102 protein-coding genes, 1 tRNA gene, 1 other RNA gene and 2 riboswitches (2 of these 106 cut by a window edge) are annotated in these 113,679 nt (G+C 64.5%); of the genes, 35 read left to right on the top strand and 69 right to left on the bottom strand.

Features of this window, described 5'->3' with window-relative positions; translation table 11 throughout:
• The 4 genes in view from ACSYDV_RS00495 to ACSYDV_RS00510 are tightly spaced (at most 35 nt apart) and all read left to right on the top strand, a layout consistent with a single transcriptional unit that may run on beyond the window.
• Positions 1–997, top strand: the 3' portion of a protein-coding gene (locus tag ACSYDV_RS00495) for a hypothetical protein (protein WP_438321780.1). The gene continues 806 nt to the left of window position 1, outside the view; the window shows 997 of its 1,803 coding nt (coding positions 807–1,803); its start codon lies off the left edge, out of view; its stop codon occupies positions 995–997.
• Positions 997–2,271, top strand: coding sequence for a tetratricopeptide repeat protein (locus ACSYDV_RS00500; RefSeq protein WP_438321781.1), 1,275 nt, complete (start codon positions 997–999; stop codon positions 2,269–2,271). Before ACSYDV_RS00495 ends, ACSYDV_RS00500 begins: the two co-directional genes overlap by 1 nt.
• Positions 2,268–3,725 (top strand): formylglycine-generating enzyme family protein, encoded by a 1,458-nt coding sequence (locus ACSYDV_RS00505; protein ID WP_438321782.1) that lies wholly within the window; start codon positions 2,268–2,270, stop codon positions 3,723–3,725. Before ACSYDV_RS00500 ends, ACSYDV_RS00505 begins: the two co-directional genes overlap by 4 nt.
• A 35-nt stretch (positions 3,726–3,760) precedes the next feature.
• Positions 3,761–4,186, top strand: coding sequence for a TlpA family protein disulfide reductase (locus ACSYDV_RS00510; protein ID WP_438322814.1), 426 nt, complete (start codon positions 3,761–3,763; stop codon positions 4,184–4,186).
• A gap of 140 nt (positions 4,187–4,326) precedes the next feature.
• Here the strand turns inward: ACSYDV_RS00510 and ACSYDV_RS00515 are convergent, their stop codons facing one another.
• The 3 genes from ACSYDV_RS00515 to ACSYDV_RS00525 form a co-directional block, all read right to left on the bottom strand.
• Positions 4,327–4,686 carry a GFA family protein gene (locus ACSYDV_RS00515; protein ID WP_438321783.1) on the bottom strand — a complete coding sequence of 120 codons (360 nt, stop codon included), beginning with the start codon at positions 4,684–4,686 and terminating at the stop codon, positions 4,327–4,329.
• Positions 4,683–6,779, bottom strand: a complete 2,097-nt coding sequence (locus ACSYDV_RS00520) for a malate synthase G (protein WP_438321784.1) — start codon at positions 6,777–6,779, stop codon at positions 4,683–4,685. Before ACSYDV_RS00520 ends, ACSYDV_RS00515 begins: the two co-directional genes overlap by 4 nt.
• A gap of 101 nt (positions 6,780–6,880) precedes the next feature.
• Positions 6,881–8,068 carry a GGDEF domain-containing protein gene (locus ACSYDV_RS00525; protein WP_438321785.1) on the bottom strand — a complete coding sequence of 396 codons (1,188 nt, stop codon included), beginning with the start codon at positions 8,066–8,068 and terminating at the stop codon, positions 6,881–6,883.
• A 208-nt stretch (positions 8,069–8,276) separates the two neighbouring features.
• Between ACSYDV_RS00525 and ACSYDV_RS00530 the strand changes: the two genes are divergently transcribed.
• From ACSYDV_RS00530 to ACSYDV_RS00550, 5 genes are all read left to right on the top strand, one after another.
• Positions 8,277–9,485, top strand: coding sequence for a hydrolase (locus ACSYDV_RS00530; protein ID WP_438321786.1), 1,209 nt, complete (start codon positions 8,277–8,279; stop codon positions 9,483–9,485).
• The gene (locus ACSYDV_RS00535) at positions 9,482–10,483 is read left to right on the top strand and encodes an arginine N-succinyltransferase (RefSeq protein WP_438321787.1); all 1,002 of its coding nucleotides are present in this window, start codon (positions 9,482–9,484) and stop codon (positions 10,481–10,483) included. The genes ACSYDV_RS00530 and ACSYDV_RS00535 overlap by 4 nt, the downstream gene beginning before the upstream one ends.
• A gap of 1 nt (position 10,484) precedes the next feature.
• Positions 10,485–11,735 (top strand): N-succinylarginine dihydrolase, encoded by a 1,251-nt coding sequence (locus tag ACSYDV_RS00540; protein ID WP_438321788.1) that lies wholly within the window; start codon positions 10,485–10,487, stop codon positions 11,733–11,735.
• 115 nt (positions 11,736–11,850) lie between these two features.
• Entirely contained in the window at positions 11,851–12,102 is a 252-nt protein-coding gene (locus ACSYDV_RS00545; RefSeq protein WP_438321789.1) for a hypothetical protein, read from the top strand.
• A 56-nt stretch (positions 12,103–12,158) separates the two neighbouring features.
• A complete protein-coding gene (locus tag ACSYDV_RS00550) occupies positions 12,159–12,917 on the top strand; it encodes an alpha/beta fold hydrolase (protein ID WP_438321790.1) in 759 nt (252 codons plus the stop codon).
• On the opposite strand, the gene ACSYDV_RS00555 is transcribed toward ACSYDV_RS00550, so the two are convergent.
• The 3 genes from ACSYDV_RS00555 to ACSYDV_RS00565 form a co-directional block, all read right to left on the bottom strand.
• Positions 12,865–13,905: an alpha/beta fold hydrolase gene (locus ACSYDV_RS00555; protein WP_438321791.1), complete on the bottom strand. Its 1,041-nt coding sequence runs from the start codon at positions 13,903–13,905 to the stop codon at positions 12,865–12,867. The genes ACSYDV_RS00550 and ACSYDV_RS00555 overlap by 53 nt on opposite strands.
• A 64-nt stretch (positions 13,906–13,969) precedes the next feature.
• Positions 13,970–15,637, bottom strand: a complete 1,668-nt coding sequence (locus tag ACSYDV_RS00560; protein WP_438321792.1) for an MFS transporter — start codon at positions 15,635–15,637, stop codon at positions 13,970–13,972.
• 119 nt (positions 15,638–15,756) lie between these two features.
• A complete protein-coding gene (locus ACSYDV_RS00565) occupies positions 15,757–17,145 on the bottom strand; it encodes a DEAD/DEAH box helicase (RefSeq protein ID WP_438321793.1) in 1,389 nt (462 codons plus the stop codon).
• Between the two features lie 526 nt (positions 17,146–17,671).
• Between ACSYDV_RS00565 and ACSYDV_RS00570 the strand changes: the two genes are divergently transcribed.
• Complete coding sequence (locus tag ACSYDV_RS00570; protein ID WP_438321794.1) at positions 17,672–19,144, top strand: glycerol kinase; 1,473 nt, start codon at positions 17,672–17,674, stop codon at positions 19,142–19,144.
• 98 nt (positions 19,145–19,242) lie between these two features.
• Here the strand turns inward: ACSYDV_RS00570 and rpmE are convergent, their stop codons facing one another.
• The 12 genes from rpmE to rpsB all read right to left on the bottom strand — a co-directional run bounded on the left by rpmE (position 19,243) and on the right by rpsB (position 30,676).
• Positions 19,243–19,470 carry a 50S ribosomal protein L31 gene (gene rpmE / locus ACSYDV_RS00575; RefSeq protein WP_088439403.1) on the bottom strand — a complete coding sequence of 76 codons (228 nt, stop codon included), beginning with the start codon at positions 19,468–19,470 and terminating at the stop codon, positions 19,243–19,245.
• 139 nt (positions 19,471–19,609) lie between these two features.
• Positions 19,610–20,089, bottom strand: a complete 480-nt coding sequence (gene fabZ / locus ACSYDV_RS00580) for a 3-hydroxyacyl-ACP dehydratase FabZ (RefSeq protein ID WP_438321796.1) — start codon at positions 20,087–20,089, stop codon at positions 19,610–19,612.
• A gap of 5 nt (positions 20,090–20,094) precedes the next feature.
• Positions 20,095–20,781: an OmpH/Skp family outer membrane protein gene (locus ACSYDV_RS00585; protein WP_438321798.1), complete on the bottom strand. Its 687-nt coding sequence runs from the start codon at positions 20,779–20,781 to the stop codon at positions 20,095–20,097.
• Positions 20,781–23,453, bottom strand: coding sequence for an outer membrane protein assembly factor BamA (gene bamA, locus ACSYDV_RS00590; protein ID WP_438321799.1), 2,673 nt, complete (start codon positions 23,451–23,453; stop codon positions 20,781–20,783). Before bamA ends, ACSYDV_RS00585 begins: the two co-directional genes overlap by 1 nt.
• 70 nt (positions 23,454–23,523) lie before the next feature.
• The gene (rseP, locus tag ACSYDV_RS00595; RefSeq protein ID WP_438321800.1) at positions 23,524–24,654 is read right to left on the bottom strand and encodes an RIP metalloprotease RseP; all 1,131 of its coding nucleotides are present in this window, start codon (positions 24,652–24,654) and stop codon (positions 23,524–23,526) included.
• On the bottom strand, positions 24,647–25,810 hold the full coding sequence (locus tag ACSYDV_RS00600) for a 1-deoxy-D-xylulose-5-phosphate reductoisomerase (protein WP_438321801.1): 1,164 nt from the start codon (positions 25,808–25,810) through the stop codon (positions 24,647–24,649). The genes rseP and ACSYDV_RS00600 overlap by 8 nt, the downstream gene beginning before the upstream one ends.
• A gap of 1 nt (position 25,811) precedes the next feature.
• Positions 25,812–26,489, bottom strand: a complete 678-nt coding sequence (locus ACSYDV_RS00605; protein WP_438321802.1) for a phosphatidate cytidylyltransferase — start codon at positions 26,487–26,489, stop codon at positions 25,812–25,814.
• Between the two features lie 2 nt (positions 26,490–26,491).
• On the bottom strand, positions 26,492–27,178 hold the full coding sequence (gene uppS / locus ACSYDV_RS00610) for a polyprenyl diphosphate synthase (RefSeq protein ID WP_438321803.1): 687 nt from the start codon (positions 27,176–27,178) through the stop codon (positions 26,492–26,494).
• A gap of 121 nt (positions 27,179–27,299) precedes the next feature.
• Entirely contained in the window at positions 27,300–27,854 is a 555-nt protein-coding gene (gene frr, locus ACSYDV_RS00615; protein ID WP_438321804.1) for a ribosome recycling factor, read from the bottom strand.
• 80 nt (positions 27,855–27,934) lie between these two features.
• Positions 27,935–28,657 carry a UMP kinase gene (pyrH, locus tag ACSYDV_RS00620; RefSeq protein ID WP_438321805.1) on the bottom strand — a complete coding sequence of 241 codons (723 nt, stop codon included), beginning with the start codon at positions 28,655–28,657 and terminating at the stop codon, positions 27,935–27,937.
• A 117-nt stretch (positions 28,658–28,774) separates the two neighbouring features.
• Complete coding sequence (tsf, locus tag ACSYDV_RS00625) at positions 28,775–29,701, bottom strand: translation elongation factor Ts (protein ID WP_438321806.1); 927 nt, start codon at positions 29,699–29,701, stop codon at positions 28,775–28,777.
• A gap of 141 nt (positions 29,702–29,842) precedes the next feature.
• Positions 29,843–30,676, bottom strand: coding sequence for a 30S ribosomal protein S2 (gene rpsB, locus ACSYDV_RS00630; RefSeq protein WP_438321807.1), 834 nt, complete (start codon positions 30,674–30,676; stop codon positions 29,843–29,845).
• Positions 30,677–31,000: 324 nt separating this feature from the next.
• Between rpsB and ACSYDV_RS00635 the strand changes: the two genes are divergently transcribed.
• Positions 31,001–31,246 (top strand): hypothetical protein, encoded by a 246-nt coding sequence (locus ACSYDV_RS00635; RefSeq protein ID WP_438321808.1) that lies wholly within the window; start codon positions 31,001–31,003, stop codon positions 31,244–31,246.
• Here the strand turns inward: ACSYDV_RS00635 and ACSYDV_RS00640 are convergent.
• Entirely contained in the window at positions 31,230–32,018 is a 789-nt protein-coding gene (locus ACSYDV_RS00640; RefSeq protein WP_438321809.1) for a CDP-alcohol phosphatidyltransferase family protein, read from the bottom strand. The genes ACSYDV_RS00635 and ACSYDV_RS00640 overlap by 17 nt on opposite strands.
• Position 32,019: 1 nt before the next feature.
• Complete coding sequence (locus tag ACSYDV_RS00645; RefSeq protein WP_438321811.1) at positions 32,020–32,754, bottom strand: phosphatidylserine decarboxylase; 735 nt, start codon at positions 32,752–32,754, stop codon at positions 32,020–32,022.
• 155 nt (positions 32,755–32,909) lie between these two features.
• Between ACSYDV_RS00645 and ACSYDV_RS00650 the strand changes: the two genes are divergently transcribed.
• Together ACSYDV_RS00650 and ACSYDV_RS00655 are read left to right on the top strand one after the other, a co-directional pair.
• A complete protein-coding gene (locus ACSYDV_RS00650) occupies positions 32,910–34,124 on the top strand; it encodes an NADP-dependent isocitrate dehydrogenase (protein ID WP_438321812.1) in 1,215 nt (404 codons plus the stop codon).
• Between the two features lie 64 nt (positions 34,125–34,188).
• A complete protein-coding gene (locus ACSYDV_RS00655; RefSeq protein WP_438321813.1) occupies positions 34,189–35,976 on the top strand; it encodes a cation:proton antiporter domain-containing protein in 1,788 nt (595 codons plus the stop codon).
• Here the strand turns inward: ACSYDV_RS00655 and ACSYDV_RS00660 are convergent.
• Positions 35,973–38,906, bottom strand: coding sequence for a M16 family metallopeptidase (locus ACSYDV_RS00660; RefSeq protein ID WP_438321814.1), 2,934 nt, complete (start codon positions 38,904–38,906; stop codon positions 35,973–35,975). The two genes, ACSYDV_RS00655 and ACSYDV_RS00660, sit on opposite strands and share 4 nt — an antisense overlap.
• An 87-nt stretch (positions 38,907–38,993) precedes the next feature.
• Between ACSYDV_RS00660 and ACSYDV_RS00665 the strand changes: the two genes are divergently transcribed.
• Complete coding sequence (locus tag ACSYDV_RS00665; RefSeq protein ID WP_438321815.1) at positions 38,994–39,842, top strand: carbon-nitrogen hydrolase family protein; 849 nt, start codon at positions 38,994–38,996, stop codon at positions 39,840–39,842.
• A gap of 110 nt (positions 39,843–39,952) precedes the next feature.
• Here the strand turns inward: ACSYDV_RS00665 and ACSYDV_RS00670 are convergent, their stop codons facing one another.
• Complete coding sequence (locus ACSYDV_RS00670; protein WP_438321816.1) at positions 39,953–40,180, bottom strand: hypothetical protein; 228 nt, start codon at positions 40,178–40,180, stop codon at positions 39,953–39,955.
• Positions 40,181–40,355: 175 nt separating this feature from the next.
• Positions 40,356–41,141, bottom strand: coding sequence for an NUDIX hydrolase (locus ACSYDV_RS00675; protein ID WP_438321817.1), 786 nt, complete (start codon positions 41,139–41,141; stop codon positions 40,356–40,358).
• 101 nt (positions 41,142–41,242) lie between these two features.
• Between ACSYDV_RS00675 and ACSYDV_RS00680 the strand changes: the two genes are divergently transcribed.
• Positions 41,243–41,878, top strand: a complete 636-nt coding sequence (locus tag ACSYDV_RS00680) for a DUF4126 domain-containing protein (protein WP_438321818.1) — start codon at positions 41,243–41,245, stop codon at positions 41,876–41,878.
• A gap of 148 nt (positions 41,879–42,026) precedes the next feature.
• Positions 42,027–44,837: an autotransporter family protein gene (locus tag ACSYDV_RS00685; protein WP_438321819.1), complete on the top strand. Its 2,811-nt coding sequence runs from the start codon at positions 42,027–42,029 to the stop codon at positions 44,835–44,837.
• A 34-nt stretch (positions 44,838–44,871) separates the two neighbouring features.
• Here the strand turns inward: ACSYDV_RS00685 and ACSYDV_RS00690 are convergent, their stop codons facing one another.
• Both ACSYDV_RS00690 and ACSYDV_RS00695 read right to left on the bottom strand, forming a co-directional pair.
• Positions 44,872–46,095 (bottom strand): NAD(P)/FAD-dependent oxidoreductase, encoded by a 1,224-nt coding sequence (locus tag ACSYDV_RS00690; protein WP_438321820.1) that lies wholly within the window; start codon positions 46,093–46,095, stop codon positions 44,872–44,874.
• Positions 46,096–46,278: 183 nt separating this feature from the next.
• On the bottom strand, positions 46,279–48,828 hold the full coding sequence (locus tag ACSYDV_RS00695; protein WP_438321821.1) for a beta-N-acetylhexosaminidase: 2,550 nt from the start codon (positions 48,826–48,828) through the stop codon (positions 46,279–46,281).
• 421 nt (positions 48,829–49,249) lie between these two features.
• Between ACSYDV_RS00695 and ACSYDV_RS00700 the strand changes: the two genes are divergently transcribed.
• From ACSYDV_RS00700 to nagE, 5 genes are all read left to right on the top strand, one after another.
• Positions 49,250–49,987 carry a GntR family transcriptional regulator gene (locus tag ACSYDV_RS00700; RefSeq protein WP_438321822.1) on the top strand — a complete coding sequence of 246 codons (738 nt, stop codon included), beginning with the start codon at positions 49,250–49,252 and terminating at the stop codon, positions 49,985–49,987.
• Between the two features lie 211 nt (positions 49,988–50,198).
• A complete protein-coding gene (locus ACSYDV_RS00705) occupies positions 50,199–51,242 on the top strand; it encodes an SIS domain-containing protein (RefSeq protein WP_438321823.1) in 1,044 nt (347 codons plus the stop codon).
• The gene (gene nagA / locus ACSYDV_RS00710) at positions 51,239–52,393 is read left to right on the top strand and encodes an N-acetylglucosamine-6-phosphate deacetylase (RefSeq protein ID WP_438321824.1); all 1,155 of its coding nucleotides are present in this window, start codon (positions 51,239–51,241) and stop codon (positions 52,391–52,393) included. The genes ACSYDV_RS00705 and nagA overlap by 4 nt, the downstream gene beginning before the upstream one ends.
• A 47-nt stretch (positions 52,394–52,440) precedes the next feature.
• Positions 52,441–54,948 carry a phosphoenolpyruvate--protein phosphotransferase gene (gene ptsP, locus ACSYDV_RS00715; RefSeq protein ID WP_438321825.1) on the top strand — a complete coding sequence of 836 codons (2,508 nt, stop codon included), beginning with the start codon at positions 52,441–52,443 and terminating at the stop codon, positions 54,946–54,948.
• The gene (nagE, locus tag ACSYDV_RS00720) at positions 54,945–56,630 is read left to right on the top strand and encodes an N-acetylglucosamine-specific PTS transporter subunit IIBC (protein WP_438321826.1); all 1,686 of its coding nucleotides are present in this window, start codon (positions 54,945–54,947) and stop codon (positions 56,628–56,630) included. Before ptsP ends, nagE begins: the two co-directional genes overlap by 4 nt.
• Here the strand turns inward: nagE and ACSYDV_RS00725 are convergent.
• On the bottom strand, positions 56,627–57,358 hold the full coding sequence (locus ACSYDV_RS00725) for an IclR family transcriptional regulator (RefSeq protein ID WP_438321827.1): 732 nt from the start codon (positions 57,356–57,358) through the stop codon (positions 56,627–56,629). The two genes, nagE and ACSYDV_RS00725, sit on opposite strands and share 4 nt — an antisense overlap.
• Positions 57,359–57,464: 106 nt before the next feature.
• On the opposite strand from ACSYDV_RS00725, the gene ACSYDV_RS00730 reads away from it, so the two are divergent.
• The 6 genes from ACSYDV_RS00730 (at position 57,465) to ACSYDV_RS00755 (ending at position 64,510) form a co-directional block, all read left to right on the top strand.
• Positions 57,465–58,382, top strand: a complete 918-nt coding sequence (locus ACSYDV_RS00730) for an SDR family NAD(P)-dependent oxidoreductase (protein WP_438321828.1) — start codon at positions 57,465–57,467, stop codon at positions 58,380–58,382.
• Positions 58,383–58,392: 10 nt separating this feature from the next.
• Positions 58,393–59,568, top strand: a complete 1,176-nt coding sequence (locus ACSYDV_RS00735) for an acyl-CoA dehydrogenase family protein (RefSeq protein ID WP_438321829.1) — start codon at positions 58,393–58,395, stop codon at positions 59,566–59,568.
• Positions 59,569–60,765 (top strand): CoA transferase, encoded by a 1,197-nt coding sequence (locus ACSYDV_RS00740; RefSeq protein WP_438321830.1) that lies wholly within the window; start codon positions 59,569–59,571, stop codon positions 60,763–60,765.
• A 72-nt stretch (positions 60,766–60,837) separates the two neighbouring features.
• Complete coding sequence (locus ACSYDV_RS00745) at positions 60,838–62,052, top strand: acetyl-CoA C-acetyltransferase (protein ID WP_438321831.1); 1,215 nt, start codon at positions 60,838–60,840, stop codon at positions 62,050–62,052.
• 2 nt (positions 62,053–62,054) lie between these two features.
• Entirely contained in the window at positions 62,055–63,650 is a 1,596-nt protein-coding gene (locus tag ACSYDV_RS00750; protein WP_438321832.1) for an acyl-CoA dehydrogenase family protein, read from the top strand.
• Positions 63,650–64,510, top strand: a complete 861-nt coding sequence (locus ACSYDV_RS00755; RefSeq protein ID WP_438321833.1) for an HTD2 family dehydratase — start codon at positions 63,650–63,652, stop codon at positions 64,508–64,510. The genes ACSYDV_RS00750 and ACSYDV_RS00755 overlap by 1 nt, the downstream gene beginning before the upstream one ends.
• On the opposite strand, the gene ACSYDV_RS00760 is transcribed toward ACSYDV_RS00755, so the two are convergent.
• Together ACSYDV_RS00760 and ACSYDV_RS00765 are read right to left on the bottom strand one after the other, a co-directional pair.
• On the bottom strand, positions 64,507–65,346 hold the full coding sequence (locus ACSYDV_RS00760; RefSeq protein WP_438321834.1) for a helix-turn-helix domain-containing protein: 840 nt from the start codon (positions 65,344–65,346) through the stop codon (positions 64,507–64,509). The genes ACSYDV_RS00755 and ACSYDV_RS00760 overlap by 4 nt on opposite strands.
• Positions 65,347–65,394: 48 nt before the next feature.
• On the bottom strand, positions 65,395–66,030 hold the full coding sequence (locus tag ACSYDV_RS00765) for a cation efflux transmembrane domain-containing protein (RefSeq protein WP_438321835.1): 636 nt from the start codon (positions 66,028–66,030) through the stop codon (positions 65,395–65,397).
• A gap of 104 nt (positions 66,031–66,134) precedes the next feature.
• Between ACSYDV_RS00765 and ACSYDV_RS00770 the strand changes: the two genes are divergently transcribed.
• Positions 66,135–66,545, top strand: a complete 411-nt coding sequence (locus tag ACSYDV_RS00770) for a MerR family transcriptional regulator (RefSeq protein ID WP_438321836.1) — start codon at positions 66,135–66,137, stop codon at positions 66,543–66,545.
• Positions 66,546–66,700: 155 nt separating this feature from the next.
• Here the strand turns inward: ACSYDV_RS00770 and ssrA are convergent.
• Positions 66,701–67,058: a transfer-messenger RNA gene (gene ssrA / locus ACSYDV_RS00775) on the bottom strand.
• Positions 67,059–67,088: 30 nt separating this feature from the next.
• Entirely contained in the window at positions 67,089–67,505 is a 417-nt protein-coding gene (gene mscL / locus ACSYDV_RS00780) for a large conductance mechanosensitive channel protein MscL (protein ID WP_438321837.1), read from the bottom strand.
• A gap of 121 nt (positions 67,506–67,626) precedes the next feature.
• Here mscL and ACSYDV_RS00785 point away from each other — a divergent pair, with 121 nt between their 5' ends.
• The 5 genes from ACSYDV_RS00785 to ACSYDV_RS00805 are packed head-to-tail and all read left to right on the top strand — an operon-like array spanning position 67,627 to position 70,798.
• Positions 67,627–68,223, top strand: coding sequence for a LemA family protein (locus ACSYDV_RS00785; protein WP_438321838.1), 597 nt, complete (start codon positions 67,627–67,629; stop codon positions 68,221–68,223).
• 40 nt (positions 68,224–68,263) lie between these two features.
• Entirely contained in the window at positions 68,264–68,737 is a 474-nt protein-coding gene (locus ACSYDV_RS00790; protein WP_438321839.1) for a TPM domain-containing protein, read from the top strand.
• Positions 68,734–69,552 carry a TPM domain-containing protein gene (locus ACSYDV_RS00795; protein WP_438321840.1) on the top strand — a complete coding sequence of 273 codons (819 nt, stop codon included), beginning with the start codon at positions 68,734–68,736 and terminating at the stop codon, positions 69,550–69,552. Before ACSYDV_RS00790 ends, ACSYDV_RS00795 begins: the two co-directional genes overlap by 4 nt.
• An 11-nt stretch (positions 69,553–69,563) precedes the next feature.
• Positions 69,564–70,244: a TPM domain-containing protein gene (locus ACSYDV_RS00800; protein WP_438321841.1), complete on the top strand. Its 681-nt coding sequence runs from the start codon at positions 69,564–69,566 to the stop codon at positions 70,242–70,244.
• An 8-nt stretch (positions 70,245–70,252) separates the two neighbouring features.
• The gene (locus ACSYDV_RS00805; protein ID WP_438321842.1) at positions 70,253–70,798 is read left to right on the top strand and encodes an NUDIX hydrolase; all 546 of its coding nucleotides are present in this window, start codon (positions 70,253–70,255) and stop codon (positions 70,796–70,798) included.
• A gap of 266 nt (positions 70,799–71,064) precedes the next feature.
• On the opposite strand, the gene rplA is transcribed toward ACSYDV_RS00805, so the two are convergent.
• The 9 genes from rplA to ACSYDV_RS00850 all read right to left on the bottom strand — a co-directional run bounded on the left by rplA (position 71,065) and on the right by ACSYDV_RS00850 (position 76,755).
• Complete coding sequence (rplA, locus tag ACSYDV_RS00810; RefSeq protein ID WP_438321843.1) at positions 71,065–71,763, bottom strand: 50S ribosomal protein L1; 699 nt, start codon at positions 71,761–71,763, stop codon at positions 71,065–71,067.
• Positions 71,764–71,767: 4 nt separating this feature from the next.
• On the bottom strand, positions 71,768–72,199 hold the full coding sequence (gene rplK, locus ACSYDV_RS00815; RefSeq protein WP_438321844.1) for a 50S ribosomal protein L11: 432 nt from the start codon (positions 72,197–72,199) through the stop codon (positions 71,768–71,770).
• Between the two features lie 165 nt (positions 72,200–72,364).
• Entirely contained in the window at positions 72,365–73,294 is a 930-nt protein-coding gene (locus ACSYDV_RS00820) for an acyl-CoA thioesterase (protein WP_438321845.1), read from the bottom strand.
• Positions 73,295–73,394: 100 nt separating this feature from the next.
• Complete coding sequence (gene nusG / locus ACSYDV_RS00825) at positions 73,395–73,931, bottom strand: transcription termination/antitermination protein NusG (protein ID WP_088471585.1); 537 nt, start codon at positions 73,929–73,931, stop codon at positions 73,395–73,397.
• A 34-nt stretch (positions 73,932–73,965) separates the two neighbouring features.
• The gene (secE, locus tag ACSYDV_RS00830; RefSeq protein ID WP_438321846.1) at positions 73,966–74,163 is read right to left on the bottom strand and encodes a preprotein translocase subunit SecE; all 198 of its coding nucleotides are present in this window, start codon (positions 74,161–74,163) and stop codon (positions 73,966–73,968) included.
• A 183-nt stretch (positions 74,164–74,346) separates the two neighbouring features.
• Complete coding sequence (locus tag ACSYDV_RS00835) at positions 74,347–75,675, bottom strand: MFS transporter (protein ID WP_438321847.1); 1,329 nt, start codon at positions 75,673–75,675, stop codon at positions 74,347–74,349.
• A gap of 70 nt (positions 75,676–75,745) precedes the next feature.
• A complete protein-coding gene (gene ndhC / locus ACSYDV_RS00840; protein ID WP_438321848.1) occupies positions 75,746–76,171 on the bottom strand; it encodes an NADH-quinone oxidoreductase subunit A in 426 nt (141 codons plus the stop codon).
• A gap of 96 nt (positions 76,172–76,267) precedes the next feature.
• A complete protein-coding gene (locus ACSYDV_RS00845) occupies positions 76,268–76,588 on the bottom strand; it encodes a DMT family transporter (protein ID WP_438321849.1) in 321 nt (106 codons plus the stop codon).
• A 91-nt stretch (positions 76,589–76,679) separates the two neighbouring features.
• Positions 76,680–76,755: transfer RNA gene (locus ACSYDV_RS00850), tRNA-Trp, on the bottom strand.
• Between the two features lie 91 nt (positions 76,756–76,846).
• Between ACSYDV_RS00850 and ACSYDV_RS00855 the strand changes: the two genes are divergently transcribed.
• Positions 76,847–77,791 (top strand): DMT family transporter, encoded by a 945-nt coding sequence (locus ACSYDV_RS00855; protein ID WP_438321850.1) that lies wholly within the window; start codon positions 76,847–76,849, stop codon positions 77,789–77,791.
• Positions 77,788–78,414, top strand: coding sequence for a glutathione S-transferase family protein (locus tag ACSYDV_RS00860; protein ID WP_438321851.1), 627 nt, complete (start codon positions 77,788–77,790; stop codon positions 78,412–78,414). The genes ACSYDV_RS00855 and ACSYDV_RS00860 overlap by 4 nt, the downstream gene beginning before the upstream one ends.
• A gap of 6 nt (positions 78,415–78,420) precedes the next feature.
• Here ACSYDV_RS00860 and ACSYDV_RS00865 read toward each other — a convergent pair whose 3' ends face one another.
• From ACSYDV_RS00865 to ACSYDV_RS01010, 30 genes are all read right to left on the bottom strand, one after another.
• Complete coding sequence (locus ACSYDV_RS00865; RefSeq protein ID WP_438321852.1) at positions 78,421–81,423, bottom strand: DUF2339 domain-containing protein; 3,003 nt, start codon at positions 81,421–81,423, stop codon at positions 78,421–78,423.
• Positions 81,424–81,527: 104 nt separating this feature from the next.
• A complete protein-coding gene (locus ACSYDV_RS00870) occupies positions 81,528–82,199 on the bottom strand; it encodes a spermidine synthase (protein ID WP_438322815.1) in 672 nt (223 codons plus the stop codon).
• A 181-nt stretch (positions 82,200–82,380) separates the two neighbouring features.
• Positions 82,381–83,940, bottom strand: a complete 1,560-nt coding sequence (locus tag ACSYDV_RS00875; RefSeq protein WP_438321853.1) for a fatty acid--CoA ligase — start codon at positions 83,938–83,940, stop codon at positions 82,381–82,383.
• Positions 83,941–84,040: 100 nt separating this feature from the next.
• Complete coding sequence (locus ACSYDV_RS00880; RefSeq protein ID WP_438321854.1) at positions 84,041–84,676, bottom strand: DUF938 domain-containing protein; 636 nt, start codon at positions 84,674–84,676, stop codon at positions 84,041–84,043.
• Positions 84,673–85,134: an ABA4-like family protein gene (locus ACSYDV_RS00885; protein ID WP_438321855.1), complete on the bottom strand. Its 462-nt coding sequence runs from the start codon at positions 85,132–85,134 to the stop codon at positions 84,673–84,675. Before ACSYDV_RS00885 ends, ACSYDV_RS00880 begins: the two co-directional genes overlap by 4 nt.
• Before the next feature lie 12 nt (positions 85,135–85,146).
• Positions 85,147–85,500, bottom strand: a complete 354-nt coding sequence (locus ACSYDV_RS00890; RefSeq protein ID WP_438321856.1) for a hypothetical protein — start codon at positions 85,498–85,500, stop codon at positions 85,147–85,149.
• On the bottom strand, positions 85,500–87,047 hold the full coding sequence (gcvPB, locus tag ACSYDV_RS00895; RefSeq protein ID WP_438321857.1) for an aminomethyl-transferring glycine dehydrogenase subunit GcvPB: 1,548 nt from the start codon (positions 87,045–87,047) through the stop codon (positions 85,500–85,502). Before gcvPB ends, ACSYDV_RS00890 begins: the two co-directional genes overlap by 1 nt.
• Positions 87,044–88,402, bottom strand: coding sequence for an aminomethyl-transferring glycine dehydrogenase subunit GcvPA (gene gcvPA, locus ACSYDV_RS00900; RefSeq protein ID WP_438321858.1), 1,359 nt, complete (start codon positions 88,400–88,402; stop codon positions 87,044–87,046). The genes gcvPB and gcvPA overlap by 4 nt, the downstream gene beginning before the upstream one ends.
• Positions 88,403–88,510: 108 nt before the next feature.
• The gene (gene gcvH / locus ACSYDV_RS00905) at positions 88,511–88,882 is read right to left on the bottom strand and encodes a glycine cleavage system protein GcvH (RefSeq protein ID WP_438321859.1); all 372 of its coding nucleotides are present in this window, start codon (positions 88,880–88,882) and stop codon (positions 88,511–88,513) included.
• Positions 88,883–88,885: 3 nt separating this feature from the next.
• Entirely contained in the window at positions 88,886–90,022 is a 1,137-nt protein-coding gene (gene gcvT, locus ACSYDV_RS00910) for a glycine cleavage system aminomethyltransferase GcvT (RefSeq protein WP_438321860.1), read from the bottom strand.
• A 53-nt stretch (positions 90,023–90,075) separates the two neighbouring features.
• Positions 90,076–90,193, bottom strand: a riboswitch (glycine riboswitch).
• Positions 90,194–90,295, bottom strand: a riboswitch (glycine riboswitch).
• Positions 90,296–90,354: 59 nt separating this feature from the next.
• A complete protein-coding gene (locus ACSYDV_RS00915; protein ID WP_438321861.1) occupies positions 90,355–90,990 on the bottom strand; it encodes a Rossmann-fold NAD(P)-binding domain-containing protein in 636 nt (211 codons plus the stop codon).
• On the bottom strand, positions 90,983–92,155 hold the full coding sequence (locus ACSYDV_RS00920) for a deoxyguanosinetriphosphate triphosphohydrolase (RefSeq protein ID WP_438321862.1): 1,173 nt from the start codon (positions 92,153–92,155) through the stop codon (positions 90,983–90,985). The genes ACSYDV_RS00915 and ACSYDV_RS00920 overlap by 8 nt, the downstream gene beginning before the upstream one ends.
• Positions 92,152–94,071 (bottom strand): tetratricopeptide repeat protein, encoded by a 1,920-nt coding sequence (locus ACSYDV_RS00925; RefSeq protein ID WP_438321863.1) that lies wholly within the window; start codon positions 94,069–94,071, stop codon positions 92,152–92,154. The genes ACSYDV_RS00920 and ACSYDV_RS00925 overlap by 4 nt, the downstream gene beginning before the upstream one ends.
• A 104-nt stretch (positions 94,072–94,175) precedes the next feature.
• Complete coding sequence (ftsZ, locus tag ACSYDV_RS00930) at positions 94,176–95,621, bottom strand: cell division protein FtsZ (RefSeq protein WP_438321864.1); 1,446 nt, start codon at positions 95,619–95,621, stop codon at positions 94,176–94,178.
• A 153-nt stretch (positions 95,622–95,774) separates the two neighbouring features.
• A complete protein-coding gene (ftsA, locus tag ACSYDV_RS00935) occupies positions 95,775–97,031 on the bottom strand; it encodes a cell division protein FtsA (protein ID WP_438321865.1) in 1,257 nt (418 codons plus the stop codon).
• Positions 97,032–97,035: 4 nt separating this feature from the next.
• Positions 97,036–97,977, bottom strand: a complete 942-nt coding sequence (locus ACSYDV_RS00940; protein WP_438321866.1) for a cell division protein FtsQ/DivIB — start codon at positions 97,975–97,977, stop codon at positions 97,036–97,038.
• Complete coding sequence (locus ACSYDV_RS00945) at positions 97,974–98,900, bottom strand: D-alanine--D-alanine ligase (protein WP_438321867.1); 927 nt, start codon at positions 98,898–98,900, stop codon at positions 97,974–97,976. Before ACSYDV_RS00945 ends, ACSYDV_RS00940 begins: the two co-directional genes overlap by 4 nt.
• Positions 98,897–99,796, bottom strand: coding sequence for a UDP-N-acetylmuramate dehydrogenase (gene murB / locus ACSYDV_RS00950; protein WP_438321868.1), 900 nt, complete (start codon positions 99,794–99,796; stop codon positions 98,897–98,899). Before murB ends, ACSYDV_RS00945 begins: the two co-directional genes overlap by 4 nt.
• Positions 99,793–101,223 (bottom strand): UDP-N-acetylmuramate--L-alanine ligase, encoded by a 1,431-nt coding sequence (murC, locus tag ACSYDV_RS00955; protein ID WP_438321869.1) that lies wholly within the window; start codon positions 101,221–101,223, stop codon positions 99,793–99,795. The genes murB and murC overlap by 4 nt, the downstream gene beginning before the upstream one ends.
• Positions 101,223–102,404, bottom strand: a complete 1,182-nt coding sequence (gene murG, locus ACSYDV_RS00960) for an undecaprenyldiphospho-muramoylpentapeptide beta-N-acetylglucosaminyltransferase (RefSeq protein ID WP_438321870.1) — start codon at positions 102,402–102,404, stop codon at positions 101,223–101,225. The genes murC and murG overlap by 1 nt, the downstream gene beginning before the upstream one ends.
• The gene (locus ACSYDV_RS00965; RefSeq protein ID WP_438321871.1) at positions 102,401–103,639 is read right to left on the bottom strand and encodes an FtsW/RodA/SpoVE family cell cycle protein; all 1,239 of its coding nucleotides are present in this window, start codon (positions 103,637–103,639) and stop codon (positions 102,401–102,403) included. Before ACSYDV_RS00965 ends, murG begins: the two co-directional genes overlap by 4 nt.
• On the bottom strand, positions 103,636–104,940 hold the full coding sequence (gene murD, locus ACSYDV_RS00970; protein ID WP_438321872.1) for a UDP-N-acetylmuramoyl-L-alanine--D-glutamate ligase: 1,305 nt from the start codon (positions 104,938–104,940) through the stop codon (positions 103,636–103,638). Before murD ends, ACSYDV_RS00965 begins: the two co-directional genes overlap by 4 nt.
• A complete protein-coding gene (gene mraY, locus ACSYDV_RS00975; protein WP_438321873.1) occupies positions 104,937–106,007 on the bottom strand; it encodes a phospho-N-acetylmuramoyl-pentapeptide-transferase in 1,071 nt (356 codons plus the stop codon). Before mraY ends, murD begins: the two co-directional genes overlap by 4 nt.
• The gene (locus ACSYDV_RS00980) at positions 106,007–107,383 is read right to left on the bottom strand and encodes a UDP-N-acetylmuramoyl-tripeptide--D-alanyl-D-alanine ligase (protein WP_438321874.1); all 1,377 of its coding nucleotides are present in this window, start codon (positions 107,381–107,383) and stop codon (positions 106,007–106,009) included. Before ACSYDV_RS00980 ends, mraY begins: the two co-directional genes overlap by 1 nt.
• The gene (locus ACSYDV_RS00985; RefSeq protein WP_438321875.1) at positions 107,380–108,819 is read right to left on the bottom strand and encodes a UDP-N-acetylmuramoyl-L-alanyl-D-glutamate--2,6-diaminopimelate ligase; all 1,440 of its coding nucleotides are present in this window, start codon (positions 108,817–108,819) and stop codon (positions 107,380–107,382) included. The genes ACSYDV_RS00980 and ACSYDV_RS00985 overlap by 4 nt, the downstream gene beginning before the upstream one ends.
• Positions 108,819–110,513 (bottom strand): peptidoglycan D,D-transpeptidase FtsI family protein, encoded by a 1,695-nt coding sequence (locus ACSYDV_RS00990; RefSeq protein ID WP_438321876.1) that lies wholly within the window; start codon positions 110,511–110,513, stop codon positions 108,819–108,821. The genes ACSYDV_RS00985 and ACSYDV_RS00990 overlap by 1 nt, the downstream gene beginning before the upstream one ends.
• The gene (locus tag ACSYDV_RS00995) at positions 110,510–111,103 is read right to left on the bottom strand and encodes a hypothetical protein (protein WP_438321877.1); all 594 of its coding nucleotides are present in this window, start codon (positions 111,101–111,103) and stop codon (positions 110,510–110,512) included. The genes ACSYDV_RS00990 and ACSYDV_RS00995 overlap by 4 nt, the downstream gene beginning before the upstream one ends.
• The gene (gene rsmH / locus ACSYDV_RS01000) at positions 111,097–112,101 is read right to left on the bottom strand and encodes a 16S rRNA (cytosine(1402)-N(4))-methyltransferase RsmH (protein ID WP_438321878.1); all 1,005 of its coding nucleotides are present in this window, start codon (positions 112,099–112,101) and stop codon (positions 111,097–111,099) included. Before rsmH ends, ACSYDV_RS00995 begins: the two co-directional genes overlap by 7 nt.
• Complete coding sequence (locus ACSYDV_RS01005; protein ID WP_438321879.1) at positions 112,098–112,598, bottom strand: division/cell wall cluster transcriptional repressor MraZ; 501 nt, start codon at positions 112,596–112,598, stop codon at positions 112,098–112,100. The genes rsmH and ACSYDV_RS01005 overlap by 4 nt, the downstream gene beginning before the upstream one ends.
• A gap of 276 nt (positions 112,599–112,874) precedes the next feature.
• Positions 112,875–113,679, bottom strand: the 3' portion of a protein-coding gene (locus ACSYDV_RS01010; RefSeq protein ID WP_438321880.1) for a motility-associated ABC transporter substrate-binding family protein. Its footprint extends 359 nt past the window's final position; the window shows 805 of its 1,164 coding nt (coding positions 360–1,164); its start codon lies off the right edge, out of view — the gene reads right to left on this strand; the stop codon is at positions 112,875–112,877.

The raw sequence follows: 113,679 nt of genomic DNA on the forward strand, positions 1-113,679 counted from the left end.
TCAGGCCGCCGTGGCAAACAGCGACATTGCACTGGCCGGGGTCGAGAGTGAGCTCAACGCGGGTATCGACCGTTTCACCAAGATGGAAGCCGATAGGGCGGCGGAAGAGCGCAACCTCAAGGCGGAGATAGCCGACCGCAGCACGACGCACGAGGCGAAACTGGGCGACCTTCGCGAGGCACTCCGTCTGGTCGAGGCAGAGGAGGCACCTCTTAAAGCAGCCTTTCTTCAGGCGGCGGGTCAATGTCGCGCGGTGGTGATCGAAGCTCAGCAACAATCGGCGAGCCAGGACTATAGCTGGAGACAGGCTTACCAGACGGCGCGACAAAAATTTGCGGACACATCCTATGAGGAAACCTTCCAGCGTGAGTCCGCGCGTCGGAGCAACCTTGATACTGGCGCTGCACCACCCTCCTATCGCCCGAGTTCGGCAATGGCACAGGCTGAAAGCGCTGTGCTCAAGGCGGGAGGCATGCTTCAGTCGGCACGGCGAAGCTGGAAGAGCGGTCTTGGCCTCCGCGAAACCGACTACTACCGCAATCTTGACGTCGGCGTCCGCCAGAAGATCGACGCCAATATCGACACATTCACGAGTGGCCGAAATACCGCACGAGAAGTGTTGCGCGATTCGATCGGCCGCCTGCGTAGCGGCTCCACTATGGCATTGCTTCGCAACGCTTTCGGCCAAGGCAATAGCGTAGCGCCCGATTTGGCCACGGCAGTGGACAATGCGGCGCCCAGCCTCACGGGCACGATTCGCCACCGACTCATGCCAACGGTCGAGGCCATGGCAATCGAAGTGGCGGTGGATTCCCGCGAGCGCCAGGCCGGACGAAGCTTCGATCCCCAGGAGCGCGTGGCCGAGCGCGGATATGTGCGCGCGATGGCCTATATTCTCGATCGGAAGAAGGCTGGCGAGGAAATGTTGAACACCTACAGCGAAGCGATGGACACGTTCATGGTCGAGATCAAGAAGAGCCTGGGAGACGGGAACTGATGCGCAGCGCATTCATCGCAACCGCCGCGCTCATGATGGGGTGCATCGCATCTCCCGCAATCGCGCAGAGCGCAGCCGATCAGGTGACAGCGGGTATCGCCGCCTATAGCCGTGACGGCGATCGATCCTCCGCGCGTACGGCGTTTCTGAGGGCCATCGAACTCGATCCGAACCAGGCGGCCGCACGCTTCAATCTTGCGATGATAAATGAGGATGAAGAGAAATGGGCGGAGGCCATCCGCTATTACCACGAATATGCGGGACTGGTGTCGGCCGACGATCTGTATCTGGGCGTCGCCCGGCGCAAGATCGAGGCACTTGGCAAGTTCGAGGCCCTCGACCGTACACCGGACGGAAAAATCGAGCGCATTTATTTGCAACTTGTCCAGCGTGCACAGGCCAAGCTGACAGGCGGAGATCAGGGGGCTGCGCTGGCGCTGGGTGAAATTGCTGTCCAACAGCGCGCTGATCGCTTCGAGGGGCATCTCGTCAAGGGCGTCGCCCTGATGGAGCTGGAGCGCTATCCAGAAGCCCAGGCGGCGCTCGATAAGGCAAAGACCCTCGCTGGCGCCGACAATCAGGCTGGTATCGACGCTCTCGTGCAGCGCGCCCGAAAACTGACGGCGGCAAAGGCGAAAGTGACTGTAGGGGATGCGGCGTTTGAGGCCAAGAATTACGCCGCGGCTGCAGACGCATACGGTCAGGCTTGGACGATCGCGGATCAGCCCGAGTTCGGAATGCAGGCCGCCCGTGCATGGTCGATCGCAGGAGAGCCCGCCAAGGCCTTGAAGATTTATGATGTCATGGTCCGTTCCTCCGACCCGGGCACGGCTGCCCTCGCGCGGCAGGAAAGAGGCCAGGTGTCGCTACTGGCGCTCGATGCGGGCTCGGCCGAACCGCTGAAGCGGCCCGAGTATGCGCGCGCGCGCGAATATATTGGCGCCGGAAAATTCTACGAGGCCGACGCACAGCTCACACTGGTGCTCGATGGGCTGATGCCCGATCGCGGTTATGCGGCGCTCTATGAAGCGCGCGGCGTCGCACGGGCCGGATTGAAAGAGCATCAAGGTGCGGTCGCGGACTTCACGGTGGCGCTCTTGCTGGATCCCTCTCGAGCGGCCATTTATGAACGCCGCGCTGCCTCCAATGCGGCGCTTGGCCTGTATCGCGAAGCGGCGAACGACATCGGTGCGACCATGGAGCGTTCACAGCCTGCCGACCTTGAGCGGCTCCGCAGATTACGCTCCGACTATGCTTCAAAGACCGCAGGATGAAACGGTCGATCCTGTTTTCGGGCGCTTTCTTCGGATTGATCGCGAGCGCCGCACTCGCGCAGGACCGCTATGTGGTCGGCTATGCCACGCGCCTCAGCGAAGGTCCGGCACTAACCGTCATTTCCGACGTCGCGATCGATCCTGACCAATCGAGCGACGAGAGCCTCCGCAACCATTTCATTACGCGGCTGGGTGGACGTGATAAAGATTTTAGCGCCGACATCGCCATATTCGATCGGCGCGACGATGCGGACCAGTTCAAGCGCGAATTGCTCGACCGGGCAGGCGCGACCGGCGCGGTCGAGGAACTGCCCATGTCGATCTCGGAGAAAAGCGTCGGGCTATGGCGGCAACATGCGGCCTCGTTCGATACTTGGCCTTTTTCGGCGGCAGATGCGAAGCGTCGTCAGCTGCTGGCTTCCGAGGTCTGGAATCTGCCGGTAACAATGACCGCAGCCGGCCGCGATTTCGTGCTGATCCCGCCCGGAGAATTCGTCATGGGCAGCCCCGAAAGCGAGGCTGGAAGGGATGCCGACGAGGTTCAACATCGGGTGCGGATTACCGCACCCTATTACCTCGCACGAGTCGATGAGCGGTTTGAGGTAGAGGGATGGGGCGACACGCTCGGCGAAATTTTCGCATCAGCGCCGGAAGGATATCGTTTTCGTTTTCCGACCGAGGCGGAATGGGAATATGCCGCCCGGGCCGGCATTGAAGGGGCAAATTATTCTGCCGACGGCACGATTCCGGGAGAATATGGCGACCCGGTTTCTTCGCTCAGTTGGAACGCGCGAAAATTCCATCGCTGGGAGAGCGAAATCAAGACGCGTGCGCTCGCCAAAGGCGGAACCTTCCTCCGCTTTTATGCCAGCTGCGTTATCGGTACTGCGTTGCGAAACGACGATCCACCGGTGCCGGCCAACCCTATGCAATGCAGGGGGTTTTCGATGTCCCTGGATGACGTCTTGGGCGAAGGTCTGGAACAATTGGTCGAGCTCGATCACAAACCCGGTCCAAAGCCAGGACGACGTTTCGCACCGAATGCATGGGGTCTCTATGACATGCTGGGACGCTACGACGAGGTGGTTGCCGATAGCTACCTGCCCTATTCAACCGATGAGATTACGGTGAACCCGAGGCAGCAGAAGGATTTGACTTACGCAATAGGAACATTGGATCTCGACCTTCCCGGCAAGGGCTTCATCATGCGCGGTGGTCATTTCGCAGATGGCGCGCGCGAGATGCGCATCGCTCGGCGGCGGCAGGTCGGCTACACCTTCCTGAACTATCCTTATATCCACCCGCACGGCCTTCGCCTTGTGCTCGAGAAGGCGACCGGAGAAGCGAAGCGCACTGAATACGGCGATCCGCTCCGCAACGCGTTGCGCGATTATCAGAAGAGCCTCGGCCCGCAGGAAAAGACCGGGCCGGACGCACTGCCTGAACCCCAATGAGACCCAGTTTAAAGCTCGCGCTTGTCTTGTTCCTGATGACGCCCTTTCCGGGTGTAGCAAAACCTGCGCCTCCGCCGCAATTCTCCGCCCTGACCGCGCAGGGGGAGCCGCTGAGCTCTAAAAGCACAAGGCGCAAAGTCGTCATCCTTACGTGGTGGGCCCATTGGTGTGCGCCATGCAAAGAGGAACTGCAGGACTTCGATCGTTTGCATCGCGCTTATCGAAGTCGGGGCGTTGTCGTCATCGCTTTAGATGCGGACATGCGCGATCCTGACTATCGCTTCCGGTCGCCGGACCCAAGCAGTAGCCTGCTATTTGCTGACCGCTTCAACGGAAGCGCATTCCCGCTCCAAGGCGTGCCGACAACCTATGTAATCGATCGGACCGGGAGGATTGCCGGGACCTTTCACGGCAAAATGACGCTGAGCGAAATGGAAACCACCATCACGCCCTTGCTGTAGTCGGCAATCACCCGGACCAGCCCGCGAAACCGATAGCCCGTTGTGGGGTGGGTAGCGCTTGACGCCCTCCGTTCTGGAGCGGAGCATATACGTCGTCGAGAGTCCGAAATCGGGCGCTAGCGGACGTCCCCGCCGCCGGGTCAGCTTACCCAGTCCCAACCGTCGTCACGATGGCTCATGATCAAATTGCCCGGCGCTGGCAGGCCGTCGATCAGCCCGCCTCGCAGTCGCAGAACATCGGGCAGATCGTCGCGGCGGCTGTAGACAGGAGCACCGCAGCCCGAACAGAAAGCCCGATATTTTCCGGGCGAACTTTCATATTCGCGCACATTGTCCCGCGCGTCGAAGCGGACGTCGGCGACATCGGCCAAGACCGCCACGTTGAACGCGCCACCGTTCGCGCGGCGGCACTGGCTGCAATAGCACAGCACCACCTCGTCGACCGGTCCCGACAATCGATATCGCGTCGCGCCGCAAAGGCACGAAGCGGACAGCGTCATGCGGCCGCCTTTTTCGCCTGCCGGAACTTATGGAGCAGCGGTTCGGTGTAGCCCGACGGCTGGGTCACGCCTTCGAAGATCAGCGCGCGCGCCGCCTGATAAGCGATGCCCTCCGGGGTCAGCTTTTCGTAGAGCGCGTCGCCCGCATTTTGCGCGTCGACCTTGGTCGCCATGCGCGCCAGTGCGGCGTCGACCTGCGCCTCGGTGCAGACGCCATGGAGCAGCCAGTTGGCGAGCGCCTGACTGGCGATGCGCAGCGTCGCGCGGTCTTCCATCAGGCCGACATCGTCGATGTCGGGGACCTTCGAGCAGCCGACGCCCTGATCGATCCAGCGCACGACATAGCCCAAGATACCCTGACAATTATTGTCGAGCTCACGGGTGATTTCGGCATCGCTCCAGTTGCGGCCGGTCGCGACCGGGATGTTGAGCAGGCGGTCCAGCGACGGGACGGCTTCGCCCGCGATTTCGCGCTGGCGGGCGAACACATCGACCTGATGATAGTGGAGCGCATGAAGCGTCGCGGCGGTCGGCGACGGCACCCAGGCGGTGTTCGCACCCGATTTCGGGTGGCCGATCTTGGCCTCGAGCATCCCCTTCATCAGGTCGGGCATCGCCCACATGCCCTTGCCGATCTGCGCCTTGCCGCTGAGACCGCAGGCGAGGCCGATGCGGACGTTGCGGTCCTCATAGCTCGCGATCCAGTCGCTGGCTTTCATCTCGCCCTTCGGGATCATCGGACCCGCGCGCATCGAGGTATGAATCTCGTCGCCGGTGCGGTCGAGGAAGCCGGTGTTGATGAAGACGATACGGTCCTTCACGGCGTGGATGCATGCGGCAAGGTTCGCGCTGGTGCGGCGTTCCTCGTCCATCACGCCGACCTTCATCGTGTGGCGCGCGAGACCGAGCATATCTTCGACCGCATCGAACAGCCGGTCGGTGAAGCCGCATTCCTCCGGCCCATGCTGCTTGGGCTTGACGATATAGATGCTGCCGGCACGGCTGTTGTTGAGGGTGCCCAGCCCCTTGAGGTCGTGGAGCGAGCAGAGGCTGGTGAACACCGCGTCGCACAGACCTTCGGGCGCTTCGCTGCCGTCAGCGAGCTGGACCATCGGGTTCGTCATCAGATGGCCGACGTTGCGCACGAACATCACGCTGCGCCCCGGCAGGGTGAAGGCGGCGCCACCCTGCGCGGTCCATGCGCGGTCGGGTTCCATCGCGCGGGTGACCGTCTGCCCGCCCTTGGCAAAGCTTTCGGTCAAATCGCCGCGCATCAGGCCGAGCCAGTTGGTGTAGCCGAGCGTCTTGTCCTCGCCATCGACCGCCGCGACGCTGTCCTCCAGATCGATAATCGTCGTCAGCGCGGCTTCGAGCAGCACGTCGGCGATGCCCGCGGGGTCGGTCTGACCGATCGCGCTCGCGGGATCGATCACCAGTTCGATGTGCAGGCCGTTGTGCTTGAGCAAAATGCCGCCGGGCTTGGTGCCGACGCATTGCGCGGGGTCGGCGAGGACCGGCTCTCCGCCCTGCCAGTCGGCCCAGCTTCCCGACGCCAGCGGTACGGTTTCGTCGAGAAACGCCTTGGCGCGCGCGATGACCGCTGCGCCGCGCGCCGCGTCATAGCCACCGGGCCTGGCGGGCGGCGCGTCAAGCGCGTCGGTGCCGTAGAAGGCGTCATAGAGGCTGCCCCAGCGCGCATTGGCCGCGTTGAGCGCGAAGCGCGCATTGAGCGCGGGGACGACGAGCTGCGGCCCGGCCATCGTCGCGATTTCGGGGTCGACATTTTGCGTACCGACCTGAAACGCCGCGGGTTCGGGGACGAGATAGCCGATCTCGTTGAGGAAGGCCTGATAGGCGGCCGCGTCGTGCGCCTGCCCTTCCCGGCCTTGATGCCAGGCGTCAATCTGTGCCTGCAAATCTTCACGCTTGGCGAGCAGCGCCGCATTTTCAGGGGCGAACTTGCCGAGCAGCGCGGCGAAATCGGACCAGAATTTATCGGTGTCGAGGCCCGTTCCGGCGAGCGCCTTCGCTTCGACGAAATCGACCAGACGCGAATCGATGGACAGGCCGTGGCGATCGAGGAAATCAGTCATGTTGCACCCTTTGGTCGGCGCGGCTGCGCCAGTGGACCCGGGGAGGAAAGGGCCGCTGCCCTATGCCGCGATTGATCGGCCTTGGCAACCGGGGGCAGACCCTAACGCGAAATCTCGATCGCCGGCGGCGGGACCGGCGGCATCTCGTTCAGCGCGACGCGCACCTGATTGCGGCCGCCCGCCTTCGCACGATAGAGAGCGGTGTCGGCACGGCGCGCCAGTTCGAACAATTTGTCGCCGGGCATCATCTGCGCCACCCCGAACGATGCCGACACGATATGGCTGATGCCCGGCACCGTGCTTGCGGCAAAGGCAGCGCGCACAGCTTCGGCACAGACGCGCCCGTCGGCGAGGTTGGCGCCGACGATGAACACCGCAAACTCCTCGCCCCCCAGCCGGCCGACCAGCGCCTTGTCGGGCGCCGTCTCGCGCAGCAGGCGTGCAAATTCGACAATCACGCTGTCGCCTGCGGCATGGCCGAAACTGTCGTTGATCATCTTGAAATGGTCGAGGTCGGCGGTGACCATCACGGCGGGGCCGCCCGATCGCAACACCTGCGCCAGCGCGGGTTCGGCGCGGTCCTCGAAACCGCGACGGTTGAGCAGGCCCGACAGCGCATCGGTTTCCGACCGCGCCATCATTTCGGCCGCCGTGTCGCGCATCATCACCAGCAACAGCACGAGCCCGAGCATGACAAGGCTCACCGCCGCCAGGCTTTGCGAGATCGCCGCATAGGTCGTCGCCATATAGTCCTGCGGCGCGACGGCCGTACCGGCCAGAACGCCGATCAGCGGCTTGGAGAGATAGGTCAGCGCCGTGAACAGGAGCAGGACGAGCAACAGCAGGTCGAGCGCCTGTCGGCGTCCCGAGCGCAGAACGACAAGCGCGAACAGGGCTTGCGCCGCAAAATAGGGGAATTGGTAAAGGAAGGACCGCAGCGGCGTGCCATAGGCCAGCGTGAAGATAACCGGCGTCGTAAAGAGGGTGAAGCCCCAGATCGCCGCCATCGCGAACCATGGCGGCTCCACGCGATAATGATGCGCCACGCCGACCAGGCTGAAGGACATGGCGAGCAGGACGATCAGGAAAATGCCGATGCCGACAATGGTCGGATCCGACTGTCCCCTGAGCAGGAACTCCAGCGCGACATTGCCGATGGCGAAGACATAGCCCAGCGCCACCCATTTGGCGCCGCGCGCAGTGGGATTCGTCGCCGCCACCACGCCAAAGGCGACGGCGAAAATACCCGCGATGAACATGTTGATGCCAAGGATAAAAGCTGCTGTCATCGCCCCACTCGATCGATGTTTCGCCTCATTCTAGGGAGGCGGGTAAGAAATTTCGGTTAATCCGCTGCGATTCGGATGCATTTGATCGCCTGTTGCCCCAAGCGGGCGGCCCTTCCAGTGATTTGCGGCACAATGAAGACGAATAATGTATCGACAATAATGTCGCGCGGGGGTGCCAAAGCCCCTCGCCGCTCGCTATACGGTGTCGATGACCACCCTCTCCGCAACCGAAAGTGCGACGCTCGAACGCGCGGCCGATGCGCCGATGCTGCGTCAGGTCGAGCAATGGGCCGCAGTCAACAGCGGAACCGGCAATCTGGCGGGGCTCAAAACCGTCGCGGGGCTGCTCGCCGACGCCTTTGCGGTGCTGCCCGGAACGATCCGCCTCCTCGCGCCCGAACCGGTCGAAAGCGTCGATGTCGCCGGTCAGGTCCGGACGAGCCAGCGCGGCGACCATCTCCACCTCTCGGTACGTCCCGAAGCGCCGGTGCAATTGCTGCTGACCGGCCATATGGACACGGTTTTCGCCGCCGATCACCCGTTCCAGACGCTGCAATGGCGCGAGCCGGGCGTACTCAACGGCCCCGGCACCGCGGACATGAAGGGCGGGATCGCGGTGATCCTCGCCGCCCTGCAAGCGCTAGAGGCGTCGCCGCTCGCCGGCCGTGTCGGCTATGACGTGATGATCAACAGCGACGAGGAGACGGGAAGCCACGCCTCCGCTGCGCTGATCGCCCAGCTTGCCAGGAGCAAGACCGCTGCGCTGACCTATGAGCCCGCCTTGCCCGACGGCACGCTGGCGGGGGCGCGGCCGGGCAGCGGCAATTTTTCGGTCCTGATCCATGGCCGCTCGGCCCATGCCGGGCGCAATCCGGAGGAAGGCCGTAACGCGCTTGTCGCGGCGGCCGATCTCGCACTGCGGCTCAATGCGCTCAAATCGCCCGCGCTCAAGGTAAACCCCGCGAAGATCGACGGCGGCGGCCCGAACAATGTCGTGCCCGATCAGGCGATTTTGCGCGTGAACATGCGCCCGTCCACCCCGGAGGCGATGATCGCGGCCGAAGCGGCGCTGCGCGATGCGATCGCCGGCATATCGCGCGACCATGATGTGCATTGCCATCTTCACGGCGGTTTCAACCGCCCGCCCAAGCCGCTGGATGCCGCCGCGACGCGCCTGTTCGAACTGGTGCGCGATTGCGGCGCCGCGCTCGGCCTGACGATCGGATGGAACGCGACCGGCGGCGTGTGCGACGGCAATAATATCGCAGCCTGCGGCATTCCGGTGGTGGACACGATGGGTCCGCGCGGCGGCGCGATCCATTCGGCAGACGAATTTCTGATCACCGACAGCCTGCCCGAACGGGCGCAGCTGTCGGCGCTGACCATATTGAGAATAGCGGAACGGGGGACTGTGTGAACTATGTGATCCGGGCGGCCAAGCCGGGCGATTTGCAGAGCATTTACGAAATGGCGAAACTGACGGGAGGCGGTTTCACCAACCTGCCTCCCGACAAAAAGGCCCTGCGTACCAAGCTCGATCGCACCGAGGCGAGTTTCGCCAGCGACAAGGAATATCCGTCGGACGAGCTGTATCTGCTCGTGCTCGAGGATCTCGACAGCGGGGAAGTGCGCGGCACCTGCCAGATTTTCGGACAGGTCGGGCAGCGCTGGCCCTTTTATTCCTATCGTATCGGCACCGACAGCAAGCATAGCGAACAGCTCGACCGGACCTTTCACGCGCAGGTGCTGATGCTCAGCAACGACCTCAACGGCGCGAGCGAGGTTGGCGGATTGTTCCTGCATCCCGCGGCACGCGCGGGGGGGCTCGGCCTGCTGCTCGCGCGCTCGCGCTATTTGTTCATCGCCCGCCACCGTGCGCGCTTTGGCGATCGCATTCTTGCCGAACTGCGCGGCGTGATCGACGAGGCGGGCGGATCGCCCTTCTGGGACGGGGTCGCGGGCAAATTCTTCGGGATGAGCTTTCAGGAAGCCGACCAGTTCAACGCGGTCCACGGCAACCAGTTCATCGCCGACCTGATGCCCAAGCATCCGGTCTATATCGCGATGCTGAACGACCATGCCCGCAGCGTGATCGGCGTCCCGCACCCCAGCGGCCGCGCCGCGATGCGGATGCTGGAAAATGAAGGCTTCGCTTACGAAAATTATGTCGACATCTTCGACGGCGGCCCGACGATGACCGCGCGCACCGATCAGGTGGCCAGCATTCGCGACGCCCGGCATGTCGCGGTGTCGGCGATTGCGGATGGCAGTGATGACGCGCTGGTCGCGACCGGCCACCTCGCCGATTTCCGCTGCTGTTTCGGACAGATCGGCAATGGCGGGACGCTCGACAGCCATGCCGCGAAGCTGCTGAAGATCGCTGCGGGCGACGAGATCAGCTGGATCGGTCGCTGACATGCTCACCGAAATCAATTTCGACGGCATCATCGGCCCGACCCATAATTATGCGGGCCTCAGCCAGGGCAATATCGCTTCGGCCACCCACAAAGGCGATGCGTCGGAGCCGCGCGCCGCAGCGCTGCAGGGCATCGACAAGATGCGCCACAATGTCGCGCTCGGCCTCCCCCAGGGCTTTTTCATGCCGCTCGACCGGCCCGATGCGCGGTGGCTCGAAACGCTGGGCACGACGCCCGCCGCCGCCGAGCCGCATTTGCGCGCGCAGGCATGGTCGGCGTCTTCGATGTGGGCGGCCAATGCCGCGACCGTATCCCCCGCCCCTGACAGCGCCGACGGCAAATGCCATCTGACCGTCGCCAATCTCGTTACCATGCCGCATCGCAGCCACGAATGGCCGGGAACGCTGGCGCAGCTTCGCCTGGCCTTCGCCGATCCCGCCTTCGCGGTCCACGCCCCCGTCCCCGCGCCCTTCGGCGACGAGGGGGCGGCGAACCATATGCGGCTGTGCAGCGGGCATGACGGCCCGGGGGTCGAGATTTTCGTCTATGGTGTTGGCGGCGGCCGCTTTCCCGCGCGCCAGCATCTCGACGCGTCGAAAGCGATTGCGCGCCACCACCGGCTCGATCCCGCCCGCACGCTCTTCATCCGTCAGTCGGACACCGCGATTCAGGGCGGCGCCTTCCACAATGACGTCGTCGCCGTCGCGAACGAGCATGTGCTGTTCACGCACGAAACCGCATTCGAGGACCGCGAGGACGCGCATGCCCGGATCCGTGCCGCCTTCCCTGCGGTCGAGATTGTCGAGGTGCCTGCAAGCGCGGTGAGCCTTCCCGACGCGATCAAATCCTATTTGTTCAATGCCCAGCTCGTGAGCCTGCCCGATGGCGGCGGCATGGGCCTTGTCCTGCCGTCGGAGGCACGCGAAACGCCGTCGGTGTGGCAATGGCTGGAGGCGCATGTCGCCGGCAATGGCCCGATCCGGCGCCTGCTGCCCGTCAATGTCCGCCAGTCGATGGCGAACGGCGGCGGCCCCGCCTGCCTGCGGCTGCGCGTCGTCGCCGACCCCGCCACGGTCGATCCGCGCTTCATGGCGGATGATGCCAGGCTCGACCGGATCGCCGACGTGGTGGCAAAGCATTGGCCCGAAGCGATTGCGCCTGGCGACCTCGCCTCCACCGCCCTGCTGACCGACGTAAAGCGCGCGCGCGCGGCGTTGCTGGACGTGCTGAACCTTTCCGAACTCACCTGAAGCGTCGGCGGCGCCCCTTCCCTCACCTGTCGGATTAACTTACAGTTTACCATAAGCCCGGCGCGCCGAATCGCGGATTTGCGCCACTGGCACGGCTCTTGCGTGGACGATGGTGATGCTGAAGAAAATCGGACGGCTGTTCATCATCAAGACGCGCTTTGAGGCGTGCCTGATCATTTATGCGCTGGGGGTCGGCGCAATCGCCCGCGGCATGGCCTATCTCGATCAATATCCCGGCGTCGGCGGCAAGCTGTTGCTCGCCGCCTGCACCGGATCGGTCTTTCTGGCGGGGGCCAAGATTTTCGACTGCCTGCGCTATGAGCAGGCGGAGGCCGCAGCCAAGGCCAGCCAGCAACCCGCCCAATAGCCCAAGCCATTCCGCCGGACTTTCGCGCGTCACCGAAACCTGCCAAAGGCGAAAGCATGACACGGATCGGCGGCAATCCCGCTCTCAGCACCGAACATGCCTATGGCCTGACGCTGCGCGTTGCGCGCTGGCGTGCGGGTGCGGGCGGCGTGCCCTTGCTGTTCCTCAACGGCATCGGCGCCGACATCGCCGCCGCGGCGCCGTTGCTCGCCCAGATCGACGGGCGCGAGGTGTGGACGCTCGACATGCCCGGCGTTGGCGGTTCGCCCGACACATTGCTCCCCTATACCGTACCGGCAATGGCGTCGGTGGTGATGGAGATCGCCGACCGGCTGGGCCATGCCCGGATCGACCTTGCCGGCTTTAGCTGGGGCGGCGCGCTGGCGCAGCAGATCGCGGTACAGTTTCCGGAGCGCGTCCGCCGCCTGGTCCTGATGGCGACGACGCCTGCCGTGTCCGCACCCGGCATTGGCTGGGCGGCGTTGCTCGACGCCGATATGCTGGCGAGCGGGCTGAAGCTGCCGACCGCAACCGCGCTTGGCCTGGCCTGGCAGAGCATGGCGATGGCCGGGTGGACCAGCGCCGCCTTGCTGCCGCAGCTGAAAACAATGCCGGTGCTGATCCTGATGGGCCGGAACGACGGCGTCGTCCCCGCCAGCCATGGTCAGATGATCGCCGACCTGATCGACGGCGCCGTGCTGGAAGTGGTGGAGGGATCGCACCTTTTCCCCTTCACCCACGCCGCCGACATTTCGTTACGGATCAGCGCGTTTCTGGACCAGCCGCAGGCGGCGGAGCGGCAAGCCGCCGCATAAGGAAATCGGCGATCGCTCTGGCGGTCGCGTCCGGCGCCTCCTCCATCGGCAGATGCCCGATGCCATCGAACAGCACGACCTCCGATCCCGCGATACGGTCATGGAAGGTCTGCGCCGCCGTCGCGTTGATCAGCCGGTCTTCCTTGCCGAACAGGATCAGCGTCGGCGCCGTGATCGCACCGATACGGTCCGCCATCGCGGGTTCGCGGTCCATCCGCGCGCGCAGCACCGTCGCCTCGCGATTGCCGGGAAAGTGCAGCAATTCCCAATAGCGGTCGATCATCGCATCATCGACGATCGCCTGTTTGGCGACCGATCCGCGCAGCGATTGTTCGACCAGCATGCGCGGGGTGATCTGCGTCGCGAGCCAGCGGCCGAACGGATATTCGAGGACGCGAAAGCCGATGTTCGATTCGGGACGCTTCTCCCCCTTGCGCAGCGGCATGCCGGCGGCGTCGAGCAACAGCAGCGCGTCGACCCGTGCAGGCTCCGCCAGCGCATAACGCCACGCAACCCAGCCGCCCATCGAATTGCCGCCAAGAACGAAATGGTCGAGACCGAGCTTCGCAGCGACGACGTCGATCGCGGCGATCATCCCGTCCGCGCTATAATCCTTGTCGGGCGTGCCCCCGGTCAGCCCATGCCCCGGCAGGTCGAGCGTGACGATGCGCCAGGTGCCGCCGAGCCGCTTCACCAGCGGTTCCCAGGTGTGGAGGCTGGCGTTCGAGCCATGAAGCAGAATGATCGCCGGAGCGCCGCGCTTGCCCTGATCGCGATAATGGATGCGTTGCCCCGCCGGGCCGTCGGCGAAGGTCGCGTTCGGGCCGCCATATTTGGCGATCATCTCGTCGCGGTCGGTATCGGCGGTGCGCAGAAGCAGAAAAATGGCGAGGATCGCGACGATCAGGCCAAGCGGGATCATCACCCGCTTGCGGCGGATCATCGGCCGCCTTGGCGGTTGCGGTTCAAATTCATCGTCGTCGATCATCACGCCCCCCTCAAGGACGGCGCGACCCTAGCGCGTAGGCGCGCGCCGTCAATGCACGGAAAAACTATTCGTCGATCCGGCGACGAAAAGTTTCGGGCAAAAACAGCACGCCAACAACAAGTGTGATCACCGCAACGACCACCGGATACCAAAGGCCGTAATAAATATTTCCCGTCGCGGCGACCATTGCGAACGCCGTCGTCGGCAAAAAGCCCCCGAACCAGCCGTTTCCGATATGATAGGGCAGCGACATTGCCGAATAACGGATGCGACTGGGAAAAAGTTCGACCAAAAGCGCCGCGATCGGGCCATAGACCATCGTCACCAGCAGCACGAGGTAGAAGAGGATTGCGACGACGAGCGGCTTGTTGATCGCCGCCGGATCGGCCTTGGCCGGATAGCCCGCCGCCGCGGTCGCGGCCGCCAGTTCCTTGCGAAACGCCTCCGCTGCATCGGCGCGCTCATTCTCGGCGATCCGCCACGGTTCGGGGGCGGTGAGTACGCGCTCGCCGATGCGCACTTCGGCGGGCAGGATGGCGACGACGGGGCGCGTGACATTGGTGTAACTGACGCCCGCCTTGGCCAGCGCGGCCTTGGCGATATCGCAGCCGCTGCCTTCGAACTTGTTCTTGCCGACGGGGTCGAACTGAAAAGAACAGGCGCCGGGGTTCGCGGTGACGATCACCGCCGCGCTGTCCTGCGCCCTTGCCATCGCCGGGTTGGCGGCGGCGGTGAGCATGTGGAACGCCGGAAAATAGGTCAGCGCCGCGAGCGCGCAGCCCAAAAGGATGATCGGCTTGCGCCCGATCCGGTCGCTGAGCCAGCCGAAGAAGATGAAAAAGGGCGTGCCGAGCGCCAGCGCGACGGCGATCAATATATTGGCGGTCGCGCCATCAACCTTCAGCGTCTTTTCAAGAAAGAAGAGCGCATAGAATTGGCCGGTGTACCAGACCACCGCCTGTCCCGCGACCGCGCCCATCAACACGATCAGCACCAGCTTGAGATTGGCCCAGCGTCCGAACGCCTCGGTCAGCGGCGCCTTCGACGTCGTGCCTTCGTCCTTCATCTTCTGGAAGACCGGGCTCTCCTCAAGCTGGAGGCGAATCCACAAGGAAACGCCGAGCAGGATCACCGAAATCAGGAACGGAACGCGCCAGCCCCAGCTGGCGAACGCCTCTTCGCCGACCAGATAGCGCGTCGCGATGACGACGAGCAGCGCCGCGAACAGCCCAAGGGTCGCGGTGGTCTGAATGAAGCTGGTGAAAAGGCCGCGCTTTCCCTCGGGCGCATGTTCGGCGACATAAGTGGCCGCGCCGCCATATTCACCGCCAAGCGCAAGCCCCTGAAGCAGGCGCAGCACGACGAGAAGGATCGGCGCCGCGACGCCGATCGAAGCATAGCCGGGCAGCACCCCGACGAGGAAGGTCGAAGCGCCCATCAGGCCCATGGTGACGAGGAACGTATTCTTGCGCCCGACCAGATCGCCGATGCGCCCGAATACCAGCGCGCCGAAGGGTCTTACCGCAAAGCCCGCGGCGAAGGCCGCGAGAGCGAAGATGAAACCGGTGGTTTCGTTGACGCCCGAGAAAAACTGCGCCGAAATGATCGTCGCGAGCAGGCCGTAAAGATAGAAATCATACCATTCGAAGACCGTGCCGAGCGAGGAGGCCAGGATGACCTTGCGCTCGCTCTGACGGGCTTCTCCGGGCGCTATCGCGCGATATTCGCTCATCCTCTTCCCCGTTCGCCCTGAGCCTGTCGAAGGCCGTTCTTTTTCCAGCGCAATGCTAGAGGAAAGACCGGTACTTCGACAAGCTCAGCACGAACGGAATGAGAGAAAGGCGTTTAGCGTCAGCCGACGCGCTTCACCGCGCCCTTGTGCGCGCCGACGCTTTTGTTGCGCGGGCGGAAGAAACGCTTGCGCTGGCCTTCGGCGCCCTCGCCTGCCGCGCCAGCCGCACCTTCACGGCGCGGACCACGGTCGCCGCCCGGCTTGCCGCCGCTACGCTGGCGATGGGCATCCTGACGCTGGCGGTTCGGGTCGCGCCCCTGGCTGCCGGTGTCGCGCGGACCCGCAACGGGTTTCGGCAGGTTGCGTACCAGTTCGTTGAAATTCTCGGGCAGCGGCATCGGTTCGGACTTGGTCCGCGTGACGCGCTCGATATCCTTCATATAGGGACGCTCATCGGGGGCGATGAAGCTGATCGCCATGCCCTCGGCACCTGCGCGCGCGGTGCGGCCGATGCGGTGGACATATTGTTCGGGGACGTTCGGGATTTCGAAGTTGATGACGTGCGACACGCCCGACACGTCGATACCGCGCGCGGCAATGTCGGTCGCGACGAGCAGCTTGATCTCGCCCGAGCGGAACTGCTGCAGCGCGTTGGTGCGCTGCGCCTGGCTCTTGTTGCCATGAATCGCCATCGCCTTGATCCCGGCGCCCGCGAGGTGGCGCACGACGCGGTCGGCGCCATGCTTGGTGCGGGTGAAGATCAATGCGCGGTCGATATTCTCACGCTCGACGACAGCATGGAGCAGCGCCTGCTTTTCCTTCTGTTCGACGAAGGTCGAGAATTGGCGGATCTTTTCGGCAGTCGTCGCCTGCGGCGCCACCGATACGGTGACGGGATCGTTCAGGAACTGGTCGGCAAGGCCGGCAATTTCCTTGGGCATCGTCGCCGAGAAGAAGAGGTTCTGACGGCGCGAGGGCAGCAGCTTGGCGATGCGGCGCAGCGAGTGGATGAAGCCCATGTCCATCATCTGGTCGGCTTCGTCGAGGACGAAGATTTCGACATCGTCGAGGCGCAGTGCGCGCTGGTCGATCAGATCGAGCAGGCGGCCGGGGGTGGCGACGAGGATATCGACGCCGCTCGACAGGTCGCGGATTTGCTTGTTGATCGGCACGCCGCCAAAGACCGTCGTCACGCTGAGCTTGGTAAAGCGGCCATAGTCGCGGCAGCTCTGCGCAATCTGCGCCGCAAGTTCGCGCGTCGGGGCGAGAACGAGCATCCGGCAGCTGCGCGGGTTGGCGCGGTGCGGATAGGTCAGAAGATGGTGGATGGAGGGGAGCGAAAAGCCAGCGGTCTTGCCGGTGCCGGTCTGCGCGATGCCGCACAGGTCGCGGCCCTTCATCAGCGGCGGGATCGCCTGCTCCTGAATGGGGGTCGGCTGGGTGTAATCCTTGGCGGCGAGCGCGCGATTAATGTCGGCGTGCAGGCCAAAGTCGTTAAAAGTCGTCATAAAATACTCACATAGGGCGACGCGCAGGCGCATCCGTTCGCATCGAACGGACGGCGCACGGCCGCGGGTTCGAAACGACCCGCGTGAAAGGGTGCCTCTGGGGACAAAGCGCATTTCCGGCTCGCCCGCGCCTGAAATCGGTCGGGAAAATCACGCTGCCGGTGGTTGCGGCGGATTGGTCCGCCATGTTGCGCTGCAGCATATATGGCACGGGTTGCGTTCTTTTGCAAGATAATTGCTTTTCATCTCTCGCACTTCGATCGGCAACGGAAAGAATATTCGCGCAGACGCCCAGAGAGCGAAGAGAGCGCAGAGATTTTTGTTCACGCGGAGACGCGGAGCCGCGGAGGAAAAAGATTGGTGGCTTTGCCGCCTTTCACTCTCTCTTTCTCTGCGGCCTCTGCGCCTCTGCGCGAACATTCTTCTTCTCCGCGCCTCCGCGTCTCCGCGTGAACCCCATTCCTGCCCCTTGTTCCGACCCACAGCATTTGGCAGGTTCACCCTCGAAGATTGGGAGGAAAACGCGTTGACCAAAAAGATCATCGTCATCGACGAAGGCACAACCTCGACCCGGACGATGCTCTTTGCCGCCGACGGGACCCCGCTCGGCAGCGCGCAGCGCGAGTTCAACCAATATTATCCCGCCCCCGGACTGGTCGAGCATGACGCCGCCGAAATCTGGACCGCCACCCTCGCCTGTACCCGCGCGATGATCGACAAGGCGGGCGGCGCCGATAAAATTGCTGCGATCGGGATCACCAACCAGCGCGAGACGGTCGTGTTCTGGGACCGCACAACGGGCGCACCGCTGGCGCGCGCGATCGTGTGGCAGGACCGGCGCACCGCCGCCGATTGCGCCGCGCTGAAAGAGGCGGGGCATGAAACTGCGGTGCAGCAAAAAAGCGGGCTGCTGCTCGACCCCTATTTTTCGGGAAGCAAGATCGGCTGGGCGCTCAAAAACTGGCCGCAGCTGCGCGAAGCGGGTGACCGGCTCGCGGTCGGAACGATCGAATCCTATCTCGCTTTCCGCCTGACCGGCGGCGCCCATGTCAGCGATGCGACCAACGCGTCGCGCACCTTGCTGATGGATATCAACGGAGCGGGCGGCTGGGACGCGGAGATGTGCGACCTGCTCGGCGTGCCAATGGGGCTGTTGCCCGAGATTGCCGGCTGTACCGAGCAGGTCGGGACGACCGATCCGGCGCTGTTCGGCGGCGCCATTCCGATCTGCGGCATGGCCGGCGATCAACAGGCGGCGACGATCGGTCAGGCGTGCCTGTCGCCCGGACAAACCAAGGCGACCTTCGGCACAGGCGCCTTCATCCTGTCGGCCAGCGGCACGGCGCGGCCGCAGTCGGCGAACCGCCTGCTCGCCACGATATTGGTGCAGGAAGGCGATACGCGCAGCTATGCGCTTGAGGGATCGGTGTTCGTCGCGGGGAGCCTGATCAAATGGCTGCGCGACGGGCTTGGCCTGCTCGCCAATGCGGGCGAGAGCGAGGGGCTGGCGCGGTCGGTTGCCGACAATGGCGGGGTCTATCTGGTCCCGGCCCTCACTGGCCTCGGCGCGCCGCACTGGCGACCCGATGCCCTAGCGGCGATCTCCGGCCTCAGCTTCGCCAGCAGCAAGGCGCATGTCGCGCGCGCGGCGCTCGAGGCGCAGGCCTATCAGGCCCACGACCTCAAATCGGCCTTCGCCGCCGACGGGGTCGATTGGGCCGATTTGCGGATCGACGGCGGCATGGCCGCGAACGACTGGATGGCGCAGGATCTGGCAGATATGCTGAACCTGACCGTCGAGCGCCCCGAATTCGTCGAAAGCACCGCGCTGGGGGCCGCCATGCTCGCCGCGACCGGGGCCGGCCTTTATCCCGACCTTGCGAGCGCAGCCAGGGCGATGCGCGGCCGCGCCACACGCTTCACCCCCGCGCTCAGTGCCCCAAAACGCGAAACGCGCCTTGCCGGGTGGCAAAGCGCGCTTGCGAAGGTTTTGGCGTAATCGTCGCCCCCCCCCGAAGGCGGGGGCCGCAGTCGTCTTACGCAGTGAAGCCGAAAAAGGCCTCCAGCGGCCCCCGCCTTCGCGGGGGCGACGCTCTATCAACGCTTGAGGGTGAGACCACCGAAACGCTTGTTGAACTTGGCAACCTGGCCCGCAGCGTCGAGCATGCGGCCGTTGCCGCCGGTCCATGCCGGGTGCGCCGTCGGGTCGATTTCGAGCGTCATCGTATCGCCCTCTTTGCCCCAGGTCGAGCGCGTCTGATATTCGGTGCCATCGGTCATCTTGACCGTGATCATGTGATAAGCGGGGTGAATGTCTTGTTTCATATCTGGGCTCCTGTGCAGCTGGTTACCGACCAGCCGCGTTGAGTCGGTGCGTCCGGGGACGCGAAGTCGCGGCCTTTAGTGGCCAATCGGGGAAAATGCAACATCTCTCCCCGGGTTGACGAGGAGCACGAAGGCTTGCTCAATCCGTCGGCGGATCGGCGATCATCGCGGTGAACTGGCATTCGGCGGCCAAAGCGCCATCCAGCATCGCCTTGCCCTCGAACTTGCAAATGTTGCGCTTCGCCTGAACGATCGTGACGTGAAGGTCGAGCAGGCAGCCGGGTTCGACCGGCTTGCGGAATTTCACGCCATCGATCGCCATGAAATAGACGAGCTTGCCGGTGCCGGCGAGGCCCAGCGATTCGATCGCCAGCACGCCGCCAGCCTGCGCCAGCGCCTCGACGATGAGGACGCCGGGCATGATCGGCCGGCCGGGGAAATGCCCTTGAAAAAAGGGCTCGTTGATCGTCACCGCCTTGACCGCGTGGATCGAGGTGTCCTTCACCATCGAAACCACCCGGTCGACGAGCAGCATCGGATAACGATGCGGAAGCAGGCTCAGGATCCGGCGCGTATCGACCGGCCCCAAAGCCCCCGCTGCATTTTCCCCGTCCGTCATGATGTTTAGCGCGTCGTCGGCGGGGTGCCGGCGGCGGGTGCTGCGGCTGCGGCAGGCTGCGCGGCACGGGCGGCGTCCATCAGCTGCTGGTTGCGCTGCTGGACCAGCTGGCCCGGCTGGTAACCCGCGGGAACCGCGATCGAGACGTTGGGCAGAATCTTGTTGAGTTCGGCGACCACCGCATCGGTGATGTCGACGTTGTTTTCGCGCGCCAGCACCGCTTCGGGGTTGATCAACAGGTCAACCTTGCGTGCGGTCATCGCCGCCTTGATTGCCTCGTTCATGCGAACGCTGATCTGGTCTTCGACATAAGCGACAGCGAGATCGACGGGCCCGCCGATACGGCCGAGTTCGGCCTGAGCCGCCTGACGCTTGTCCTGCACGGCCTTGGCAGCAGCCTGAAGCGCGGTCTGGTTCTGCGGGGTCTTTTTCGATTCTTCGTTATATTTCGCGATCAGGACGTTGATTTCGGCTTGAAGCGTCTGGCCGCGCGACTGCTGCTGATCGATCTGCGCCTTATAGGTCGTTTCGATCTGCTGCGACGCGGTGCTGAAAGCGTTGGAGCGCGCGGCCGCCATGCGGACGTCGGCGACCGCGACGGCTTTCGCCTGCGCGATGGCCGGGGCCGACAGGATCGGCGAAACCGACAGGGTGGCGACGGCGAGTGCCGAAGCGGCAAGAATTTTCTTCATCAGAATTGGGTTCCTACGTTGAATGAGAAGCGTTTGGTGTCGTCGCCCTCTTCTTTACGAAGGGCGTAAGCGAAATCGATCCGGAAAGGACCAAAGGGAGAGTTCCAGTTAACCCCGGCACCGATCGCAACGCGGGGCATCCAGGTGTCGCCGAAAAAGCGTTCTTCGAACGGGTCCATGCGCGAAAAGCCGGTCGGACAGGTCGTATACTGGCCGGTCGGGGTCGTGCCGTTCAACGTTTCCGTCGCAAACTGGCTGCCCCCCGTGTCCTTGTTACGGCAAAGCGACTTGGTCAGATTGTCGGTCGGATCCATGAAATTCGCCAGCGTCGTCAACTCCGGACGCTTCACGCTGAACACCGAACCCACGTCGAGGAAGATCGACGGCCGCAGCCCGAGTTCCTTCGCGCCGGTGCCGAGCGGAATATCCATCTCGATCCGGCCCTGATAATAGGCACGTCCGCCGAGAGCATCGTCGATCTGGCCGCGATTTCCGCTGGTGTCCGTGATAACAACCGGGCTGGCGGGGTTGGTATTGTCGACCGCATAGCGGATGACGCGCGGGCCGACGCCGCGAATGTCGAAGCCGCGCATCTGCGGTTCGCCAAGGAAGAAGCGGTCGGTCAGGCGAACCTTGTCGCTGCCCGCGCTCGGCGCGCTGCCAAAGGGATAGATATAGCCGCCCTCGGCCGAGACGTTGAGGATGAAGCGGCTACCCATATTGAAATGCTTGCTGCCCGACAAACGGGTACGGACATATTTCACGCTGCCGCCGAGGCCGGCGAAATCCTGGCTGAGCGACAGCGACTGTCCGCGCGTCGGACGCACGCGGTTGTCACGGTCGTCATAGGCCAGCGTAAAGCCGACGAGCGAGGTCGTGCGCTTGCCGATCGCGTCGCACAAATAGCGGCCGGCGATCAGCGGATCGCAATTGTCGCCGAAATAATAGAGCGACTTGTCGAGCGACACATCGTCGAAGTTCAGGCTGTAGCGGCCAAAGAGCGACATGAATTCGGTCAGCGGAACGCCGGTGTTGAGCTGGAAGCCCGTCGTGACCTGTTCGAAGGTCGTGCGGCGATCATTGTTGATCCCGAAACCGAAGGAGTTGAGGTCGCGGCGATAGACGCTGCCGCCGATCGAGATGTTGCGATCGAACAAATAGGGTTCGGTGAAACCGAGTTCGATCGACTTCGAATAGCTCGAATAATTGACCGACGCCTGAAGCTGCTGACCCAGGCCGCGGAAGTTGCGCTGGCGGATCGAACCCTGGAGCAGGAAATTCTCGATCGACGAGAAACCGGCCGACAGCGACAATTCACCGGTCGGCTTTTCCTCGACATTGGTTTCGAGAATGATGCGGTCGGGGGCGCTGCCCTCCTTGCGCTCGATCGCCAGATTTTCCTGGAAATAGCCCAGGCTGTTGAGGCGGTTCTCGGTGCGCTTGATGCCAAAACTGTTGAAGGCGTCGCCTTCGTTCAGGCGGAATTCGCGGCGCACGACCTTGTCGTGGGTCAGCGTGTTGCCGTTGACGTCGATCCGCTCCACATAAGTACGCGGGCTTTCGGCGACGTTGAAGGTGATCGCCATCGTCCGGGTTTCGGCATCGCGGCGGAATTCGGGATTGATGTCGGCAAAGGCGTAACCGAACAGGCCGGCGGTTTCGCTCAGGCTTTCGACAGTGTCCTCGACCAGCTTGGCATCATACCAGTCGTCCTTTTTCATCGGAAGCATGGCCTTCAGCGTTTCCGGACGGAAATCGCGCAATTCGCTTTCGACTTCGACGTCGCCGAACTTATAGCGTTCGCCTTCCTCGACGACATAGGTGATGATGAAGTCCTGCTTGTTGCTCGTCAGCTCGGCCACCGCCGAAATGACGCGAAAATCGGCATAGCCATTTTTCAGATAGAACAGGCGGACCTTCTGCTGGTCATAGGCAAGGCGGTCGGGGTCATAGCTGGTGTTCGACGACAGGATCGTGAGCAGCCCCGATTCCTTGGTCGCCATCTCGCCCTTCAACTCGCCATCCTTGAACTTCTCGTTCCCGATGATGTTGATCTGGCGGACCTTGGACTTTGGACCTTCGTTGATTTCGAACACGACATCGACGCGATTCTGATCGAGCGAGACCATCTTCGGCTCTACGGTCGCGGCGAAGCGGCCCTGACGCTTATAGAGTTCGATAATGCGCGCGACGTCGGCGCGGACTTTCGACCGGGTGAAGATCTGACGCGGCGACAGCTTGATCTCCGGCCGGATCTTGTCTTCCTTCAGGCGCTTGTTGCCCTCCAGGATCACGCGGTTGATCACCGGGTTTTCGACGACCTGGATCGTCAGCGCGCCATTGTTGTCGCTGATCTGATAATCCTTGAACAGCTCGGTCGCCGCAAGGTCCTTCAGTGCCTGATCGAGAACCGAGCGGTCATATGCCTGACCGACGCGCAAACGCAGGTACGACAGGATCGTCTGCGCCTCGAGCCGCTGGTTGCCGGTGACCGTGATCGACTGGACCGTGGCGGCCGACGGAGCGGCCTCCGGTGCCGGAGCCGGGACGGTCGGCGGCGCAACCTCTTGCGCGAACAGCGGCGCGGCGGGCCATGCCAGCATCGTTCCTGCCAAAAGAACTGCCGACAGCTGCGTCCGCGCTGAATATTTGTGTGATGCCACGCTGTTCATCCCGAAAAAACAAAATCCCTGCGCAAGGCCCCGCTCCGGCCAAGTGCGCGCTCTCCCTGCCCCAGACTCGCTAGCCAATCAAGCGGGCGATCCCGTCCCAGACCCCGATTGAGCCCAAATCGTTGAAAGTCACGACCAGCATCAGCGTGACGATCGCCGCAAAGCCAACACGAAAGGCCCATTCCTGGGCCTGTGGCGGTGCCGGGCGCCGCCGCACCGCTTCATAGCCGTAAAAGAGCAAATGGCCACCATCCAGCATCGGCAATGGCAACAAGTTTATGAACCCCAGATTGATGGAAATGAAGGCAGCAAAGAAGATCAGTTGCTCGATCCCGAGCGACGCCATCTCCCCCGATGTCTTGGCGATCTTGACCGGACCGCCCATCTCCTTGATCGACCGATCGCCCGTCACGAACTGGACGAGTACCGACGCGGTCATCCGGACGATCGCGACCGTCTGATCGACGCCGTGACCGATCGCCGCGATCGGCCCCACCGAGGTATAGACCGGTTTGCCAGAGCGGATGCCCAGGATCGCCCGTTCCGATTTGTTTCCGAACCGATCGGTTTCGGTGATCATTTCGGGCTTCAGCGTCAGCGCGAACCGCGCATCGCCGCGCTCGACCAGCAAATTGGCCGACTTTCCAAGATTATAGCCGATGGCCGGCAGAATATCGCTGAACGCGTGCATCGGCCGGCCGTCGATTTCGACAATGCGATCACCGGCTTGCAACCCCGCGACCGCAGCGGGGCGCCCGGGTTCCACCTGCCCCACCACCGCCGGCGTCTGCGCCAGTCCATAGGCAAAGGCGAATGCCGCCAGAATCCCGATCGCGAACAGGAAATTGGTGACCGGTCCCGCAAGGACGATCAGCGCGCGTTTCCACACGGGCTGGGCAGGAAAGCTCTGCGAGCGTTCGCCCTCGGGCAGCGCCTGCCATTCGGCGTCGGGCCGGCTCGCCGCGTCGCGGTCGCCCGCGAACTGGACATAACCGCCGAGCGGCAGCCAGCAAATCCGCCATTCGGTGCCGCGCTTGTCGGTCCAGCCGAAAATCTTGCGCCCGAAACCGATCGAAAAAGCGTCCGCCTTCACCCCGCACCAGCGGCCGACGATATAATGCCCATATTCATGCACGAAGACGAGCGGGCCGAGAACCCCCAGAAAAGCGACGAAATAGAGCCAAAGCGGAACGTTAGACATGTTCGTACTGGTCCACAAAATGCTGCGCGGCCGCGCGGGATGCGGCATCGACGCTGAATATGTCGTGAAGCGATGCCGGCACCGCGGGCGCATCGGCATCCATCACCCGGCGCACCGTATCGACGATCGCCGGAAAGGAAATGCGGCCGGCAAGGAAAGCGGCGACCGCCACCTCATTCGCGGCGTTGAGCTGCGCCGGGCGTGCGCCGCCCTCGGCGATCGCGGCGCGGCAAAGCGCGGTCGCCGGAAAACGCACCTCGTCGGGCGCCTCGAAATCGAGCCGCGCGATCGTCGTGAGGTCGAGCGGCGCGCAGGGCGTCGCCATCCGCTGCGGCCAGGCAAGCGCCGATGCGATCGGGATCCGCATATCGGGCGACCCGAGCTGCGCGAGTGTCGAGCAGTCGATATATTCGACAAGGCTGTGGATCACCGACTGCGGGTGGACGAGGATTTCGATGCGCTCAAGCCCGATCGGGAACAGATGATGCGCCTCGATCAGTTCGAGCCCCTTGTTCATCATCGTTGCCGAATCGACGCTGATCTTGGCGCCCATCGACCAGTTCGGATGCGCGACCGCCTGTGCCGGGGTGACGCGCGCCATGTCGGCGGCGCTCATCGTGCGGAACGGTCCGCCGCTGGCCGTCAGGATGATCCGGCGCACCTGATCGATGCGCCCGCCCGCGAGGCACTGGAAAATGGCATTATGTTCGCTGTCGACCGGCAGGATAGTCGAGCCCGACGCCCGCGCCGCGGCCATCATCAGCGCGCCCGCCGACACCAGCGATTCCTTGTTGGCCAGCCCGACATCATGCCCGGCGGCCAGCGCAGCCATCGTCGGCGCGAGCCCGGCGGTGCCGACGATCGCCGCCATGACCAGATCGGTCGGCCGCCGGGCCGCTTCGACCAGTGCATCGGCGCCCGCCGCGGCTTCGATCCCCGTGCCCGCCAGCACCTCGCGCAGCGCGCCCAGATGCGCCTCGTCGGCGATCACCGCGACATCGGGACGAAATTCGCGCGCCAGCCGCGCCAGTTCGGCGACATCGCTGTTCGCGGTCAGCACCGCGACCGCCCAGCCCTCGCCATCGCGGCGAACAAGATCGAGGGTCGATTGCCCCACCGATCCCGTGGCGCCGAACAGCGAAAGGCGGCGCGTCATCTCAGCCACCCGCCTGCACGGCGATCTGTCCGGCAAAGGCCAGTCCGCCCAGGATCAACGCGACCGGCAGCAACCCGTCGACGCGGTCGAAGACGCCGCCATGTCCCGGAATGAGCTTCCCCGAATCCTTGACCCCGGCGCGGCGCTTCATCCAGCTTTGCGCAAGATCGCCGAGTTGGGCGAGCAGGCCCATGATCAGGCCGATCCAGAGCGGAACCCCGACGATCTCGCCGCGATCGCCCAGCGTCGCGCCGACGATCAGCGCCGCGATCATCCCGCCGATCAGCCCCGACCAGGTTTTGGATGGGCTGATCTTCGGCGCGAGCCGCGCACCGCCAAAGGCACGGCCGGCAAAATAGGCGCCGATGTCTGTCGCCCAGACCATCGCAAACACCCACAGGGCTGCGGTGACGCCCAACTGGTCGCGGATGAACCACAATCCCGCGATCGCACCGACCACGATCAGCAGACCGAGCAGTTGAAGGGCGATGCGGCCGCCACCGCCCAGCCCCATCGCGCGGACGAGCCCGACCCATTCAACCAGAAGCAGCGCGCCGCCGACGAACAGCAGCAGCGCAAAAGCGAGGCCGCCGAACCACAGCGCGGTGCCCGCGATCGCCAACATGACGATCGCCGATCCCAACCGCACCCACAGATCCGACTTCACCGCCGTTGCCATCCCTATAATCCCCCGTAACGGCGTTCGCGCCGCGCAAAATGGTCGAGCGCCGCCGCCAGATCGGCGGGCTTGAAATCCGGCCACAGCCGGTCGGTAAAATAGAGCTCGGCATAGGCCGATTGCCACAGCAGGAAATTCGACAGCCGCACTTCGCCGGAGGTCCGGATCAGCAGGTCGAGCGGCGGCAAGTCCGCGGTGTCGAGGTTTGCCTCGATCGCCTCGGCGGTGATCTCTCCCGCCGCAGCGGCCGCCTTTGCCGCGCGCACCAGTTCGTCCTGCGCGCCATAGTTGAGTGCGACCGCCAGCGTCGTGCGCGTGTTGCCCTCGGTGCGTTCGAGCGCATTTTCGATGAGCGCGACGACGTCGGGAGCCAGCCCGTGCCAGTCGCCGATCACTTTCAGCCGCACATCATTGGCGGCGAATTCGTCGAGATCGCTGATGATGAAACGCTTCATCAGCCCCATCAGGTCGCTGACCTCTTCCTCGGGCCGTTTCCAGTTTTCGGACGAAAAGGCATAAAGCGTCAGCGCCTCGATGCCCAGGTCGCCCGCCGCGCGGACGATGTTGCGCACGGCTTCGACACCCGCCTTGTGACCCGCGACGCGCGGCAAAAAGCGCTTCTTCGCCCAACGGCCGTTGCCGTCCATGATGATGGCGACATGGCGCGCACCGTGATTTCTCGTTGACATCGGCTAACTCAAAAACCGTTCGTCCCGAGCTTGTCGAAGGGCCGTTCCGTCTCCGGGCAAGAGAAGGACGGGGCTTCGGCAGGCTCAGTCCGAACGACTGAAAGGAAAGTGCCCAAAAGCACTAGCCCAGAATTTCCTTTTCCTTGGCCGACGCAGCCGCATCGATTTCGGCGATCGTCGCGTCGGTCAGTTTCTGCACCTCGGCTTCGTGGCGCTTGCGATCGTCCTCGCTGATTTCCTTTTTATTCTCGTCCACCTTCAGATTGTCCATGCCATCGCGGCGGACGTTGCGCACGGCGACGCGCGCGGCTTCGGCATATTTGCCGGCCAGCTTGGACAGTTCCTTGCGGCGCTCCTGCGTCATTTCGGGGATCGGCAGGCGCAGCGTCTGGCCATCGACGATCGGATTGAGGCCGAGGCCTGCCGACCGGATCGCCTTGTCGACCGGACCGACGTTCGACTTGTCCCACACCTGCACCGACAGCATGCGCGGCTCGGGCGCGCTGACCGATGCGACCTGGTTCAGCGGCATGTGGCTGCCATAAACCTCGACCGTGACCGGATCGAGCAGCGCGGTATGCGCGCGGCCGGTGCGGAGGCCCGAAAGGTCGCTCTTCAGCGATTCGACCGCACCGTGCATCCGGCGTTCCAGGTCGGCCTTGTCATATTTCGCCATCGTCTTTTCCTCTATTCCAAGCTTTGCCGGCGTCGCTGCCGGACATGATCTCTTCAGTCGGCGTCGCCGACGTCATTTCGTCAGTCGGCGTCGCCGACGATGGTGGAAACACCCTCGCCCGTCAGAACGCGCGCCAGATTGCCGGGTTCACGGATATTGAACACCACAATCGGAATATGATTGTCGCGGCAAAGCGCGACCGCACTGGCATCCATCACCTTCAGATTGTCGGCAAGGACGCGGTCATAGCTGAGCCGGTCGTAACGGACCGCGTTCGCGTCCTTCTTGGGGTCGGCATTATAGACGCCATCGACGCTGGTGCCCTTGAGCAGCGCGTCGCACTTCATCTCGGCAGCGCGCAGCGCGGCGCCGCTGTCGGTGGTGAAATAAGGCGCGCCAACGCCCGCAGCAAAAATCACCACCCGGCCCTTTTCCATATGACGCTCGGCGCGGCGGCGGATGACGGGTTCGCACACCTTGTCCATCTCGATCGCCGACTGGACGCGGGTTTCCACCCCCAGCTGCTCGAGCGCATTCTGCATCGCCAGCGCGTTCATCACGGTGGCGAGCATGCCCATATAGTCGGCTTGCGCGCGGTCCATGCCCTTGGCGGCGCCCGCCATACCGCGAAAGATATTGCCGCCGCCGATCACCAGACAGATTTCGAGCCCGCGCTCCTTCGCTGCCTTCACTTCGGCGGCCATGCTGGCGACGGTGTCGGGGTCGATGCCGAAGGCGCTTGAGCCCATCAGCGCCTCACCCGACAGTTTCAACAATATGCGTTTCAGGCCGGGCAATGCCATATTGCGATAATACCTTTAGCTGGGGGAAATATGCGAATGGCGCGCACCCTAGTCAGAGTACGCGCCATTGCCAAGCGGAGTGCCGCGCCGCAGCGCAGCAATTCCACGTTTATTGTGTCAAACGCCAGAGACCTTCGCGACTTCTGCCGCGAAATCGCTTTCTTCCTTCTCGATGCCTTCGCCGAGCTGGAAGCGGGTGAAGCCCTTGAGCGTGATCGTCGCGCCGACATCCTTGCCGGCAGCCGCGACGACTTCGGCGACCGGGGTCTTGCCGTCCATCACAAAGAGCTGCGACAGCAGCGCATTTTCCTTGCGATACTTCGCGATCGAGCCGTCAACCATCTTCGAGACGATTTCGGCGGGCTTGCCCGACTGGGCAGCCTTTTCTTCGGCGATCGCGCGTTCGCGTGCGACCAGATCGGCGTCGAGGTCGTCACCGTTCAGCGCCAGCGGGTTCGCGGCGGCGACGTGCATCGCCAGCTGCTTGCCCAGCGGTTCGAGAACGTCGGCACCGGCGGTCGATTCGAGCGCGATGAGCACGCCGATCTTGCCCATGCCGGGAGCGGCAGCGTTGTGGACATAGGCGGTGACGACGCCCGAGTTCACGGTCATGATGACCGAACGGCGCAGCGACTGGTTTTCACCGATCGTCGCGACATTCTGCGTCAGCGCCTCGGCAACGGTGCCGCCGGCGGGGTAAGCCGCAGCGCCCAGCGCGTCGATATCGGTGATGCTGCCGGCGAGCGCGACCTGGGTCACGTCACGGACAAAGTCCTGGAACTGTTCGTTCTTCGCAACGAAGTCGGTTTCGCTGTTGACCTCGACCATCGCACCGCGATTGCCGTCGGTGGCAACGCCAACCAGACCTTCAGCAGCGACGCGGCCAGCCTTTTTGGCAGCGGCGGCGAGACCCTTGGTGCGCAGCCAGTCGATCGACGCTTCGATGTCGCCGCCATTTTCGGCAAGCGCCTTTTTGCAGTCCATCATGCCGGCGCCGGTGCGGTCGCGCAGTTCCTTGACGAGAGCGGCCGTAATTTCAGCCATGGGTGATCCTTTCCAAAAAAGGGCGGGCCGTGAAATTCGGCCCGCTGCTGCGCCGCGCACATGGCGGCGCGATAAGTCAATGCGATGACCGGGGCGGCGGCCGCACGAATGCAGCCGCCGCCGGGGTCACGTCAGGCGCGCTTATGCGTCGCTCTGGCGCTCGGTTTCTGCGGCCGCTTCGGCCGGAACCTGTTCGTCTTCGGTCACGGCCGGTGCGGCTTCTTCGACCAGCACGGGTTCGACAACCGGGTTCACTGCGGCGCCAAGGTCTTCGCCGCGATCGGCGCGAGCCTGCTGGCCGCCACGGGTCGCCGCCTGGGCCACCGCGTCGCAATACATGCGGATCGCACGGGCGGCGTCATCGTTCGCCGGAACCGGGAACGCGATGCCGTCGGGCGAGACGTTCGAATCGAGGATCGCAACGACGGGAATGCCAAGGACGTTGGCTTCCTTGATCGCCAGCTCTTCCTTGTTCGCGTCGATCACGAACATCACGTCGGGAATGCCGCCCATGTCGCGGATGCCGCCCAGGCTGAGTTCCAGCTTGTCGCGTTCGCGCGTCTTGTTGAGCACTTCCTTCTTGGTCAGGCCCGAGGTGTCGCCCGACAGCTGCTCTTCGAGCATCTTGAGGCGCTTGATCGAACCCGAGATCGTCTTCCAGTTGGTGAGCATGCCGCCCAGCCAGCGATGGTTGACGAAGTGCTGACCCGAAGCGCGAGCCGCATCGGCGATCGGGCCCTGTGCCTGGCGCTTGGTGCCGACGAACAGGACCTTGCCGCCCGACGCTGCCGACGAGGCAACGAATTCGAGAGCGCGCGCGAAAAGCGGCACGGTCTGCGACAGGTCAAGAATGTGGATGCCGTTGCGCGCGCCGAAGATATACGGCTTCATGCGCGGGTTCCAACGGTGGGTCTGGTGGCCGAAGTGGGCGCCAGCTTCGATAAGATTCTGCATCGTGACGACAGGGGCCGCCATAGTCTTTCTCCTTCCGGTTGGTCCTCTGGAAAGCAAGAACCGAGGCATCCGCGAGGGATGGTCCCGGCACCGGTTTATGTGCGCCTTCCATGTGGAATGGGCGGGCCGTTAAACGCCCTCGCCGCGAAAAGCAAGGGGGAAGCGGCCTTTTTGCGCCCGTCCGTGCCCTCGATTTCGGCGCGCGCGAAATGGCGGCACGACGACAATCGCACTCGGTTCGTCGCAAAAAGCTTGAGAACAAAAAGGGAACATGGAACAAAAGCTCAGCGGAGCCGTCCCATCGACATCAGGGTTTTCGCACGAAAAAACCGGAAGGACAAGATCATGGTTCAGGTCGCAGCCGCTCTCCTTTTCGCCATCGCCGCCGGGCTTGGCATCACCGTGATCGTCGCAATGCTGAAATCCAATGAAGATGCGATCCTGTCGGCGCTGCTCGGCGAAGGCGCCTTCCCCGTCGCGGCAACACCGAAATCGGGTCCTGCGCCGCGCGTCCTGCCGCTGCGCCGGACCGGGGCGCGCGCGATTCGCAACGCCGCCCGCGCCCGGCCGCAGCTCAGCCGCGCCGCCTGACCTTCGCATAGCTGGCGAGCCCAAAGGGCAGCGCAAGCACATAGAGCGCGCACACCGCGAGCAGGGTCCACCAGGGCGCCGTCACCAGCGCCGCGCCGAACAGGCCGACCCCCGCCAGCGCAAAAATCCGCCACGAACGGCGCAGGCGGATCGACGACCAGCTATAGGTCGGGATGGCAGAGATCATCAGCATCGCGACGCCCAGCGCCCACGGCATGACGATATACCATTGGCGGAACAGGTCGTTGTCGGTCACCAGCCACAGATAGACGGGAACGAACGACAGCCCTGCCCCGGCCGGCGCCGGAATTCCGGTCATGAAACCGGCCGATTTATGCGGCTGAAAATCGGCATCCATGCGCGAATTGAAGCGCGCGAGACGCAGTGCGCAGCAGACCGCGAGCGCAAGCGCGGCGGTCCATCCGAATTTGGGCGCCTCGTCGAGCGACCAGAAGAAAAGGATCATCGCCGGCGCCACGCCAAAGGCGATCACGTCGGACAGCGAATCGAGTTCGGCGCCAAATTTGCTTTGCGCGCGAAGCAGCCGCGCAATGCGGCCGTCCATTCCGTCGAGCACGCCGGCCACGATGATCATCGTGATCGCCGCCGCCCAATCCCCGTCGATCGCAAAACGAACCCCGGTCAGGCCCGAGCAAAGCGCCAGAATGGTGATGGCATTGGGCGCAAAGGCGCGCAGGGGGATGCCGCCGATCCGGCGACGCTCGATGTCGGGCACCGCGCGCCCGTCGTCGGTCAGCTTGGCATCCGACACATTATTGCCCAACGCCGTCGATCGTTTCGGCCTTGCCGATCCGCGCGACGATGGTTTCGCCGGCGAGCGTGCGCTGGCCCAGCAGCACCTGCGGGGTCGTCCCCGCAGGCAGATAGACGTCGACGCGGCTGCCGAAACGGATCAGCCCGACGCGCTGACCGGTCGAAAGCTCGGCCCCCATGCTGACGAAGGGCATGATGCGCCGGGCGACGAGCCCCGCAATCTGGGTAAAGCCGATGCGGACGCCATCGGCGCGCTCGACGACGAAATGCTGACGCTCATTTTCCTCGCTCGCCTTGTCGAGGTCGGCGTTCACGAACTTGCCCGGAATATAGACGAGCTTGCGAAGCGTTCCGGCGACCGCGGTGCGGTTGATATGGACGTCGAACACGCTCATGAAAATCGACACGCGCAGCATCGGCGCGTCGCCCAGCCCGTCGAGGCCGGCAATTTCCGGCGGCGGCGCGACTTCGGCAATCTGCGTCACCAGCCCGTCGGCGGGGGCGATCACCAGATCGCTGCCCGTCGGCGTAATCCGCACCGGATCGCGAAAGAAGGCGCCGACCCAAGCCGTCACGCCGGCCATCAGCCAGCCGAGGATTTCCCAGCCGAGCAGCCAGAAACACAGGGTGATGATCGCCGCGATCAGAAGGAACTTGCGGCCTTCGGGATGGATCGACGGCCAGCGCCACTTGATACCGCCACCGGGGCGGTTGGAGGAAATGGTTGTGGACATGGCAGTCTTCTAGGGCGGCCATCCCGCACTGACAATGGGATATGGGTAACATGGGCTTGTCGGGGCACCGGCAGGGCCGCGACGACGGTTGAACAATCGCGCCGCATTGCCTAAGGCGCGTGCAAATCCGACTCCCCAAGGAAAAAGGCACTATTATGGGCAAGATCAAGGTAGCCAACCCGGTCGTCGAACTCGACGGCGACGAAATGACCCGGATCATCTGGCAATGGATCCGCGAACGGTTGATCCTGCCCTATCTCGACATCGATCTCCACTATTACGACCTCAGCGTCGAGATGCGCGACGAGACCAACGACAAGATCACCGTCGACGCCGCCAATGCGATCGCCAAATATGGCGTCGGCATCAAATGTGCGACGATCACCCCCGACGAAGCGCGCGTCGAGGAATTCGGCCTGAAGAAGATGTGGAAGTCGCCGAACGGCACGATCCGCAACATCCTGGGCGGCGTGGTGTTCCGCGAACCGATCGTCATGAAGAACGTCCCGCGTCTCGTTCCCGGCTGGACCGATCCGATCGTCGTCGGCCGTCATGCTTTCGGCGACCAGTATAAGGCGACCGATTTCCGCGTCCCCGGCCCCGGCAAGCTGCGCCTGGTTTTCGAAGGCGAAGACGGCACGCTGATCGACGAAGAAGTGTTCCAGTTCCCGTCGGCGGGCGTCGCGATGGGCATGTACAACCTCGACGATTCGATCCGCGACTTCGCGCGCGCCAGCCTGAACTATGGCCTCGCCCGCGAATGGCCGGTGTATCTGTCGACCAAGAACACGATCCTCAAGGCCTATGACGGCCGCTTCAAGGATCTGTTCGAGGAAGTCTTCCAGGCCGAATTCAAGGAAAAATTCGATGCTGCTGGCATCGTTTACGAACACCGCCTGATCGACGACATGGTCGCATCGGCGCTCAAGTGGAGCGGCAAGTTCGTCTGGGCCTGCAAAAACTACGACGGCGACGTCCAGTCGGATACCGTTGCACAGGGCTTTGGCTCGCTCGGCCTGATGACCAGCGTGCTGATGACCCCCGATGGCCAGACCGTCGAATCCGAAGCCGCACACGGCACCGTGACGCGCCACTATCGCATGCACCAGCAGGGCAAGGCGACGTCGACCAACCCGATCGCGTCGATCTTTGCATGGACCGGCGGGCTCAAGCATCGCGGCAAGCTCGACAACACCCCCGAGGTGACGAAGTTCGCCGAGACGCTCGAGCGCGTCTGCGTCGACACCGTCGAAAGCGGCAAGATGACCAAGGATCTGGCGCTGCTGATCGGTCCCGATCAGAATTGGCTGACCACCGAAGGCTTCTTCGAGGCGATCGTCGAAAATCTCGAAGCGGCCATGGCCGAATGAACAACCGAACAGGTTGACATAGATATCTAGCCAACCGGGGCCGGCCTGCATAAGGTCGGCCCCAATGGTATCAGAAACAGAAACATCGGCCCTCGGCAATGCGCTGGTGGTCCTCGGTGCCGCAGGCATCGTCATTCCGGCGTTCGCACGGTTTCGTATCACCCCCGTTATCGGGTTCATCCTCGTCGGCCTGCTCGTCGGACCATCGGGGCTCGGCGCGCTCACCGGCGATTATCCGTGGCTGAAACATGTCACCATCGCCTCGACCGAAGATATCGCGCTTTTCGCCGAATTCGGCATCATCCTGCTGCTCTTCTCGATCGGGCTCGAACTGTCGTTCCGCCGCTTGTGGCAACTGCGCAAACTGGTGTTCGGGATCGGCGCGGCCGAATTGCTGCTCGGGGGGACGATCCTTGGTGGCGCGCTGATGCTGCTCACCGATTATTCGACCCCCGCCGCCTTCGGGCTCGGCATCGCCCTCGCCCTCTCTTCGACCGCGCTGGTCCTGCCGATCGCCGGAACCAAGTCGGCGGTCGGCCGCGCCTCTTTCTCGATGTTGCTGTTCGAGGATCTGGCGATCGTCCCGATCATCTTCATCCTCGGCGCCTTCGCGCCCAACGCGGCGGCCGATGGCACCGAATTGCTGCTGACCACCCTGTGGCAGGGCGCGGTCGTCGTCGCCGCGCTCGCCATTGCCGGCTGGTTCCTGCTGCCGCGCATCTTTGCGCAAGCCGCGCGCGCCAAGGACCCCGAACTCTTTCTTGCCGCCAGCCTTCTCGTCGTCATCGTCGCGGCGCTGGCCACCGCTGCGGTCGGCCTGTCGCCGATCGTCGGCGCCTTGCTCGCCGGCCTGATGATCGCCGAAACCGAATATCATGGCGAGGTCGAATCGATCACCGCGCCCTTTAAAGGGCTCGCACTCGGGGTATTCCTGATCAGCGTCGGCATGGGGCTCAACCTCAAGACGATTGCCGAACAATGGCCGCAACTGATCGCGGCGGTGGTCGGGGTCATCCTGATCAAGGCGGTCGTCACCGCCGCGCTGCTGCGCTTCTCCAATGTGGCGGGGCGCGGCACCGCCGCCGAGGTCGGCCTGCTGATGTCCAGCCCGTCGGAAACGACGCTGATCGTGCTCGCGACCGCCTTGCAGGCACAGATTATCGGCCGCAGCACCGCCGAGTTCTGGCAGTTGGTCACGGCGATCGGCCTCACCATCACCCCGCTCCTCGCGCGCGTCGGTCACGATATATCCCGGCGGATCGAGATGCGGAGCAGCGACGGCGCATCCATCCCCGAAACCCCCGAGAAGCGCACCGTGATCGTCGGCTTCGGCCGCGTCGGCCGTGTGGTCGCCGATCTGTTACGCGAACATGGCCGGCCCTATATTGCGGTCGATGCCGACATTGACACCGTCGCCGCGGCCCGGCGCGACGGCTTTCTCGTCCGCTTTGCCGATGTCGCGCGGCCGGGAAGCCTCGACAAGCTGGGCGTCGAAAACGCCGACGCGGTCGTGCTGACCATGGACGATCCGGTCCAGCAGCTTCGGATGACGCGCCAGCTGCGGCAAAAATATCCCGACCTGCCGATCATCAGCCGCGCGCGCGGCGCCGACCATGCCGCCGCCCTCTATCAGGCGGGCGCAAGCGACGCGGTGCCCGAAACGCTCGAAAGCTCGCTGCAACTCGCCGAGGCGGTGCTGGTCGACCTCGGCGTCGCGATGGGCCCGGTGATTGCGTCGATCCACGACGTCCGCGCCAGGATGCGCCACGACATTATGACCAAGGGCCAGCTCGACCACGAACCGCGCATCCGCAAGGTTCGCCGGTCGGTAGCCGACGGCGAAAGCGCCTAGCGCGCGCCCGCTGCCGGCGTTGCCGCCGCGACGTCGAGCGCCGCGGCATCGGCCAGTGTCATCCCCTTGGGCAGGATCGCCAGCGACCATTGGCGGCGCGGGGTCAGATATTGTTTCGCGAGCCGCTGGACGTCGGCGGCGGTGATCGAGGCGATATCCTGTTCGATCGACAGCGCATTGGCGGCGACCCGCGGGTCGCGCGTCGCGCCTTCGAGCAGGAACATCCAGTATACATTGCCCGTCGATGCCCGCGTCACCTGCTCGCGGATCGGCCCGGCATTGCGTGCCAGCTCGTCGGCGGTCACCGGATTGGCGACCAGATCGGCGGCAATATCCCGCGCAATCCCATAGAAACGGTTCACATCCTTGGGCGCGAGCAGGCTGCCGACCAGCAAATAGCCGCCGCTGTCGAAACCCGTCGGCCAATGGCTGTCGACGACCGGCCCATAGCTCGCCCCCTGCTCGGCACGGAGACGGTCAAAGAGACGATCATTAAAAACAGCAGCCAACACCTCCATTCCGCGGGCGTCGCGCGGCGATGCGATACCACCGCCGGTCGGCCAGGCCGTCATCGCAGCGGCCTGCCCCTGTTCGCCGCGGTGATAGGCAATTTGCGGTGCGCGTGCGGGCTTGGCAAACGCAACCTGCTTACCGCCAGCGGGCGCGATTTCCTGCCGCGGCGCCAGTGCGCCCAGCGTCTCGGCCAGAATCTTGCGATAATCGACCGCCGCGAGGTCGCCGAATATCTGCACCTCGACCGGGCCGCTCGCAAGGCGCGGTTCCCAAAAAGCGCGGAAGGCCGCAGGAGTCAGGGCCTCGATCTCCGCGCGGTCGGGCGCGATCCAGCGGCGGTCGTTGCCCGTCAGCCAGCCGCGCAGATTGCGGTCGAGCACGGCGTTAGGGGTCGCGTCGTTAAGGTCGTATCCGGTGAGATAGCCGACGCGGATGCGGTCGACCGGCGCGCTGTCCCAGCGCGGAAAGGCAAGCTTTCCGGCGATCAACCGCAGCTGATCGGCGAGATCGGCGGGGTTGCTTTCGGCCGACAGTTCGAACGCGTCGTCGTCGATCGCGAAATTGAGCTGAATCTGGCGCCCGTTGGTCACCTGATCAATCTCATTCTGTCCCCACGGCCCAATACCGCTCGCGGTCAGCGCATAATCGCCGGTCCAGAGCAGATTGGGCGCATCGGCGGCGACACTGCGGTTGCCGGTTCCAAAGCGGACGTTGACGCGCACCTTGCCCGGTTCGACCTTGTTGTTCGACACCAGCGCCGTCACGCCATTGGCAAATTCGATCCGCTCGGCGCGAAGGCCGGGAACCAAGGCGGTCGAAGCAATCGTGCCGGGCGTGCCAATCACCGGGAATTTCCCGAAATCGATGCTACCGGCGACCAGTCGGTCGTCACGCAGCGTCGCCGGCGCCTGCAACGCAGCCAGCAGCGCGGCGTCGCCGCCCTCAATCGCTGTCGGGGTCGTCAACACGACGCGGCTCACCGGCGCGCCGAACACCGCGCGACTGGTGTCGAGCATCACTTGCGGCGTCGCCGAGGCGCGGATCGCAGCGAACATGTCGACCTGCCCCTGCGGGCTTGTCACGACCTCCTGAATATCAACCGCGCGCACCATGTCGTCGGCCAGCCGGGCGCCGGGTTCGTTCCGCGCATTCTCCAATTCCTTGCGCAAAAAGGCCTCTATCTCATTTGCTTCGCGGTCGATGTCGGCCTGCGACGGAGGCCTCTTGATCGCATCGGCAATCACCCCGCGCACATCGGCCAGCGCAGCTTTCCAATCGCTCAGCGGCACGATCTGCGCCATCGTCACATCGACGCTGCGGCTGACATATTCCTGAGCCACCGTCGCGACCAGATAGCTGCCCCCGGCGCGGGCGCGATTTTCCAGTCGCCGGTTGACCAGCGCCTGCGCGATGAATTCCAGATAGAGCCGCCGGGTATTTTCAACGGTATCGATCCGCTTTTGCCAGGGGCGGATCATCGCCAGCGTCAGCGCGGGCGGCTGGTTCGCTTCGACGATCGATCGCGCCGCGGGCGCCTTGGGGTCGGGCTTGCCAAAATCGGGCGTCGGCGGGTTGGCGCCGTTGCCGCGCCAGTCGCCATAATATTTCTCGACCAAGCGCGCGAGCACCGCAGGATCGGCGTCGCCGACAATCACCACCACTGCGCGTTCGGGGCGATACCAGCGCTGGTGGAAGGCCGCGACCGACGTCGCGCTTGCCTTGCCCAGCGAAGCCACGGTTCCGATCGGCGAACGATCGCCGAGCAATTGCCCGGCGAAGAAATGCGCGTTGGTCGCATCGGCAATGCGCTTTTGCGGACCGTCCGATTCGCGCAATTCGGCCTGCACGACGCCCCGCTCGGCAGCGACGGCCAGTTCCGAAATGCGCGGCTCGCGCACCATTCCGGACAATAATTTCATGCTTTCATCGAGCGTCGTGGGGGTCACGCTCGGCAAATCAAGCTGGTACACTGTCTGCGTCGGCGTCGTCTGTGCGTTCGAATCGCTGCCGAAAGTCACCCCGAAACGCTGCCAGATGCGCTTCGCCTCTCCATCGGGAATATGTTCCGATCCGCGAAAGGTCAGATGTTCCAGCAAATGGGCATAGCCACGCTCTTCTTCGGTTTCGAACATCGACCCGACATCCATCCGTACCCGGATCGACACCTGTCCCGGCGGAACACCATTGTTTCGCACCGCATAGCGCACCCCATTGGGCAATTCGCCGAATTGCCACGCCGTGTCGCGCGGAATGTCGCTGCCGGCATAGAGCCAGCTGTCATTCTTGGCCCGACTCTCCGCGGTCGCGGAATCCTGTGCGAACGCAATCGAGGGCGAAAGCAGCAGTGCGGCAGCAACTGCGCAGGTTGGCAAGACGAAGTGGAGGAAGCGGCGCGGCGGCGCGGTAAAGTTCAACATCCGGCCACCTTATCGTCATCGCACCTTGCTGGCCACTGAACTGTCGCGGCGCTTGTCCTGCGCCCTGCAACGTCCTAGCCCGGCCTGATGGAAACGCCCCCTGCCCCGCTCGCCGCGCTGGTTCAGATGACCAGCGGCATTGACCCCGATGCCAATCTGGCTGTGATCGACCGCGCGCTCGCTGCCGCGGCGGCACAAGGCGCCGCAATGGCGTTTCTGCCCGAAATGTCGCTGCTTCTCGACCGTGACCGTCAACGCTCGGCGGTGCATATCGTGCGCGAGGATGAGAGCCACTGGCCGGCCGCACTTCAGGACATAGCCCGGCGTCACGGCCTGTGGCTTCACTCGGGGTCGATGCCCCTGCTCACCGATGACGGCCGGCGGCGCCTTAACCGCAGCCATGTGATTGCCGCCGACGGGAGCATCCGCGCGCGCTATGACAAGATCCACATGTTCGACGTCACGCTGCCCAGCGGGGAGAATTGGACAGAATCGGCCGCCTATGCCGGGGGAAGCGAGCTTGCTGTCGTCGACACACCTGTCGGGCGCATCGGCCTCAGCATTTGTTACGATGTCCGGTTCCCCGAGCTATATCGCGCTCTGGTCGATCGCGGTGCCGAGGTCATCGCCGTCCCCGCCGCCTTTACGGTATCGACCGGCGAAGCCCATTGGCATCTGCTGCTGCGCGCGCGGGCCATCGAGACGGGTTGCCACGTATTGGCGGCGGCGCAAGGCGGAACCCATGAGGATGGACGCGCGACCTTTGGCCATAGTCTGGCCGTTGATCCCTGGGGTGGCGTGCTGGCCGACACAGAAGCCGTCGGCAAAACGGATTATAGCCTCGCCCTTGTCCCCATCGTCCGCGATGCTGCGGACCGTGCCCGACAGGCCATTCCGCTGGCGCGGTCCCGCACAATCCGCAACGCCACGCTTTAGAGCTTGACCGCTCTGGATGGAGCGCCCGTAATCGGAAGGCGTTGATCAAGCATCAAAAAAGGGCCCGGAACGAAGCTCCGGACCCTTTCAAGACGATTTGATGAGACAAGTCAGCCCGGGCTGGTGGGTTCATCGTCGTTGTTGTCGGTTGCGATGATGATGCCGCCGACAATGGCGACCAGCGCGACCAGAGCGATGATCCAGCTCGAGCCACCCAGTTCGCTTTCACCGTCAACCGTCGAAGCGGCACGAGCTGCGGGAGCAGCCGATGCGGCAACGGGAGCTGCGATCATCGAGGTTGCTGCGAGAGAGATCGCGGCTTTCTTAAGCAGGTTCATCATATTCTCCGTCCACTGGTATGTTTCTTCGAATCAGGCCAAGGAAACGATCTCCGGTCTGATTCTGCACTGCCCGTCTAGGCAAGGCCGCCTACAATTGCAACGACGATTTGCCCTAACCACCATTTCTTATGAAATTGCTAAAACAGGAAAAACTGTTCGCGCGGTCGACTTTTTACCCCCGGCGGATGCTGTCGAGCGGTTCACTCGTTACGGGGTAGCCGAGATGGCCGGGTATACACAGATAGGATCCGCCGTCGCGTTTCTCGATCCAAGGCGTGATCAGATCGACGGAAAACTGCCCAGCATGATTAGAAAATCCCACAAAATCATTAGCCTGAGCCAGTCGCTCAAGGTTCCGGCGCGTCGGGAAAATCACCGACACGTCACCGCGATCGGCCATTGCCAGCGTGCCCTGAGCGCTGGCCCAGAATATATGGCTGTGCTCCGCCTCTTCGACTGTAAGTTCCTGGCTGTGGGGCGGCGCAGCGACTGCATAAAACCGCGTATCGAAGGTCCGCGCTTCCTTGAAATTGGGGCACCAGCGGGCAAAGGGCACCAGCGCGTCAAGCGCGAGTCGGTCACCGCACTCCTCCAATATGCCCGATAAGGGCTTTTCGGCGAGCAACGCCGCGCGCACCCCGGCGATATCCTGCTCGGCAAGGCCAGGCCAACCAATCGCCAGCCCCGTCTCCTCCAGCGTTTCCCGGATCGCGGCGACCCGCGCCGCGCCCTCCACGTCATCCTCGGCATAGCCGTGCCGCTGCGCGACGACATAGTCGTCGGGATCAATGCGGCCGCCGGGAAAAACGACCGCTCCCGCGGCAAACGCCATTTTGGCTGATCGTTTGACCATCAATATTTCATCGGGCCCGCCGTCGTCGGCGGACCGCATGATCACCAATGTCGCTGCGGGAATGGCATCCCGGGGCAGTGCGGGCGGCGGCGTAACGTGGTTCATGGACAAAGCGATAACTGTGCTTTGCCCCCTTGTCATCTGGCCATTGCCCGGGGCCCGACTCGGGTGCAAGATGGGCTCCATACCATGCAGGGGAGCAGGCCATGGGGATCGTGGAGATTTTGGGCGTCGCCGGCAGCCTCAGCCTGCTGGCCGGATGGCGGCTTTATCTGACCATATTGGCGACCGGCATCGCAATGCATTTTGGTTGGCTGCCGCTGCCCGAGCAACTGCAAGCATTGCAGATCCTTGCCAACCCGTGGGTCCTCGGCGTGGCTGCGATCGGCACAGCGGCGGAATTTCTCGCCGACAAGATCGCGTGGGTCGATTCGGCCTGGGATGCGGTCCACAGCGTCATCCGCCCGCTCGGCGGCGCGCTGCTGGCACTCGCACTCGTCGATTCCTCCGACCCGGCCTGGCAAGTGATCGCTTTCCTGCTCGGCGGAGGCGGAGCGTTGCTTAGCCATGGTGCCAAGGCGACGACGCGCGCCGTGGTCAACGTCAGCCCCGAGCCCTTTAGCAATGTGGCCGTTTCCACCAGCGAGGACGTCGCAACGACGGGGCTTCTCGCACTCGCGATCGCCTATCCGTCGATCGCCATCGTCATTGCGATATTGATGGGTGCCGCGGCAATCGTCGCGATTGTCGCGCTGCGCCGCCTGCTCCGCAACATCAAAGCGACGCTGAAAACCGCTTTGGGCGACGGCCCCTCGATGCAGGATGGGTTGCCACCCGCCTAGTCCCGCGAAAACAGGGTAAACGCTCCGCCTCATTAGCAATTGCGCACAACACTCAGCATAAGTTATTCATTAAAAACCGCGCAACTTTTTCCGGCAACTTGACGGAGAAAAGGGACCAGGCCGCGCCTTCAAAACAGAAGGAAAGCCAATGCCTGTTATGATCGGAAGCCGTCTTCCCCGGCCGGCTTATAGCCCGCCGCGCATCACCGCCGCGATTCTGCTCGCCTTTGGCTATACCGCGCCCGCAATGGCGGACTGCAATCTCGTGCCAACCGCAGCCGACGACAATCATCTGTGCGACAGCGGCACCGCCCCCGCCGGCCTGAACGACCCCGGCGGTAACAATCGGCTTATCCTGCCCACTGGCGGAACCGGCACGATTACCGGCAATGTGACCTTCGGTGCCGGGGTCGATCGCATTCAGATCGGGTCGGGACAGATCACCGGTGCGATCGATCAGGGCAATGGCGACGACGTCTTCGATATCGCTGCCGGCAAGGTTACCGGCACGGTGCAACAGGGCCTTGGCGTCGACGATTTTAGCATGACCGGCGGTGAGATCGGCACGCTCAATCAGGGCGGCGACCTCGACACCTTCTTCATGTCGGGCGGGCGGATCGTCGATGCCTTTGACGATGGCGATATTGCGCGGATGACCGGGGGCCGCATCGGCCGCGTCAATATGAAACTCGCGGACAATTTGTTCGACATGTCGGGCGGGACCATCGACCGCAATCTCGTCACCGGTTTCGGCAACGACACGATCATTGTCTCCGACGGTACGATCGGCGGTAATATCAGCGTATCGGGCGGCACCGACAGCGTCACCATCACCGGCGGCTCGGTCGGCGGCGAGATCCGAATGAGCGTCGGTACCGACCGCTTCGTCTGGGACCGCGGCGGCGTCGTCCACGGCACCATCGACATGGGCGACGACGATGACACCGCCCGGCTTGCCGGCCTGACCAACGCGCATCTTGGCGCGACGCCGCAGATCAGCGGTGGAGCCGGCACCGATGCGCTGGTTTTCGACAATGTCTCGACTGGCAACGTCGCGCGCTTCGACGGGTGGGAGCGGATCGACGCCACCGACGACACCGAACTGCTTTTCGACACGACGCTGGTCCTCGGCGATACGGGAACGGGCACGGGAACCCTGACACTCGACGGAACCAGCACCCTATTCGGCGGCGGTGCGCAAAGCGGAATCGCGGCCTTCACCGCCGGTCAGCGCGCGACCCTGATCAACGCCGGGCGCATCGACCTGACCAACGGGGGCCATACCACCGGCGATCGCTTTACGATCCGGGGCAATTATGCCGGAAACGGCGGGATGCTGTTCCTCGATACCGTATTGGGCGCCGACAGTTCGGCGTCCGACCGGCTGGTCATCGACGGCGGCGCTGCATCGGGCACAACAGGGGTCACGATTCTCAACGCCGGCGGCACCGGCGCCACGACGGCGCAGAACGGGATCATCATCGTCGAGGCATTGAACGGCGCGACGACTGCCAGCGGTGCCTTTGCCCTCAACCACCGCGTCGCGGTCGGCGCGTTCGAATATTATCTGTTCAAAGGCGGCGTAACCGCCGGCACCGGCGACAATTGGTATCTGCGCTCGACAATCGTTACCCCGCCGCCGGCCGTAACCCCGCCCGAGCCAGCCCCGGCGCCTCCGCCACTGACACCCGCGCCACCGCCGCCCGAGCTCGAGACGCCCGAACCCCCGGCTCCGCCTCCGCCGCTAGTCCCGCCGCCCGCGCCGCTGCCCCCCGAACAAACCCCTGAAAACCCGGATCCGGTAGACCCCGCGCCGCCGGTGGAAGTCATCGACCCGGCACCGCCGACGCCGCCCGCACCGCCCCCCGCACCCGACCCCGATCCCCCGGCACCGGCGCCCGAACCGCCAACCGAGCCGGCGCCGGTTCCAATCGGACCGACGGCGGTAGAGCCGCCGACCGAGGGCGCGACGCCCCAGATCGGCGAAGTCGGCGAGCCCATCCCGCTCTATCGCCCCGAAGTTCCGGCCTATGCCGTCGCGGTGCCGGTCGCGCACCATCTGGCGGCCGCAACGCTGAGCAGCTTCCACGCCCGGCGCGGCGACCAGTCGCTGCTCCGCCGCAGTGGTGACCTCCTGCCCGCAAGCTGGGGCCGCGTGCTGGGCGAGGATGCCGAGATCAAATGGGACGGCGACGTCGCACCATCGTTCGACGGCGACCTGAAGGGTTTTCAGATCGGTCAGGATCTGGTCGGAACGGGCGATGAGGACGGCACCCGCGTCCGTGCCGGCATCTTCATCGGCCGCGCCGAAATGAACGGCACGACGCGTGGCCGCTCGCTCGGCTGGAACGATCTGACTGTCGGGCGCATCGATGCCAGGAGTAGCAATCTGGCCGGCTATGCGACGCTGGTCGGAGCGAACGGCTGGTATGTCGACGCGGTGGTCCAATATAGCTGGTTCGATGGCGAAGCCGTCGCGGACAGCGGGATGGCCATCGACATCGACGGAAAGGGCATCGCGGCCTCGCTCGAGGCAGGTTATCCGATTGCGCTATCGCGGCGCTGGACACTGGAACCGCAGGCACAGATGGTGTGGCAGCGCGTGTCGCTAAACGACCGCGCCGATATGTTTTCGACCATTTCCTTCGCCGCGGGCGACGCGCTGACCGGTCGCTTGGGCTTCCGACTACATGGAGATTATCCGAGCGAGAGCAGCCGGTTCCAGCCCTATATTCACGCGAGTTTGCGTCATGGATTTTCGGACACGCAGACGACCCGCTTTGGCGACAATCCAATCCGCACCGACGTCGGTCGCACCGAGTTCGAAGCCGGAGCCGGGCTGGTCGCCTGGCTGGGCGAAAACATCGGCCTGCATGTGAAGGGCGACTATGGCCTGAACGCCGACGGTCCGCGCAGCCGCCGGCTCGCGGGAACGGCCGGCGTGACGATCAACTGGTAAAGGCGCACTCCCCGCCTCGGGCGGGGAGCAGTGTTCAAGCGGGGAGAAGCGCTTTCAGAGGCGTTTCTGCGTCGGCGAGCTGTTCGGGGGTTGCCTGAAGGCCGGCAGTGACGACCATACGTCCCTGGACATAATCCTTGGTCGCGTTGACGCAGTCGATCGCAATGACCTTGCCCTCTTTCAGATAGACGATCGAGAAGCTGCGCGTCGTGGGGTCGCCCCGCAACACCGCCTGATCATGCCCGGTCGACAGGCCCGCAGTCTGCAGCTTCAAATCATATTGGTTCGACCAGAACCAGGGAATGGCGTGATAGGACGCCTCGGCGCCGCAAATGCCCTTGGCGACGACATTCGCCTGATCATTGGCATTTTGCACCGATTCCAGCCGGATGACCGCGCCTTCGGCATAATCATTTTCGTGCGCGGCACAGTCACCGATCGCATAAATGTCCGGAAGGCTGGTCTTGCAGAGCCGATCGACGCGAACACCGTTACCGCCTTCGGCCCCCGCCGCGATCAGCGGTTCGACGGCGGGCACGATACCGATGCCGACGATGACCAGATCGGCGGGAATGATTTCGTCGTCGGTCAGGCGAACGCCGGTGACGCGGTCGGCCCCCTCGATCGCCTCGACGCACACGCCGAGCCGCAGGTCCACGCCATGCTCGCGATGTTCCTTTTCATAAAAGCGCGACAATTCTTCGCCCGCGACGCGCGCGAGCACTCGGTCGAGCGCTTCCAGAAGCACGACCTTCTTGCCCGCCTTGCGCAGCACGGCTGCCGCCTCAAGCCCGATATAGCCACCGCCGATCACCACGATCTGACCCGCGGTTTCGGACGCCGCCTTCATCGCATCGGCGTCGGCGCGGGTGCGCACGCCCTGCACGCCCGGCAGGTCGCCGCCAGGGATCGGCAGCATGCGCGGAGCGCCGCCGGTCGCCCAGACCAGCTTGCCATAGCCGATCGCGTCGCCCGCAGCGGTGGTCACTGTATGGCCGACCGAATCGACCGCAACGATGCGCGTGTTCAGCATCATCGTCACCTCGCGCTCGTCCCAATATTTGGCGGGGCGCAGCTGGATGCGTTCAAATTCCTTTTCGCCGGCGAAATATTCCTTCGACAGCGGCGGCCGCTCATAGGGGAGTTCGGGTTCGTCGCCGATGATCGCGATGCTGCCTTCGAACTTTTGCGTCCGCAGCATCACTGCCACTTGCGCGCCACCATGTCCGGCACCCACGATCACCACGTCGAAATGCATCGTCCTCATCCTCCTGCCCCGCGCTCCGTTTCCGACATTGCCGTAAGGTCAGACGCGCGCTGCGTCCCTTGCACGCACGGGCGATGGAGGCAAGCCACCCCTTAGAAAGGCCCCATCATCTGCTTTGGGAATCAGCGTCCCGACGCGGCCCCAGGAGATTTGCGTCGTCACGCACCCCGCCTGCTAGTGGGCAGGTTCGACCCGGACCGTCCGACTGGCGCGCGTGCCATCGGCCGAGCGGCTTCGCAGTTCGACCGCGCCATCGACCTCGACCGGCCCGGCGTAGCGCGTCCAACCGCCTTCGCCGACACGATATTCGATCGCGGTGCCCGGAAAGACGCTGTTCGCCTCCAGCTTGCCGCCAGCGATCCGCGCGCCCGGCGGCGCGACGCGATAGGCGATGCCGATGCTTTCGAGTTGCGGGAATTGTGCCGCGACACGCCCGGCGAAATCCTGCCACCCCGCGTCGAGCCGGGCGCGATCGACCCGCGCATCATTCCATTCATAGGCGGCGCCTGCCTGATAAGCCGGGGCCCAGTCCGCCGGGCTCCACGCACGCTCGGCAAGTGCGAGCAAGCGCGGGAAGAGCATATAATCGACGCGCGTGTCGGTGCGGATCGTCTCGCTCCACAATTGCGCCTGAATACCTGCGATGCGCCGCCCCGGTTGCAGCACCGGCGCATCCTCGATCGACTTTTCCCGGGCATGGATATTGCGGATCGTCGCGGCATTTGCGGGCAGGTTTCCGGGCATGAAGCCAAAGACCTGATAATCATCGACCGCGCGCGAGGCCCAGTTATAGCCGCCCTCGTCAGGATGCGGTGCATAGGGCATGTCGAAATAGCCAAGGTCGGGGATCGACAGCACGGCGTCCCAGCCTCGGTTCATCTGGTCATGCGCTTCGCGGATCGCGCCGGCGTGGAGCACGCCCCAGATATTGGTCTGGACCTGCTTCGGCATGTTCGCTGCCTCGGTATGCCCCATACCGTCGCTCCAGCCGGCAACACGCAGGCCCTTTGCCGCGAGATTGGCGCTGACCCGTTCGATGAAGCGCGGGGTCAACCTGCCCGCATCGCCTCCATTTTCGGCGATCATTGTTGCGCAGGCGGGCGATTTCACCCACGCGCCCGCCGTTTCGTCGGCACCGAGGTGAAAGGTCTTGAGCGGCGCGCCCGCTTGGCGGTGCATGTCGATGAAGGCATCGACCACCGTATCGACGAAACCATAGGTGGCGGGCAGGCAGACGCTGAGCGTATTGTCATCATAATGCTGAACGCTGCGATATTCGGTCGAATCGGCCGGGTCGATCAGCCGATATCGTTCGGCCTCTGTCTTTTTACCTTCGGCAATCAGTCGCGCATAACGCGCCTCCATCGCCTTGATCGCGGCGCGCGAATGACCGGGCATGTCGATCGAGGGAATGACTTCGATGTGCCGCGCCGTCGCAGCCTTCACGATCGCGACATAGTCGGCCACGCCAAGATAGCCGTCGGCGGCTCCCGCTCCATCGGGCCCGGCACCAAGCTGCGGCAACAGGCATGTCCGTTCTGACGGGTCGTGACAGCGCTTGCCGCCAACCTCGGCCAGTTCGGGCAGTGCCGGAATTTCGATCCGCCACCCCTCATCATCGGCGAGGTGAAGATGGAGCTTGTTCAGCTTGTAGCTCGCCATCGCCTCGACCAGCTTTAAAATCTCGTCGCGACTGTGAAAATTGCGCCCGAGATCGACGTGGAGCCCGCGAAAACCATAGGCTGGCGCATCCTCGACGTGCAGCGGCCGGACCTGCCCCTTGTCGAACGCGGCCTGCTGCGCGAGCGAACGCAGCGCATGGCTTGCCCCCGCCGCGTCGCGCGCGGTGATCAAAATGCCCGTCGCCCCGACATCGAGCGTATAGCCCTCGGATGCCAGCGACGGTGCGCCGATGCGGATCGTCAGCGGAGTCTTTCCACCCTCGGCCACCCCGGCGCGCGCCAGCGCGGCAAGCGCGGGCGCGAGCTCTTCGCGCGCGGAGCCATGGAGCGCCAGCGTCACCCCGCCGCGCAGATCAACCGCCCCGCCCTTGCCCGGCACAATCTTGCCTGGCTTGGGCAGGATGACCACGCCCGTGGCTTTGGGCGCCTGTCGCTCTGCCTGCCGGACGAAAGCGCGCTCGGCGGTCAGCCAGCGCGTCTTGTCGGGATCGCCCTTCGTCGCAAGCCGCGCCTCGTCGGTCATTGGCGCGACGAAGGGCAATATGTCGAGCCCGGTATCGGCATCGATAACCGGCCGCGTCGCCGCGATCGTCCGCGGCTTCACACCATCGGCGACCAGATAGGCGTTCGGCATTGCAAAGGCTTTGGAGAAATTGGAGCCGACGCCCCACAGCTTGATCTGGTGCTTCGCCCCCGGATGCAGGACGACGCCGGGCTTCAGGGTTAGCTGCTGGACATCGCCGTTTATGTGATGGTGGTCGAATATCTCGCTTTCGACGAGCGGCAGCGGATTGACGAAGCTGAAGGTGAGCGACAGCCCTTTGGTCGGCAGCGTCTTTGGGAGCGTTTCAGGCAAGGTCAGCGTGATCGTCGACAGAAAGCAGGCCTCGATCCCGGTCGGACAGGCTGGATGATTGTCGACGACCGTCAGCCTGTAACCGATATTCTCGGCAAGCCCGTCGAGCGCCGCCTGCGACGCCTCGCTAGCCTGCGCCGCCGGTGCGGAGAGCATCGCAACCGCCATCGCCGTCCAGCCCGTCATCCGCATATCGCTCACCCTTTCACAATTTGTATTTAATTTGTCATGTCAATTTACGCGGGTCAATGGCCTTCAGGACCGGAAGTCGCAGGAAATACAGCATGACACCGTGGAAATCTGCATTTTTCCACCTTTCAACTTTTCTCTAATTGGTTTTACATTAGTATTATTTTCGAAATCGGTCGCGACCTATTACCCCCGCCGGCCATGAACAGCCATCTTGCGGCATGCCATCCCCTGGTATTGGATCCGTCCTCGTACAGCCATTGGCTTTCGGGGGCCAAAACCGGATTGGTCCTATCACGACCGGGTGCAGCCTTGCCGCAAATCGCGCGCATGAATGATTGACGCGACGATACCAATGCAACACATGGGTGGGGGACGCTGGTCCTATGACCTGCGCACAATCAGATGGAGCATCGACTTGTCGCTGATCGAACATGTGGGTCCGCTGCAAAAGGAAGATCCGACCCCGCTCTATCTGCAATTGCACAAGATATTGCGCGACGCGATCGAGGGCCAACTGGTCAAGCCCGAGGAGGCGATCCCGACCGAACGCGACCTCGCCGAGGAATTTGACGTTTCGCGCATCACCGTGCGCAAGGCGATCGACGGGCTGGTCGCCGACGGCATCGTTGCGCGCCGCCGCGGCGCAGGCACCTTCGTTACCCGGCCGCGCGTCGAGAAAAGCTTTTCCAAGCTGACCTCCTTTTCGCAGGACATGGTATCGCGCGGGCGCAAGCCGCACAGCAAATGGGTGAGCAAGACCGCAGGAACCGTGACCCCCGAAGAGGCGCTGTCGCTGGGCTTGTCGCCGGGATCGCTCGTCTATCGCTTTCACCGCATCCGCTATGCCGACGACACGTCGATGGCGCTCGAATATGCGACGATTCCCGCCTATTGCCTGCCCTCGGTCGAAACCGTCGGCGCATCACTTTATGAGGCGCTGGATGCCGCCGGCCACCTGCCCGTTCGCGCCCTCCAGCGGCTGCGCGCCGTCGCCTTCACCGCCGAACAGGCCGAAGTTCTGGGAATCGAACCCGGCACGCCCGGACTGTTCATCGAACGCCGCGGTTTCCTGTCCGACGGGCGCACCGCCGAATTCACCCAAAGCTATTATCGCGGCGATGCCTATGACGTGGTGGCGGAACTGAACGGCTGAGAGCCCTGCCTTCATCGCCTTCCGAACAATAATTCATATCCGACGTCCAGCGGCCCGCCCTCTGCGGGAAAAACTCCCTTTGACCCGCCACCGCCAACACGTCCGTTATCCGGCATCGACAACATACATCTTGATACTATATATATAACCTATATAGTACCAATGATATCGAACGGGCAAAGGCCTCCGTCCGAACCGGAGACGAGACAATATGACGCCGAAGGTCGCGCTGGACGGAAAGCAGACGTTGATGGAGACGGAGGCCGGCGAGGCCAGCGCCGCGGTCGCGCGGATGCTGGATGCAAATCGCAAAGCCTTTGCGGCGATCGGCGCGCAGCTTCGCACCGCGCCGCCCGCCGCCGTCGTCACCTGCGCCCGCGGATCATCGGATCACGCCGCGACCTACGCCAAATATCTCATCGAAACGACGATAGGCACGCCGACCGCATCGGCGGCGCTGTCCGTGGCGTCGCTCTATGACGCGCCGGTCGTCACCGACGATCGGCTGTGCCTAGCGATTTCGCAATCGGGCAAAAGCCCCGACCTGCTCGCCGCGGTCGAGCATCAGCGCGCCGCCGGCGCCTTCGTCGTCGCGCTCGTCAATGCGGAGGACGCGCCGCTGTGTGCGCTCGCCGATGTGGTGATCACGCTTTCTGCCGGGACCGAACGCTCGGTCGCGGCGACCAAATCCTATATCGCCTCGCTCGCTGCGATCGCTGCGCTTGTATCTGCCTGGGCAGAAGATGCGGCGCTGGCCGACGCGCTGACCGCCCTGCCCGATGAACTCGAACGCGCTTTCGCGCTCGACTGGTCGTCCGCCATCGACGCCTATACGCACGCGACCAACCTGTTCGTCCTCGGCCGCGGGCTGGGATTGGCCGTCGCGCAGGAGGCCGCGCTCAAATTCAAGGAAACCTCCGCACTCCACGCCGAATGCTTCAGTTCGGCCGAAGTGCGCCACGGCCCGATGGCGATCGTCGGTGAGGCGTTCCCTGTTCTCGCCTTTGGCGGTTCCGATCGCGCCGGAACGAGCGTGCGCGATGTCGCCGCCGAATTTCGCGCGCGCGGAGCGGCCGTACTGCTTGCCGATCCCGACGCAACTGTCGCCGACTTGCCCGCGATCGCCGCGCATCCGGCCATCGAACCGCTGCTGATGATCCAGAGCTTTTACCGGATGGCGAATGCCCTGGCGCTTGCACGCGGATGCAACCCCGACTCGCCCCCCCACCTCAACAAGGTTACCGAGACGCTATGATCGTTCGATTCCAACATGGCGGGGTCGTCCTGCCGTCAGGCACCGTTACCGGTGCCGATCTGACCGTGGAAGCGGGCGTCGTCACGGCCGTCGCACCGGTTGGCTCGGGCCCTGTCGATGCAACTGTCGACCTGGCGGGCGGCTGGCTGCTTCCCGGCTTCATCGACACGCAGGTCAACGGCGGCGGCGGCGTGCTGTTCAACGACCAGACCGATGTCGCGGCGATCGCCCGGATCGGCGAAGCCCACGCCCGCTTCGGCACGACATCCTTCCTGCCGACGTTGATCAGCGACACCCCCGCCCAGATCGCGGCCGCACTCACCGCGGTCGATACCGCAATTGATCAGGGTGTCGCCGGCGTGGTCGGCATCCATATCGAAGGCCCCTTCATCAACGAGATCAAGCGAGGCATCCACGAAGCCCACCGCATCCGCCGCCTCGACGCCGACACGCTGGCGTTGCTCACCGCGCCCCGCCGCGGCCGGGTGATGCTGACGCTCGCCCCCGAATTTTGCGACGCAGAGGATGTTCGCACTCTCGTCCGTCACGGGGTGATCGTCAGCGCAGGGCACAGCGACGCGACTTATGACGAGGCGCAGCGCGCGATCGCCGCCGGACTTTCGGGCTTTACCCATTTGTTCAACGCCATGTCGCCACTGCATCACCGCAACCCGGGCGCGGTCGGGGCGGCTTTCGATTCGGACTGTTATTGCGGGCTGATCGTCGACGACGTCCATCTTCACCCCGCCGTCGTTCGCCTCGCCGTCAAGACGAAGGGCATCGAGCGCATCATGCTGGTCACCGATGCGATGCCGAGCGTCGGCACCGACGTCAGCGAATTCACGTTGCAGGGCAAACGCATCGCGGTGAAAGACGGCGTCTGTATTTTCGAGGATGGCACGCTCGCCGGGACCCATCTCGACATGGCGTCGGCTGTACGCAAGACGGCCGAAGCCACCGGGCTTTCGGTCGGCGATGTTGCCATGATGGCGAGCACAACGCCTGCCCGCTTCCTGTCGCTACATGCCAGCCATGGCAGCATTGCATCGGGACAACGCGCCGATTGGGTCTGGCTCGACGCCGAGTTGCAGCCTTGTGCGACGTGGATCGGCGGCGTGCCCGTTTCATCCTTTGTTCAAACCGCGCGATAAGCAAAATACAGAACCAAAAATAACAAAAATATATTGGGGGTAGGTCGATGAGCCTGATTGTCACGTCTCCGCTCAAGGGTTGGGTGGCGACACTGGATAGCGTTCCCGACCCGGTCTTCGCCGACCGGATGATGGGCGACGGGGTCGCGATCCAGCCGCTAGGCGATACGCTGGTCGCGCCGTTCGACGGCGAAGTGATCACCTTGCATGACGCCGGACATGCCATTGCGCTGCGCAGCGTCGAGGGCGCCGAGGTACTGATCCACATCGGCCTCGACACCGTTACGCTGAAAGGACAGGGTTTCACCCCGCTGGTCGCACTCGGTCAGATGGTATCGCGCGGCGATCCGCTGATCCGTTTCGACCTCGACGCGGTAGCCCTCGCGGCGACCAGCCTGATCACCCCGGTCATCGTCACCAACTCCGAAGCCTTCGCGATCAGCCGCCGCACGACCGATCGCGCAATCGGCGCATGCGAGGCGCTGATGACACTGACCCCCGTGACGCAGGAAGCCCGCCGCCGGTCGGACGACGGCACGGTTATCGAACAGGCGCTGAAGCTGTCGCTCCCGCACGGCATCCATGCGCGCCCCGCCGCGCGCATCGGCGAAACCGCGCGCGGCTTCGAGGCCGATATCCATCTGGTCAAAGGCGAAAAACGCGGCGACGCGCGCAGCACCGTCGCGCTGATCGCGCTCGGCACCAGCTTTGGTGACGAAATCATCGTTCAGGCGCGCGGCGGCGATGCCGAAGCGGCGCTGGCCGCTATCGTCGCGTTGCTCGGGACCGACATGGGCGAAGGCGCCCCCGCCGCGAAACCCGTTCCCATCGACGCGATCACCGCGACGGCGCTGAAGCCCGGCCAGATCGGCGGCGTCATCGCCTCCCCCGGCCTCGCAATGGGCCCGGCAGCGCGGCTTAGTCAGACGGCGATTGCCGTCGCGCGCGAGGGCAAGGGCGCGGCCGAAGAGCGCATCGCGCTGATCGCCGCGCGCGCGGACCTGCGCGATCATATCGCGGCGCGCAGCGCGGCAGCCGACGGCAACGTCGCGGCGGTGATGCAGGCGCATCTCGCGCTGATCGACGACCCCGAACTGCTCAACGCCTCCGAACACCGCATCGCGGCGGGACATAGCGCCGGCTTCGCCTGGCGCGGCGCCATTCACGACCAGATCGCCGCGATCCGTGCGACGGGCAATGCCCATCTGATCGAGCGCGTCGACGATCTGGTCGATATTGAACGGCAATTGCTGTCGATCCTTACCGGCACCCCGCTCGACGCCGGCAATATTCCGCCTGGCGCGATCATCGTTGCCGACGATCTGTTGCCGTCGCAGCTCGTCGCGCTCGCCGCCGGCCGGCCGGCGGGTGTCGCGCTCGTTCGCGGCGGACCGACCTCGCACGTGGCGATCCTGTGCGCCGGAATGGGGCTGCCCGCGCTGGTCGCGATGGGCGACGCGCTGGACGCGATCGCCGATGGCACACCGCTGTTGCTCGATGCCGAGGCAGCGCATCTCACCCCGTCGCCCACGCTGACCGAAACCGAGGCTTTTGCCGCGCGCATCGCTCGGCGCGATGCGCGGCGTGAGGCAGCACAGGCCGCTGCGGCCGAAGCCTGCCACACCGCCGACGGCACGCGCATCGAAATCTTCGCCAATCTGGGCAGCGCCGACGAAGCCAGCGCGGCCGCCGCACAGGGCGCCGAGGGATCGGGCCTCGTCCGCAGCGAATTTCTGTTTCTGGGTCGCGCCGATGCGCCGTTGGAGGATGAACAGGTCGCAGCCTATCAGGCGATCGCCGACGCGTTGCCCGGCAAGCCCGTCATCATCCGCCTGCTCGACATTGGCGGCGACAAGCCCGCCGCCTATATCCCCATTGATGCGGAGGAAAATCCAGCACTCGGCCAGCGTGGCATCCGCGTTGCGCTCGCACATCCCGACCTTCTGGAAACGCAGCTCCGCGCGATCCTGCGCGTCGAACCGGTCGGCCAGTGCAAGATCATGATCCCCATGATCGCGAGCATCGCCGAATTGCGACAGGTACGGGCAGTCGTCGACCGCCTGCGCGGCGAAATGGGGATATTAACCCCGGTCGAAGTGGGCGTGATGGTCGAAACTCCGGCGGCGGCGATGACCGCCGACCTGCTCGCGGTCGAGGCCGATTTCCTGTCGATCGGCACCAACGATCTCACCCAATATGTGCTCGCGATGGACCGCGGCAATCCGGCGGTCGCAGCCGGGGTCGATGCGATGCATCCCGCAGTCCTGCGCATGATCGGCGAGACATGCCGCCTCGCCAACGCACGCGGCCGCTGGGTCGGTGTGTGCGGCGGGCTCGCCTCCGACCCCGCCGCGCTGCCGATTCTTATCGGCCTTGGCGCCAGTGAATTGTCGGCCGTCCCGAGCTTCGTCGCCGAGGCGAAGCAGATTGTACGCGGCCTGACGTTAATCGAAGCACGCGCGCATGCCGAGCTTGCCCTGCAATGCAAATCGGCGGCGGAAGTTCGTGCGCTCGCCCGCGCATTCGAGGAGCGTTTTAGGGAGATGGGGCGATGAGAAAAATTCTGGAAACCCTCCAGCCGCTCGGCCGCGCTTTGATGCTGCCGATCGCGGTGCTGCCCATCGCCGGGCTGTTGCTGCGCATCGGCCAGCCCGACCTGCTCGACATTGCCTTCATCACCGCCGCCGGCGCCGCGATTTTCGACAATCTCGGGATATTGTTCGCGATCGGTGTCGCCGTGGGCTTTGCGCGCGACGGCAATGGCGCGGCAGCGCTCGCCGGCGTGGTATGCTATTTCGTCACGACAAATGGCGCGCAGACCTTCATGATGCCTCCCCCCGACATCGGTGCCGGCCTTCCCGAGGCGGCGGCGGCGCTCACGGCAAAAAACTGGGCGGTGAGACTCATCGACCGGCTGGAGGTGCCCGTCGGGATCTTGTCCGGCCTGATCGGCGGCCATTTCTACAACCGCTTTGCGACCATCACGCTGCCCGAATATCTTGCCTTCTTCGGTGGTCGCCGCTTCGTCCCGATCGCCAGCGGCGTCGCCGGGCTGGTGCTCGCGGCACTCGTCGGCTACAGCTATGCGCATGTCAGCGGCGCCATCGACACCGCGAGCCGCGTCGTCGTCGAATCGGGCGAAATCGGCCTCTTCGTCTATGGCGCGCTCAACCGCTTGCTGATCGTCACCGGTCTGCACCATATCATCAACAATGCCGCCTGGTTCGTCGTCGGCGACTTTGAAGGCGCAACGGGCGACCTGCGCCGCTTCTTTGCCGGCGACCCCGATGCCGGCGCCTTCATGTCGGGCTTTTTCCCGGTGATGATGTTCGGCCTGCCCGCCGCCTGCCTCGCCATGTATCACGAGGCGCGCCCCGAGCGGCGCAAGGCGGTCGGCGGGATGCTTTTCAGCCTCGCCTTCACCAGCTTCCTCACCGGGGTGACCGAACCGATCGAGTTCACCTTCATGTTCGTCGCGCCCTTGCTCTATGCGATCCACGCGCTGCTGACCGGCGCGTCGATGGCGCTGATGCACGCGCTGGATATCAAGCTGGGCTTCGGTTTCTCGGCTGGCCTGTTCGACTATGTGCTGAACTTCAGCCTCGCGACGCGGCCGTGGCTGCTGCTGCCGATCGGCGCGGTTTATGCGGGGCTCTATTATGGTCTGTTCCGCTTTTTCATCCGCCGCTTCGATCTCGCGACACCCGGGCGCGAAAAGGGCGATGTTGCCGAAGTCACGGTCGCGTCTGCAGGCAGCCCGCGCGGCGACGCCTTTGTCACGGCCCTCGGCGGAGCATCGAACCTGATCAGCGTCGATGCCTGCACCACCCGGCTGCGCCTGATCGTCACCGATCAGGAGGCTGTGGACGATAGCGCGCTGTCGGTGCTGGGCGCGCGCGGCATCATCCGGCCATCAGCCAATGCGGCGCAGGTCGTACTCGGCCCGATCGCCGATCTGGTGGCCGAAGAAATTCGTGGCGCGCTGGCAAGCGGGGGCATCGCGGCGCCCCTAGTGACGCCCCCCGGGCGGACTACGGAGGCGGACAGCGCTACCCTGCCCGCCGACGTTCGCGCCGCGCTCGGCGGCGACGGCAATGTCCGCGCGGTCCACGCGCTGCATGGGCGGTTCCGCGTCGAACTGGCCGATACGAGCCGGATCGACGAAACCCTACTCGCGCGGCTGACACGCGGCATCGCCCGTCCGCAGCCGGGCATCGTCCATATCCTTCAGGATTAAGGCGTCAGCGCTCGCCGGAGCCGGAGCAGTTCCGCGCCCAGCGCCGCGATTTCCCCGGCGTTGCGCGATTCGGTGAAAACCGACGCCGAGAGGCCAAAGCCCGGCCGGATTTCAGCGAGCGCGACTGCGACCGTCGAAATGCCGCGATGGGCGAAACCCTGGTCGATCGCATAGCCCACCTGCCCGGCGTGCCGCACCTGATCGGCATAGTCGGCGAAGGACAAATCGGCCTGCCAGCGCACGGCGGCATAGCGGCGCGCCAATTCGGCGTCGTCGATCGCCTGCGCCGCGGCCAGCGCGCGCCCCACCGCGCCGCCGCCCAGCGGCTGGCGCTGGGCCTCGGCGAGTCGCAGCCGCATCCCCGCGTTGCTCTCGGCATGCGCGATGAGTTGCAGGCGATCGCGCGAGGCGACCTTCCACAGCCCGACGGCGGCGTCCGATGCTTCGGCCAGTTGCACCATCACGGGGAGCGCGCGGTCGACCAGCGCCTGCGCCCCGCCGTCGCGCAGCGCCTCGACCGAGGCCCAGGCAGGGCTCAGCCGATACAGTTTCGTCCGCGCATCGCGCTCGGCGGCGCCTTCGTCGACCAATGTTTTCAGCAGGTTGAGGCAGCTCGATGGGCTGAGCCCCACCGATCGCCCCACGTCCGACAGCGACAATGGGCGCGATTCCGCGAGGAGCCGCAATATGGCGAAGGCTTGCGAAACCGAGCGGACCGGACCGGACATGCCCGTTCATTAGTTTTCATCACGATGAAATTCAATTCCCAATGTTGAAATCATGCGACGCGCCGTCTATCGCGCTATGCAGAGGAATCGGACGGGAGAAGACGGCATGGGCAACAGCCTGGACGGTAAAATCGTAGCGATCACTGGCGCCGGGCGCGGGATCGGACGCGAACTGGCGCTGCACTGCGCCAGCGAAGGCGCCGCGGTCGTGGTCAATGATCCGGGTGTTGCACAGGCTGGCGACGGCGGCGACGCCTCTCCGGCGCAAACCACGGTCGACGATATCGTCGCCGCTGGCGGCAAGGCGATCGCCAATTTCGCCGATGTCGCCGATCCCAAAGAAGCCGCCAGCATCATCGAGGATGCGGTCGCGAAGTTCGGCCGCATCGACGCGGTGGTCAACAACGCCGGCATCCTGCGCGACACCATCTGGCACAAGATGAGTTACGAGGACTGGAAGAGCGTCATCGAGGTCAATCTGACCGGCGTCTTCAACGTGTCGAAGGCCGCGACGCCTTATTTCCGCGAGCAACAATCGGGCAGCTTCATCCACTTCACCTCGACCAGCGGCCTGATAGGCAACATCGGACAGGCGAATTATTCGGCGGCCAAGCTGGGTGTCGTGGCATTGTCGCAGTCGATCGCGCTCGACATGGCTCGCGTCGGCGTCCGGTCGAACTGCATCGCCCCCTTCGCATGGAGCCGGATGACCTCGTCGATCCCCGCCGAGACGCCCGATCAGCAACAGCGCGTCGCGCGGATGCAGGAAATGTCGGCCGACAAGATCGCGCCGCTCGTCGCCTATCTCGCCTCCGACCTGTCGAGCGATGTGACAAACCAGATTTTCAGCGTGCGCAAGAATGAGATCATGCTGTTCTCCAAACCGCGCCCCATCCGTTCGATGACCAAGGTCGAGGGCTGGACCGCGCAAGCGATCGCCGACGAACTCATCCCCGCTTTCCGCCCCAGCTTCGCGCGCGCCGACGAGGTTTCGGCGCACGTCTTCCCCTATGATCCGATCTGAGGAACCCAGCATGAGCAATGCGAACCCCGGCATGGACGCCGATGTCTTCGAACAGTTTATCGAGCAACTCCAACGCTATGTCCGCGACCGGCTGATCCCGGCCGAAAAGAGCATCATCGAGACCGACGAAATTCCCGCCGACATCCTGTCCGAAATGCGCGACATGGGCCTGTTCGGGCTGACGATGCCCGAGGAATTTGGCGGCGCGGGGATGAATGTCAGCCAGTATGTCCGCACCATCCACACGCTGAGCTATGCGATGCCGGCGTTCCGTTCGATCATCTCGATCAACATCGGCATGTTCTGTTCGGCGCTGAAAAATGGCGGCACCGAAGCGCAAAAGGCCGAATGGCTGCCGCGCGTCGCTGCGGGCGAGATCGCGGCCTTTGGCCTCACCGAACCCGGATCGGGATCGGACTCGGCCGGGCTGCAAACCAGCGCGGTACAGACCGACAATGGGTGGGTGCTCAATGGCACCAAACGCTACATCACCAATGCCCCCTTCGCGAAGGTCGCGCTAATCATGGCGCGGACGAGCAAGGAGAATCTGCCGAAAAACGCGCATGTATCGGCCTTCATCGTCCCGATGGATGCTCCCGGCATATCGACGGGCAAGTCGGACAAGAAAATGGGCCAGTCGGGCAGCCACATCTCCGACATCATCCTCGAGGATGTGCGCGTCGGCGGCGAAGCTCTGCTCGGGGGCGAGGTCGGCAAGGGCTTCGCCTTTGCGATGATGAGCCTCGACAACGGCCGCATGTCGGTCGGCGCCGCTGCGACCGCCTACGCCCGCCGCGCACTCGACAGCGCGGTTCGCTATGCGACCGAACGCAAGGCGTTCGGCGAACCGATCGCCAATTTCCAGCTGATCCAGCAGATGCTCGCGCAGAGCGAAATCGACATTTATGCCGCCGAGTGCATGATGGAGGATGTCACCCGCCGCGCCGATGCCGGCGAGAATGTCCTGCTCAAGGCCGCAGCGTTCAAGGTCTTCGCATCCGAAATGTGCGGCCGCGTCGTCGATGCGTGCGTACAGGTCTATGGCGGCGCGGGCTATCTTGCCGAATATGACGCCGAACGCTTCTTCCGCGATGCGCGCATCTATCGCATCTATGAAGGCACGACGCAGATCCTCCAGCTCCAGATCGCCAAGCATATGCTGCGCGAATTCCACGCGAGCGCCTGAATGTACAATCTGCTCTCCGGCCTGTCGGTGATCGAGGCGTCGTCCTTCGTCGCCTCGCCCACCGCCGGGCTGTATTGCGCGCAAATGGGAGCGGAGGTGATCCGCGTCGACCAGATCGGCGGCGGCCCCGATTTTCGCCGTTGGCCGGTGACCGCGAACAATGACTCGCTCTATTGGGAAAATCTCAACCGCGCGAAAAAATCGGTCGCGCTCGACCTCGGCCGTCCCGAGGGGCGCGAGCTGTTGCAGGAACTGGTGCGCGCGACAGGGCAGTTTATCACCAATTTCCCCGTCGGCGGCTTCCTGTCGCACGAAACGCTCGCCGAGGGCCGCGACGACCTGATCACCGTCCGCGTCATGGGCTGGGCCGATGGTTCGCCTGCGCTCGATTACACCGTCAACAACATGGTCGGCTATCCGATGCTCACCGGCGCGGGCCCCGAACCGGTCAACCATGTCCTGCCGTCATGGGATTTGCTCTCGGGCGCCTATGCTTCCTTTGCCCTGCTCGCGGCGATCCAGCGGCGCAGCGCAACCGGCGAAGGCGGCGAGGTTCGCATCCCGCTGTCCGACGTCGCGATCGGGACGGTCGCCAATCTGGGCGGCATCGCCGAAACCCTCTATTCCGGCGAAAACCGCCCGCGCCTTGGCAATGCGGTTTATGGCCTGTTCGGGCGCGATTTCGTGACCGGTGACGGGCAGCGCACGATGATCGTCGTCGTCACCCCGCGCCAATGGGCGAACCTCATCGCCGCGCTCGACCTCGGCGACGCCATTGCAGCAATCGAGATCGAGCGGGGCGTGTCTTTCGCCAAAGACGATGGCCTCCGCTTCAACCATCGCGACGCGCTCTATCCGCTGTTCGAGCACGCGATCGCCTCGCGCCCCCATGCCGACCTTGCCGCCGCCTTCGATGCCGGCGGAATCGTCCATTCGGCGTATCGCACGATGCTCGACGCGGTAAACGATCCGGCGCTGGTCGCCGACAATCCGGTCTTCGGCGCAGCTGAAAACCCGAGCGGCTTTGCCTATCCCGCGGCGGGCGCCTTTTCGACCATTCCGCAGATGGAGCGGGAGGCGCCCCGCCCCGCCCCGCGGAACGGCCAGCATAGCGAGGAAGTCCTCGCCACCCGCCTTTCGCTTTCCTCGGGCGAGATTGCCCGCCTGATCGATGCCGGCATTGTCGGCGTTGCATAACATCGCCTCCCCCCTCCCTCGGAATAAACGCAACCAATCCATCGAACGACTAGTCCAAACCGGAGACCCGAAATGACCCTGCGCCGCGCCGCCATCGTCGCCCCCATCCGCACCGCCGTCGGCAAGTTCGGGGGCAGCCTCTCGTCCTTGACCGCCGGCGACCTTGGCGCCGTGATCCTGAAGGCGCTGATCGAGCGCACCAAGGTCGATCCAGGCCGCGTTGACGATGTCGTCTTCAGTCAGGGTTACGGCAATGGCGAGGCGCCATGCATCGGCCACTGGTCATGGCTCGCCGCAGGCCTGCCGCTCGAGGTTCCGGGCTATCAGCTCGACCGCCGCTGCGGGTCGGGGCTGCAGGCGATCGCCAACGCCGCGATGATGGTCCAGACGGGCATGTCCGATGTCGTCGTCGCAGGCGGGGTCGAATCGATGTCGAACGTCGAACATTACAGCACCGACATCCGCAAGGGCGTGCGCGCGGGCAATCTGACGCTCCACGACCGGCTGACGCGCGGCCGCGTGATGTCGCAGCCGGTCGAGCGTTTCGGCGTCATCACCGGGATGATCGAAACCGCCGAAAATCTCGCGAAGGATTATGGCATCAGCCGCGAGGCTGCCGACGCCTATGCGGTACGCAGCCATCAGCGCGCCGCCGCGGCATGGGACAAAGGGCTGTTCGCCGACGAACTGGTCCCGGTATCCGTTCCGCAGAAAAAAGGCGATCCGGTCATCTTCGCGCAGGATGAGGGCTATCGCGCCGACGCAACCATGGAAACGCTCGGCAAGCTCCGTCCGCTCGAAGGCGGCGTTGTCACTGCCGGAAATGCGAGCCAGCAAAATGACGCTGCAGCGGCATGCCTTGTCGTTGCCGAGGACAAGCTCGACGAACTCGGCCTCGAACCCATTGCCTGGTTTCACAGCTGGGCCGCGGCAGGCTGCGACCCCAGCCGCATGGGGATCGGTCCCGTCCCCGCCGTCGAACGCCTGTTCGCGCGCAATGGCCTCGGCTGGAACGACATCGATCTGGTCGAACTCAACGAAGCCTTTGCACCGCAGGTGCTCGCAGTGCTCAAGGGCTGGGGCTGGTCGGACGACGACAGCCGTAACGAGATTTTGAACGTCAACGGATCGGGCATTTCGCTCGGCCATCCGATCGGAGCGACGGGCGGCCGTATCCTCGCCAACCTCACCCGCGAACTCGTCCGCCGCGACGGCCGCTATGGCCTCGAAACCATGTGCATTGGCGGCGGTCAGGGCATCGCGGCGATCTTCGAGCGCGCCGTCTGAGCATGGCCGATCTGCGCCCCGCTCTCGCCGCCGCGCAAACCTATCGTGCGGCAGCGCAAGCTGCGCTTGCCGAACGGCTGGCGTCGCGGGCGATCGACAGCGAGCAGCGCGCGGCGCATGGTTTTGCGTGGGTCGCGACGACCGTCGCCGCGCTCGAAGCGACCCTTGACTGGTTCGAGTCCGGCCAGGACTCGAACCCGCTCGACGCCAAGATCGCTACCCTCGCTTTTGCCGAAGGTATTGGCCAGCTCGTCGGCGGCCTGCCGATGGGGCAGAATGAGATGTTCCGTCCGGCCGACCTTGGCATCGGCGCAGCGGCGCGAACTCTTGCGAATGCCTGCGCCGACTTGCTCGACGCCGACCATGCCGCCACCCGCGCCGATCTCGCCGCTGCGCTGGCGGCGGGGCATTGGCCGAGCGAGACGCTCCACGACGCCGACCTCGACACCATCCGGGATCAGTATCGCCGCTTCACCGACGCGGAGATTATTCCGAACGCGCACCGCTGGCACCTCGCCAATGATCTGATCCCCGATGCGACCGTGACGGCGATGGCCGACCTCGGCACCTTTGGCGTCTGCATTCCCGAAGAGTTTGGCGGGCTCGGGCTCGGCAAGCTGGTGATGTGCATCGTCACCGAGGAATTGTCGCGCGGCTGGATCGGCACCGGGTCGCTCGGCACCCGCTCGGAAATCGCGGGTGAGCTGATCGGCATGGGCGGCACCGACGCGCAGAAGCGCCAATGGCTGCCCCGGATCGCCAGCGGCGAAGTCCTGCCAACCGCAGTGTTCACCGAACCCGATGTAGGATCCGACCTCGGATCGCTGCAGACGCGCGCCCGGCAAGATGCAAGCGGTGACTGGGTGATCGACGGCGCAAAAAACTGGATCACCCACGCCGCGCGGTCCGACCTGATGACCCTGCTCACCCGCACCCTGCCCGACGCCAAGGGCTATGCCGGGCTGTCGATGCTGCTCGTCCCCAAACCGCGCGGGACCGAGGACACACCCTTCCCCGCCGACGGGATGACGGGCAGCGAGATCGAAGTGCTCGGCTATCGCGGGATGCGCGAATATGCGCTGCAATTCGACGCGATGCGCGCACCCGCCGACGCCCTGCTCGGCGGCGAAGAGGGACAGGGTTTCAAGCAATTGATGCGCACCTTCGAAGGCGCGCGCATCCAGACTGCCGCGCGCGCGGTCGGGGTTGCACGCCGCGCGCTCGAACTCGGGCTCGACTATGCGATGAACCGCAAGCAATTCGGTAAGGCTATCGTCCATTTCCCGCGCGTCGCCGACAAGCTCGCGATGAGCCTCGTCGATTTCGTCACGGCACGTGAATTGAGCTACGCCGCCGCGCGCGCCAAGGACAGCGGCAAACGCTGTGATATCGAGGCTGGAATGGCAAAGCTGCTCGGCGCACGCGCCGCCTGGTCGAACGCCGACGCCAGCCTGCAAATCCACGGCGGCAACGGCTATGCACTGGAATATGAAATCAGCCGTATCCTGTGCGACGCGCGCATCCTCAACATCTTCGAGGGTGCGGCCGAGATACAGGCGCAGGTGATCGCGCGCGGGCTAGTCGGAGGACGCAATTGATGAGCGAGTGGGACGCATGGATCGGCCGCGAAGATATCCGCCGCGACCGGGTAAGCGCCGAACGAACGGCGCGCTGGCTCGCAACGCTCGATCGCGAGGCGGTAGTGGACGGCAGTGTTCCGCAGGGCCTTCACTGGTGCCTCTGCACCCCCGATGCGCCGACGGCCACATTGGGCGCCGACGGCCACCCGCGGCGCGCGGATAGTCCCGACAGCTGGATGCCGCCAATCGCGCTGCCGCGCCGCATGTGGGCGGCAAGCAAGGTTGAATTTCTCGTCCCCCTCACCCTTGACGCATCGGTCGAACGGCGGTCGGCTATTCGCTCGATCACCGCCAAACAGGGCAGATCGGGGCCCTTGATCTTCGTCGAAGTCGAACATGAAATCCGCGCCGACGGCGAACTGGCGGTGCGCGAGACGCAATCCATCGTGTTTCGCGACGGGGCTCCCTCAGGCGCCCCGCCATCCCCGCCGCCGCCCGGCGAGGGCCGCTTCGATCCCGGCGAGTGGGACGCTCACCGCCTGCTGGTTCCCGACGAAGCGCTGTTGTTCCGCTACTCGGCACTGACCTTCAACAGCCACCGCATCCACTATGACCTGCCCTACGCGACGCGCGAAGAGGGCTATCGCGGCCTCGTCGTCCACGGCCCGCTCACTGCGACACTTCTGCTCGATCTTGCCCGGCGGCAGTTCGGCGACAATGCGCTGACCTCTTTTACCTTTCGCGGCCTCTCCCCCGCTATCTGCGGAGAAGAGCTGCATCTTGCTCTGCGCGGTGATGGTGCGTCGGTCGAATTGGGTGCGTTTGCCGCCGATGGCCGGCCGGTCATGTCGGCAGCCGCCCGACGCAGCGCGGCCTAAAATTCGATAGCGATCTTCACATTGGCGGGCACGACCCCAGCCAATGTCGCAATCTGTTCGCGACTGGCCTCGATCAGCGTGCGCATTTGCTCGACGCGGTCCCCCGAAACGGCGTCATCGGCAGGATGCGCCACCGGATCACCGATCACCAACTCGCGCTCCGAAATGCCGAAGGCCTCGGCCAGCGCGAGCAGGTTGCTGCGCCGCGGGACCGTCTTTCCGGTTTCCCATGCCCAGATACTGGGCGTGCTCAAGCCGGTTTGCGTCGAAAGCGCCGCGCGGCTGAGGCCCCGTTCCTGCCGCAACCGGTGCAAACGCTGCGGCAACATTTCATAGGGGTCGACTCCGCCCGCCGGATCGACGTCGTTCGGTAACGGATTGCGCAGCTGTGCGGCGCTGAGTATCGCCCGCGACAGCGGTTGATCGAAACGACAGCCGGCAAGCGCCTGGCTGCGCCAGACGACAGCGGCGGCCAGGTCGGGCGCCTCGGGCAGCGCGACCAAAATCCTCTGCCCGATCGTCAGATCCGAGACGGTTTCGATCAGCATGCCGGTGGCCGACAGATTGTGGATCACCACCGCCGTTCCCTCGCCGTCGTCGAGCGAGCCTTCCGTCTCGATCCGCATGCGGACACGGGAGGCTCCCCGCTGGTTTTCCGAGGCTTGCTGGTGTTCGATCGTCGCGTGAATGGGCATGGCTATGGCGTATGCGCCGACATGGGTTGTCGAAAGGTAAAGAATGTCTGAAACATACCCAGACGATGCGGCGCCCGCGCCGTAACAACAAGGCGGCGGTACAGAGCGCCCGATGAGCCGTGCGTCGCGCGCGATGAGCATGCCCGCGCGGCGGGTCAGAAGGTCCGCGACTCCGTGGTCGGGGTTGCCCTAGCCGGCATGCCCCGATGCCACGCCGCCAAGCTCTCCGCGTGCCTGACGGAACACCTCGATGCTGCCCCATATGGCGAGCCCCGCCATGATCGCCGCGACCAGCAAATCGGGCCATCCCTGCCCCGTCCCGAACACGCCGAGCGCGGCACCCATCACCGCGATGTTGCCGATCGCGTCGTTGCGCGAGCAAATCCACACCGAACGCATATTCGCATCGCCGGTGCGATAGCGATAGAGCATCAGCGCGACCGCAACGTTGGCCGCGAGCGCCAGCGCGCCGATCAGTCCCATGGTCTCGGCATGCGGCGCTGTTCCGCTGAAGAAGCCCCACGCCGCCGAACCGAACACCCACAGGCCAAAGGCAAGCATCGTCACGGCCTTCAGAAGCGCGGCGCGCGCGCGCCATGCGAGCGCCATGCCGGCAACCCCCAGGCTGATCGCATAATTGGCGCTGTCACCCAGAAAATCGAGCGCGTCGGCCTGAAGCGCGCGCGAGTCCGCGGCGACGCCGGCGACGATCTCGATGCCGAACATCGCGGCGTTGATCAGCAGTGCGATCCACAGGATCCGCCGCCAGCGCGGATCGTTCAGCGCGGTCTTGCCGCTGGCCCCTGCGCAACAACTATCGGCCATCGCCGTATCTCCTGCTTCCTCGCTCCGGCTTTTGCAGGAAAAGCCGTCTTGGTTCCTTGATTCGGCACCCTATATGCACCCTGTATCAACTACAGGGTCAAGCGATGAAAATTGGCGAGCTGTCACGTGCTACCGGCACCAATATCGAAACGATCCGCTATTATGAGCGGATTGGCCTGCTTCCCGCGCCATCGCGCACCGCGGCCAATTATCGCAGCTATGGCGACGCCCATCGCGCGCGGCTCGCCTTTGTACGCCATTCGCGCGATCTGGGCTTCACGATCGAGGAAATCCGCTCGTTGCTCGATTTGTCGGACCATCCCGAACGCGACTGCGCCGACGCCGATCGCATCGCGACCCGCCATCTGCAGCAGGTTGAGGAAAAGATCGCACAACTAACCCTGCTGCGCGAGGAACTGACCCGGATCGTCGGTCGCTGCCGCGGCGGCATCGCGGCCGACTGCCGGGTGATCGAAGCGCTGGGGGACCATGCTCAATGCGGGAGCGCGCATTAGAATATTCCGCCCCCTCGGCGAAGCGGCGATATGAACCGCTCTGCAGGGCAAGGCATATCGACCTCGGCCTTGAAAGAGGCGAAGATCGAACGCTCAAAATCCGGAATTTCGGGAAAGGTGGGACGATTCTGTTGCCCGGCTCGTCCCCAGCCGCTGGTTTCCGATTCTGTTGCCCGGTTCGGTCCGAACCGCGTTCTATTTGAATAACCTTCGGCCGTGAGGCCTAACGGTTACGCAGCCAGAGCGAGTGCTTCGTTATCGTTAGCACCTATTGGTTTTGAGCCTTGAACGGGTTACTCAGCCCGGAAGAAAACATCGTCTTTGAACACACGTCGATCCTGGTTCGGCCCCGTCAGAAACCCGCACGTCCCAAAGGGAAAATACGGGTTTGTGGTGGAGCCGCCGGGTACTGCCCCCGGGTCCGCTGTGTCTATTCCACGACACCATTTATCCTCATAGTCGGCCGAAACCGACCCCACCCATATAGGGTGCCCGGCCGCGCTTGGGAAGAGCGCGGCCGGGCATTTTGTCACAGAACCGAAACTACTTCTTGCGCAGCTCGTCGCGAATTTCGGCAAGCAGATCGACTTCGGTCGGACCGGCGGGCGCATCCGGCGCCTTGCGGACAACCTTGTTCACCGTGCGCACGAGCAGGAAGATGATCCACGCGAGGATCAGGAAATTGATCACCGCGGTGATGAACGCGCCATAGCCGATCATCGCCACCCCGGCCTTTTTCAGCGCCGCGTAATCGGTTGCCGCGATCCCGTCGGGAACATTGCCGAGCAGGATGAACATGCTCGAGAAATCGACCCCGCCAAAGATCCAACCGACCAGCGGCATGATCAGATCCTCGGTCAGCGAGCCGGTGATTGTTGCAAAAGCGCCGCCGATGATGACACCGACCGCGAGGTCGATGACATTGCCGCGCGCGATAAATTCCCTGAACTCGCCCAGCATTTGATGTTCCCCATATGGTTGATCTATGTGTCAAAAATGCCTCGCCGATTGCGCAAAGGCAAGCGCCATCCTATTATGTGTATTGTTGCGGCAAAACGCCGCCGGAGGGAGACCTACGACCATGACCTATCGTTCCGCCCGCTGGATGATCCTGCCCGTCGCCGCGATGAGCCTGTCGGCCTGCGGCATCAACAGCGTTCCGACCAAGGAAGAGGCTGCCAAGGCCAAGTGGGCCAATGTCGAAGCCGCCTATCAGCGCCGCGCCGACCTGATCCCCAATCTGGTCGAAACCGCCAAGGGCGCCGCCAACATCGAACAATCGACGCTGCAAGGCGTGATTCAGGCGCGCGCTTCGGCGACGCAGGTCAAACTGTCGACCAGCGACCTCGACGACCCTGCCAAGGTTCAGGCGTTCCAACAGGCGCAGGGCCAGGTGTCCGGCGCGCTCGGCCGTCTGCTCGCGACCGTCGAAGCCTATCCCGACCTCAAGAGTCAGGCGCGCTTCGCCGACCTGATGACCCAGCTCGAGGGCACCGAAAACCGCATCAACGTGTCGGTCCAGGATTATAACGCAGCGGTGCAGGATTATAACACGACCATCCGCACCTTCCCCGACATCATCGGGGCCAAGATCGTCCATGGCGCGCAGCCGATGACGCCGTACAAGGCCATCACGCCGAACGCCAATGTCGCGCCGAAGGTCGATTTCGGTCAGTAAAATGCGGCTCGCTGTTCTTGCAGGCCCGCTCGCGATCCTGATGATCGTGGGCGGCTGCAAGGCGGCCGCACAAGCGGAATCAGGCGCTTGCGCCGGTGTGCCGCAAATGGCGCTCAAAGGCCGGGTGACCGACGTGGCGGGCATTCTGACGGCGGAGGAAGAAGCGCAATTGTCGGAACGACTGGCCCGGTATGAGCAGCGCACGAGCCATCAGATGGTCATTGCGACAGCACCCAGCCTCAACGGCGCGAGCATCGACAATTTCGGTACATGCCTTGGCAATCGCTGGGGTATTGGCCGAAAGGGGCATGATGACGGCATTGTCATCCTCGTCGCACCAAACGACCGGCAGATGAGAATTGCGACCGGAAGCGGAATGGAAAAGACACTGACCGACGACAAGGCGCTCGCCGTGATCCACCAGATGTCCCCCCACTTCAAGGCGGGCGACTACGCCGCTGGCCTTACCACCGGCATCGATGCCATCGCCGCCCAAACAGGAGATACGCAATGAGGTCGATTATGCTCGGCTGGGCGCTCGGCCTGTCGCTTCTGGCCATGCCCGCCGCCGCACAAAGCTTCCCCAAGCTGACCGGCCGCGTCGTCGATCAGGCGGACATCATTCCGCCCGCCGAGGAAGCCGCGCTCAATGCGCAGCTCGAACAGCTGGAAACGACGACGGGGCATCAGCTGGTCGTCGCGACAGTCAATGACCTCGCGGGCAATGATATTGCCGATTATGGCTATAAGCTCGGCCGCGAATGGAAGATCGGCGATGCCGAAAAGGACGATGGCGTCGTCTTTCTGATCGCTCCTAACGAGCGGCGGATGAATATTTCGGTCGGCCTTGGCCTCGAACCGATCCTCACCGATGCCTTGTCGGGGCGGATCATCCGCGACACGGTGACCCCCTTGTTCAAGGCGGGCGACATGCCCGCCGGCATTCAGGCGGGCGTCACCGCGATCGCGGAGCAGATCCAGCTGCCGCCCGAGGAGGCCGCAGCGCGCGCAGCCGCTGCAGCATCGCAGGAACGCGACCGCGCCGACGACGGCAATTTCGGCGGACTGTTCTTTGTCGGCTTCATCATCTTTTTCTTCTTCGTCCTGCCGATGCTGTCGAGCCTCGGGCGGCGCGGCAAGCGGCGCAAACACAGCCCGTGGGGTGCGCCGATCATCATCTGGGGCGGCGACGACTGGGGCGGCGGCAGCGGCGGCGGATCGTCCTGGGGCGGTGGCGGATCGAGTTGGGGTGGCGGAGGCGGCGGCTTCGGCGGCTTTTCGGGCGGCGGCGGCGGCTTCGGGGGCGGCGGCGCCTCCGGCGGCTGGTAGGAGCAGAACCGATGAAAGTCAGCCACGTCAGCACCGCCGATCATGATATCGTCACCAACGCGGTCGCTGCGGCCGAGGCGGGTACCAGCGGCGAAATCGTCACCGTCATCGCCGCAAAATCGAATGATTATGACGATGTCGCGCTCGTCTGGGCGAGCATCATTGCCTTTGTCGCCATGTCAGTGGTCGCGCTTTTCCCCGAATTCTACCAAGGACTCTATTATCGTATCATCGGCGGATGGGGGCATGAGCTGACGGCCAATCAATGGCTTGGCACAGTCATCGCCATCGGTGTGCTCAAGTGGATCGGCATGTGGCTGATCCTGTTATGGCGGCCGCTGCGTCTCGCCCTTACCCCGCGCACGATATTGGCGCAGCGCGTGCGTGCCCGCGCGATCGACCTGTTCAAGGTCGGGACCGAGGGCAAGACGACCGGACGCACCGGCGTCCTCCTTTATGTCAGCCTGAAAGAGCATCGCGCCGATATCGTCGCCGACGAAGCCATCGCCGCGAAAGTCTCACCCGAAGTCTGGGGCGACGCGATGGCGGCGCTGATCGAGCGCGTCCGCGCGGGGCAGCCCGGCGAAGGCATGGCCGAAGCGGTACGCCAGATGGGCTTCGTTCTTGCCGAGCATTTCCCACGCGGCAGCGAAAACCCCAATGAACTGCCCGACCGGTTGATCGAAATCTAGGACAGCATATGACCCGCCCCGCTCCCGACGCCCCCATCGAAACACGGTGGGAAGGCCGCTTCATTGCGGTAAAGCAGCAAGGAAGCTGGGAATATGTCTCACGCGCGCGTGGTATCCACGCCGCAGTGATCCTCGCGATCGACGATGCCGCGGATGGGCGGCATGTCATCCTGGTCGAGCAATATCGCGTACCGTTGAAAGTGCGGTGCCTTGAACTGCCCGCCGGGCTTGTCGGCGATGACACCGCAGGCGAAGCATCCGAAATCGCCGCCGAGCGCGAGCTGGAGGAAGAAACCGGCTATCGCGCCGCGCATTGGCGCACCGTGGGCGAATTCTACAGCTCGCCCGGCATGGTCAGCGAAAGCTTCACCCTGCTCGTCGCCACGGGCCTGACCCGGATCGGCGAAGGCGGCGGGGTCGACGGCGAGGATATCGTCGTCCACCGCGTGCGGCTCGACGCTGTCGCGGATTTCGTCGCGGCAAAGCGTGCCGAAGGCTGCGGGATCGACGTGCGGGTGGCGATGCTGCTGGCGGGCGGGTTGCTCGCCGGCTAGCGGCTAACGGCCGGAAGCGGCCGCCTGTTTCCCCTCCCGAAGGCAAGAAGGGAAAAAAACGCTCATTACCCGCCCCAATCCGACCATTCCCTCTTCGTCATCCCGGACTTGATCCGGAACCACAGCAGCGTTGAAGTCGTCGGCCGCGGATAGACGGGTTGAGCGATGCCTATCGCACCCCGACAGGTTTCAGCGACCCGTACACGGTGCACAAGAAAAGGGCCGGAGTTTCCCCCGGCCCTTTCCTAAATCCGTCCTGATCGAAATCAGGCGCCGGTGACGTCGGTCGTGTCGACCTTCACACCCGGGCCCATCGACGACGACAGCGCGATCTTGCGGACATATTTGCCCTTCGCGCCAGCCGGCTTCGACTTGACGATCGCATCGACGAAAGCGTCGAAGTTCTGGCGAAGCTTTTCTTCACCGAACGACAGCTTGCCGAGGCCAGCGTGGATGATACCGGCCTTTTCGACGCGGAATTCGATCTGACCGCCCTTGGCGGCCTTCACGGCTTCAGCGACGTTCGGGGTCACGGTGCCCAGCTTCGGGTTCGGCATCAGGCCCTTCGGACCCAGCGTCTTACCGAGGCGGCCGACGATGCCCATCATGTCCGGCGTCGCGATGACGCGGCCATAGTCGAGGTTACCCGCGAGCATGTCTTCCATCAGGTCTTCGGCACCAACCTTGTCGGCGCCGGCGGCCAGCGCCTTTTCAGCGTTTTCGCCGCGTGCGAACACGGCGACCTTGACGTCCTTGCCGGTACCGGCGGGCAGCGTCACGACGCCGCGGACCATCTGGTCGGCGTGGCGCGGATCGACGCCCAGGTTGATCGCGACTTCGAGCGATTCGTCGAACTTGGCCGAGGCCAGTTCACGCACCGTCTTGATCGCTTCGTCGACAGCATGAAGCTTCAGTGCGTCAACCTTGCCCTCAAGGGCCTTCTGCTTCTTGGTCAGCTTTGCCATCGGTTCAGCCCTCCGTCACTTCGAGGCCCATCGAGCGCGCGCTGCCCTCGATGATCTTCGTCGCCTGTTCGATGTCGTTGGCGTTGAGATCCTTCATCTTGATCTCGGCGATTTCAGCGAGCTTCGAGCGCGCGATCTTGCCACCGCTGATCTTGCCGGGCTCCTTCGAACCCGACTTCAGGTTCGCGGCCTTCTTGATCAGGTAAGTTGCCGGGGGCGTCTTGGTGATGAAGGTGAAGCTCTTGTCTGCGAAGACGGTGATGATGGTCGGGGTGGGCGTACCCTTTTCCAGACCGTCGGTCGCGGCGTTGAACGCCTTGCAGAATTCCATGATGTTCACACCGCGCTGGCCGAGTGCCGGCCCGAGCGGCGGCGAGGGGTTTGCGGTCCCTGCCGGAACTTGCAGCTTGATATAGCCGCTAATCTTCTTGGCCATGATGGCCTCCTTTCAATCTATTGGCCCGCCCATTCGGGCGAACCTCAAAATAAGCGGTCGAACAGAAGGGCATCACCCCTTCCTCCCGCGCGGAATCACGCCCGTATCTGACGCGAAGCGGCGCCGTTACCGCCAAATGGGCAGAGAAGCAAGGCTTTTGGAGCCTCAGGCCGGCGGAGTATAGCGCAGAAGGCCTTCCTGAGCGACCGTCGCGATCAGCGTTCCGTCCTGGCTATAGATCGATCCACGACACAGCCCGCGATCGCCGCCGGTCCAGTCGCTGTCCATCACAAAGACGAACCAGTCATCGACACGCACATCGGCGTGAAACCACATTGCGTGATCAAGGCTGGTCGAGAAAAGTCCCGGGGTCCAGAAGTTGACGCCATGCGGCAACATGGCCGACGAAAGCAGCCCCATGTCGGAGGCAAAGGCCAGGAAGGCCCGGTGAATCAGCGGATCGTCGCCGATCGGCGCGGCCGCGCGAAACCATTGATAATGCTGCGTCGCCCCGGCCGACGCCGGAGGACGATAGCTGCGCATCTCGAACGGCCGACGGCGCGCCATATGCGCGAATTGTCGATCCGACACACCGGGAGCCGCAGCGATGAAATCGGTGAAGTCCCAGCATTCTTCCGGAGGCAACAGGTCGGGCATCGGCACCTGATGCGATAGGCCCTTTGCCGGAAGCTGGAACGAAGCGGTGAGGTTGAAGATCACCTTGCCGTCCTGACGCACGACGACGCGACGATTGGAAAAGCTGCGCCCGTCGAAATCGCGGTGGACGCGAAAATGCAGCGGCTTCGTTTCGTCGCCGCCGCGCAGGAAATAGGCGTGCAGCGAATGGACCTGTTTGTCGGAATCGACGGTGCGCGCCGCCGTGACCATCGCCTGTGCAATCACCTGCCCGCCGAAAATGCGGTCGCGCGCGGTAGTGGCGAGCGCGGGGAAATGAAATTCGTCGGGCTCGCCCGCGGGCTCGAGGTCGAACAGCCGCGACACTGCGCCGACCACCTTTTCGGCCGAAATGCCTTCGTTAATCGTGCGGGCGCGCTCGATGCGCGCCTGAATTTCTTCGGGAGTGAGCTGGGTCACGATGTCGGCTTGCCCCCTCTTCGTTATCGCGGCGAAGGCCGGGATCGCTAGCGGACATACAGCCCGCCTGCGGCCCCGGCTCTCGCCGGGGCAACGCTTGTTACTTCATCCGTTCGACCTGCTCGAAGTCGAGCTCGACCGGGGTGGCACGTCCAAAGATCGAGACGCTGACCTTGACGCGGGCCTTTTCGAAATCGAGTTCCTCGACCAGCCCGTTGAAGCTGGCGAACGGACCGTCGAGTACCTTGACCTGATCGCCGATTTCGTAATCGACGCGGATTTCCTGCTTCGGACGGGCCGCGGCCTCTTCCTTGCTGTTCAGGATGCGCGCGGCTTCGGCTTCGCTGATCGCCTGCGGCTTGCCCATCGAACCCAGGAAGCCGGTAACCTTCGGCGTGTTCTTCACAAGGTGATAAACATCGTCGGTCATCGTCAGCTTCGCGAGCACATAGCCGGGGAAGAATTTGCGTTCGGCCTGAACCTTTTTGCCGCGCTTGACCTCCGTCACCGTCTCGACCGGCACTTCGACCGCTTCGACGAGTTGGGTCAGCCCCATGCGTTCGGCCTCTGCGAGAACCGAATCGCGAACCTTGTTCTCGAAACCCGAATAGGCGTGAATGATGTACCAGCGCGCCATAGCTATGCCTGTCCTGTCCCTGAAATCGCGCTGATCAGCGCGCGAGCGACGTCAGCCAGCTGACGATCGCGTTGAAAACCGTGTCGACGCCGAGGAAGAAGAGCGAGAGAATCGTGGTCATGATCAGTACCAGGATCGTCGTCTGCATCGTCTCGCGGCCCGTGGGCCATACGATCTTGCCGGCTTCGGTCTTCACCTGGTTGACGAATTCGCCGATGCTGGTCCTGGCCATGTCGTTCGTCCTGTCCTCGTAAGCGTTCAATAATCGGTCAGATGGGTCGTCGCCGCCTGCACGTCAAGCACGCTTCAGGCAATAGTCCGCCACCCTCCCCGACCAGGTCGGCGAAAGGCGGAAGGAAAACGGCGCATCTGTCCGAATGGGCGGCCTTTACTTGGGCGGCGCGGCGATTGCAAGTCAAAGGCGGGGCGCGGCGGTCGGCATGTGCCCGCGCATTGCGATTAGCAGGCCGATCATGATCACCCACGCCGCGGTCGGCAGCAGCGCGAACAGCATGTGCAGCCCGCGCGCTGCGGCCGCTCCGTTACGCGGATCGAAACCGATAAGGTCGAGCAGCGCATAGCTGACCGCGATCGCGGCAGCGACACCGAACTTCTGCATCAGGTTCAAAAGCGCAAAGAGAAAGGCCGACCGGTTGCGCCCGCATCGTTCGGCGTCGCGCGGAATCAGGTCGGCAAGCATCGAATAGGTGAAGAGCAGTCCGACGAACCCCGTCCCCAGCATCAAAGAAAAAGCCGCCGCCTGGCCGAAACCACGCGGTTCCTGCCCCAAGGTCGCAACGAGCAACACCGAAATCAGCACCCCCATCGCGATCATCATCGGCGGTTTGCCATAGCGGCGCGCCAGATATGTCCACACCGGCGAGGCAATCGCGCCGCCGATGAAACTGGCAAACAGCAGCAAAGCGCTTTGCGTGTCGAGCCCGAGCACCGCAGCCGCGAAGAAGATGAACAGCGAAGTGAGCGCCCCGAAGGCGAAGCTGTTCAGAAATTGCACCCCCAGCAACAGCATCAGCGGCGGAAAGGACAGTGACGCGCGAATCTCCCTCCGCCATCCGACCCCCTGTGCGGCGGCGATGGGACGCGGCGGCACCCGGCGGATCGCGAACAGCGCAACCGGTGCCATGACCAGAAAAATACTGGCATAGGCCATGATCCGCCCCTGCAGGCTGATGCCGGGCATCAGGAACTGCGCCGCCGCGGGCGCGGCGAAGGCGACGATCAACGCGATCTTCGAAAACCAGTCGCGCGCGCCATAGAGCAAGGCGCTTTCCGCCGGGGTCCGCACCAGCGCAGAGCCCCAGGATAACTGCGCGACGTCATACAGGCTGAAGCTGGAGTAGAAGAATATCATCACGACGAACAGCGCAGCAAAAGGCAGCCGGTCGCCGAGCGTCACGATGACAAGGAGAAGCAGCAACAGCGGCAGAAGCGCGCGCAGCATCCAGCGTCGATGCGCGCCAATCCCGGTCCCAACCCGGTCGATCATCGTCCCGATCAACGGATCGACGATGCCGTCCCAGATTGTCGTGAAAGAAAAGAGCAGCCCGACCAGCGCGACCGCGATCACTCCGCCCTCGGCAATATAGGGAGGCAGATAGACGCTGAACGGCAGGCCGAGGATGACCGTCGGCCCCGCAGTCGCGGCATAGGCAGCAACAGTGCCCGGCCGCAAAGCGTGAGCCTCGGTCGGCGTCTGGACCGATGGCGGGACAGTGTTGGTCAAAACTCGAAACTCCCACAGGACGCATCAAGCTTTCAGTTATTGACATATGTGTCAATGAGGTAGGGCAGATCTATTCCCAGTCGAGCGCGCCCTTTTTCCATTCATAGATGAAACCGACGGTCAATATGCCCAGAAACACCATCATCGCGCCCCACGCTTCCCAGCCGAGGTCGGTCACCGTCACCGCCCACGGGAACAGAAAGGCGGCCTCAAGGTCGAAGATGATGAACAGGATGGCGACGAGATAGAATCGCACGTCGAACTGCGCACGCGGCGCTTCGAAGGCCGGAAAGCCGCATTCATATTCGGACGTTTTTTCGGCATCAGGCGCGTGGGTACCCGTGAACCGCGACACCGCCATCGGCAGGAAGACGAACAGCGCCGACAGGATCAGCGCGACCCCCAGGAAAATAAGAATCGGCAGGTAGTCGAGCAATGCGAAGGAGGCGGGTTCGACAACAGCATGAGCGGCGGCGGAAACGGATGGCGTCGGCATGACGGCTCCCCAATTTCAAGGAGCCGGGCCGTCCCGGGCTTGAGCCTGCGCCGATGACGCAGGGGAGGACGTGGCCTCGCTGGGTATTGCGGCAGATCAGGCCGGAGATGAGACCTTCATCAACACAAGTCCGCTGACAATCAGCACCGCGGCGCCGATCCGCATGGCATTCGCCTGCTCACCCAGCACGACGATGCCAACGACAAAAGCGCCAACCGCCCCAATTCCGGTCCAGATCGTATAGGCGGTTCCGAGCGGCAGCGACTTCATCGACAGCGACAACAGCGCGAAACTCGCGACCATCGTCACCAAAGTGACGAGCGACGGCACGAGTTTCGTAAAGCCTTCCGATTGTTTCATCGAAAAGGCCCAGACGATTTCGAGCACGCCAGCAATTGTGAGATAAATCCAAGCCATAACAGCCTCCTTTGCATCGGGCTGCCGGGCCGTCCCGGACCTGTATCCCGCGACATGCGCGGGCGAGGACGTGGCCTCTGTTCATGTGGCCTGGCAGGGGCAGTAGGACTCGAACCTACGACCCTCGGTTTTGGAGACCGATGCTCTACCAACTGAGCTATACCCCTAGGCCGGATGCGCCACTAGCCCGATTGGCCGGGCGGGGCAAGAGGGATCACAGGTTGCAAGCAGCAACCGGCCTGATATGCGCTTTGTGACATGACCGCTGCCCCTTCTTCCGCCCCTTCCGCTGCGGCTCCGCAAAATTATCTGGGCGGAATCGCCCTGCGATTGCTGGCGATGGTCAGCCTTTCGTTGATGTTCGTTCTGGTCAAACTGATCGACGAAGCGGGCATCCATATCCTCGAAAGCCTGTTCTGGCGGCAGGCGGTAGTGATTCCCATCGTTTTCGCCTGGGCGGTTTCGCACGGCGGCATCGCATCGCTGAGGACGCAGCGAATCGGTGCCCATGCCCGCCGCGCAACGATGGGGTTGATCGGCATGGCGTGCAATTTCGGCGGCATGATCTTTCTGCCGATGGCAGAGGCAACGACGATCAACCTGTCGGTGCCGATCTTCGCCGTCATTTTTGCAGCACTACTGCTCGGCGAACGCACGGGGATTCAGCGGTGGAGCGCGGTGATCATCGGCTTTATCGGCGTCCTCGTCGTCCTCGATCCCAGCACGATTTTCGCGGGTGGATTCAGCGGCGAGCATGGCGTCGGGACGCTGATCGCATTGTCAGGCGCAGTCATGACCGCGCTGATCACCATTGCCGTGCGCGACCTTGGCCGAACCGAAAATGCAACGACGATCGTTTTCTGGTTCAGCCTGCTCTCGATGGTTCCGCTCGGGATCGCGCTGCCCTTCGTCGTCACCGCGCACAACGGCTATGAGTGGCTGCTGCTGCTCGGACTCGGTGTGTCGGGTGCAGTGGTGCAAATGTCGCTCACCGGCGCGCTCCGCCTTGCCCCCGTCGCGGTGGTCATTCCGATGGATTATTCGGCTTTGCTGTGGTCGATCGCCTGCGGCTGGTTCTTCTTCGGCACCTTCCCCGCCGAGACGACATGGATCGGCGCCCCGCTGATCATCGCGAGCGGGCTGTTCATCGCGTGGCGCGAACATCGTCTGCACATCGAACGGACAAAGGACATCACCGCATGACGCTTCCCATCCTCTATCATTGCCCTGATGCCCGTTCGCTGCGCTGCCTGTGGGCGGTCGAGGAAGCGGGAATCGAGGTCGATTTGAAGACCCTGCCCTTCCCGCCCCGCGCCTTCGCCCCCGAATATCGCGCGGTAAACCCGTTGATGACCGTTCCCGGCTGGGTCGAGAACGGACGGCTGATGACCGAATCGGCGGCGATCTGCGAACGCATCGCCGAAGGCACCCCGCTGGAGGTCCGCCGCGATGAGGGTGATTATTGGGATGCGCGCAACTGGCTTCATCGCAGCGATGCGACGCTGACCTTTCCCCTCGCGATCATGATTCGCTACACGCGTGTCGAAGTGCCCGAGCGCCGCCTGACGCAGGCGGTCGAGGATTATAAGGCTTTCTTCGGCGGCCGCGCGAAGAGCATCGAGACAGCCCTCTCCGACGGCCGCGAATGGCTCGTCGCGGGACGCTTCACCATCGCCGACATCGTCATCGGTTACGCAGCGTTCCTCGCGACGACGCTCGGTGCGCGCGATGTGCTGGGCGAAGCGACGCAAGCATGGCTGGCCCGCTGTATGGCGCGCGACGCCTTCGTCCGCGCCCGCGAACGGCAGAAGATCGACTCGCTGTAATCGCAGTCACGTTCCGGATGGTGGCGGGGCAGACGCCGGTGCGAGCTGGCGGCTATAGAGCCAACCGATCCCGATCAGGCTGAAGCCAAGCGCGACGAACGACGCGATCCTGAGCAACCCCTCCAGACCCGACGCGTCGAACAGAAACACTTTTCCGACCGCGCCGAGCATGAGCACAAGCGAGGCGATGCGCCAGTCATGACGCCCGGTACGGATGCCCCACAGAAGGAAACCGATCGCGAGCGCAAGAATCAGGATCGAGCGCAGGATATTCTCGGTCGGCGTAACCCCTGCCTCATCGAGCAGACTGCCATGAAACAGCTGGCGCAGCATGGCCCAGGCGAAGCCCGCGACGAGCAGCATGGTCAGGATCTGGACGCCACGGCCGACTAAAGCAGGCGCCGCCGGGAACAACCGCTCGATTTGATTCAGGCTGAACCAGGCCAGCAAGAACAGCGGTGCCAGCAGGTTGACGAGCGGCCAGGCGCCGACGGCTTGGGTGGCCCACAGCGGGTTGTGGAGAAGCAGGCTGTACCCCAAGGTATGCGCTACTCCCGCAAGGAAGAGCGGCCGCGCGAGCATCATGGCCCCGCGCCTCATTGCGAGCCAGCCGCCGCCGATCAGCAGCGCCTCCCAGACAAGGCGCTGCGCAATGCCGGTCGCGACGAAATCCTGACCCGCGGCAGCGGCAAAGCCGAAGCGGTAGAAGCAATGCACCGCAACACCCCCGACAAGGCCGATCGCGCCGAGACCCGCCAGCACCAGCCAGCGCGGCAGCCGATCACGAATCCACCATAGAGCTGCGCCAAACAGCACGGCAGGAACGAGCAATCGCAGCAGCAGTTGATCCGCTGGCAATCCGGCAGCATCGACCGGCATCGGCACGCCGGAAAGCGAGAGAAGTGCGTTGCTCGACCAGACAGCAAGTGGCAGCGCCGCCCAGCCGAGGCAAAGGACCGCAAAGCTCGCAGCGGCGCCATCGAGGCGCGCGAAGGGGACCCGGCGCACCGCAGCCAGCACCGCTGCTCCGCCGAGCGCGGGAACGAGCATGAGCACGGAACCGGGGATGATCTGCGCAAAGGCGCCATAGGCCAGCAACGCCGAAGCGACCTGACCCAGGCGCCGAACGATCGCGCCATCTGCCCGAACCGCGAAAGTCGCGGCGATCAGGGCCAGCGCTGCCCAGCGCAGGAATGCACGCCCCCCATCACCGTCCGCCCCGTCGAAGAGCCGCACCAACTCGTCTGATACCGACGGAATCGCAGCAAGCGCGAGGATCGCCGCGCCGACAAAAGCTGCGGCAACCGGCTCGATACGCCGATCCCGCGCGGCCTTGCCGAAGAAGAGCAACCCGGCCGCGACAATCCCTATACCGATCGGTGCCAGCCAGTGCGGCAGGATCAAAATGATCGCGAGCGCCAGCAAGGTGGCCGCGGTCGCGGTCAGCCATGCGAAGCGGCCGTCGGCCGCCCGGCCGTCGACCTTCCACCCGCGCGCGATGCCCGCGCCGACCAGCAAGGCGCCGCCAAGCGCGACCAGCGCAAGGCTCGCATCGCTCATGTCCCACATATGCCATTTGGCCAGCGGCGGCAGCGCGAGCGCGATCACGCATAGTTCCAGCGTGCGCCTCAGGGCCTTGGGACCATCCCACAGCCGCGCCAGAAGCGGCAAAACATGGATCGCCAACAGCGACAGCCCGATCAGGCCGAACCAGAAAGGCGTCGGGTCGGGCCATGCCGCGAGGAGCAGGATCGACAGCGCCGCGCTGATCGTCGGCACGATGGCAAAATTCCGCTCACGCCAGGCAAGCCACTGCGCCGCCGCGGCAAGCAAGGCGAACAGCCCCCAATGCAGCGGCGCAAAGCCGCCATAACCGACGAGCAGCGCCAGTTGCAGCGCCCCGACGATGGCGGATGCGGTCCGGAACAAGGCCGCACGCGGTCCGTCGAACGTCATCATCGGTATCGCAATGGCCAGCAGCAGGACGAACCCGCCGATCGAAAGCGAACCCAGCACGTCGAGCGCGCTGTTCGCGAAGATCATCCAGATCCCCCAGCCCGCGCCACCGACCAGCGCCGCCAGGCCCAGCCACGGCCAACGCCGCATCCGCGCGACCCCGGCGAGACCGGCGATCGTCAGCGCGAGATAAACTGCGAGCAGCGGCACATCGGGCGCGACCGCGCCCACAAGCGCCGGCGCGGCGAGTCCTCCCGCCAGACCGAGCAGCGCACTGGGGCTACCGAAGCGGAGCGAAAGCCCCAGCGCCGACGCGGTAACGAGCGCGAGCGAGGCAAAGGCCAGCAAGGGTCCGATCAGCTGATAGACATTCACCGCAACCATGATCGCGGCATAAAGCGTCGCGATACCGGCGCCCGCCAGAGCTTGCGGCACACGCACGTCGCGCAACTTCTCTTCGTTTCGCCAGGCATATTCGGCGCCGCCGATCAGCCCCAGCCCGAACAACAGTCCGGCAACGATCTGTACCCCGGGGGTGAAGATACGCGCGAAGAAACCGGCGTCGATCGCATAGCGGACGATCAGCACGCCCGCCACGGCGAGCGTAATTCCACCCGCCCAGATCGGCAGCGTTTTGCCGAACAGATTTTCGAACTGGAGCGAAAGATTGCGGGGGGCTTTGGGAGTTTCACTCGGCAGCTTCGCCTTAGCGGGTTCGGGCTTGGCTGCGGGCATTATGGGCTCCGCTACCTCGGCAGGTTCGACTTGGGGCACGTCCTGCATCACCGTGGGCAGTGGCGCGCGGGCCGCCGCGACGGAGGGCTTTTTTGCGACCTCGACGGGTTCGTCGGAGATGGCTTCGACAGACACGCTGCCCGGCGCGGTCGCTGCGCTCTCGCCGACCTTTGCAGGCAACAGGCCTGCCTGACGCTGCAACGCACCGATGCGCTTTGCCGCTTCGTCCAACGTCGCTTCGGCGCGTTTCAAACGGCCCCGCATGTCCATCAGTAAGACAAACAGGACGATGATCGCCAAAAACGTCAGTGCGCCCAATATCTTGATCCCTTCTGCTCCGACCCTCTCAATGAAGCAGGCGGGCGAATATCGGTCAACTTATTGTCCGCCCCAATGGGGGCGGCACAGGAGGGATGGGCCCGCTATCGCGGCCTCGCAAACCAGATCATGTGCTTCGCGCCCTTCCCGTTGCTGCGCGCCCGAACGCTGACCGGATCGACCGCAAAGCCCGCACTTTCGAGCCGGCGCGTAAATTGCGGATCGGCCGCGGCCGACCAAATCGCCAATATGCCCCCGGGCCTCAGCGCCCTTTTTGCCGTCGCAAGGCCCGCCATCGAATAGATACGGTTATTGGCGTCACGGGTCAGCCCATCGGGGCCATTGTCGACATCGAGGAGGATCGCGTCATAGTGGCCGGTCGCCGCCCCGATCACGCGCGCGACATCATCCATCACCAGTTCGACGCGGGGATCGTCGAGGCAACCCGCCGTCATTGCTGCCATCGGTCCGCGCGCCCAGTCGATGATTTCGGGCACGAGTTCGGCGACGCTGATCCGCGCCTTCGGCCCCAGCTCGGCCAGCGCCGCGCGCAGCGTAAACCCCATGCCATATCCGCCGATGAGCAGATGGGGTGCATCGCCGCGCGGCAGTCGCTCGCAGCTCATCACCGCCAGCGCCTCTTCCGATCCGCTCATCCGGCTGCTCATCAGCTCGTTGCGATCGAGCGCGATGATGAAATCATCGCCGCGGCTGAACAGCCGGAGTTCGCTTCCCTGGGGCACTTGCGCGGTGCCGAGTAACGTGCGCGGTATCAAATCATCCAGCCCTTCTTCTCGCGAAACAGGCATTCCCACCGCAGCGCGGCCGCCGCCATGGGCGCTGGCCTCGGCCGCTGTCAAGGCCGGGGGCCGGACCCAAGGACCTCACGCGCTCAAGCGTGATTGGTCGCCGCTTTGCAACGCTCCTCCTACCAAAGAAACTGACGATGCATTCGTCTCAGTTCACCATTCGCTCATAGCCCGCCCAATAGGGAGCGCGCAGGTCCTTGCGCAAAATCTTGCCGCTCGCGTTGCGTGGCAGCGCCTCGATCACGTCAATGCTGCGCGGGCATTTGAACGGTGCGATGCGCTCGCGTGCCCAGGCGATGATGTCGGCCTCCTCGACGCTCATGCCGGGCTTCGGCACACAGACCGCCTTGACCGTCTCGCCCCATTTCTCGTCAGGGATGCCGATGACCGCAACTTCCTGCACCGCCGGATGACCAAAGATCGCGCTCTCGACCTCGGCCGGATAGATATTTTCGCCGCCCGAGATGATCATGTCCTTCATCCGGTCGTGGATGAACAAATAGCCGTCGGCGTCGAGATAGCCCGCGTCGCCGGTGTGGATCCAGCCGTCGGCGGTCATCGTCTTCGCCGTCGCATCGGGCAGGTTCCAGTAACCGATCATATTGTTTGACGAGCGCGTGACGATCTCGCCCACCTCGCCCGTCGCAACCTGTTCGCCGTCGGGGCCGAGAATGCGGATCTCGACGCCGGGAAGCGGTTTTCCGGCCGATCGCATCCGCGCATTGCCCTCGGGATCATGGTCCTCGGGCGGGAGCATACAGATCGTGCCCGTCGTTTCGGTCATGCCGTAAGCCTGAATGAACTGCGCACCGAACATCTTGATGCACTGGCGCAGCAATTCGAGCGGGATCGGCGCGGCGCCATAGAGGATATATTTGAGCCTGCTGAAATCGACATTGGCGCAGCGCGGATGGAGCAGCAGCATATGCAGCGCCGCGGGCACGATGAAGAAACGCGTCACACCATGATGCTCGACCGCGTCGAACACACCGTCGGGATTGAATTCGGCCAATATAATGCCCGGCAAGCCTGCGCCAAGCGCCATGATGCCAAGTCCGGTGCCGCCGATATGCGCGCAGGGCATGGCAACCAGTACAGCCTCGTCATCCTCCCATTTGGTATAGGGCAGATCGAGCTCGTTCGAATGTTTGCGCAGCGCGAACAGATTGCGGTTCGATAGCACCGCGCCCTTGGGATTGCCCGTGGTGCCCGATGTGTAAAGCTGCAGCACCGCCTCGTCGGTTCCCGACGGATCGAACGGCGCGCGGACGGTTCGATCGATCATCGCACGCGCTTCGTCGGCGCGGACGATTTTGGGCTGGCCTTCCAGCTTTCCTGCGAGTTGCTCGGCCACCGCCTCGAAACCCGGGCCGGTGAAGATCATCTTCGCCTGCGTATCATTGGCGATATAGGCCCATTCGGTCGGCGACAGGCGCCAGCCGATCGGCGCCATCACGATCCCCGCACGCGCCGCGCCAAAGAACAGGGTGAAATAGAGGTCGCTGTTCTTCCCGATCCAAGCGACCCGGTCCCCCTTCTTCAAACCCGCCGCGAGCAACGCTGTCGCCACCTTCGCGGTCCGGTCATCGAGTTCGCCATAGGTAAAGACGCGATCCTCCTCGCGCATCGCGAGGCGCTCCGGCCGCTCGCGCGCCCAATGAGTCAGAAACTCGTCAAAGGTGAAAAACTCCGAAACGTCGCGGGACATGGCACACTCTCTCCTCGAATCGCATTTTTCATGCGTTGAGAAGGACGCTAGCGGCTGAACACGCGAGGTAAAGCGGTGATCGACGATCCTGTCAGTGATGTCAGGTGCGGCGGAAGATCAGCATCAGATTGTTCGCAGGCATAGCGTGGCGCTCGACAAAGACGAAACCGGCATCCGCTGCAACGGCCTTGACGTCGCTGGTATCGCGCAGCCCCCACGCCGGATCGCGACTGCGCAAGCTGGCGTCGAACGCCAGATTGCTCTCGGCCGTAGCCACGCCGGGTTCGAGATAGGGACCATAGAGGATCAGCGGCGCACCGGACGCGAGCAACCGCGACGCGCCCGCGAACAGGCCCAATGTCGCCGACCACAGGCTGATATGGATCATGTTGATACACAGGATCGCATCGACTTGCCCGACGGGCCAGGGGTCGACGGCCGCATCCAGCGCAAGCGGCGGTGCGATGTTTGCCAGCCCCGCCTCGCCGCGCCATGCGGCGATTGAAGCCAGTCCGGCGGGGTCGGGATCGCTCGGCTGCCAGTCGAGATGCGGAAAGATGCTCGCGAAATAGACGATATGTTCGCCCGACCCGCTCGCGACCTCCAGAACCGTTCCAGCGTCAGGCAACCAGTCGGCAAGTACCGCCGCGATCGCATCGCGGTTGCGCACCGTTGCGGGGGCGTGGCGCTTTTCAGCGCGTTCGCCGTCGCCGGGCGTCCAGGGCTGCGGGGTCATGCTTTCGCTGCGGCTTTGGTCTGCGCGCGCGAACGCCGGTCACGGGCGATCAGCCACGCCAGCAGACCGACGGGACCAACCATCAGGGTCAGAAACAAGAAGGGTAGCTGAACGATGCGGCTGAAGCCCTTTTGATCGGCGTCGCGCGCGATCCACATGCCGACAAACAGGTCGAAGGCCAGATAATGGGTCCAGCCAAGGACCGCGCCGCCCTTGCTGTCGAACAGCGCCATCACGCCCGCCAGCGTGGTGAAGTCGGTGCTACCGCGCGGCCCGCCGGCGTCCCAGCCGCCGAACATCAAGCCGCCGAATATAATCGCATAGCCAAGGCAGAGCAGCATGACGCCAAGGTACAGGATCAGCGCGAGTATCTTGGGATTGCGCGGCGCAGCCGCCAGCGCGAGCCAGCTGATCAGCGCCCAGCCATTGGTCAGCGAAAATAATGTTTCCCAGCTCATACCCCGCCCCTTTCAGATCAATCCGCCCAGCCCGAACAGCGCAACCCCGCCGACCAGCGCCGCGGTGCCCGCGAGCAGGATCAACAATGTCAGCCGCGCCGCCGACGCGCGCCGCGATACCCAAAGGGCGACCACAGCTCCGCAGCCCATGGCGAACAGCGGCGCATAAAGAAAAACCCAGTCATAGCTGAACTCGCGCCGGACACGAACCATAGCCCACTGCTCGACCATCAGCCCATAGGCAAGGATCGCGAGCAGCCAACCGATGATTGCCGTAAAAGCGAACAGCGCGCCACCCCCCACGCATCCCCAGCCGCGCCCGGTCCGAGGCTTCTCGTCCGGACCGGGCGGCGGGGCGTCGGGCATCAGCCTTCCCAGGCGAGCACTGGCTTGCGGGCGGCCAGCGTTTCATCAAGGCGGGCGCGCGGTGCGAAATGCGGTGCCGATTTGAGCATCGGATCGCCATTTTTCGCACGCAGCGCGATGCTGCGCAGGGCGCCGATGAACTGATCGAGCGCGGCCTTGCTCTCGGTCTCGGTCGGCTCGACGAGCATCGCGCCATGGACGACGAGCGGGAAATAGACCGTCATCGGGTGATAACCCTCGTCGATCAGCCCCTTGGCGACGTCGAGCGTCGAGAAACCCTCGGCGAGTCCCTTGTCGCTGAACAGCGCCTCATGCATGCACGGCCCCGAGGCAGCAAAGGGCGCGTCGAGCACGTCTTCCAAGCTGCGGAGCATATAGTTGGCGTTCAGAACCGCGTCCTCGGCGACCTGCTTGAGCCCGTCGGCGCCGTGGCTGAGGATATAGGTGAGCGCGCGGGTGAACATGCCCATCTGACCGTGGAAAGCGGTCATACGTCCGAAGGTCTGCGGATGATCCTCACCCGCATTTTCTTCCTCGATCAAACGGAAGCCGCCGTCAGCTTGCTTCGTGACAAAGGGCAAGGGCGCGAAGGGCGCGAGCGCCGCCGACAGCACGACCGGACCCGAACCGGGACCGCCGCCGCCATGCGGGGTCGAGAAGGTCTTGTGAAGATTGATGTGCATCGCATCGACGCCAAGGTCGCCGGGGCGCACCCGGCCGACGATCGCGTTGAAATTGGCGCCGTCGCAATAGACATAGCCGCCCGCGGCGTGGACCGCGTCCGAAATCGCCCTCATGTCGCGCTCGAACAGGCCGCAAGTGTTGGGATTGGTGACCATCACGCCCGCGACGTCGGGGCCGAGCCGCGCCTTCAGCGCCGCCAGATCGACGCGGCCTTCGGCCGTCGCCGGAATATCCTCGACCGTGAAGCCCGCGAAGGCCGCCGTTGCGGGATTGGTCCCGTGGGCGCTTTCGGGAACGAGGATCACGCGGCGGTCTTCACCGCGTGCTTCGAGTGCTGCCTTGATGCAGAGGATGCCGCACAGTTCGCCGTGCGCGCCGGCCTTCGGCGACATCGCGACGCTTTGCATGCCGGTAAGCGTGATCAGCCATTCGGCGAGCTCGTGGATCACCGCATAGGCGCCCTGCACCGTTTCCTGCGGCTGCAGAGGGTGCGCGTCGGCAAAGCCGGGCATACGCGCGACCTTTTCGTTCAGGCGCGGGTTGTGCTTCATCGTGCAGCTGCCGAGCGGGAAGAGGCCGAGGTCGATCGCATAATTCTGCCGCGACAGGCGCGTGTAATGGCGCACCGTTTCGGATTCGGCGAGGCCTGGCAGGCCGATCGGCGCGGTGCGCGCGAGAGGGCCTATATCGACGGCGGGGGCCGCTTCGTCGAAATCGACGCCGGTCGTCTCCGTCGAACCGATTTCAAAGATCAAAGCCTCTTCGAGCATCAGCGCGCGATTGCCGGTGAAGGTGACATTGTCGTCGGCGCCGCCAGCGACGGTCATTTCGGGGCGCCAGCCGGCGGGATTGAGCGCGGTCATGCCAACACCTCCTTCAGGGCAGCGGCGAAGGCGGTGATATCCGCATCCGTGACCGTCTCGGTCACCGCGACGACGAGGCCGTTCGCCAGATCATGATTGTCGGGATAGAGGCGACCGAGCGACACGCCGCCCAAAATATCGCGTGTCGCGAGCTTGTGGATCACCGGGCGCGCCTCGGTGGGCAGCAGCAGCGTGAACTCGTTAAAGAAGCTGGTGTTGAGGACCGAGACGCCCGGAACCTTCGCCAGTTCCGTCGCCGCGGTCTTGGCGCGGCCATGGTTGATCGCGGCAAGCTGACGCAGCCCGGCTTCGCCGAGCAAGGTCATGTGGATGCTGAATGCCAGCGCGCAAAGCCCCGAATTGGTGCAGATGTTGCTCGTCGCCTTTTCGCGGCGGATATGCTGTTCGCGGGTCGAAAGCGTCAGCACGAAACCGCGCTTTCCGTTTGCATCGACCGTCTCGCCGCACAGGCGGCCCGGCATCTGGCGGACATATTTGGTCTTGCACGCGAACAGGCCGACATAGGGCCCGCCGAACTGGAGCCCGACGCCAAGCGACTGCCCTTCGCCGACCACAATGTCGGCGCCCATTTCGCCGGGCGCCTTGATCAGGCCCAACGCAACGGGTTCGGTGACGACGGCGATCAGCAGCGCACCGGCGGCCTGACAGGCGGCGGCAAGCGCTGTCATGTCGTCGATGCGGCCGAGAATGTCGGGATACTGAACGACGACGCAGCTCGTGTCCTTGCCAACCGCTGCGGCGAGCGCGGCCCAGTCGGTTCCGGCTTCGAGGCTGGGGTCACCATCGACCAGCACGTCGCCGGTATATTTCGCCATCGTCCGTGCAACGCTGCGGTAATGCGGATGGAGTCCGGTCGACAACAGCGCCTTGTCACGCTTGGTGATGCGCCGCGCCATGACGATCGCTTCCCAGCAGGCAGTCGAACCATCGTACATCGACGCGTTGGCGACGTCGGTGCCGAGCAGCCGCGCAACCTGCGACTGGAATTCGAACAGCATCTGAAGCGTGCCCTGCGCGATTTCGGGCTGATAGGGCGTGTAGGCGGTCAGAAACTCGCCGCGCTGGATCAGATGATCGACGCTCGCCGGAACATGATGGCGATAGGCGCCCGCCCCGAGGAAGAAAGGACCGTCACCCGCCGCCCGATTGCGGCGCGCGAGCGCGCCCATGTGGCGCTCGACCGCCAACTCGCTGGCATGCATCGGCAGGCCCGCGATCGGACCATCGAGCTGCGCTTCGGCGGGAACGTCGACGAACAGATCGTCGATCGACGCGGCGCCGATCGTGGCGAGCATCGCGGTACGATCATCGGGAGTGAGCGGAAGGTAACGCATGGCTATTCAAACTCCGGGAGGAATATGAAACCGTTCGCATCGAGCGCAGTCGAGATGCCCATCGGAAGCACACGCCCTCTCGACGTCGCTCAACACGAACGGATTCTGTCAAAGATCGTCGCAGAAGGCCTTATAAGCCGCGGCGTTCATCAGCGCGTCGAGCTGGCTCTTGTCGCTCAGCGTCATGCGGAAGAACCAGCCTTCGCCTTCGGGATCCGAGTTGACGAGCGCGGGGTCTTCCTCGAGCTGGCTGTTGCCTTCGGTCACGGTGCCATCGACGGGGGCATAGACATCGCTTGCCGCCTTCACCGATTCGACAACCGCGGCATCGCCGCCCTGGCTGAGTTCGGCGCCGGTGTCGGGAACTTCGACAAACACGATGTCGCCGAGCTGACCTTGCGCAAAGTCGGTAATCCCGACCGTCGCGATGTCCCCATCAACATCAAGCCATTCATGCTCTTCGGTATAATAACGCGGCATCAGTCAACCTCCCTGTTTGCGGACATAATTATGCGGAACAAAGGGCGTCGCGGCGACCGTCACAGGCACCCGCTTGCCGCGCACTTCAGCAGCGATCGCGGTGCCCGGCACGGCGTGGTCGCGCGGAACATAACCCATAGCGATCGGCGCGCCGACGCTGGGGGCAAAGCCGCCCGAGGTCACGACGCCGATCTCGGTATTGCCGTCGAATAGCTTGGCGCCTTCGCGAACAGGTATCTTTCCATCAATCAACAGGCCGACGCGCTTGCGCGGGCTTCCGTCGGCGAGATGGCCAAGGATGCGCGCGGCACCCGGAAAGCCGCCCTCTTCGCGGCGGCGCTTCGAGATAGCGAAAGCCAGATCGCCTTCGATCGGGTCGATGCCTTCGTGGAGGTCATGGCCGTAAAGCGGCAGCCCGGCTTCGAGACGCAGCGAATCGCGTGCGCCGAGGCCGATCGGCTTCACCTCTTCCATCGCGCAGAGCGCGTCGGCGAAATGGGCAAGCGCTTCGTTCGGGAGCGAGATTTCAAAGCCATCCTCGCCGGTATAGCCCGAGCGGCTGAGCGCGATCGCGTGGCCATTCCACGTCGCCGTCGCGGCCTGCATGAACACAAGGTTCGCAGCTTCCGGAACCAGCCGCGTCAGCGCGGCAACAGCTTTCGGCCCCTGCAGCGCGAGCAGGCCATAATCCTCATTATGGTTGAGCGTGATGTCGTCGGGAAGGTTTTCGCGCAGATAGCCGATATCTTCCCACTTCACCGCGCCATTGACAACGATGCCGATCTGGTCGCCCTCGTTGGTGACCATCAGATCGTCGAGGATGCCGCCATCCTCGGCGAGCAGCAGCGAATAGCGCATGCGACCGGGCTTGAGCGCCGAAATGTCGCCGGGGACGAGCGTTTCGAGGGCTTCAGCCGCACCGTCGCCCGAAATGCTGATCTGGCCCATATGGCTGACGTCGAACAGGCCCGCATGTTCGCGGACCCACAGATGTTCGGTCATGATGCCTTCATACTGGATCGGCATCCAGTAGCCGGCGAATTCGACCATCCGCGCGCCTTTGGCACGGTGCCAGGCGTCGAGCGGCAGCGTCGCGGTTTCCGGCGCTATTTCGGTCGCAACTTCTTCATCTTCGCGCATATCGCACTCCCGTTACTGGCACGGCAAGACGCGGCAAGATGCCGCCCTGTCGCCATGCCCCCTCTGTCACGGGAACCTGAGAGTTTTCCTCCATAAAACATGGAGTTACCCCTTCGGTGGTTTCGGCCAAAGCCCTATTCAGGCGGCCGGAACGCTTTCCAGAGTGTCCAGTCCAATCGCGCGGTCCTGCTGACCTGAGAGTTTCCGGGGCGGTTGCTCCTTCGGTGGCGGATCGGCGGTTGCCCGCCATCCGCGCTCTCCCGCGCAATCGGTCGAATCCCCTTGCGGGTCCCCGACGGACGTCCGAGCCTTGGCGCCGCGCTTTTGCAGAGTCAATCGGAGAGCCGCCGCATCGCGTCATTTTCGTGCACATAGGTGCCCGCGCCGCGCTCAGCCGAAAGGGCGACGATGGCCTGTGCAACGGTTTGCGCCGAAATCGAGCGATAGCGGCGGAGCGATCCGCGCATCAACAGGTCGGCGAGCGGCGCCGCGACCGTTGCAATCCCCTCCCCCAGCCGCGCCGGGCCTTCGCGGTCGCCGGTGAGCAGACCGGGACGCAAGATATCGAGGCGCTCGAAGCCGAGCGCGCGCAGCCCATCCTCGGTCTCGCCCTTGGTGCGAAGGTAGAAATTGCTGCTCTTCGCCGAGGCACCAACCGAACTGACGACGATCATGCGCGACGCGCCCCCAGCCCGCGCGCCCCGCGCCACCGCCATGATCAGGTCGTGGTCGACGGCGCGAAAGGCGGCTTGCGACCCGGCCTGGCGGATCGTCGTGCCGAGGCAGGAAATGAGGACTGCAGGGCGCTCGGCGGCGATCATATCGCCCCAGCGCTCGGGCGGAGCGACGAGCGCCGAATGTCCCGCAACTTCACGCCGCGCGAGAATCGTCAGGCCGGTCGCGCCGGCATTCGCCACCACCGCCCGCCCGACCAGCCCGGTCGCGCCGACGATGAGCGCGTCAGACATGCGCCAGCGCCGCGGGGACGGCATCGCGGCCGAAGATGTCGGCATAGCGGTCGATGGCGAAGCGGTCGGTCATGCCGGCAATATAGTCACCGATATGGCGTATTGTCGCGCCCGTTTCTTCGGGCACACGGCCCGCCCAGTCGGCGCCCATCAGACGCGGATCATCGGCATAGGCGGCGAACAGCCGCCCGACGATCTCGTTCGCGGCTTCGGCAGCGGCGATCTGCTCGGGATGGTGATAGAGGTTCGCGTACATGAAGCGTTTGAGATCGCGTTCGCGTTCGGCGAGTTCGAGCGAAAAGCCGCCGAGCGCCCGCCCCGCAGCGCGAACATCCTCGACACTGTGCACACCAGCCGCAGCGACATTCGCCTGCGTCGCGGCGATCACGTCGTTGACCATCACGCCGATCTGGTCGCGGACCAGTTCGCGAAGCAGGCGGTCGCGCGGAGCGCCGGGAAACCGGCCTTCGACTGCACGGAAATTGTCGGCGACGAACGGCTGGTCCATCAACTGGTCGATGCAGAGCAACCCGGCGCGCAAGCCATCGTCGATGTCGTGATTGTCATAGGCGATATCGTCGGCGACCGCCGCGATTTGCGCCTCGAGGCTCGCGTGGCTCGCAAGATCGAGCGGAAAATCGGCGTCGATCGCGGTGAGTGCCCAGCCGGCGTTCGTCACCGGACCATTATGCTTGGCGAGCCCTTCGAGCGTTTCCCACGTCAGATTAAGCCCGTCGAAGCGTGGATAGGGACATTCGAGCAAGGCCAATGTGCGCAGCGTATGACCATTATGATCAAAGCCGCCGTGCGCCGCCATGGCGGCCTTCAGCGCATCCTCGCCGGCATGGCCAAAGGGGGGATGGCCGATATCGTGCGCGAGGCACAGCGCCTCGGTCAGATCCTCGTTCAGCCCCAGCGCACGCGCAATCCCGCGGCCGATTTGCGCAACCTCGATACTATGGGTCAGGCGGACGCGATAATGATCGCCGTCGGGCGCGACGAACACCTGCGTCTTGTGACGCAGGCGGCGAAACGCGATCGAATGGATGATCCGGTCGCGGTCGCGCTGAAAATCATCGCGCGGCCCGCGCACGACGCGGCCGGGTTCGTCATAACGACGCCCGCGGCTGTGCGCGGGGTCGCTGGCGCACTTCGCGACGCTCACTTGACGGGATCGACGGACTGACCCGCCTCGCTGTTGAACGGGAGGCCATCGCCCCCTGCCTTTTTATAGTTCGCGAGCCAATCCTGCGCCGCCTTGCGATCCTTGAACGGACCGACGAGCAAACGGTTTATCCTGCCCCATTCGACAATCCCGCCCGACTTGCCCTTGAACAAATCAGGGCTCTTTCTGGAGAACTTGCCATAGTCGGTGGCGAGCGCGCGCGCATTGGCGCCCGCAGCGATCTGTACCCAGATACGCGCAGGGCTGGCCTTTTTCTCGGCAGCTTCGGCTTTCGCCTTGGCGTCGGCTTCCGCCTTGGCTTTGGCCGCAAGCGCGTCTTTTTCGCGCTTCACCGCTTCGGCGGCTTCGGCCCGGCGCTTGTCATCCAGCAATTTGGCGAGCGTTGCGGCGCCAATCGCATTGTCGGGTCCGTTCAGTTCCTCCGGCGGGATTTCGATCGAACCGACAATATCGGCCAGGGACGCGAGCGGTGCTGCGGCGGCGGGTACGGGTACGGACGCAGGTACAGTTGCGGGTGCAGCGGTCGGAATCGATGCCGCTGCAGACGGAGTCGCCATGTCCGCGATGGAATAGCCCGGCCCGACCGGCCCGGCATCCGGGTTCATAGCGACGCCGATCGTCCCTGGCGACGGCGCGGCGGGCGGTAGCGCCGTTACGGCAGCAGACGTCTGAGCCAGTGTCGTCGCTTCCAGCGCCGGGCGATTCGCAGGCGGGACGGATGACTGGGACGGCGGCGCGGCGGCAAGTTGGTTGCCGGTGGATGCCGGCCCGGGCGTGGCTGTCGGCGGTTTCGCCTCGGCCGCCCATCCCGGAGCGGGAGCGGGAACCGGCTGCGGCCTTGCCTCGGCCGCCCACCCGGGAGCGGGCTGTGACGGAGCCGGCGTGACAGCGGCTGGCGCGGCCGTGCGCGGAGGGATCGGCTGCGGCGTCGTTTGCGCCGCCCACCCCGGAGCAGGCTGCGCCGGGGTCACGCTGGCTCCTTTTCGTGCGACCGGCGCCGGCAGCACCACCCCGCCCGAACGGGCTCGATCCCTGTTTCCGCGAGTCCGGTCGGATGCAGCGGGTGCGGGTGTCGGTGCCGGGGTCGCCGCCGCGACCTGAACCGGCTTGCGCTTCGGACCGAGATTGCCTTCGGGGAAGCGCCCGAAATGAGCCGCAGCGGCCTGCTGCGCGGGGTTCAGCCGGTCGAGCTGCGTCAGATAGGGCAGGATATTCTGCGCGAGCGCCGCCGGCATCGTCGCATTGACGATCTCGGTCGCCTCTTTGTCGCGGCCGTTCATCGCCAATATCATCGCGCGCAACCGCCATGCGCCGCGGTCCTGCGCGCGCAATTGCGGGGTCAGCAGTTGCACCGCCCGATCGGCATCGCCGCTGATACCCAGCGACAATGCATAGCGGCGTGTGATCTCGTCATTCGGCCCCACGGACAACGCGAGCTGATAATCGCGCTGTGCCGCATCCTGCTGGCCGAGCAGGTCGCGCGCCAGCCCGCGATCGGACAGGAATGTCCGCTCGGGCGCGCCAAGCAGCTGTGCTTCGCCGAAATAATCGAGCGCGCGGGTCGGGTTTTCCATATGGACCATCGCCGAGCCCAGCGCGGCCTTGACCGTCCCGTCGCGCGGCGCGGCTTGTTCGGCACGGACCAGAAAGCCCAGCGCGGCGCGATAATCCTCCAGCTCGATCGACGCACGCCCCGCGTCGCGGAGCGCCGATGCGTCGCTGCTGTTCGCTGCGATACGGGCCAGCGCCGACGACAACAGGGTTCGCGCCGCCGTGCGCTTGTCCATCGCAGCCTTGGTCGCAGTATCGGGAACCGACGCCTGCATGGCGTGAGCCGGCGACAGCGCCGCCGACGTCAGGAGAAGAGCCCCGAGCGTGGCAGCATATCGCTGCACGCGCCCCGGCCTGGCCGTTATTTTCAATCGCCGCTGGGGCAAGTCAGATCATCCCGAATTTCGGCCTGCCCTTGCCCGGAGCAATGGCCATGAGATTGGCCCTGTTACTGGTTGTTCTGGCGATTCAGGAAACGCGGGATATCGACCCCGTCTTCCTTGCCGCTTTCTTCGCTGTCGGGTGCGGTCGAGCCGCGCGACAGGCGCGACATGCGCTCGAACAGGGTGCCACCGCTTGCCGCGCGCGCAGGGGCTTCCTCGACCGGAGCCGGCCGGTAAGCAGGCGTCGGCGCCGTGGGTTCACCGAGCACCAGTTCATCGTTCAGGTCGTCATAGGTTGCAGCAACCTGCGACAGGACCATCGGCTCTTCCTCGACCGGCGCCGCAGGGGCTGCGGGTTCGGCATGACCGCCCAGCGAAAAGCCGGGTGCGGGTTCGGCATCCGCCACCGGAGCCGCCGGAGCGACCGGGACTTCTTCGACGACCGGTTCAATCGCCTCTTCGACGACCGGAGCCGGCGTTGCGGCGCGGGCCGGAGCGAAAGAGAAGCTGCGCGTCGCAGGTGCGGCGGGAACCGCTGCTTCGCCATTATTGTCGATGCCGGTCGCGACGACCGAGACGCGAATCTTGCCCTGAAGCGATTCGTTGAACGCGCTGCCCCAGATGATGTTGGCGTCGGGATCGACCAGTTCGCGAATATGGTTCGCGGCTTCGTCGACTTCCATCAGGCGCATGTCTTCACCGCCGACGATCGAAACGATGACGCCCTTGGCGCCCGCCATCGAAACGCCGTCGAGCAACGGGTTGGCAATCGCCTTTTGCGCGGCTTCGAGCGCGCGGCCGTCGCCTTCGGCTTCGCCGGTGCCCATCATCGCCTTGCCCATTTCGCGCATCACGCTGCGCACGTCGGCAAAGTCGAGGTTGATGAGGCCGGGCATGACCATCAGGTCGGTGATGCCGCGCACGCCCTGTTGAAGCACTTCATCCGCCATGGTGAAGGCTTCTTTGAAGGTCGTGTTCGGGTTGGCGACGAGGAACAGATTCTGGTTCGGAATGACGATCAGCGTGTCGACATGTTCCTGCAGCTCGGCAATGCCCGAGTCCGCCGAACGCATGCGGCGCTGGCCTTCGAAGGTGAAGGGCTTGGTCACGACGCCGACGGTCAGGATGCCGCGGTCACGTGCCGCCTTGGCGATCACGGGGGCCGCACCGGTGCCGGTGCCGCCGCCCATGCCGGCGGCAACGAAGCACATATGCGCGCCGTTCAGCGCCTCTTCGACCTGAGCGATGCTTTCTTCCGCCGCCGCACGGCCGACTTCGGGCCGCGAACCGGCACCCAGTCCCTGGGTGATCTGTGTCCCCAGCTGGATGCGCCGTTCGGCCGGCGAAGCGTTCAGCGCCTGCGCATCGGTGTTCGCGACGATGAAATCGACGCCCTCGACCCGCGCGGCAATCATGTTTGCGATGGCATTGCCGCCCGCGCCGCCGACGCCGATCACCGCGATACGCGGCTTCAGCTCATCGACCTGCGGCGGGCCAATATTGATGCTCATCAATCAGTCTCCCTGCAGCGGTCAACCATCACCGCTTCCTCACTATGCAACCCTGTCTGGGCGGCGGTCCGACCGCCCGACTATCTGATACCGCATTGCACTATTGTGACTTGGGAATCACCCAAAAAATTAACCTTTTCACGTGCTCTGCATTCAAAAACTACTTTTCAGTGCCGCCATAAGGCGATGCAGGATCGAACTGCCCTTCGGCCGATAGACATCCTGCGACATCGTCGGCAAATCGCGCAGGTCGACAGGATCCGACGCAGCGTAGAGAACCAGACCCGCGAGCGTTGCGAAAGCCGGTCCGCTGTGCGCATCGGGCAGGCCGTGCAAGCCGCGCGGTCGCCCGACGCGGGCGGCGCGGCCAAGCGCGCTCTGGGTGTAATCGGCGATGCCCTTCAGGTCGGCGCCGCCGCCGACGAGCACCACCTGGCGGCCGATCGGCCCCACGAAATGCAGGTCCTTCAGCGTCCGGCCAATCTCCCCCATCATCGCGTCGAGGCGCTGGCGGATCACCGACACCAGCTGCGCGCGGGTGATGCGCGGCGCATCGCTGCCCGCAGGGGCGCCGGGATCGAGTTCGATAATCTCGTTATTGTCGCGCGGAGATGCCGAGGCCGATCCGTAAAAGCTCTGCAGCCGCTGCGCCTGACTGCGCCGGATGCCAAAGGCCGAGGCGATATCGTCGGTGATGTCCGTCGCGCCAAAGGGCAGCGACACCATTTCGACGAGCATCCCGCCGGCATAGAGCGACACGGTGGTGACCGCCGCGCCAAGCTCGACGAGCGCGACCCCAAGGTCGCGTTCTTCATCGGACAGGCAGGCGAGGCCCGCCGCGATCGGCGACGCGACGACGGCATTGACGTCGAGATGCGCCTGCCGCACCGCCGCCTCAAGATTCCGCACCGGCGCCCCGTCGGCCATGATGATGTGGATATCGACCCCCAGCCGGTCGGCATGAAGACCGATGGGGTTCTTCACCCCGGTCAGCCCGTCGAGCGTATAGAGCGCGGGTTGGGCGTGGAGGATCATCCGCCCTTCGGGGTCGATCCCCGCGCGACCCGCAGCAAGCAGATCGTCGACATCTTCCTGTTCGATGCGGTGGCCGCCGAGTTCGCTTTCGATCGGCGCGACGTCGCTCATCAGGCTGCCCGCCGAAAAGCTGACCCAGACATCGTCGATGTTCAGCCCGGCGATGCGTTCGGCCTGTTCGATCGCCTCGCGCACGATATGCTCGGTCTGCTCCATGTCGGCGACATAGCCACGCTGGACCCCGCGGCTTTCGCGCTGGCCGGTGCCGAGGACGTGAAGCTGACCGTCGGCGGTCTGCCCCGCAATCAGCGCGCACACCTTCCACGACCCGACATCGAGCGCAGTGATGATTTTCTCGATCCGCGGCGGAGCCATAGGGCTAGCCCTTCTCCGCCGCGCTGGCGACAGCAACGGCATCGACCGCCGCGCGCGCCTCATCGAGCTTCGCGGGTGCGACCTGTCCCTCGTGCGGCAGGCGCAGCACGAAGCGATTGGGATCGCGCATGTCGAAACGCAATATGCCGCGGCCGAGCAGGCGGTTGGCGCCGTCCATATGCGCAAATTTGGCGAGCGCGAGCTTGGCGTCGGCTTCGCCCTCGGGAAGCGACAGCGTCTCTCCGCTACGGAAACGCAGGTCCCAGCGGCGATCGCCGACCCAGGTCGCGCCCGCGAGCAATTCCTTGAGGCTGCTCGCCTCGGCCAGCAGGCGGTCGAGATCCTGCGAGCGCTGGTTCGCCTTGGGGCCGATCACCAGCGGCAGGTCGGGCATCGTCGCGACGGTGACGGGTTCCAGCACGACCCCCTGCTCGTCGATCAGCGACAAACGGTTGTTATGCTGCCAGATCGCAGCCGGGGTCCGCTCGACGATATCGACGACGAGCGTATCGGGCAGGCGCCGCGACACGCGGGCATCCTTGATCCAGCCATAGCGCATCAGATCGCGGCGTAGATCCTCGATATCGACCGCCGCCATCGAGCGGTCCTTCTGCGCCAGCGCGATGTCATAGACTTTCAGCCGGTCGATGCGGTCGGCGCCGACGACCTCGACCTTCTTGACCTGAAACCCTGCGCGGCCGACGACCTGTGCCCATTCCTCATTGACCTTCGCGGTCACGCCGGTCGCATGCGCGATCAGGCCCGCGACCGCGAACAGGCTGAGCCCGATCGTCCAGTTGGCGACCTTCTGCAGCCGCTGCGGGCTGATCGGAAGCGCATTCATGATCGCGTCGAGGCGCGAGACCTTGACCCGCCGCCGCTTTTTCGGCGCGCGCGCCGGGCGCCGTGGCGGCGCGGTCGCGCGCTTGATTCTTGTACTGCTCATGACAACGCTTCCCCCACGATGCGTTCAACCAGTTCGGCATAGTCCATGCCCACGGCACGGCCCTGTTCGGGAACGAGGCTGAGTGGCGTCATTCCCGGCTGCGTATTCACCTCAAGCAGGAAGATACCCGCGAGGCCATGCTCGTCGTCCCAGCGAAAATCCGAGCGCGAGGCACCCTTGCAGCCGAGCAGGCGGTGCGACTGGAGCGCCAGATCCTTCATCCGCTGCGCCACCTCATCGGGCACGTCGGCGGGGCAGACATGTTCGGTCAGACCGTCGGTATATTTGGCGTCATAGTCGTAGAAACCCGACTTGACCCGCAGTTCGGTGACGGCAAGCGCCTGATCGGCGAGTACCGCGACGGTGAGCTCGCGGCCCTTGATGAAGGGTTCGGCGAGCAGGCGGTCGAACTCCTGCCACGGGCCGACGGCTTCGCGCGCGATCGGGTTGCCGTAATTGCTGTCGTCCTTGACGATGGCGACCCCGACCGACGAGCCTTCGTTGACGGGCTTCAGCACATAGGGGCGCGGCAAAGGGTCGACTGTAAAGAGGCTTTCGCTGTCGACCATCGTCCCCGTCGGCATCGGAATACCATGCGGCACCAGCGCCTGCTTCGTCAATTCCTTGTCGATCGCGATCACCGAGGTGACGAGCCCGCTGTGGGTATATTTGAGGCCCATCAGGTCGAGCATACCCTGTACCGTGCCATCTTCACCGGGAACGCCGTGGAGCGCGTTGAACACGACATCGGGTTTCGCCTCGGCCAGCCGCAGCGCGACGTCGCGGCCCATGTCGATCCGCGTGACCTTGTGCCCACGCGATTCCAGCGCGTCGGCGACGCCGTTACCGCTCATCAGCGACACTTCGCGTTCGGCGGACCAGCCGCCCATCAGGACGGCAACATGCCAAGGACCCCGGCTCACTTTGCCACTCCCACGCGCTGTATCTCCCATTGCAATTCGATGCCGCTCTTCGCCTTCACCCGGCGGCGGACTTCATCGCCGAGTGCTTCGATATCGGCGCTCGTCGCATCGCCGGTATTGATCAGGAAATTGGTGTGCTTCTCGCTTACTTGTGCGCCACCGACCGCGAAGCCGCGACAGCCGGCCTCGTCAACGAGCTGCCATGCCTTATGGCCGTCGGGGTTCTTGAAGGTCGAACCGCCGGTTTTCGAACGCAGCGGCTGTGACGCTTCGCGGCTCGCCGAGATGCGATCCATTTCAGCCTGGATGACCGCCGGTTCGCCCGGACGGCCGCGGAAGGTCGCGCCGATCACGACCGCGCCTTCGGGCAGCTCGCTGTGGCGATAGGTGTACCCGAGTTCGCCAAGCAGCAGCGTGTGGCGTTCGCCCGAGCGCAGCACAATGTCGCAATCGATCAGGATATCCTTGACCTCGCTGCCATAGGCGCCGCCGTTCATGCGGACGAAGCCGCCGACGGTGCCGGGGATCGAGCGCAGGAACTCCATCCCCGCGATACCCGCATCGCGCGCGGTCGAAGAGACGAGGATGCCGGACGCGCCGCCGCCGCAGCGCAGCGTAACGCCGTCGAGCGCCTCGACCTTGGCGAAAGCCTTGCCGAGCCGGACGACAACGCCGGGGAAGCCCCCGTCGCGGACGATCAGGTTCGAACCGAGGCCGAGCGCCATGACGGGAATGGCAGGGTCGAGGTCGCGGAGGAAATCGGCAAGGTCGTCGGCGTCCCTCGGTTCAAACAGCCAGTCGGCGGGACCGCCCGACTTGAACCAGACGAGCGGAGCCAGCGGGGCTTTTGCAGTCAGCTTGCCGCGCACAACAGGAAGGGTGCCGGCTTCGCTCACGCCGCCTCGACCGCTGCGGCCAAACCCGCCGCCATCTTGGTAATGTCGCCGGCGCCAAGGCAAATGATCTTGTCGCCCGCGCCGAGTTCACCGGACTTGATCGCCGCGGCGATGCTGGCCGCCAGTGCAGCCGCATCGGCAACGACATTCGCCTGACGATGGCCACGGTCGCGCAGGCCCTCAACCAGCGTGTCCGACGACACGCCCTCGATCGGGCCTTCGCCCGCGGCATAGACCGGCAACGCCAGCACGATATCGGCGTCGTTAAACGCCTGTTGGAAATCGTCCATATGATCGCGAAGCCGCGTAAATCTGTGCGGCTGGACGACACCGACGACGCGCCCCGTCCCGACGCCTTCGCGTGCGGCCGACAGCACGGCGCGGATTTCGACGGGGTGGTGGGCGTAATCATCGATGACGGTAACAACGCCCTCACCCGCCGCAATCTCGCCAACCTTGGTGAAGCGGCGCTTGACCCCGGCAAAGCCGTTGAAGCCCGATGCGATCTTGTCGTCGCTGACGCCCATGTGGAGCGCGACCGCAATCGCGGCCAGCGCGTTCTGGACATTGTGGCGACCCGACATCGGCAGGTGAATGGCCTCGATCGTCCGGCTGTTGCCGTCGCGGTCACGCACCACGACGTCGAAGCGGTTGCCGTCGGGGCCGGGCGTCACATTGGTGCCGCGCACATCTGCTTGGGCGGAAAAGCCATAGGTGACGATCCGCCGGTCGCGGATGCGCGGGATGATCGCCTGCACCTCGGGATGGTCGAGGCAGAGCATCGCAGCGCCATAGAAAGGCACATTCTCGATAAACTCGACGAAGGCATCCTTGATCGCGTCGAAGCTGCCATAATGGTCGAGATGCTCGGGATCGATGTTGGTGACGACCGCGATCGTCCCGTCGAGGCGGAGGAAGCTGCCGTCGCTCTCATCGGCCTCGACCACCATCCAGTCGCTGGCGCCGAGGCGCGCGTTCGAGCCATAATTGTTGATGATGCCGCCGTTGATCACGGTCGGGTCGATCCCGCCCGCGTCGAGCAAGGCCGCAACGAGACTGGTGGTCGTCGTCTTGCCGTGCGTGCCCGCGATGGCGACGGTCGATTTGAGGCGCATCAGCTCGGCAAGCATTTCGGCGCGGCGGACGAGCGGAATGCGCTGTGCGAGCGCGGCCTCGACCTCGGGATTGCCGCGCTTGACCGCGGTCGAGGTGACGACGACGGCGACACCATCGACATTCGACGCCTCATGCCCGATCGCGACCTTGATCCCGCGCCCCCGAAGCCCCTCGATCACATAGCCGTCGGCAATGTCGCTCCCCTGCACCTGATAGCCGAGATTGTGCATCACCTCGGCGATCCCCGACATGCCAATGCCGCCGATGCCGATGAAATGAATGGTGCCGATATCGGTTGCGACGCCGCGCATTATTGAGCTTCCTTGCGTGCAGCGGCGACGCCGCTGGTTCTGGCGCGCTGACCGCTGGCGCCGACGCGGATCACGTCCATCATCGGCGGTGCGGCGAGCGATTCAACAAGGTCGGCGAGGTCGCGGGTCGCGTCGGGCAAGCCGCAGCTCGCCGCGCGGTCGGCCGCATCCTCCAGCGCACCGGGTTCGAGCGCCATGCGCTGGATATGCTTGGCCACGGCACCGGCGGTGAAGTCGGGCTGCGCAAAGGCAACCGCCCCGCCCGCCTCGACCATATCGACGACATTATAGGTCTGATGGTCATCCATCGCGTGCGGATAGGGCACGAAGATCGCGGGCCGTCCGGCGCAGGCGAGTTCGGCGACGGTCGATGCGCCCGCGCGCGCGATCACCAGATGCGCCCAGCGCAGCCGCTCGGGAAAATCCTTGATATAGGGCGCGCATTCCGCAGCGACGCCGAGTTCGGCATATTTGGCGCGCACCGTTTCGATATCATCCTCGCGGCACTGCTGAACAACCTGCAGGCGATCGAGCAAGGCGCGCGGCAGCATGGCGATGGCGGCGGGGACGACTTCGCTCAGCACCGTTGCGCCCAGACTGCCGCCGACGACGAGCAGGCGGAAGATGCCATCTTCGGGCAGCGGCGGGAAACCGTCATCGCGGATCGCAATTATCTCTTCGCGCACCGGGTTGCCGGTCAGATGACGCTTGTCCTCGCTCCCGGCGGGCAGGCGCTGGATGTTGTGATAGGCGACCGCAATGGCGTTGACGCGCGAAGCGAGCAGCCGATTGGTCCGCCCCAATACGGCATTTTGTTCGTGGACGACGCTCGGCAGCTTGGTCGCGCGCGCGGCAAGCAGGCTCGGGAGCGAGGGATAGCCGCCAAAACCGACCGCGACGGCGGGGTCGAACTCGCGGATCAGGTCGATTGCTTGTCGGCGCCCCTTGCGGATCGCGAGCGCGGCCTTGATCCAGCCGATCGGTCCGCCCGACACGCGCCCGGCGGGAAGGACGTGGGTTTCGAGCTCTGCGGGGGCGCCGGGAATACGCAGCCCGCGGTCGTCGCTGACCAGCGCGACGCGGTGGCCGCGCGCGATCAATTCGCCCGCGAGGGCATAGGCGGGCAGCATATGCCCCCCGGTCCCGCCGGCGGCGAGCAGGAAGTGGCGGGTCGCGGTCATTTCTTGTTCCAGTTTCGGGTCATCGACACCCGTGCCGCATAGGGGTTCCGCCGGGTCAACGACAAGAGCAAACCCATACCGATCGACAAAGCGATGAAGGATGATCCGCCATAGCTGATGAAGGGCAAGGTCATGCCCTTCGACGGGAAGAGCTGGGTGTTCACCGCCATGTTGATCGTCGCCTGACCGCCGAACTGGGCGATCAGCCCTGCGACCGCGAGAATCAGGAAGCTGTCCTCTTCATCGAGCAGGCGAACCAGAACGCGCACGATGATCGCCAGATAGATGGCGACGATGGCCAGACAGGCGATCATCCCGAATTCTTCGCCGATGACCGAGAAGATATAATCGGTGTGCGCTTCGGGCAGCTGGAATTTGGCTAGGCCCGCGCCGGGGCCGGTGCCGACGAGCCCACCAGCGGTCAGCGTGGCGTGCGCCTTGTCGACCTGAAAACTGTCGCCCTGCGCGAACAGCCAGATATTGATGCGCTGCTGCGCCACCGGATAGAAGAAATAGGCGAGGACGAGGCCCGCGAAGCCCGCGCCGACGAGCCCCGCAAGGATGCGCATCGACAGGCCCGCGACCAGCACGAGCACGAACCAGGTTGCGGCGAAGATGATCGTCTGCCCCAGATCGGGCTGTCCCATCAGCAACGCTGCGATGACACCGGTAAAGGCGAGGCTGAGCGGCACGACCGGCAAGCTCTGGTCATGCAGCCGCAGCGACAATATCCACGCCAGCGACACGGCGAAGAAGGGCTTGAGAAATTCCGAAGGCTGAAGCCGGAGGACGCCGCTGCCGAGCCAGCGCTGTGCCCCATTCACCGTCGCGCCAAACAGCGGCACGAGGAACAGCAGGAAAAGAAAGAACAGCGTGCCATATATGGCGAAGCGCCGCGCCTGCGGCTTCGGCAACATCGAGACCACCAGCATCACGGGCACGCCGAGCATGACCCACATCAGCTGGCGATAGAAATAATAGAGCGGATCGAGCGAAGCGGTCGACGTCGACAATTTCTGCGCGGCGACCGGAGACGCTGCTGCCACGGCGACCAGTCCGACCGCGACGAGGATCGACACGAGCAGCAACAATACCCGGTCGATTTCCCAGAACCACAGGCCCAGCGGCGTTCGGTCGGCGCGGCTGAGGCGCGGGCCGCGGCGCTTGGTCGAGCGCTGCGCCGCGATCACCGGCTTTTCCGGCGTCGCGTCGAGATTGTCCATATTGCCGCTCATTCCCCGAGCGCCCGGACCAGCTCGCGGAACACATCGCCGCGCTGCTCATAATCCTTATACTGGTCGAACGACGCACAGGCCGGCGACAGGAGGACGATATCGCCCGGCTGCACCATGGCGGCGGCATACGCCACCGCGCTCGCCATGTCGCCCGCCCGGTCGACCGGGATCGCATCGCCGATTTCGGCGGCGAAACCGTCCATCGCCTCGCCGATCAGATAGGCGCGCTTGATATGCGGGAACCAGGGGCGGCACGCCTCCAACCCGTCACCCTTGGCCTGTCCGCCCGCGATCCAGTGGAGACGCTGGTCCGGCGCCGGCGGAAATGCCGCCAGCGCCGGTGCAGCGGAAGCCGCGTTGGTCGCCTTGCTGTCATTATACCAGCGGGCGCCCAGGGCTTCGCCGACCAATTCCATACGATGCGGCAGCGCGTTATAGGTCGCGAGGCCATATTCAATCTGTTCGTCGTTCAGGCCTAGGACGCGGCACACGGCAATCGCGCAGACGGCGTTCTGCGCATTATGCGGTCCCTGCAGCGCCGGCCAGCGCATCTGATCGGCGGGATCGATGTCCTTCGCCGAGACGCGGTGGAGACGGTGGTTGATGCGGCTGGCGATCATCTTCGACGGATCGTCGTCGACTGCGACAATCGCGACCTGATCGCGATGTTGCAGGCTGAACAACCGCGCCTTTGACGCCGCATAGCCCGCGAAATCATCATAGCGGTCGAGATGGTCGGGGGTGATATTGGTCAGAACCGCGATGTCGCAGGCGAGATCGTGCGACAGGTCGATCTGGTAACTCGAGAGTTCGAGAACATAGACCCCGCCGTCGGGAAGCGGGTCGCGGCTGAGGATCGGCAGGCCGATATTGCCGCCCATCAGCGACGGCACCCCCGCGCTTTCCAGCATATGATGGATCAGCGCCGTTACGGTCGACTTGCCGTTCGTGCCGGTAATGCCGACGACGCGGTGCGGCGGCAATTCGGCGCGGGCTTCGGCAAAGAGTTCGACGTCGCCGATCACCGGGACATGCGCTTCGCGGGCATGGGCCGCGATCGGGTGGCGGTTCAGCGGGACGCCGGGCGACACAACGACCCCCGAAAAGCCGATGAGGTCAACGACCAGCGGATTGCCGATATCGGCGCCGAGCGCCATGGCGTCGTCGCGCGCCGCTTCACGGTCGTCCCATGCCGTGACCCCCGCGCCGCTGGCGATCAGCGCCTCGACCGTCGCCAGCCCCGAGCGCGCCAGCCCCAGCACCGCATAGCGGCGACCGGCAAAGGCGCGCGAGGTGATCAACGGAGCTTGAGCGTCGCGAGTCCCGCGAGCGCGAGGACGATCGAGACGATCCAGAAACGGATGACGACGGTGGATTCGGCCCAGCCCAGTTGTTCGAAATGATGGTGGATCGGCGCCATGCGGAACACGCGCTTGCCGGTGCGCTTGTACCAGAAGACCTGGATGATCACCGACAAGGCTTCGACCACGAACAATCCGCCGATGATGACGAGCACCAGTTCATGCTGCGCCGTGACCGCGATCGTCGCGAGCGCGCCGCCCAGCGCGAGGCTGCCCGTATCGCCCATGAAGACAGCGGCGGGGGGCGCATTGAACCAAAGGAAGGCAAGGCAGGCGCCGATGATCGCGGCGGCAAAGATCGCCAGTTCACCCGCGCCCGCAACGTGCGGGATGCCCAGATACTCGGCAAATTTCACATTGCCCGAGAGGTAGACGATGATCAGCATCGCCATGCTGGCAATAATCACCGGGAAAGTCGCGAGCCCGTCGAGGCCGTCGGTGAGGTTCACCGCATTGCCGAAACCGACGATCAGCACCATCGCAAAGACATAATAGAGCGGCCCGAGCTGGATCACCGTATCGCTGAAAAAGGGCAGATAAAGGTCGGTCCCGGTGCGGGAGACGATCAGCAGCACCGCAACCCCGGCGATGATGAATTCGATGAGAAGCCGGACGCGGCCCGGAATCCCGCGGTGGCTGGCCTTGGTCACCTTGTCGAGATCGTCCATGAAACCGACGGCGGCGAAACCGCCGGTGACGAACAGGCAAGCCCAGACGAAGCGGTTGGACAGGTCCATCCAGAGCAGCGCCGATACCATCAGCGAGATCAGGATCATCAGCCCGCCCATCGTTGGCGTACCGCGCTTGGCGAGGTGGCTTTGCGGACCGTCTTCGCGGATCGGCTGACCCTTGCCCTGCCGCATGCGCAGCATCAGGATGAAGCGCGGCCCGATCCACAATCCCAGGATCAGCGCGGTCGCCACGGCGGCGCCCGAGCGGAAGCTCAGATAGCGGATGAGATTGAGAACTCCCGGAAAGCCAAGCCATTCCGCCAGCCAGTAAAGCATCAATATTCCCCGTTGGTCAGCGCCGTCACAAGATGCGACAGGCCGACGCTGTTCGACCCCTTGATCAGCACGGCGTCGCCAGCCCGGATCAAGTCGCCCAGCCGCGCCTTGGCAGCCGGATGGTCGGCCACATGCGCGAAATCGATACGCCCCTCAAGCGCTTTGGCGAGCGGCGCCATCTCTTCGCCGACGAGCAGGGCGAATTGCACTCCCGCCGCGACGAGCGGAGCCGCGAGCGCGGCATGATAGGCCTCTCCATCCGGACCCAGCTCTTTCATCGCCCCCAGAATCGCTACGCGGCGGCTTGCGGATTCGCGGCCGAGCTGTTCGATGGTGACCGCCATCGAAGCGGGGTTGGCGTTATAGCTTTCGTCGATCAGCAAGATCTCGCCGCCGGGCGCCGCGATCCGGTGCCGCGCGCCGCGTCCGGCCAGCCCGCCCATCTCGGCGAAGGCCAGCCCCGCAGCGGGCAAGTCGCCGCCCACCGCCTTGACCGCCGCCAGCACCGCAAGCGCATTTGAAACCCAATGCGCGCCGGCCTGCGAAATGGTGAAGCAGAGCAAGGCTTCCTGCACCTGCGCGGTGACCAGCGAACCGCCCTGCCCGTCGGACAGCCAGTCGATCGCGCGCACATCGGCGCCTTCGCCAAGGCCGAAGCTGACGATATGGGCCGCGTGTTTTTCCGCCTTGGCGCGCAGCCGCGCATAATGCGGGCTGTCGAAGGGGAGGATTGCGGTGCCGCCGGGCTCCAGCCCTTCGAAAATTTCGCCCTTCGCGTCGGCAATCGCCTCTTCGCTGCCGAAATATTCCATATGCGCGGGGGCGATGGTGGTGACGATCGCGACGTGCGGACGGACCATGCGGGTCAACTCGGCGAGTTCGCCCGCGTGGTTCATCCCCATTTCGAACACGCCATAATCGGCGGTCGAGGGCATGCGCGCGAGGCTGAGCGGAACGCCGACATGATTGTTGTAGCTTTTGACCGAGCGGTGCGCCCGGCCCGGACGGAAGCGGTCGAGCGCGGCAAACAGCGCTTCCTTCGTCCCTGTCTTGCCTGCCGATCCGGTCACGCCGATGATCCGGCCATGGCTCCGCGCGCGCGATGCCGTGCCGAGCGCGTCGAGCGCGCGGGCGCTGTCGGCAACAAGAATGTGCGGATGATCGATTTCGACCTCGCAGACGATGCCCGCAGCCCCGGCAGCAATCGCCTTGTCGATAAACTTGTGCCCGTCGGTCGCTTCGCCGCGCATCGCGACGAACAGATCGCCCTTCGCGACTTCACGCGAGTCAAACGCGACGCCTTGCACGGTAAAGTCGGCACTCGCCGTGCCGCCGGTGGCGGCAGCGATGGCGCGGGCGGTCCACAGCGGGCTCATGCCGCACACTCGCGCGCTACGGCGACATCGTCAAAGGGAATGACCCGCACATCGGCGCCCGCGCCGACAATCTGACCCTGTTCATGCCCCTTGCCCGCGATGCAGATGATGTCGTCGGCGCGCGCTTCGGCAATCGCTGCCGCGATCGCGACGCGGCGGTCGCCGATCACTTGTGCATCAGGCGCTCCCCCAGCGATCGCGGCACGGATGAGCGCAGGATCTTCGCCGCGCGGATTGTCGTCGGTGATGATCAGAACCTCGGCCTTCGTCGCCGCCACCTTGCCCATTTCGGGCCGCTTCGCCTGATCGCGGTCGCCGCCCGCACCAAACACAAGGATCAGGCGGCCGGTCGCGTGCGGGCGCAGCGCATCGAGCGCGGCCTCGATGGCGTCCGGCGTATGGGCATAATCGACGTAGACCGGCGCACCGGCGCGGGTGATCGCCGCGCGTTCGAGCCGTCCGCGCACCGGCTGGAGCCGCGCGAGATTGCCAAGCGTCTGCGCGACATCGCCCCCGGTCGCGATGACGAGCCCGGCGGAAACCAGCGCATTCGCGACCTGATAGGCGCCAATCAGCGGCAATTCGACTTTCTGCGTCAGATCGCCCGCGGCGATGACCAGCGACTGCCCAAGCTGGGTCGGAGTGCGCGACACCAGGCGCAAATCGCTGCCCGTCGCGCCGACCGTCATCAGGCGCAAGCCGCGCTTCGTCACCGTTTCTTCGACGGCGGGCGACCAGATATCGTCGTTCCAGAGCACCGCTACACCATCTGCGTCGACTACCTCGGTAAACAGCCGCATCTTTGCGGCGAGATAGGCCTCCATTGTCCCATGATAGTCCAGATGATCGTGGCTGAGATTGGTGAAAGCAGCCGCCTTCACCACCAGCCCCTCGGTGCGATACTGGTCGAGACCGTGGCTCGACGCTTCGAACGCCGCATGGGTGACGCCCTCGGCGGCGAGCCCCGACATATTGCCGAGGAAGGTCACGATGTCCGGCGTCGTCAGCCCGGTCGAGGCACTTTCGTTCGAGGTCGTGATGCCGAGCGTACCGATCGACGCCGCCTGAAACCCCGCCATACGCCAAAGCTGACGCGTCATTTCGACGGTCGAAGTCTTGCCGTTGGTCCCCGTGACCGCAACGCAGGTCGCGGGAAAGCGGTGAAAGAAGCGCGCCGCGATATGGGCAAAGGCGCGGCGCGGATTGGCGTCGGCGATATGGACCGCGCCCTCCACCCGCGCTTCGGGCCGCGCGACGATCGCGATCGCGCCCGCCGCAACCGCAGCAGCGATGAAATCCTCACCATTGAATTTTTCGCCGACAAAGGCGCCAAAGATCGTTCCCGGCGCGACCTTGCGATGATCGATGGCGAGCCCGGTCACCACCGGGTCCGCCCCAGCCAGACCCTGATCGCCGAGCAGGGCGGCGAGGCGCATTACTCGCTTTCCCCGTTTTTCCAGAGCAACGGTGTCAGTTCGGACACATCAACGTCACGGCTTTCATCGGGAAAGACGCCCAGCATCGGTCCGGCGCGCATCACGACTTTCTGAACCACCGGCGCGACCGTCCAGCCCGCAGTGCGCTGACCCGAGCTGAAGGCATTGCCCTTGGGCTCGTCGATCATCGCGAGGATGACGTAGCGCGGATTATCCATCGGGAAAGCCGCCGCAAAGGTCGAGACAAGCGAGGTCCGGCGATAGCCGCCGGCACCCGGCTTTTCGGCGCTGCCCGTCTTGCCGCCGACACGAAAGCCGGGGGCGTCGGCCTTTTTACCGGTGCCGTCGGAAACGATCAGGCGAAGCAGCTGCCGCATCCGCGCGCTGGTCGCCGCCTTGAACACGCGGCGGCCCTGCGGCGGCGCCTTATCGCCGAGTTTGAGCACCGTCGCGGGACGATAAATGCCGCCATTGACCAGCGCGGCATAAGCGCTGGCGAGGTGCAGCGGGGTCACGGCGATGCCATGACCATAGCTGGTCGTCATCGTGGTCAGCCGGCCCCAGTTTTTGGGCCACAGCGGGAAGGCGCGTTCCTTCAGCTCGATGTCGGGCCGTCCGTCGAATTCGAGATTGCGGAACATCTCTTCCATCTTTTCGCGGCCGAGTTCGTCGGCGATGCGCGCGGTCGCGATGTTCGAGCTGTGGATCAGCGTTTCGGGGACGTTGAGCCAGCGCCCCATATTGTGCGAATCGCGGATACGGAAACCCGCAATCGGGAGCGGCTGGGTCGCGTCATATCGGCGCGCCATGCTGGTGACCGTCCCGGCGTCGATCGCGGCAGCGACCGTCAACGGCTTGAAGGTCGAGCCCAGTTCATAAAGATTATAGGTAACCGCATTGCGCCGCGTCACCGGGTTGCTGCCCGTCAGCTTGTTGGGATTGAAGGTCGGCAGCGAGGTCATCGCGACGACTTCGCCGGTATGGACGTCGAGGATGATCCCCGCCCCGCCGATCGCCTCCAAATTGGTGACCGCGTTGGAAAGTTCGCTTTCGAGGACGCCTTGCACGCGCGTATCGATCGACAGCGCCAGCGGCTCGCCGCGGGTCGCCTTGTCGATCAGCCGCTGATCGAACGCGCCTTCGACCCCGGTGACGCCATGGCCATCGGCGTTGAGAAAACCCAGCACATGCGCCGCGAGCGTCAGCTGCGGATAAAGCCGTTCCTTTTCGCGCGGAAAGTCAAAGCCGACGTCGCCGATCGCATTGACCGCCGCGACCTGATCGGGCAGCGCGCGGCGGCGGATATAGGTCGGGCGCGACCCGCTGACCTTGGCCAACAGATCCTCGCGCGCCATGTCGGGGAAAATCTTGTGGAGTTCGTCGGCCAGATATTGCCGGTTGTTCAGCAGTTTTTCGGGCACGACGCGGATCGAATAGCCGTCGATGGTGCGCGCCAGCGGAACGCCGTTGCGGTCGACGATATCGGCCCGCGCGGGAATGAAGGCAGCCGAACCATTGCCGCGACCCGATCCGGCGTCGAAGACGACGAAATAGACGAGCCGCACCGACACCAGGAAAAAGGCCGCCATGAACAGCAACATCAGGATCATCAGCCGCTGTTGCGCGGTCAGCAATATCTGCTGCCGCACCCCAGCGGTACGAACCCTGGCTGGACGGACGACCAGCGTGTTCATCGGCCGGACTTGCCTCCCGCCGCTTCGGCCGCCGCCGCGCGCTTGAGGTCGGCGAGCGTCGATTCAGCCAGCAGTTGATCCTCGATCATCTTCAATTGTTCGCGGCGGCGCGTCGGCGCCATGCGCGGCGCGGTATCGCTGCGAATATCGGCGGCCTCGGCCTGCGCGATCTGGATCGGTTTTGCGGCGGCCGGCTTGGCGACCGGGCTGGCCTTTTCCGTCGCGGGCGTTCCGACCGGCGACACCATCGCCATCAGCACCGGCGCGACATCGTTCGCACCGCGCGCACGCGGCAGGCGGTCGAACGACGCAAGCTGGCGCTCATTCGACAGATATTGTCCCGCCGAAGGCGCCGAATAACCAAAGGTATCGGCGTTCCACTGTTCAAGCTGACGCATCGAGGCGCGCACCGCGAGTTCGGATTCGAGGTAGCGGATATTGTCGCGCGTCCGGTCGATCTGCTTTTCGATGCGCGACAATTCGCTGCGCGTCGCCGCGACCTTCAGCGACACGGGGTAAAGGATCATCGCAAAGACAAGCACGAGCAGGACCAGGCCGATTCCCTGGAGTTTACGAGCAGCCATCAACATGACATCGCCTCCTTCCCTGAATTTCCTTGGATCGAACTGCCGGGCCAGGCAGGGGCTGCAGTGCGAACCGCGCTGCGCAGCGTCGCCGAGCGGGCGCGCGGGTTGCGCTCCTCTTCGGCCTTGCCCGGCCGCACCTTGCGGGCCGGGGTTTCGAAAGTTGCGGCCCGCGCCAGAGGGATCGGCGCGGGCCGGTGACGCGAACCGGCGGCATCGCCACCGCTCCGTTCGCGCAAGAAATTCTTCACGATGCGATCCTCGGTACTGTGAAAGCTGACGACCGCAAGGCGGCCGCCGGGACGGAGCAGGCGCTCGGCGGCGGCGAGACCCGCGTTCAATTCGTCGAGTTCGCCGTTGATGTGGATGCGGATCGCCTGAAAGCTTTTCGTCGAGGGGTCTTTCGGCGCACCGGGCGGGTGGCGCAGCGCCTTGCGGATCACCACCGCGAGTTCGCCCGTGCGGCTGAGCGGACGCGCGGCGACGATGGCACGTGCAACCCGCCGCGACTGGCGCTCGTCGCCATAGTGAAAGAGAATGTCGGCGATCTCGGCCTCATCGGCTCGATTGAGCCATTCGGCCGCGCTTTCGCCGTCCTGCGCCATACGCATGTCGAGCGGCCCGTCCTTCTGAAAGGAAAAGCCGCGCTCGCTGCGATCGAGTTGCATCGACGACACGCCAATGTCGAAAACAATGCCGTCGACCTGCCCCACACCCTGTTCGGCGAGCAGCCGGTCGATCTCGCCAAAGCGGCCGTGGACAAGTCGCAGCCGACCGTCGCTGGCATCGACCAGCGCCTGCCCTTCGGCAATCGCATCGGGATCGCGGTCACAGGCGATGACATCGGCGCCCGCCGCGAGCATCGCGCGCGTATAGCCGCCGGCACCAAAGGTCGCATCGACGTGCAGCTCGCCCGGGGCGATGGCGAGCGCGGCGACGATTTCATCGCGAAGGACCGGATCGTGCCGGGGATCTCTCGGAAGGTCGGGGGAGAACTCGGTCATTTGCGCCCCTTCCCTTTTGTCGCATCCCACGACGCCGCGAGGCGCTGAAGAACGGGATCGGCCTCGGCGCATTCGGCCAAGGTCGGCAACCACCAGATTTCGAGACGACGGCCGGACCCCACAAAAGCAGTCGCGCCGGCATCGCCGACGCGGTCGCGGTGGATGAAGCTGGGAAGGAAGCGTCCGCTATCATCGAGCGTATAGGGCTCGGTATAGCTGAAGCGCTTCTTGAACGCCGCATCCTCGTCAAAGTCGAGGTTGCGGGCGAGCGCGGTGTCGCGGTCGCGTTCAATCTCGCTGTTCAGCCGGTCATATTGGTCCTGGCCATAGGCGACCAGACAGGGCAGCTTTTCGTGAAAACCGACCCAAAGCACGCGCTGGCCATCCGCAGTCAGGGGCACATTATTGCGGAACTGTGAGGGGACGGCGATGCGCCCCTTGCCATCGATCGCGGCGAAGTTGGTGCCCGCATATTGACCCGGGGTCACAACCGCCATCGAACTGCCCCCCGTATTCGCGCCACCGGGCAAAACTTCCCTGTCCCCGGAATCGCGGATTCCGGGCCGAATGACTCAGGTGGAGATTGCCCCTCTCCGATTCCTGACTATCAACTATAGATCGGGGTGGAAAGGGGTAAATTAGGGTGAATTGGGGTAAGAACACCCAATTCACCGCAAAATGAGAGCGAAAGCCAGCCAAAAGGGATCGGCGACGAAAAATCGCGCGTCGGACGGGTGTTGGAGATGCTGAAAAAGAGCCGCTCGGCGCGGCGCCTATTCGGTAGGGGTGCGAATCCAGAGCGGGCGCAACGGCGCGCGGATCGCGGCGTCGCCCCATAGGCGCATGGCAAGCCACTCCATCGTATCGGATGGGGCCAGATGCGCTGCGCCGGGCACCGCCGGTTGCCACAGCGGCGCAAAGATCAGATCGGCATCACCGACCAGCCACGCATCGCCCTGCCCGATCCGGCAATGCGCGACGCGGCGTCCGGCAAAGGCGCGGCACGACGCGGGCAGCCGGTCGAAGCGCCCGGCGCTGAACAGGCGAAGCCGCGCTTCCCCGACGTCGACCGGCACCGCCTGCACTTCGCCAGCCGGCGCAGCGCCAAGGGCGATGCGCCAATGGTCGAACAGCGGAGTCAGCAGGCTCGTCACCGGCGGATTGCGCGGGTCGCCAAGCGGATAGGACGCGGGCCAGCCCGACAGGGCATCGGCCAATATAACCGCACGGCCGCCACCCCGGACAAAGGCGTCGATCGCGACCAGTTCGCGCGGCGCGAGCGCGCGCGGATGGGCGAGCAACACGGCACCGCCGCGCGGCGGCACATGATCGACGAGGCTGTCGACGAGCGCGACCGGCCCCGTGGACTGAAGCCGGGTGAGCGCGGCATCATCCCCCGGGCCATCGGCGATCATCGCGGCAATGTCGCCGCCGCCAGCCCAGCGCAGCGGCAGGCTGGTGAGCATGGTGACCGCGGGGGCATCTGCGGCAATGGGCGCCGGGCGATAGAGGGCGGCAAGCAACGCATGACCCGCGGCGAACCAGCCGGTGACGAGCAAGGCGGCAACAACGAGTCGC

Origin of the sequence: Sphingopyxis selenitireducens (assembly GCF_051550705.1) — a bacterium.
Taxonomy (GTDB): Bacteria; Pseudomonadota; Alphaproteobacteria; order Sphingomonadales; family Sphingomonadaceae; genus Sphingopyxis.

Bases quoted from the DNA above. Each gene is read 5' to 3' on its own strand.
- ACSYDV_RS00500 (WP_438321781.1), top strand. From the start codon at position 997: ATGCGCAGCGCATTCATCGCAACCGCCGCGCTCATGATGGGGTGCATC.
- ACSYDV_RS00505 (WP_438321782.1), top strand. From the start codon at position 2,268: ATGAAACGGTCGATCCTGTTTTCGGGCGCTTTCTTCGGATTGATCGCG.
- ACSYDV_RS00510 (WP_438322814.1), top strand. From the start codon at position 3,761: ATGACGCCCTTTCCGGGTGTAGCAAAACCTGCGCCTCCGCCGCAATTC.
- ACSYDV_RS00515 (WP_438321783.1), bottom strand. From the start codon at position 4,686: ATGACGCTGTCCGCTTCGTGCCTTTGCGGCGCGACGCGATATCGATTG.
- ACSYDV_RS00520 (WP_438321784.1), bottom strand. From the start codon at position 6,779: ATGACTGATTTCCTCGATCGCCACGGCCTGTCCATCGATTCGCGTCTG.
- ACSYDV_RS00525 (WP_438321785.1), bottom strand. From the start codon at position 8,068: ATGACAGCAGCTTTTATCCTTGGCATCAACATGTTCATCGCGGGTATT.
- ACSYDV_RS00530 (WP_438321786.1), top strand. From the start codon at position 8,277: ATGACCACCCTCTCCGCAACCGAAAGTGCGACGCTCGAACGCGCGGCC.
- ACSYDV_RS00540 (WP_438321788.1), top strand. From the start codon at position 10,485: ATGCTCACCGAAATCAATTTCGACGGCATCATCGGCCCGACCCATAAT.
- ACSYDV_RS00545 (WP_438321789.1), top strand. From the start codon at position 11,851: ATGCTGAAGAAAATCGGACGGCTGTTCATCATCAAGACGCGCTTTGAG.
- ACSYDV_RS00550 (WP_438321790.1), top strand. From the start codon at position 12,159: ATGACACGGATCGGCGGCAATCCCGCTCTCAGCACCGAACATGCCTAT.
- ACSYDV_RS00555 (WP_438321791.1), bottom strand. From the start codon at position 13,905: ATGATCGACGACGATGAATTTGAACCGCAACCGCCAAGGCGGCCGATG.
- ACSYDV_RS00560 (WP_438321792.1), bottom strand. From the start codon at position 15,637: ATGAGCGAATATCGCGCGATAGCGCCCGGAGAAGCCCGTCAGAGCGAG.
- ACSYDV_RS00565 (WP_438321793.1), bottom strand. From the start codon at position 17,145: ATGACGACTTTTAACGACTTTGGCCTGCACGCCGACATTAATCGCGCG.
- rpmE (WP_088439403.1), bottom strand. From the start codon at position 19,470: ATGAAACAAGACATTCACCCCGCTTATCACATGATCACGGTCAAGATG.
- fabZ (WP_438321796.1), bottom strand. From the start codon at position 20,089: ATGACGGACGGGGAAAATGCAGCGGGGGCTTTGGGGCCGGTCGATACG.
- ACSYDV_RS00585 (WP_438321798.1), bottom strand. From the start codon at position 20,781: ATGAAGAAAATTCTTGCCGCTTCGGCACTCGCCGTCGCCACCCTGTCG.
- bamA (WP_438321799.1), bottom strand. From the start codon at position 23,453: ATGAACAGCGTGGCATCACACAAATATTCAGCGCGGACGCAGCTGTCG.
- rseP (WP_438321800.1), bottom strand. From the start codon at position 24,654: ATGTCTAACGTTCCGCTTTGGCTCTATTTCGTCGCTTTTCTGGGGGTT.
- ACSYDV_RS00600 (WP_438321801.1), bottom strand. From the start codon at position 25,810: ATGACGCGCCGCCTTTCGCTGTTCGGCGCCACGGGATCGGTGGGGCAA.
- ACSYDV_RS00605 (WP_438321802.1), bottom strand. From the start codon at position 26,489: ATGGCAACGGCGGTGAAGTCGGATCTGTGGGTGCGGTTGGGATCGGCG.
- uppS (WP_438321803.1), bottom strand. From the start codon at position 27,178: ATGTCAACGAGAAATCACGGTGCGCGCCATGTCGCCATCATCATGGAC.
- frr (WP_438321804.1), bottom strand. From the start codon at position 27,854: ATGGCGAAATATGACAAGGCCGACCTGGAACGCCGGATGCACGGTGCG.
- pyrH (WP_438321805.1), bottom strand. From the start codon at position 28,657: ATGGCATTGCCCGGCCTGAAACGCATATTGTTGAAACTGTCGGGTGAG.
- tsf (WP_438321806.1), bottom strand. From the start codon at position 29,701: ATGGCTGAAATTACGGCCGCTCTCGTCAAGGAACTGCGCGACCGCACC.
- rpsB (WP_438321807.1), bottom strand. From the start codon at position 30,676: ATGGCGGCCCCTGTCGTCACGATGCAGAATCTTATCGAAGCTGGCGCC.
- ACSYDV_RS00635 (WP_438321808.1), top strand. From the start codon at position 31,001: ATGGTTCAGGTCGCAGCCGCTCTCCTTTTCGCCATCGCCGCCGGGCTT.
- ACSYDV_RS00645 (WP_438321811.1), bottom strand. From the start codon at position 32,754: ATGTCCACAACCATTTCCTCCAACCGCCCCGGTGGCGGTATCAAGTGG.
- ACSYDV_RS00650 (WP_438321812.1), top strand. From the start codon at position 32,910: ATGGGCAAGATCAAGGTAGCCAACCCGGTCGTCGAACTCGACGGCGAC.
- ACSYDV_RS00655 (WP_438321813.1), top strand. From the start codon at position 34,189: ATGGTATCAGAAACAGAAACATCGGCCCTCGGCAATGCGCTGGTGGTC.
- ACSYDV_RS00660 (WP_438321814.1), bottom strand. From the start codon at position 38,906: ATGTTGAACTTTACCGCGCCGCCGCGCCGCTTCCTCCACTTCGTCTTG.
- ACSYDV_RS00665 (WP_438321815.1), top strand. From the start codon at position 38,994: ATGGAAACGCCCCCTGCCCCGCTCGCCGCGCTGGTTCAGATGACCAGC.
- ACSYDV_RS00670 (WP_438321816.1), bottom strand. From the start codon at position 40,180: ATGAACCTGCTTAAGAAAGCCGCGATCTCTCTCGCAGCAACCTCGATG.
- ACSYDV_RS00675 (WP_438321817.1), bottom strand. From the start codon at position 41,141: ATGAACCACGTTACGCCGCCGCCCGCACTGCCCCGGGATGCCATTCCC.
- ACSYDV_RS00680 (WP_438321818.1), top strand. From the start codon at position 41,243: ATGGGGATCGTGGAGATTTTGGGCGTCGCCGGCAGCCTCAGCCTGCTG.
- ACSYDV_RS00685 (WP_438321819.1), top strand. From the start codon at position 42,027: ATGCCTGTTATGATCGGAAGCCGTCTTCCCCGGCCGGCTTATAGCCCG.
- ACSYDV_RS00690 (WP_438321820.1), bottom strand. From the start codon at position 46,095: ATGCATTTCGACGTGGTGATCGTGGGTGCCGGACATGGTGGCGCGCAA.
- ACSYDV_RS00695 (WP_438321821.1), bottom strand. From the start codon at position 48,828: ATGACGGGCTGGACGGCGATGGCGGTTGCGATGCTCTCCGCACCGGCG.
- ACSYDV_RS00705 (WP_438321823.1), top strand. From the start codon at position 50,199: ATGACGCCGAAGGTCGCGCTGGACGGAAAGCAGACGTTGATGGAGACG.
- nagA (WP_438321824.1), top strand. From the start codon at position 51,239: ATGATCGTTCGATTCCAACATGGCGGGGTCGTCCTGCCGTCAGGCACC.
- ptsP (WP_438321825.1), top strand. From the start codon at position 52,441: ATGAGCCTGATTGTCACGTCTCCGCTCAAGGGTTGGGTGGCGACACTG.
- nagE (WP_438321826.1), top strand. From the start codon at position 54,945: ATGAGAAAAATTCTGGAAACCCTCCAGCCGCTCGGCCGCGCTTTGATG.
- ACSYDV_RS00725 (WP_438321827.1), bottom strand. From the start codon at position 57,358: ATGTCCGGTCCGGTCCGCTCGGTTTCGCAAGCCTTCGCCATATTGCGG.
- ACSYDV_RS00730 (WP_438321828.1), top strand. From the start codon at position 57,465: ATGGGCAACAGCCTGGACGGTAAAATCGTAGCGATCACTGGCGCCGGG.
- ACSYDV_RS00735 (WP_438321829.1), top strand. From the start codon at position 58,393: ATGAGCAATGCGAACCCCGGCATGGACGCCGATGTCTTCGAACAGTTT.
- ACSYDV_RS00740 (WP_438321830.1), top strand. From the start codon at position 59,569: ATGTACAATCTGCTCTCCGGCCTGTCGGTGATCGAGGCGTCGTCCTTC.
- ACSYDV_RS00745 (WP_438321831.1), top strand. From the start codon at position 60,838: ATGACCCTGCGCCGCGCCGCCATCGTCGCCCCCATCCGCACCGCCGTC.
- ACSYDV_RS00750 (WP_438321832.1), top strand. From the start codon at position 62,055: ATGGCCGATCTGCGCCCCGCTCTCGCCGCCGCGCAAACCTATCGTGCG.
- ACSYDV_RS00755 (WP_438321833.1), top strand. From the start codon at position 63,650: ATGAGCGAGTGGGACGCATGGATCGGCCGCGAAGATATCCGCCGCGAC.
- ACSYDV_RS00760 (WP_438321834.1), bottom strand. From the start codon at position 65,346: ATGCTCATCGCGCGCGACGCACGGCTCATCGGGCGCTCTGTACCGCCG.
- ACSYDV_RS00765 (WP_438321835.1), bottom strand. From the start codon at position 66,030: ATGGCCGATAGTTGTTGCGCAGGGGCCAGCGGCAAGACCGCGCTGAAC.
- ACSYDV_RS00770 (WP_438321836.1), top strand. From the start codon at position 66,135: ATGAAAATTGGCGAGCTGTCACGTGCTACCGGCACCAATATCGAAACG.
- mscL (WP_438321837.1), bottom strand. From the start codon at position 67,505: ATGCTGGGCGAGTTCAGGGAATTTATCGCGCGCGGCAATGTCATCGAC.
- ACSYDV_RS00785 (WP_438321838.1), top strand. From the start codon at position 67,627: ATGACCTATCGTTCCGCCCGCTGGATGATCCTGCCCGTCGCCGCGATG.
- ACSYDV_RS00790 (WP_438321839.1), top strand. From the start codon at position 68,264: ATGATCGTGGGCGGCTGCAAGGCGGCCGCACAAGCGGAATCAGGCGCT.
- ACSYDV_RS00795 (WP_438321840.1), top strand. From the start codon at position 68,734: ATGAGGTCGATTATGCTCGGCTGGGCGCTCGGCCTGTCGCTTCTGGCC.
- ACSYDV_RS00800 (WP_438321841.1), top strand. From the start codon at position 69,564: ATGAAAGTCAGCCACGTCAGCACCGCCGATCATGATATCGTCACCAAC.
- ACSYDV_RS00805 (WP_438321842.1), top strand. From the start codon at position 70,253: ATGACCCGCCCCGCTCCCGACGCCCCCATCGAAACACGGTGGGAAGGC.
- rplA (WP_438321843.1), bottom strand. From the start codon at position 71,763: ATGGCAAAGCTGACCAAGAAGCAGAAGGCCCTTGAGGGCAAGGTTGAC.
- rplK (WP_438321844.1), bottom strand. From the start codon at position 72,199: ATGGCCAAGAAGATTAGCGGCTATATCAAGCTGCAAGTTCCGGCAGGG.
- nusG (WP_088471585.1), bottom strand. From the start codon at position 73,931: ATGGCGCGCTGGTACATCATTCACGCCTATTCGGGTTTCGAGAACAAG.
- secE (WP_438321846.1), bottom strand. From the start codon at position 74,163: ATGGCCAGGACCAGCATCGGCGAATTCGTCAACCAGGTGAAGACCGAA.
- ndhC (WP_438321848.1), bottom strand. From the start codon at position 76,171: ATGCCGACGCCATCCGTTTCCGCCGCCGCTCATGCTGTTGTCGAACCC.
- ACSYDV_RS00845 (WP_438321849.1), bottom strand. From the start codon at position 76,588: ATGGCTTGGATTTATCTCACAATTGCTGGCGTGCTCGAAATCGTCTGG.
- ACSYDV_RS00855 (WP_438321850.1), top strand. From the start codon at position 76,847: ATGACCGCTGCCCCTTCTTCCGCCCCTTCCGCTGCGGCTCCGCAAAAT.
- ACSYDV_RS00860 (WP_438321851.1), top strand. From the start codon at position 77,788: ATGACGCTTCCCATCCTCTATCATTGCCCTGATGCCCGTTCGCTGCGC.
- ACSYDV_RS00875 (WP_438321853.1), bottom strand. From the start codon at position 83,940: ATGTCCCGCGACGTTTCGGAGTTTTTCACCTTTGACGAGTTTCTGACT.
- ACSYDV_RS00880 (WP_438321854.1), bottom strand. From the start codon at position 84,676: ATGACCCCGCAGCCCTGGACGCCCGGCGACGGCGAACGCGCTGAAAAG.
- ACSYDV_RS00885 (WP_438321855.1), bottom strand. From the start codon at position 85,134: ATGAGCTGGGAAACATTATTTTCGCTGACCAATGGCTGGGCGCTGATC.
- ACSYDV_RS00890 (WP_438321856.1), bottom strand. From the start codon at position 85,500: ATGCCCGACGCCCCGCCGCCCGGTCCGGACGAGAAGCCTCGGACCGGG.
- gcvPB (WP_438321857.1), bottom strand. From the start codon at position 87,047: ATGACCGCGCTCAATCCCGCCGGCTGGCGCCCCGAAATGACCGTCGCT.
- gcvPA (WP_438321858.1), bottom strand. From the start codon at position 88,402: ATGCGTTACCTTCCGCTCACTCCCGATGATCGTACCGCGATGCTCGCC.
- gcvH (WP_438321859.1), bottom strand. From the start codon at position 88,882: ATGCCGCGTTATTATACCGAAGAGCATGAATGGCTTGATGTTGATGGG.
- gcvT (WP_438321860.1), bottom strand. From the start codon at position 90,022: ATGCGCGAAGATGAAGAAGTTGCGACCGAAATAGCGCCGGAAACCGCG.
- ACSYDV_RS00915 (WP_438321861.1), bottom strand. From the start codon at position 90,990: ATGTCTGACGCGCTCATCGTCGGCGCGACCGGGCTGGTCGGGCGGGCG.
- ftsZ (WP_438321864.1), bottom strand. From the start codon at position 95,621: ATGAGCATCAATATTGGCCCGCCGCAGGTCGATGAGCTGAAGCCGCGT.
- ftsA (WP_438321865.1), bottom strand. From the start codon at position 97,031: ATGGCTCCGCCGCGGATCGAGAAAATCATCACTGCGCTCGATGTCGGG.
- ACSYDV_RS00940 (WP_438321866.1), bottom strand. From the start codon at position 97,977: ATGAGCAGTACAAGAATCAAGCGCGCGACCGCGCCGCCACGGCGCCCG.
- murC (WP_438321869.1), bottom strand. From the start codon at position 101,223: ATGCGCGGCGTCGCAACCGATATCGGCACCATTCATTTCATCGGCATC.
- murG (WP_438321870.1), bottom strand. From the start codon at position 102,404: ATGACCGCGACCCGCCACTTCCTGCTCGCCGCCGGCGGGACCGGGGGG.
- ACSYDV_RS00965 (WP_438321871.1), bottom strand. From the start codon at position 103,639: ATGAGCGGCAATATGGACAATCTCGACGCGACGCCGGAAAAGCCGGTG.
- mraY (WP_438321873.1), bottom strand. From the start codon at position 106,007: ATGCTTTACTGGCTGGCGGAATGGCTTGGCTTTCCGGGAGTTCTCAAT.
- ACSYDV_RS00980 (WP_438321874.1), bottom strand. From the start codon at position 107,383: ATGAGCCCGCTGTGGACCGCCCGCGCCATCGCTGCCGCCACCGGCGGC.
- ACSYDV_RS00985 (WP_438321875.1), bottom strand. From the start codon at position 108,819: ATGCGCCTCGCCGCCCTGCTCGGCGATCAGGGTCTGGCTGGGGCGGAC.
- ACSYDV_RS00990 (WP_438321876.1), bottom strand. From the start codon at position 110,513: ATGAACACGCTGGTCGTCCGTCCAGCCAGGGTTCGTACCGCTGGGGTG.
- ACSYDV_RS00995 (WP_438321877.1), bottom strand. From the start codon at position 111,103: ATGTTGATGGCTGCTCGTAAACTCCAGGGAATCGGCCTGGTCCTGCTC.
- rsmH (WP_438321878.1), bottom strand. From the start codon at position 112,101: ATGACCGAGTTCTCCCCCGACCTTCCGAGAGATCCCCGGCACGATCCG.
- ACSYDV_RS01005 (WP_438321879.1), bottom strand. From the start codon at position 112,598: ATGGCGGTTGTGACCCCGGGTCAATATGCGGGCACCAACTTCGCCGCG.